Below are 113,761 nucleotides of genomic sequence, written 5' to 3'. Positions count from 1 at the left end.
AGTAGGCGAACCCCTCCGGCGACAGCGGGGAGCCGGTCGACCCGATCGCGTGCAGCGCGGACAGGTCGCGCCCCTCGCCCGGGTGCACGCCGGCCTTCATGCACGACGCGAGGTATCCGGCGCTGGTGCCGAAGACGGTGATCCGGGCGCGCTCGGCCAGGTCCCACAGCGCGCCGAGATCGGGGTGTCCGGGGCTGCCGTCGTACAGGACGATGGAGGCGTCCGTCAGCAGCACGCTGACCAGGAAGTTCCACATCATCCACCCGGTGGTGGTGTACCAGAACACCCGGTCCTCGGCGTGGGCGTCCAGGTGCAGGTGCAGGTTCTTCAGCTGCTCCAGCAGGATGCCGCCGTGCCCGTGCACGATGGCCTTGGGCAGTCCGGTGGTCCCCGACGAGTACAGCACCCACAGCGGGTGGTCGAAGGGCACGGGTTCGAAGCGCAGCTCGGCGCCTTCGCCCGCCCGCTCCAGTTCGGCCCAGTCGAGCGCGCCCTCCACCGGCTCGTCGCGCAGGTACCCCAGGACGACGGTGTGCTCCAGCGTCGGGAGCCGGTCGCGCAGCGCGGCGATCACGTCGCGGCGGTCGAAGTCGCGTCCGCCGTAGCGGTAACCGTCCACCGCGAGCAGCACCTTCGGCTCGATCTGGGAGAACCGGTCGATCACGCTGCGCACCCCGAAATCGGGGGAACAGGACGACCACACCGCACCGATGGAGGCGCACGCGTAGAAGGCGGCGACCGCCTCGGCGATGTTCGGGAGGTAACCGACCACCCGATCGCCCGGCCGAACGCCGAGCTGGCGCAGGCCGGCGGCGATGGCGGCCGTGCGGCGCCGCAGCTCGCCCCACGTCCACTCGCCGAGCACCCGCAGCTCCGAGGCGTGCCGGATGGCCACGGCGTCGTCGTCCCGGTTCCGGAAGATGTGCCGCGCGTAGTTCAGCGTCGCACCCGGGAACCAGACGGCGCCGGGCATGGCGCGGTCGGCGAGGACCCGTTCGTAGGGCGTGTCCGCCTGGACGTCGAAGTAGTCCCAGATCGCGGACCAGAATCCGTCGAGGTCGGTGACCGACCAGCGCCACAGCGCGTCGTAATCCGCGGCACCGTCCACGGCGCCGTTCGTGTCCCGGTTCTCGCGGACCCAGCGCGCGAACGCGGTGATGTTGGCCCGCGCCCGCCGTTCGCCGTCGGGCTGCCAGAGCACGGGTGGCTGCGGCGATGGACTCATTCTCGCGCCCTCCTGAGATCCACGGGTGTGCGGCCCATTGAACAACAGCGGCCCTTTCGGGCGCGCCCCCGGGTGGCGGTAAGGCGTGACGCCGGCCACGTGACGGCGGCCACGCGCCGCGGAAGGGATGAGAGGTACGGTCCCGCCACCGTGCCCTTCGCCACTCCGCCGGGGCGGCGCACGGCGGGACCGGGCCGGACCGGTCCACGGATTCGCCGGATCCGCCGGGTAGCCTTGATCCGGCGCGGCTGGAGCGGGCAGAAAGGCGGAGCGGCGCAGTGCGGAAACCGGCGCTCGGCAGGCGGGGGCTCATCGTCGGCGTCATCGCCGCGATCCTGGTCATCGGTTCCGTGGCGGTGGTGGCGATCCCGAGCACCCGCATGGCGGTGCTGCTCGCCTGGTGCGACCTCACCGGAACCGGCTGCACACGGCCTCCGGACGGTCCGGCGGCTCCGCCGGAGGGCGAGGCCGACTGGCGGGTCTCGCTGTCGCCGGCGGAGGCCGCCACCTGGGGCAACTACTACGCGCTCGGCGACTCCTACTCCTCGGGCGACGGCGCGGACGACTACCTCTCGGGCACGGCCGTCGACGGGGGCTGCTGGCGGTCGGCCAACGCCTACCCGCACCTCATCGCGGACGGTCTTGACCTCGCCGGGGAGCTGGGCTTCGTCGCGTGCAGCGGCCAGCGCGGTCACGCGATGCTGGAGGCGCTCGGCGGCGCCGACTCCCAGCTCGACCGCGTCTCCCGCCACACCTCCCTGGTCACCATCGGCATCGGTGGCAACGATCTGGGCTTCACGTCCGTCCTGAAGGCGTGCATGCTGCGGGTGCCGCTGCTGGAGAGCGACGCCTGCATCGGCCAGGAGGCGGACATCGACGAGCGCATGCACGGATTCGAGTCGACCTTCGAGAACGTGCTCGCCGAGGTGCGCGACCGGGCGCCGGACGCGCGCGTCATCGTGGTCGGTTACCCGCGGCTGTTCACCGCGAAGCCCGACGGGATGTACTACACACTGACCCCCACGGACCAGACCTGGCTGAACACCACGATCCAGCGATTCAACCGGCAGGTCCGGGAGGCCGTGGCCGCGTTCGATGCCGAGATCGCCGAGGAAGGCCAGGTGGGCAGCGTGGAGTTCGTGGACGTCTACGACGTGCTGTCCGGCCACGAGGTGGGCGCCGAGGAACCCTGGGTCAACGGCGTGCTGCTGCGCGACCTGTCGGACGGGGTCACGCTCGACCGCAGCACCTTCCACCCCACGGCCGACGGCCAGCGCGCGGTGAGCGAGCGGGTCCGCGAACAGATCGACGCCGGCCCGGGGCGGCGGCTGTACGCCACCCGGGAGACGGTGCAGAACGCGAGCCCGGAGGTGCTGGCGGCGGAGGTGGACTGAGGGACGTTCCGGCGGCCGGGCGGCCGGTGCCCGCACGCCGATGACCCGGCGCCGGGCCGGACGCTGCGCACGGGCCGCTACACCTGCTGGTCGAACCCCAGCCGCCGCAACTGCTTCGGATCGCGCTGCCAGTCCTTGGCGACCCGGACCCGCAGGTCCAGGTACACCCGCTGCCCGAGCAGCGCCTCGATCTGCTGCCGCGCCCGCGTTCCCACGTCCCGCAGCCGACCGCCCTTCGTTCCGATGACGATCGCCTTCTGGCTGGGCCGCTCCACGTACAGCGACGCGTAGATGTCGGTGATCTCGCGACCCGGCCTGGTGTTCTCGCGGGGAGTCATCTCCTCCACCACCACCGCGATGGAGTGCGGCAGCTCGTCCCGGACCCCCTCCAGGGACGCCTCCCGGATCAGCTCCGCCACCAGCATCTCGTCCGGCTCGTCGGTGAGGTCGCCGTCCGGGTACAGCGGCGGCCCCTCGGGCAGGTGCCCGCACAGCACGTCGGTGAGCGTGTCCAGCTGGTACCCGCTGTTCGCCGAAACCGGCACGACGTCCGCCCATTCCCCCAGCCGGGAGACGGCGAGCAGCTGTTCGGTGAGCCGGGCGCGGTCCGTCTTGTCGGTCTTGGTGACGATCGCGACGACGGGGGTGTTCCGCTGCGCGGCGAGTTCCCGCGCGATGTAGGTGTCGCCCCGGCCGATGGGCTCGTCGGCGGGCACGCAGAAGCCGATCACGTCGACCTCGACCAGGGTGGAGCGCACCAGGCTGTCCAGCCGCTCCCCCAGCAGGGTCCGGGGCTTGTGCAGGCCGGGGGTGTCCACCACGATCAGCTGCGCGTCGGTCCGGTGCACGATGCCGCGCACGGTGCGGCGGGTGGTCTGCGGCCGGTTGCTGGTGATCGCCACCTTCTGGCCGACCAGCGCGTTCATCAGGGTCGACTTGCCCACGTTGGGCCGACCGACGAAGCAGGCGAAGCCGCTGCGGTAGCCCTCGGGGTGGCTGGGCATCGGGAGGGGCGTGCGCAGCCGCTCCAGGTCGAGGTCGCTCATGATGCCGGCTCGTCCGCCTGCCGCGCGCTGGTACGCAGCGCGGGGGTGCCGTCCGGGGCGACGAGCAGCACGGTGGGGGTGGCGAGGTCCCGGGCCACCGCGAGGTCGACGGCCGGGTGCTCGGCGGCCTCGGTGACGACGACGGCGGCCTCCAGGGTGCGCGCGCCGCTGGACACCGCGGCGGCCACGGCCGCCTGCAGGGCGCTCAGCTCAAGGGCGGGCAGCGCGACGGTCGTGGCGACATAGGTCCGCCCGGTCTCGTCGCGCACGGCGGCGCCCTCGGCGGCGGCGTTGCGGGCACGCGCGGAGCGGGCCAGGGTGATCAGCTTACCGTCCTCGGGGTCGATGTCCCGAGGGGCCTCGGCGCGGATCGGGTCGCTCACGTACTGCCTCTCTCTCGGTGTCGCGCGGCGTCAGGACGCTTCGCTGCTGGTCGTCGGGGACTCCGCGGGCGTGGACAGCCGCTCGACGATCACGGTGGCGGTGCGGTTGCGGCGCCCGGACGGGTCCTCGGCGGTGAGCCGCAGTCCGGCGTAGACGGCACGCGATCCGCTGATGGGCACCCGGCCGAGGGCGTAGGCGAGCAGTCCGCCCACCGTCTCCACGTCGATGTGCTCCAGGTCCAGGTCCACGTCGAACAGTTCGGCGAGTTCCCCGATGGGCAGCCGGGCGGTGACCCGGGCGCGGTCCTCGCCGAGCCGCTCGATGGGCGGTACCTCGTCGTCGTACTCGTCGGTGATCTCACCGACGATCTCCTCCACGATGTCCTCGATGGTGACCAGTCCGGCGGTGCCGCCGTACTCGTCGATCACGACCGCGACGTGGATCCGCTGCCGCTGCATGTCGCGCAGGAGTTCGTCGATGGGCTTGGAGTCCGGGACGTAGCTGGCCGGGCGCATGACGTCGCGCACGGTCCGCCCGGGGTCCGCGGCGGAGGTGGCACGGCCGCCATCGCCGCGGGTCGCGGGGGCGGTCCACTGGTCGTGCAGCCGGGCCGCCACGTCCTTGAGGTAGACGATGCCGACGACGTCGTCCTCGTCCGCGCCGGTGACCGGGATGCGGGAGAATCCGCTGCGCAGGGCCAGGGAGAGGGCGTCCTCGGTGGTGGCGTCGGAGTCGATGAACACGATGTCGGTGCGCGGCACCATGACCTCGCGGACGGAGGTGTCGTCGAGCTGGAAGACGGAGTGGATCATCTCCCGCTCGTCGGCGTCGATGACGTGACCGCGCTCGGCCAGGTCGACCAGGCGGCGCAGCTCGTCCTCCGAGGAGAACGGGCCCTCGCGCTCGCCCCTGCCACGGGGCGTGACGGCGCGGCCGAGCCGCACGAGGAGCTGGGCGAGCGGGCCGAGCAGCAGCGTCACCGGGCGCACGACTCCGGCGGCGGCGCGCGCCACGGTGTCGGGGAACTGCCGGCCGAGGATGCGGGGGGTGACCCCCACGAGCACGTACTCCGCCGGGATCATGACGAGCGCGGCGCAGAGCACCGCCGGCCAGCCGTAGCCGAACAGCGCGGCGAAGCCCACCACCAGCGCGAGCGCGGCGAGCACCTCGAAGGCGACGCGCAGCAGCAGCAGGGTGTTGAGGTGGCGGACGGGGTCGGCGGTCACGGCGGCCAGCCGGTGCGCGGACTTCGGCTCGCCGTCGGTGGGCTGGCGCCCGGGGACGGCCACGCCGACCGCCCGTGACAGTGCGACCTCGGCGGCGACGCAGCAGCCGGCGAGCAGCGCGAACAGGACCGCGCAGCCGAAGGCGACCGCGAGTCCGGCGATCTCCGGTCCCGCCACGGCGAGCCGCAGCGGGGCGTCGGCCAGTGCCGTCAGACCGGCCGGGCCGGTATGGCCAGCGCTCATCGGGACGTGTCTTCCCTTTCCTCATCGGTCCGTGCCTCGGCCCCTGACGGCCGCTGGGCGGGCTCGGCGGCGGCCGTCTGGAGCCGCCGCCAGGTGGCCAGCAGTTCGCCCTGCAGGCCGAACATCTCCCGGTGCTCGTCGGGTTCGGCGTGGTCGTAGCCGAGCAGGTGCAGGATGCCGTGCGTGCACAGCAGGTCGATCTCGTCCTGCGTGCTGTGCCCGGCCTTGCGCGCCTGCCGCTCGGCGACCTGCGGGCAGATGATCACGTCGCCGAGCATGCCCGGCTCGGAGGTGCGGCCCGGGCCGCCGGGGCGCAGCTCGTCCATGGGGAACGAGAGCACGTCGGTGGGGCCGGGCTCGTCCATCCACCGGACGTGCAGTTCGGTCATGGGCGCCTCGTCGACGAGCACGATGGACAGCTCGGCGAGCGGGTGGACCCGCATGGCGTCGAGGACGTGGCGGGCCAGCAGCGCCAGCCGTGTCTCGTCGGTGGGGACGCCGGACTCGTTCGCGACGTCAATGCTCATTGGATGGTGCGCCTTATCTTTCGTGTCTGCCGCCCGGCCCGCGGATGGGCGGTGCGGGTGCCGCCCGGGGTCAGGTGGCGGTGTCGGCGGACCCGTTGGACCGGGACCGCGGCGGCCGGTTCCGCGCGCCGTCGGGGCGCTGGCCGCGCTCGTGGTCGTAGCGCCCGTAGGCGTCCACGATCGCGCTCACCAGCTTGTGCCGGACGACGTCCTGACTGGTCAGCCTACAGAACGCGATGTCGTCGATGCCGTCGAGGATGCGCTCGATGGTGCCCAGGCCGCTGTCCTGGCCGCCCGGCAGGTCGACCTGGGTGATGTCTCCCGTGACCACGATCTTGGATCCGAAACCGAGCCGGGTGAGGAACATCTTCATCTGCTCGGGGGAGGTGTTCTGCGCCTCGTCGAGCAGGATGAAGGAGTCGTTGAGGGTGCGGCCCCGCATGTAGGCGAGCGGCGCGACCTCGATGGTCCCGGCCGCCATCAGCTTGGGGATGGAGTCGGGATCGAGCATGTCGTGCAGCGCGTCGTAGAGCGGGCGCAGGTACGGGTCGATCTTCTCGTAGAGGGTGCCCGGGAGGAACCCGAGCCGCTCGCCGGCCTCGACGGCGGGCCGGGTGAGGATGATCCGGTTCACCTGCTTGGCCTGCAGGGCCTTGACCGCCTTGGCCATCGCCAGGTAGGTCTTGCCGGTGCCGGCCGGGCCGATCCCGAAGACGATGGTGTGCCGGTCGATCTGGTCGACATAGCGCTTCTGGTTCAGCGTCTTGGGCCGGATGGTGCGGCCGCGCGCCGACAGGATGTTCATCGTGAGGACGTCCGCGGGCCGCTCGCCGGCACCGGGTGCGCGGAGCATGCCGAGGGCGTGGTCGATGGCGTCGGGCGTGACCGGGGTGCCGTTCTGGACGAGTTCCAGCAGTTCCTCGATGAGCCGCACTACCAGCGACGTCTCCTCGGGGCTGCCGCTGATGGTGATCTCGTTGCCGCGCACGTGGATGTCGCTGTCGAACGAACGCTCCACGACCCGCAGCAGCTCGTCACGTGATCCCAGCAGGTTCACCATCATGTGCTCTTCGGGCACGACGACCTTGACCTGCGTGCTTTGTCTCGTTGATTCGACCATGATGTGGCCTTGCGGCCGTCTCGCCCCTGCCTTTCGAGGTCTCGTTGGCCCGCGCGTGCACCGCGGACGCCGGTGTGCCGGGGTCGCCACGTCGACGATGCCGGTTATGACGGGAATTCTAGCAAGTTGCCCCATATCAGCCCGAGGTTTTCCGCCCCACGGGCGCGCGTCGCCGTCACCCCGGCGGCCACTCCAGCCCGCGGCCGGCGAGCAGGTGGCCGTGGAGGTGGAAGACGGTCTGCCCGGCGCCGGTCCCGGTGTTGAACACCAGCCGGTACCCGTTGCCGGCCACACCGTCCGCCCGGGCGATCTCCTCGGCCTCGGCGGCGATCTCGTCCAGCAGCCCCTGCCGGGCGCGGCCCGCCGTCGCGGCGTCGGGGAAGTGGTCCCGGGGAATGATGAGCACGTGGGTGGGCGCCTGCGGGTTGATGTCGCGGAAGGCGACGGTGCGCTCTCCCTCGCGGACGATCTCGGCGGGCACCTCCCCCGCCGCGATCTTGCAGAACAGGCAGTCGGGCTCACGCAGGGCCACCGGTGTCCCCTTCCCTCACTTCTCGCACGTCACCTCGAACCATCCCACCATGATGCCGGAGCCGACGCGCGGGTTCCGCACGGAAAACGGCCGCCGGGCCCGTGGCGGGCGGAACCGCCGGCTCGCCAACGGCGCTCTCGGGCGTCGCCGGTGCCCCGACCTCCCCCTTTCCGCATGGAGGCGCGCCGCCCTCTGTTCGCCCCCGATCATGAGGACTCCGGTTCGCCGCGGAACCGGGCAACGATTGGACCTATGGGGCTATCCTGTTACTTCGCGTGACGTCTCCCGGACCGCCCCTTTTACGGAGACCACTGCCCCTGTCACGCAGAGCACGAGGTCACACCACACTGCACGAGGCCGGGGACGCCCGCTTCCCCTCCCCGGTCAGGCGTCGGACCCCACGACGGAGCGAGAAGAACGGTATGCCCTTTCGTAAACCCGGCGGCAAGGGCGCGCGTCCTACCGACGTGACTGAAACCATGGTGGCGGATGCCCCCGCGACGACGGTGTCGGTCGGGTGGGACGCCGACCAGGCGGTGACGCAGCTGTACAGCGCGCACTACCGACCGCTGGTCCGGCTCGCGGCGCTGCTCGTCCGGGACTTCGCGACGGCTGAGGAGGTCGTCCAGGACGCGTTCGTCGCCATGCACGGCGCCTGGCGACGGCTGCGGGACCCGAACAAGGCGCTCTCCTACCTGCGCCAGTCGGTGGTGAACCGGGCCCGTTCCGTGCTGCGGCACCGGGCGGTGGTGGAGAAGCACGCGCCCAAGGCGCTGCCCGACGCGCCCAGCGCGGAGCACGGTGCCCTGGGCGAACTGGAGCGCGCCGCGGTCATCGAGGCACTGCGCAAGCTGCCCACCCGGCAGCGGGAGGCCATCGTGCTCCGCTACTACGCAGACCTTTCCGAGGCTCAGATCGCCGACGCCATGGGCATCAGTCGCGGCGCCGTCAAGAGCCACACGGCGCGCGGAATCGCCGCGCTCCGCTCGGTTCTGGAGCGAACGACATGACCGATCCAATCGACGACGAACTGGAACAGCGGCTTCGCGACGCACTGCGCGCCGAAGCCGGGGCCGTACAGCCGTCACCCGCCGCGCTCGATCGCATCCGGGCCCGTACGGAGCGCGCCCGCCCGTTCTGGCTGGGCGGATTCTGGCTGCGCCCGAGTCTCGCGGTGGGCGCCGCCGCGCTGATCGTCGGCTCCGTCCTGCTCGGCACGCCGCAACTGCGCGAGCAGGTGCTGCCCGACTCCCTGACCACGGCTTCGGAGGACGACGCCCAGTCGCCCGGATCCGGTCCGGCGAACGCGGGCGACCATCTGGAGGAGCCGTCCGCCACCGACGACGACCCCGACCGCCCCGCCGGGCCGCGGACCTCGCCCACCCCCGAGGCCGAGAGCGGCGATCCGCTCAGCGGCACCGGGGCCACCCCGATGTGCCTCGGCCCGGCGCCGAGCCCCACGGCCGAGCGCAGCCCCTCGGCGTCCCCCGACCTCGACGCCGAGGACGAGGAGGCGCCGGCCGGGCCGGGCTGCGTCCCGTCACCGCAGCCCTCCTCGCCCGACGACGACGGAGCGGGCGACGGCGACCCGAGCGGGGAGCATCCGGGCGGCGACGGTGAGGAGACCGAGCCGGGCGGCGGCACCACCACGCCGGCCCCGGACGCGCCGGACGACCCCAGCGCCCCGCCCGCGGAGGGCAGCGACACCGCGAGCGGCCCCACGGCGCCCGTGCACTGACCCGGCGCGCCCCGTGCGTCAGGCGGCGCGCCCACCGCCGCGGGCTCCGGCGGTCACCAGCGCCCGCAGCGGGCCTGCAGCACGGAGAGGGCGGCCACGCCCGCGGTCGAGGTGCGCAGCACGCTCGGGCCGAGCAGTGCGCGCACGGCGCCCGCGCGGTCGAACGCCGTCAGTTCGGTGTCGGTGAAGCCGCCCTCGGGGCCCACCACCAGCACGATCTCGCCCCCGGTCCCGCCGGGGGTCACGGCCTCGGGCAGCGGCAAGGCGGACAGCCGCTGGTCGGTCTCCTCGTGCAGCACGATGCCGACGGCCGCGGCACCGAGCAGCTCGGCGACCTCGGCGGTGGCCGCGGGCTCGGCGACCTCGGGGACCCGGCTGCGCCGCGCCTGCTTCGCCGCCTCGCGCGCGGCCGAACGCCACCGGCCCAGCGCCTTGGCGGCCCGGTCCGGCTTCCAGCGGGTGACACAGCGCTCGGCCGGCCACGGCACGATCGCGTCCACCCCCGCCTCGGTCATGACCTCCACCGCGAGTTCACCGCGGTCGCCCTTGGGCAGCGCCTGCACCACCGTCAGCCGCGGGGCGGGCGCCGGTTCGTGCCGCCGCTCCTCGACGGCGAGCGCGACGGTGTCCCGGCCCACGTCGGTGACCACGCACCGTGCCCGCGTCCCGTCACCGTCGGCCAGATCGACACGCTCGCCCACCCTCAGCCGCCGAACGGTCGCGGCGTGCCGGCCCTCGGGGCCGGCGAGCACCACCCGGTCGTGGTCGAGATCGCCGGAGCCTGTCAGGAAAACCGGGGGTGTCATCTGCTCTCCGTGGGTTCTGCCGCCCTCACGGGCGACGGCCGGACCCGGCACGCCCGGCGGGGGCGGCGGATCCGGCCGTGGCCGGGTCGGTCGGGACGGGACGGCGTGCGGTCGGCCTCACCGCGAGCCGTTGAAGGCGTCGCGCAGCCGTGAGAAGAAGTTTCCGTGCCCCGGGCTGAACTTGCCGGGCGGGTGGTCCTCGCCGCGCAGCTCCGCGAACTTGCGCAGCAACGCCTCCTGTTCCTCGTCGAGCTTGCTGGGGGTCTCGACGTTGACCCGGATCAGCAGGTCGCCGCGCCCCGGCGCGTTGAGGTGCCGGGTGCCGCGCCCGTCCAGGGTGATCACGTGGCCGGAGTTGGTGCCCGGCCGCAGGTCGATCTCCTCGGTGCCGTCGAGCGTCTCGATGGTCAGCGACGCGCCCAGGGCCGCCGCCGTCATGGGAACGGCGACGGTGCAGTGCAGGTCGTCGCCGCGGCGCTCGAACAGCGGATGCGGACGCTGCACCACCTCCAGGAAGATGTCGCCGCGCGGGCCGCCGTTGGGGCCGATCTCGCCCTCGCCGGCCAGCTGGATCTGCGTGCCGTCCTCGACGCCCGCCGGGATCTGCACCTTGCGGGTGACGGTCTCGCGCACCCGTCCCTCCCCGGCGCAGTCCGGGCAGGGGTTGCGGATGACGGTGCCCTGTCCGGCGCACTGGGGGCAGGGCCGGGTCGTCATGACCTGGCCGAGGAACGAACGCGCGACCTCGGAGATCTCACCGCGGCCCGAGCACATGTCGCAGGTCTCGCGGTGACTGCCCTTGGCGGTGCCCTCACCCTGACAGGTGTCGCACAGCACGGCCGTGGGGAACGTGACGTCCTTGGTGACGCCGAACGCGGTCTCGGCGAGGTCGAGCTCGATGCGCACCTTGATGCTGCGCCCGCGCCGCGCCCGGTCGCGGGCGCCGCGCCGGCCGGTGGCTCCCCCGCCGAAGAAGGCGTTCACGATGTCGTCGAACGGGAACCCGGCGTTGCCGAACCCGCCGGGGCCGCCGCCGGCGCCCGCCGGGGCGAACGGGTCCACGCCCATGTCGTACATCCGGCGCTTCTCCGGGTCGGAGAGCACCTCGTACGCCTGGGTGACCTCCTTGAAGCGTTCCTGGGTGACCGGATCGGGGTTGACGTCGGGGTGGAGTTCGCGCGCCAGGCGGCGGTATGCCTTCTTGACCTCGTCCTTGGACGCGTCGCGACGCACCCCGAGGATCTCGTAGTAGTCCCTGGACACTTACTGCCCCGCCAAGATCTGACCGACGTATCTTGCCACTGCGCGTACCGCTCCCATCGTTCCCGGGTAGTCCATTCGAGTCGGGCCGACCACACCCAGTTTCGCCAGCGACCGGTCGCCGATGCCGTAACCCGCTGACACGATCGAGGTCGACTGCAGGCCCTCGTGGGAGTTCTCCGCGCCGATGCGGACCGTGAGCATGGAAGGATCCCCGGCCTCACCCAGCAAACGGATGAGAACCACGTTTTCTTCCAGTGCCTCCAGCACACCGCGGAGGCTGGCCGAGAAGTCCACGGCGGCGAGGTTGGCGGTTCCGCCGAGCACGATCTTCTCCTCGTGCTTCTCCACGAGGCTCTCCAGCAGCACCGACAGCACCGACGCGGCCAGTACCCGGTCCTCGGCGGGCAGCCGCCCCGGCAGATCGGAGACCGCCGGGGGCACGTCGGTCAGCCATCTGCCGACCAGCGCCTGGTTGAGCACCGTGCGCAGGTTCTCGACCGAGTCGTCGGTGACCCGGTCGAGACCGTCGATGACCCGCTGTTCGACGCGGCCGGTGTTGGTGATGAGGACCATCATGACCCGCTGCTGCCCGAGCGGCACGAGTTCGACGTGCTGCACGGAGGACCGGGTCAGCGACGGGTACTGCACGATGGCGACCTGACGGGTCAGCTGCGCCAGCAGACGGACCGTGCGGCCTACGATCTCGTCGAGGTCGACGGCGCCGGAGAGGAAGGTCTCGATCGCCCGGCGTTCGGCGGCGGACAGGGGTTTCACCGTGGACAGCCGGTCGACGAAGAGCCGGTAGCCCTTGTCGGTGGGCACCCGGCCCGCGCTCGTGTGCGGTTGGGCGATGTAGCCCTCTTCCTCCAGGGCCACCATGTCGTTGCGGATGGTCGCAGGCGAGACACCGAGGCCGTGCCGGTCGACAAGCGCCTTCGACCCCACCGGCTCGTTCGTGGACACGTAGTCCTCGACGATGGCACGCAGCACCGCGAGTTTTCGGTCGTCGAGCACGCGCTCACCTCCTGGCACTCCGTGGTCTTAAGTGCTAATTCTATGCGGCTCCGTCGACGCGGTCCCCCTCCTGGCGGCCGAGGCCTCGCCGAATGGTGTTCCCCGTAAACGGGGGTTCGTCTCGTCGCGGGCCGCCCGAGACGGGGGAAAGGACCGGAATCCGGGTCGGCTGATCCTTTCACGGCCGACCGACGGCCCCGATTCGGCGAGATCACGAGCCCATGACGATCCGCGCGTCCGGCGCCCGTCCGGCTCCGGTCGCCGCCGCGCCGGCACCGCCGCCCTACATCAGTACAATCGCGGGCCGTGGGTACTGACTCCGGCGGCAGGTACGGCCGCGACGTCCTCGCCGGCGACTGGCGGCGGCCGCGCAGAGGCCGGGTCCGCGAGGTCCCGGCCGAGCACGGGCTGGTGGTGGAGTCCGCGGACGAGGCTTTCTGCGGCGCGGTCGTGGGTGTGGACAAGGCCACGGTGACGCTGGAGGACCGGCACGGCCGGCACCGAGTCTTCGATCTGGCCCCGGCGGCGTTCCTGGTCGACGGCGAGCCGGTCACCCTCGTCCGGCCGGCTCCCTCGGCGCCGTCCGGGCCGGTGCGCAGCGCCTCCGGGTCGATCGCGGTCCGCGGGCTGCGCTCGCGGGTGGCCCGGGAGAGCCGCATCTACGTCGAGGGCCTGCACGACGCCGAGCTGGTGGAGCGCGTCTGGGGCCACGACCTGCGGGTGGAGGGGGTCGTGGTGGAGTACCTGGAGGGCGTGGACCGTCTTCCGGAACTCGTCGCGGACTTCGCCCCCGGTCCGCAGCGGCGGCTCGGCGTCCTGGTGGACCACCTGGTCCCCGGCTCCAAGGAGAGCCGGATCGCCGGGCGGGTCGCGTCACCGAACGTGCTGGTGCTCGGCCACCCGTTCGTGGACGTGTGGGCCGCGGTGAAGCCGGCCGCGGTGGGGATCGCCGCCTGGCCGGACGTGCCCCGCGGAGTGCCGTGGAAGGAGGGCGTCGTCGCGGCGCTCGGCTGGCCCGCGGACACCGGCGCGGCGTGGCGGCGCATCCTCGGATCGGTGCGTTCTTTCACGGATCTGGAACCGGAGCTGCTGGGACGCGTCGAAGAACTGATCGACTTCGTCACCGCCGCGCACGCGGACGGAGGTTAGGGTCGGTCTGATGGGTCGTTTCCACGGCGGACGGCGCCGCCGGAGCGCGCCGGCCCATCGGGCGGCCCGATGCGCCGGCGAGGCGACTCGCGCGGGCGGGCCGCCGCCCGGGCGGGCTTTCGCCGCGCCCGCCCGCGGAGAGCGTCCGCACGCTACTCCGCCCGATCGCAACCGGCACAGCCAAGGGACAGCATGAGCGAGACACCGCCCAACCAGCCATCGCCCCAGGAACCGCCCACGGGCGGCCAGCCCGGCTACGGGCGGGCGGACGCCGGTGGCCCGCCCGGCGCCTCGTGGCCCGCACCCGGGGAGCCGGCCGGCCACCCGGATCGGCCGCGGGGCGGGTATCCCTCCGACGCGCCGCCGCCCCCGGCGGGCCCGCCCACCGGCGGGCAGCCGGCGCATCCGGGACACCACCCGCCGGCCGCTCAGCCGCCCGGCTACGGGTACGGCCAGCCGACGGGCGAGCAGCGAGGGTACTCCGCTCCCCAGCCGCCCGGCCCCGGCTACGGCCGGCCCACGGGCGAGCAGCCGGCGTACCCCACTCCGCAGCCACCGGCGGGTTACGGCCGGCCGGCTCCCCCGTTCCAGGCCGAACACGAACAGTCCGGTACCGGCCGGCCCGGGTTCCCCCCGCCTAGCGGGCAGCCGGGGTATCCGGGACGGCCGCACTACGCGGGACACCCCGGCACCGGCCCACAGCCCGGTCACGCCTGGCCCACCGGCGAGCAGCCGCAGCCGCCGCGCGCGGGCGGGTACGCCGAGCCGGGCGACCGGCCGGGGCACGCCCGCTCCACCGGGGAGCAGCCCGCCCAGACCGGCTACCCCGGGCCGGGCTTCGGCGGGCCGGGCGGGTATCCGCCGCAGGCCGCCGGCCCGCAGTCCTACCCGCCGGCGGGGGCTCCGCAGCCGGCCGCGGGTCCGCAGCAGCCGACGGAGGGCGGTGCCGACGAGATCACCTGGTCGATGATCGCGCACCTGTCGGGGGTGATCATGGGCTGCGCCGGCTGGCTTCCCGCGCTGGTGGTGTACCTGCTCAGGCGCGGCCGGCCCGGCCCGTCCGGGCAGCGGTCCTTCGTCCGCCACCACGCCGCCGAGGCGCTGAACTTCCAGCTCACGCTGGTGGTGCCCTACCTCGTCATGTGGGCGGTGTACATCGGGCTGGGCATGTACGCCTACACGTGGTCCTGGATCGGGTCCCTGCTGATCGTCGCGGTGTGGCTGGTCTCGATCGTGCTGGGGATCCTCGCCGCGGTCGGGGTGACGCGGGGGCGCTGGTACCGCTACCCGGTGGCGGTGCGCCTCGTGAGGTGACCGCCGCGCACCGTCGCGCGGGGTGGAACCGCCGAACGGCCGGCGCCGTCCGATTCCTGGACGGCACCGGCCGTTCGCGTACCGTGACGTCGCGCGGGTAGGTTCGACAGCACATCACCACACGGACCACGGCCGGGGGTGTCGGTGGGAGCGGTCGCGCCGCGTCCGCACGGCCTTCCCCGACCGCCCCGCAGACGAGGGGCCGGCGGCCCGTCCGGTGGATCATCCGCCTCCGTACGTCCGTGCTCGACCGCGCGGGCAGGAACAACGAGGAAGAGCATGAGCAACCCCTACCCTCAGCCGCCCTACGACGGTGGCCAAGGCCAGCACGGCTACCCCGGGGGCTACGGCCCGCCCCCCGGCGGCGGCCCCTCCTACGGCGCCCCGCAGACCGGCGGGCAGCCCGGGTACGGCCAGCAGCCCCAGACGGGAGGACAGCCCGGTTACGGCCAGCAGCAGCCGACCGGCGGGCAGCCGGGGTACGGCCAGCAGCCCTACGGCCAGCCGCCCGCGCCCGCCCCCTACGGCCAGCAGGGATACGGACAGCAGGGGTACGGCCAGGACTACGCCCAGCAGGGTGAGAATCCCCGGCCCCGGCCGGGCACCGACGACCAGATGTACGCGCTCATGGCGCACGTCGGTGGCATCATCCTGGGCTTCGTCGCGCCCCTCATCGTCTTCATCATGAAGAAGGACGAATCGCCGTGGGTGCGCGCGCACGCGGTCGAGGCCCTGAACTTCCAGATCACCATGGCGATCGGGCTCGTGGTCTCCGGGTTCCTGATGATCGTGTTCATCGGGATCCTGACGTTCCTCGCGGTCTACGTGGCGATCATCGTCTTCGCGATCATGGCCACGATGGCGGCCAACCGCGGCGAGCTGTACCGCTATCCGATGAGCATCCGGATGGTGAAGTAACCCGGCGTGCCGGGTGGGCCGGCCGTGCCGGCTCACCCCGCAGTCAGGTGAGGTCGCGCACCACCGCGTCGGCGAGCAGCCGGCCGCGCCGGGTGAGGACGGCCCGGCCCCGGGCGTGTGCGGCCGCGTCCAGCAGGCCATCGGCCACCGCGGCCTTGGCCGCGCGCAGGCCGGCGTCGTCCAGGAGTTCCAGCGGGCAGCCCTCGGCGATGCGCAGCTCCAGCAGGATCCGCTCGAACCGGCGGTCGGCGGCGCCGAGCACCTCGCGCGCCTGGGCGGGGGTGCCGCCGTCGGCGAGGCGGGCGGCGTAGGCGGCCGGGTGCTTGACGTTCCACCAGCGCGTCCCGCCGACATGGCTGTGCGCGCCCGGTCCGACGCCCCACCAGTCGCCGCCGGTCCAGTAGAGCAGGTTGTGCCGGCTGCGCGCCTCGGGGGTGGCCGCCCAGTTGGAGACCTCGTACCAGTGCAGCCCGGCGGCGGCCAGCAGTTCGTCGGCCATCAGGTAGCGGTCGGCCATGGTGTCGTCGTCCGGCGCGGTCAGCTCGCCGCGGCGGACCCGGGCCGCCAGCCGGGTGCCCTCCTCGACGATCAGCGAGTAGGCGGAGACGTGGTCGGGCCCGGCGCCGATCGCCGCGCGCAGCGACTCGGCCCAGTCGTCGTCGCTCTCCCCGGGCGTGCCGTAGATCAGGTCGAGGTTGACGTGCTCGAATCCGGCCTCGCGCGCCCAGGCCACGCACTGTTCCGGCCGCCCGGGGGTGTGCGCGCGGTCCAGCACGGCGAGCACGTGCGGGCGGGCGCTCTGCATGCCGAAGGAGACGCGGGTGAAACCGGCGTCACGCAGCCGGAGCAGGCGGTCGCGGTCGACGGTCTCGGGGTTGGCCTCGGTGGTGACCTCGGCGCCGGCCGCCAGGCCGAACTCGGAGTCGACGGCGGCGAGGATCCGGCCGAGGTCTTCGGGCGGGAGCAGGGTCGGGGTGCCTCCGCCCACGAACACCGACCGCACCGGGATATCGGCCGCGCCGAGCACGCGGCGGGCGAGCCGGAGTTCGGCGACGGCCTGGTCCGCGTAGGTGGCGCGGGAGGCGGTGGCCGTGCCGTCGGCGGAGCGCAGCTCGTCGGCGGTGTAGGTGTTGAAGTCGCAGTAGCCGCACCGCGTGACGCAGAACGGCACGTGCACGTACACGCCGAACGGCCGGGCGCCCACGCCCGCCAGCGAGCGCGCGGGCAGCGAACCGTCGCGGGGGACCGGGTCGCCGTCGAGAGGCACGGAAGGCATGCTCCCAGTGTCGGTCATCGTGACCACCGAACGGACCGGTGGCGGGGCCCGGCGCGGCAGGCGTCTCAGGGGCGGCGCGGCATGCCGCCGTGCGGGCTCTCCACGATGAGCGGCGCCGACCCTTCGGCGAGATACGGATGGTCGGGGTAGTGGTCGACGTGCAGGTGGCCGCCGTCGGTCATGGCCGCCGTGTCGTGCAGGGCGGCTCCGAGCACGGCGCGGTACTCGCCGGCCCCGTGGATGCGCAGCACCCGCTCGGCGAGGTCGGCCTCGACGCGTACCGGGCCCGGCGCGGTGCCGGCCTCCACCGCGACCAGCAGGACGGCGCCGTCCTCGGAGCCCGGCCCAGCGGTGCACCGGCCGCCGGCGGCCACGGTGTGGGCGAGCGCGTGCAGGGCGTCCGCGGATCCGGTGACGATCACCTCGCGGGACGGCGGAAAGCAGCGCACGCGGATGTCACCCGGCGCCGCGGCCGCCGTCACGCCGGCCCCAGTTGCCTGGCGACACGGTCGTAGGCCCGCTGCCACTCCTCGGCTCTGCCGGGCAGCTCCAGCACGCGCCGCAGCAGATCGAGGTCGCGGTCGTGGCGGGCCCGGAACGCGGTGGCGAGGTCGATGCCGTGGCCGGGCCGGTACTCCACGGTGATGGGATCGCCCGCGGCGAGGTGCCCCTCGTCGAGCACGCGCAGGTAGGCGCCGGTGCGCGCCTCGGCGGTGAACCGCTTCACCCAGGCGGGCTCCGCCATCCAGGCGCCGAACACCGAGCAGGGGACGCGCGGCAGCACCACCTCGAACCGGGCGGTGCCGATCCGCCACCGCTCGCCGATGAGCGCCCGGCTCACCTGGACGCCGTGCGTGGTGAGGTTCTCGCCGAACATACCGTCGCGGAGTTCGCGGCCGAGCCGCTCCGCCCAGTGGTCCAGGTCCTCGCGGGCGTAGGCGTACACGGCCTGGTCGGGGCCGCCGTGGTTGACGAGATCGGCCTGTTCGTCGCCGGCCAGGCCCAGGGAGCGGACCGCGACCGGTCCCTCGACCGGCCGCTTGTCGATGGCGGTGCGGCGCAGCCGGCCGGCCCAGGCGGCGTCGCGGGCGCGGCCGACGCTGACGGATCGCACGGTGGGAGTGGTCATGAGCAGAACGGTAGGCGACCCGCTCGGGCGCCCACCAGCGCGGGGCCCGGGCTGTGGACGAACGCGCGGCTATCCGGCGCGCGCCGGGGACGGGACGGCGGAGGCGCGGGCGGGGACCGCCGCGGTGGAGCCGCGCACCACGAGTTCGGGGGTGAACATGTACTCGGTGCGCGAGGCGGCGTGCCCGGCGATCTCGTCGCACAGCGCGCGCACGGCGGCCAGCGCCATGGCCTGGATCGGCTGGCGCACCGTGGTCAGCGGCGGGTCGGTGAAGGCGATCAGCTGGGAGTCGTCGTAGCCGACCACGGAGAAGTCGCGTGGCACCGAGAGCCCGCGCTCCCGCGCCGCGCGGACCGCGCCCAGCGCCATCAGGTCGGAGCCGCACACCATGGCGGTGACGCCGCGGTCCAGCAGCCGGAGCGCGGCCGCGTGGCCGCCCTCGACGCCGAAGAGCGAGAGTTCCACCAGGTCCTCGGAGAGGCCGTTGGCGGCCATGGCGGCCCGGTAGCCCTCCAGCTTGCGGCGCACGGGCACGTAGCGGTGCGGGCCGCTGGTGAAGCCGATACGGGTGTGGCCGAGCGCGGTGAGGTGGTCCACGGCGAGCCGGCTGGCGGCCCGGTCATCGCAGGAGACGAAGGCGGCCGGGATGTTCTCGGCGAACCCGTTGACCAGGACGATGGGCAGCCGGCGGGAGACCAGGGTGCGGTAGCGCTCGTGGTCGGCGGTGGTGTCGGCGTGCAGTCCGGAGACGAAGATGATGCCGGAGACGTTGCGTTCCAGGAGCAGTTCGACGTACTCGTCCTCGACGATGCCGCCGGGGGTCTGCGTGCACAGCACCGGGGTGTACCCGTGCTGGGCGAGCGGGCCTTCGGCCGCCTGGGCGAACATCGGGAAGATGGGGTTCTCCAGCTCGGGGACGACCATGCCGACCAGGCCCGCGGAGCGCTGCCGCAGCCGTGCCGGGCGCTCGTACCCCAGCACGTCCAGCGCCGCCAGCACGGCCTTGCGGGTATCGGCCCCGACCCCGGGCTTGTCGTTGAGCACCCGGGAGACCGTGGCCTCGCTTACGCCGGCGTGGCGGGCGATGTCGGCTAGTCGTGGGCCCATGACAGCACTCTAGTCGACGGGCTGTCGCTCCCCTGAAAGAAGTCGGTAATCTTGCGCAAGTGATTTCAGCCTCGGCCTCGCCAGGCGATGACGGAGGGATCCACATGCAGCTCACCCCCCAGCCCGGAACCGCGGCCCCCGCCACCCGACGTGCGTTGTGGTGGCGCGACGCCGTGATCTACCAGGTGTACGTGCGCAGCTTCGCCGACTCCAACGGGGACGGTGAGGGCGACCTGGAGGGCATCCGGCAGCGGCTGCCCAAGCTCGCGGCGCTCGGCGTGGACGCGATCTGGCTGACCCCCTTCTACGTCTCCCCGCTCGCCGACGGCGGATACGACGTCGCCGACTACCGTGACGTGGATCCGCGCTTCGGCACCCTCGCCGACTTCGACGCGCTGCTGGCGAGCGCGCACGAGCTCGGCCTGCGGCTCATCATCGACATCGTCCCCAACCACACCTCCTCGGCCCACCGCTGGTTCCGCGAGGCGGTCGCGGCCGAACCCGGGTCCGCCGAGCGCGAACGCTACGTGTTCCGTGATGGCCGGGGGCCCGGTGGCGACGAGCCGCCGAACAACTGGAACTCCATCTTCGGCGGGGCGGCCTGGACCCGGCTGAAGCGTCCCGACGGCACACCCGAGCAGTGGTACCTGCACCTGTTCGACGCCGAGCAGCCGGACCTCAACTGGTCGAACCCCGAGGTCTGGGCGGAGTTCGACGACGTCCTGCGGTTCTGGCTGGACCGCGGGGTGGACGGCTTCCGGATCGACGTGGCGCACGGCATGGTGAAGGACCCCGCGCTGCCCGACATCCTCCCCGGCCAGCAGGCCGGGATGCTGGACGGTCACACCCAGCTGCCCTACTTCGACCAGGAGGGCGTGCACGAGATCTACCGGCACTGGCGGCGGATCACCGACGAGTACCCCGGCGACCGCGCCATGGTCGCCGAGGCGTGGGTGGAGGACGCCTCCCGGGTGGCGCGCTACCTGCGGGCCGACGAACTGCACCAGGCGTTCAACTTCGAGTACCTGACCGCGCCGTGGGAGGCGGCGGGCCTGCGCCGGGTCGTGGACGCCTCGCTGGCCGCCAACAGCGCGGTCGGCGCCCCCACCACCTGGGTGCTGTCCAACCACGACGTCACCCGGCACGTGACCCGGTTCGGCGGCGGGGAGACCGGCACGCGGCGGGCGCGGGCCGCCACCTTGCTGATGCTGGCGCTGCCCGGCTCCGTCTACCTGTACCAGGGTGAGGAGCTGGGGCTGCCCGAGGTCACCGACCTGCCCGAGGAGACGCTGCAGGACCCCACCTGGGAACGTTCCGGGCGCACCGACCGGGGCCGCGACGGCTGCCGGGTGCCGCTGCCCTGGGAGGGCGACGAGCCGCCGTTCGGGTTCGGGCCCGCGGGAAGCCGGCCGTGGCTGCCGGTGCCGGCCGAGTGGCAGAAACTGTCCCGGGCGCTGCAGGAGACCGACCCCGAGTCGACGCTGTCGCTGTACACCGCCGCGCTGCGGCTGCGCCGTGAGCTGGCGGCGCTCGGAGACGGCGCGCTCGCCTGGGAGGAGGCGCCGGAGAACGTCCTGCTGTTCCGCCGGGAGCCGGGCTTCCGCTGCGCGGTCAACCTCGGCGAGGCCCCGGTGCGGCTGCCGCTGGAGGGCACCGTGCTGCTGGCCAGCGGACCGGTGACGCGGCACGACGGCGAGGCGTCGCTGACCCTGCCGCCGGACACCGCGGTGTGGCTGGCGGACTGACCGGAACCGGCCGGGGCGGCGCAGACCGCCCCGGCCGGCTACTTCTTCTTGTCCTTCTCGCCGGCCGGCTCGGTGGACAGCGCCGAGATGAACGCCTCCTGCGGGACCTCGACCCGGCCGACCATCTTCATGCGCTTCTTGCCCTCCTTCTGCTTCTCCAGCAGCTTGCGCTTACGGCTGATGTCACCGCCGTAGCACTTGGAGAGCACGTCCTTGCGGATGGCACGGATGTTCTCGCGGGCGATCACGCGAGAGCCGATGGCGGCCTGGACCGGTACCTCGAACTGCTGCCGCGGGATGAGTTCGCGCAGCTTCTTGGTCATCTCCACGCCGTAGGAGTACGCCTTGTCCTTGTGCACGATCGCGGAGAAGGCGTCGACCGTCTCGCCCTGCAGCAGGATGTCCACCTTCACCAGGTCGGCGGCCTGCTCGCCGGACGGCTCGTAGTCCAGCGAAGCGTAGCCCTTCGTCCGGGACTTGAGCTGGTCGAAGAAGTCGAACACGATCTCGGCGAGCGGCAGCGTGTAGCGCATCTCGACCCGGTCCTCGGACAGGTAGTCCATGCCCAGCAGCACGCCGCGCCGGGCCTGGCACAGCTCCATGATCGGCCCGACATAGTCGGCGGGGGCGAGCAGCGTGCCCCGGACCACCGGCTCGCGGACCTCCGCGATCTTGCCGGCCGGGAACTCGCTCGGGTTGGTGACCGTGTGCTCCTCGCCGTTCTCCATGGCGACCTGGTACACGACGTTGGGCGCAGTGGAGATGAGGTCGAGGTTGAACTCGCGCTCCAGGCGGGCGCGGGTGATCTCCAGGTGCAGCAGGCCGAGGAAGCCGCAGCGGAAACCGAATCCGAGCGCGGCCGAGGTCTCGGGCTCGAAGACCAGCGCGGCGTCGTTGAGCTGAAGCTTCTCCAGCGCGTCCCGCAGCACCGGGTAGTCGGTGCCCTCGATGGGGTAGAGGCCCGAGAACACCATGGGCTTGGGGTCCTGGTACCCGGACAGCATCTCGGTGGCGCCGCGGGCCGCGGAGGTGACGGTGTCGCCGACCCGCGACTGGCGGACGTCCTTCACACCGGTGATGAGGTAGCCGACCTCGCCGACGCCGAGCCCCTCGACCCGGGTCGGCTCCGGCGAGATGACGCCCACCTCCAGCATCTCGTGCGTGGCGCCGGTGGACATCATCGCGATGCGCTCACGGGTGCCGAGCTGGCCGTCGACCACGCGCACGTAGGTGACGACGCCCCGGTAGGTGTCGTAGACGGAGTCGAAGATCATCGCGCGGGCCGGGGCGTCGGCGTCGCCGACCGGCGGTGGCACCCGCCGCACGATCTCGTTCAGGAGTTCGGCCACCCCCTCGCCGGTCTTGGCGCTGACCCGGAGCACCTCCGAGGGGTCGCAGCCGATGATGTTGGCGAGTTCCGCGGCGTACTTCTCGGGCTGGGCGGCCGGCAGGTCGATCTTGTTCAGCACCGGGACGATGGCGAGATCGTTCTCCAGCGCCAGGTACAGGTTGGCGAGGGTCTGTGCCTCGATGCCCTGCGCCGCGTCCACGAGCAGCACGGCGCCCTCGCAGGCGGCCAGCGACCGGGACACCTCGTAGCTGAAGTCGACGTGTCCGGGAGTGTCGATCAGGTTGAGCACGTATTCGACGTCGTCGACCGCCGTGAACGGCAGCCGGACGGCCTGCGACTTGATGGTGATGCCGCGCTCGCGCTCGATGTCCATCCGGTCGAGGTACTGCGCGCGCATCTGGCGGTCCTCGACGACGCCGGTCAGCTGCAGCATGCGGTCGGCCAGGGTCGACTTGCCATGGTCGATGTGCGCGATGATGCAGAAGTTTCGGATCAGCGCGGGATCGGTCCGGTTTGGCTGTGGCACCGTGGTCCGTTCACATTTCTCGAAGCTGACAGGGGCGAGCGCTGCGGCGGTGCCGCGCGGCGTTCCCGGGGTGACGCGTCCATGGTCCCACGACGTCCGTCAGGCCGGCACCGCGGGACAATGGCCCGAACCGGTCCGGGACACACGCTGACAAGGCTACGCGACGCCGGGAGAGGCGGGTGGAGCCTGCGTGGCGAGTGAACGAGAAAGGCGCCTGCGTGGCGAGTGAACGAGAAAGGCGCCTGCGTGGCGAGTGAACGAGAGAGGACCCTGCGTGGCGAATGAACGGGAGGCACGCTGGTGAAATGGCTGCTGCAACGCATCTTCGCAGGTCTGGCCGCCGTGGCGGTCGTCGCGGCGGGCGCCGGCGCCCTCCTGGGGATGCAGTACTCGGGCGATCCCGCGCCGTGGGCGGCCTCCACCGGTGACGACGCGGCCTGGCTGGGAAACGCGTGGGTGAACGGTGACCGGGACGAGCGGGACATCGCCGCGCTGCTGCCGCGCCTGGAAGAGGCCGGGTTCGCCGACCTGTACGTGCACGCGGGCGACATCGGGGCGGACGGGACGGTGGACCCCGAGGGGTACGCCGCCGCGGGCCGGTTCCTGGACACACTGCGCGCGGAGCTGCCGGACACGCGGGTCCTGGGCTGGCTGAGTTCCACCGCGAGCGGCTCCTCGCTGGTGGAGGACCGCATCGACGCCGCGGGCCGGGCGGCGCTCGCCGCGGCGGCCGGGGACGTGGTCGACGCCGGGTTCGACGGGGTGCACTACGCCGTGTACCCGGTGTCCTCCAACGACCCCACCCTTCCGGACCTGCTGGAGCGCACCCGGGAGGAGGCCGGTGAGGACGCGGTGATGTCGGTGGACGCCCAGCACGTCGAGCTGATTCCGGGCCTGCGGCTGCCGGTGCACCTGGTGGCGCGCGGCGAGCGGTACTGGTCGGCGGGCTACCTGCAACGGGTCGCCGAACAGGCCGACCAGCTGGTGATCCGGGGACACGGCACCGGCATGCCGTTCACCTCTCTGTACGGGGGCTTCATGGTCCGCCAGGCCGAACTCGCGGTGGACGCGGTGCCCGAGGACGTGACGCTGCGCTTCGGGGTGCCGTCCTTCGGCCACGAGGGATGGGGCGAGGTGTCCGCCGCCGAATCCGTGGCAACGGCGACGGAGGCGGTGCGCATCGGGCTGACGAACGCGGGCGAGCGGCGCGAGTCGGTGGGGATGGCGGTGTACGTGCTGGACGACACGAGCGACGAGGACTGGCGGGCGTTCCGGGAGGGCTGGCTGGCGCCCGGGCGGTGAGCGGCGCGTACGGCGCGAGCACTGCGCAGGTCGTTGCATAATGGAGATCCGTGTCTCGGACGTTCCACGTTCGGTTTGAGCCCCTCGGACTCACACACCTGGCGCCGGCGCGTCCCCGGCCCGGCCCGCGGATCGGCTGCCCGCAGGTCGCGGCCCCCGTCACCGGCGTACTGATCAAGCTACTGGAGCACGTTTTCGCATGGCGAACATCAAGTCGCAGAAGAAGCGCAACCGGCAGAACGAGAAGCGCCGCCTGCGCAACAAGGCGGTGAAGTCGTCGCTGAAGACGGCCATCCGCAAGTTCCGTGAGGCTGCCGAGGCCGGGAACACCGAGCAGGCCGTCGCTCTGCAGCGCGCCGCCGCCCGTCAGCTCGACAAGGCCGCGAGCAAGGGCGTCATCCACCGCAACCAGGCCGCCAACCGCAAGTCCGCCATCGCCCGCCGTGCGGACCAGTTGGTGAAGAGCGCCTGAGTTCAGGCCGAATCTCTTCCGTGAATCGGTCCCGTCGGCTCCGCCGGCGGGACCGTTTCACGTCCGTGCGACTCGCCGGCACGGCGCGACACGGGACACGGGTATAGCGCCCCCTCCGCAGGGCGCGCGGACTAGCCTGGTCCCCCGTGGAGTACCAGGACCTGCGCCTTTCCCTGTGGGACGACCCCGAACTCCGCGACGAGCTGATCGGCTGGGTCGCGGGACACGTCGCGGCGCGTGGCGCCCGGCTGCTCGCCGATCCGCCGCAGGTGCGGATCCGGCCATGGTCGACCACCGCCCGGTTCACCGCCAGCGACGGCGCGGTCTGGTTCAAGGCGAACGCGCCCGGCGGCGAGTTCGAGGCCGCGCTCACCGGCGCCCTCAGCGTGTGGACGCCCGGCTGGGTAGCCACTCCGCTCGCGGTGGACGCCGAACGCGGCTGGTCACTGCTGGCCGGCACGGCCCGCCCGCTCCGCGACCACGTATCCGCACCCGACGACTTCCGGGCGTGGGAGGCGATGCTGGCCGCCTACGCCGAGCTGCAGCGGACGCTGACCGGCCGGGTGCCGGACCTGCTCGACCTCGGCGTCCCCGATCTCCGGCCCACCGCGCTCGGCGACCGGCTGGACGCCTTCCTGGACGACCCTGCGGTCGTGGAAGCACTGGGCGCCGACCACTCGACGCTGGTGAAGCAGCGCCCCGAGTTCGATACGCACTGCCGTCTCCTGACCGGATCGGCGATCCCGCCCTCCCTCGACCACGCCGACCTGCACATCGGCAACGTGCTGGTGCGCGACGGCGGGTACCGCTTCTTCGACTGGGGCGACTCCGCCGTCGCCCATCCGTTCAGCAGCCTGCTGGTCCCCCTGCGCATGGCCGCCAACGCCTTCGGCGCCGACCGCGACCAGCTGTCCCGCCTGCGCGCCGCGTTCCTGGAACCCTGGACCGCCGATCATCCGGCCGCCGAACTCCACGAAGAGCTCCGTCTCGCCTTGTCCCTCGCCCCGGTCGGCCGCGCCGTCTCGTGGTCCCGCATCTTCCCGGAACTGCGCCCGGCCGTCCGCCACGCGCACCTCCTCCAGGTCGCCCGCTGGCTCCGCGCCCTGATCGACGGCGGTCCGCTGCCGTAGCGGGGCGACGGTTCGGGGCGCCGGCTGGGCGGTCCGGGCCGCCCGTCACGGGCGCGCGTGCGGGACTTTTCCACAGCCGCGAAATCGGCCGGGCCGGCGCGGTGTCCGCCCGCCTAACGTGCGGGCATGCGATCGAAGCACCGGGACCACGGCGCGTCCGGCGGCGATGCCGCCCTGCGCCGCCTGCGCGCGCTCGCCGAGGCCCCGCGTCCGGCGAGCACCCCACCGGACCAGCCACCCGGGCGGCACGGCAGCGGCCGTGCGGCATCGCCGTCGGCCGCCGCACCGCGGACCGCACGGCGCCACCGGCCGCCCGGCCAGCCCGCCCCCGATCCGGCACCACCGCCGGCCGTCCCCAGCCCGCCCTACGCCGTCCCTCGTCCGGTTCCGCCCGCCTCCGCCATCGTGGCCACCGGTGAAACGCCACCGCCCGGGCGGCGTCGGCAGCCGGACGAGCCGGCCCGGCGCCACGGGGCGAACGGCCCACCGCACGAAGACGCCGGGCGGCCGTCCACCGCCACGCCGCGACGGCACGCCGGGCACGGAACGCCCCCACTCGAACCGCTCGGCGCCCACACCGGGGCCGCGGGTCTCTCCGCCGCCGTACCGACACCGCCGTACGCGGTCACCGGCCCCTGGGCGGCGGGCACCGGAGCGCGGCCACCCGCCGGGCGCCCGCCCCACGGCGAGGACGGGGCTCCCGGGCATGGCGGGGGCGACGGCGGTCCCCCGGCCGGGGCCGGGGTTCCCCGCCCCGGAGCGACGGCCGGACCCGCGGATGAGCGCCCGGCGCCCACGGCGGGCAACACTGCGGGCCCACCTTCCTCCGCCGTTGCGCCTCCGGCACAGCGGCCGAGCACATCCGGCGGCCGGGTGGCCCGGCGCCTCGGCGCCAAGGCAGCGGGCGAAGACAAAGAGGGGCCGCTCGCCACCGCGCGGAACCCGCACCGGGCCGCCTCCGCTGCCGAGCCGCTGGATCCCGGAGCCGCCCCTCCGGCCGGCTCCGCAGTGCGCCCCTCCGGGAGTGGACCACCGCCGGGGCACGTCGAAGCCGACGCTCCCGCCGACGCTGGCGAAGTCTCGGGTTCTCCGGCCGAGCCACCGGACGGGCAGGCCATGCCACGGCCACGGCCACGGCCACGGCCACGGCCACGGCACGCCGAGGGTACGCCACCACGTGTCGCGCCGATTCCTCCGCACGTCACCCCGGGCCGCCGGCCGCTGCCTCGCGGCGGCAGCGCCCCGGGCGCTCCTGAGGCACGGCCGCGCGAGGATCGGCGGCACGGATCCGAGCGGGCACGTGCCCGGCGCGATGACACACCGCCGAGCCATGCCGGGCCCGGCGGCGCCGCCCACGCCGCCGAGATCCGGCGTTCTCCTGCGACGGCCGCACTGGCGGATGAACGCGCCGTGCCCAGCGCAACGGGCACTGGCGCGCCGCTCGCCCCGGAGCCACGCCGGTCCCCGCGCGCGGGTGGACCGCCGCCCGGGCGCATCGCGGCCGGGGGCGGCACCGCGGCCGAGACTCCGTACCCGCGCGCGGCGGCCCGGAGCACGGACTCCGGCTCCGCGCCACGACCGAGGCGCACCGGCGGTTCAGCGATCCCCACCGTGCCGACACCGCCGTACGCCGTCGCCGAATCCCCGCCCCCGGCCGCTGGCGCCACGGCCGATGCCGAGGCCCATCCGGCGGCGGATGGCCGACTCGCGCGCGGTCCCGTCCGGCCGCGCCGGGCGGTGGGGCCGCCGCCCGGCTATGTCGAGGTCGGCGGCGATCCCGCTTCACCGGGGGCCGTGCGTTCGTGGCTGGCCCGGCTGCTGCCGGACGACATCGAACGCCCGCGTCTGGGGTACGCGGGGGTGCGCGCACTCGTCCTCGTGTGCGTCGTGGCCGTCCTCGTGACCTGCTGGTTCATGCTCCGCTCGCGCGCGCGGCCCGAGGAGGCGCCCCCGCTGCCGGACGCCGCCGTGCCGTCGGTCGCCGCCGGTGCCGCGCCGAGTGCGCCGGTTCCCGCGGCCGACGCCTCACCGACTCCCGTGGGCGAAGTGGTGGTCCATGTCGGGGGCGAGGTCGAGCGCCCGGGCGTGGTCACCCTTCCGGCCGGTTCCCGGGTCGCCGACGCCGTCGAGGCGGCCGGGGGTGTCGACGACGGCGCCGAGACCGGCCTGCTGAACCTGGCACGGCTTCTCGTCGACGGCGAGCAGATCCTGGTGGGAGTGACCCCCTCCCCCAACCCGCCCGCACCCGGCCCGGCCTCCGTTCCCGACCCGGGCGGCACGGCCGCCGGGGTGCCGCTCGATCTCAACACGGCGACTCTGGAACAGCTCGACGCGCTGCCGGGAATCGGCCCGGTGCTCGCCGAGCGGATCCTCGCCCACCGGACCACCAGCGGAGGATTCCGGACGGTCGAACAGCTGCAGGACGTCACGGGCATCGGCGAGCGCCGCTTCGCCGAACTCCGGGACCTCGTCCGGGTCACCGGAGCCGTACCGTGAGCGCGCCGAGCGGCGTATCCCCGATCGCCGCGGCCGTCGGCTCGCCCCCGAACATCGGGCCGCCGTCCTCCCGATCAAGCGCCGGTCACCTGTCCCTCCTCAGGCGGGCCCGAGCCATCAGGGTCGCGATGGCCACCAGCTGCCGGAGCTCGCGCCACCTCGGTCGGCCCCCGCACGAGGCGAGCCGGGGCTCCACCCCGGCCGAAGCGGTGGTGCGCTTCGGCGGAACACGGCGTCCGCTGCCCACCGCTCGTCCACCGGCCCCGGGTCACCGGCTCTCGGACCGGAGCAGGGCTCTGAGATGGCCCGCCCCTACATGCTCCCCGGAGGAATCAGGCGTCCTCGGCTGTCGTGCCGTGTGGACGCCGGGTGGCGTATGCCGGGGCGGTCGCGCCCGTCGATTCGCTCCGAGACATCGGGCCGTTGTCCCGCAGCGCCATCGAGGTCCGTCGCGTGTCATGCCTCCGGCGGCCCCGGCCCCCAGGGGTGCCGCGCACCGGCCACGAATCTCGCGCGACTTCCCGATCAGCTGCCCGTCCGCGATCACGCGGACACACCGGAACGTCGCCGCCGTCAAGGTGAACTCCGGGCCAGGAACGCCGCTGACCCGGACGGCCCGGCCGACCGCGTCTCCGACCACTGGAGACCACCACACCCCGGTGTGGCAACGGCTCATGGGATCCGCCGAGAAAGAACAGCGCCACCTCGCACTCCTTGACCACCACGTCCCCGCACTCACTGGAGCCGTACCGTGATCCAGCTGGGCACCGACTCCCCCGATGCGCCGCGGGTTCTCGATCTGCGGCTCGCGGCGCCGGCAGTCGGGCTGTGGCTGGTCGCGTTCGTGCTGCTGGGCGGGACCGCCCGGGTGGCCGCCGTGGTGGGGCTGGTGCTCGCGGTGGCGGCCGTGATCCTCGCTCCGGCGGTGCGCCGTCCCTCGTCCGAGGGGTGGGCGGCGCCGTTGGTGGCGGTGCTGGTCTGTGCGAGCGCCGGAGCCTTCGGGGTGGCGGGGCGGCTGGCCTCCGTCGAGGGCAGTGCCACGGTGGCGGTCGCCGCACGGGAGGGGCGCGCCGAGATGGACGTCGTGGTCACCTCCGATCCGCGCTCGCGTGCCGGGCCCGCCGTGCCGGGGCGGCTCGGCGTCATCGTGGAGGCGCGCACCGAACGCGTCGTGGTGGACGGTGCCGCGCACCGCGAACGGGTGCCCGTCGTGCTGCTGGTGGCCGGTGAGGAGTGGCGCCGGCTCGTGCCGAGTCAGCGGGTGCGGCTCCGCGGAAAACCGGTGCCCGCCGGATCCGGGGAGTTGACGGCGGCGCTCGTGCTGGTGCGCGGCCCGCCGGAGGAGGTCGGCCCGCCGTCGCGCGCGCAGGCCCTGGCGGGAGTCGCTCGCGAGCGGCTTCGCGAGGCGGCCTCGCCGCTCCCGCAGCCGGAGCGCGGGCTGGTTCCCGCGCTCGTGGTCGGCGACGTGTCCCGTCTCGACGTGCTCACCGCCGAGGACTTCCGCACCGCCGGTATGACGCATTTGCTGACGGTCTCCGGGGCCAACCTGGCCGTCCTGACCGGTGTCGCGCTCGCCGTGGGCCGCTGGTGCCGGTGGCCGCGCTGGTGCACCGTGTCCGCCGGAGCCGCGATGATCGGGATCTTCGTGCTGGTGGCGCGGCCGGAGCCCAGCGTGCTGCGGGCCGCCTTCATGGGGACGGTCGCCATCGCCGCGCTCGCGCTCGGCCGGGAGCGGACGGGGATCGCCGCGCTGGCCGCAACGGTGGTCGGGCTGCTGCTGTTCGATCCCGGGCTGGCCCGGTCGTACGGGTTCGCGCTCTCGGTGCTCGCCACGGCGGGCATCCTGGTGCTGGCGCCGCGCTGGTCCGAACGCTGGTCGGCGCGGCTGCCACGGTCACTGGCCGACGCGCTGGCGGTCACCCTGGCCGCCCACCTCGCCTGCACACCGGTCCTGGTGCTGCTGGCGGCCGAGGTGAGCTGGGTGGCGGTGCCCGCGAACCTCGCGGCCGCGCCCGCCGTGCCGGCAGCCACGGTCGGCGGCTTCGCCGTGGCCGGGGTGGCGCTGCTGTCGCCCGCGCTGGCCGGGGCCCTGGTGTGGCTGCCGGGGGCCGCGGTGGCGTGGATCGCTGCGGTCGCGGCCGTCGCGGCGCGGACACCGCACGCCGCGCTGCCCTGGCGGGACGACCTGCTGGGGCTGGCCGGAGCCGCCGTCCTCGCCGTCGCGCTGATCGCCATCCGCGGACGGATGCGGCGGGCGGTCGGCGTCGTGCTCGTGGTGGTCGTGCTGTCGGCACTGGTGGTGCACCGGATCGCCCCGTCGTGGCCGCCACGCGGCTGGCTGCTGGTGGCCTGCGACGTGGGCCAGGGAGACGCCGTCGTCCTGGCCACCGGGGCGGGGCGGGCGGTGGTGGTGGACGCCGGCATCGATCCCGTCCCGGTGGACCGATGTCTGCGGCGGCTCTCGGTCGACGAGGTGTCGCTACTGGTGCTCACCCACGACGACTCCGACCATGTCGGCGGGACCGAAGGGGTGGTGCGCGGCCGGACCGTGCACGCCGCTCTGGCGCCGCCCGGCTTCGCGGCCACCGCCACGGCGCGACGGCTCGCCACGGCACAGGTCCCGCTGCGTACCGGAACCGCGCGGCTGGCTTTCACGGCGGGCCCGTGGCGGTTCACGGTGCTGTGGCCACGGTCCGGCGCCCCGGAGACCGGATCCAACGACGGCAGCATCGTGCTGCACGCCCGCTGGACCCCGGCCGACGACGGAGCGCGCGCTCCGCTCACCGTCCTGCTCACCGGCGACATCGAGGAGCCCGCGCAGCGCGCCCTGCTCAGCGAGCCTGCCGTGCACGGGGTCGACGTGCTGAAGACCCCTCACCACGGGGCCCGCACCCAGGAGCCCGCCTTCCTGGCGGCCGCCCGCCCCCGGATCACCCTCACCTCGGTCGGCGCGGGCAACCCCTACGGTCATCCGGCCCCGCGCACCTGGCGGCTGCTGGAGTCCCTGACCACGGCGAACTACCGCACCGACCTGCACGGGAACGTCGCCGTGCTGAGCGGCCCCGACGGCCCCAGCGTCGCCCACCGCAAGGAGGACGACACGTGATGGCGAAGTCCGTACCCCGCCGACGGCGTCCAAGCGGCGGTCCGTGACCCGCGTGGTCCCCGCCGGGATGGACGTTCCCCTGAGGCGTACGCCCCGGCTCGCCCGGTCGGGACGGGGCCATCCGGGAACCGGCCCGCACCCGGTGCGCCCCTCGGGCCGCGCCGGACGGGACGGCCACGCGGGTCCGCACCGGGGCGACCACGGGTCCGCCCCCCGGCGGACGGCGGGCGGTGGAGGGAGCCGCACCGCGGCCCGGCCCGGCTCCTGCCGGACGGTCCGGCCGCCCCGCGCGAGCGAGTCCGGCCGGCCGGTGGCCGGAGGCGTGCCGCCGGGCAGGAGCGGTGCGTCTCGGCGCCCGCCCGCGCGGGTCACCAGTCGCCGGACAGCCGCTGTTTCACCACGGCGATGCGCTGCTCGTCCCGCCGGTAGAAGACCCACTGCTTGATCCGGGTGCCGGTGACGAGTCCCGCCTTCGTCAGCACCCGCAGGTGCTCTCCGGCGGTGGGCTGGCTGACCCCCAGCTTGCGCGCGATGAGCAGAGCGCAGACGCCGTCGCGCTCAAGGTCGCCGTCCACCTGCGGCGGGAAGTGCGCGACCGGGTCGCGCAGCCAGTCCAGGATGGCCAGCCGACGGTCGTTCGCGAGGGCTTTGGCCACGCTGAGCTCGATCATTTCGGCATTATGCTTAATCCTTCTCCGAGTCGGCAACTCCGTCCCGGCCGTCGCGGTCGGCACGGCGTGGCATGCTCGGGTACATGAGCACCACCCCCGTCTCCCCGCTGTCCGTCGTCGTGGGCGACGAGGAGCTCCTCGTGGATCGCGCGGTCGCCGAACTGGTCGCCGCGGTCCATGCCGACGACCCCGAGGTGGACGTGCACGACCTGGTGCCGGCCCAGGTGAGCGCCGGCAAGCTGGTGGAGGTGACGTCGCCGTCGCTGTTCGGGGAACGCCGCGTGGTGGTGCTGCGCGCGGCGCAGGACCTCACCAAGGACCTCGCGACGGAGGTCACCGGCTATCTGAAGGCGCCCGCGGACGACGTCGTGCTCGTCCTGGTGCACGCGGGCGGCGCCAAGGGGAAGGCGCTACTGGACGCCGCCCTGAAGGCGGGCGCCACCCGGATCAACTGCGCCAAGCCCACCAAGGCGGCCGAACGGCTGGACTTCATCAAGGGCGAGTTCAGCCGGGCCGGGCGGCAGATCACCCGCGACGCCGCCCAGGCGCTGCTGGACGCGGTCGGCACCGATCTACGTGAGATCGCCGCCGCGTGCACGCAACTCGTCGCCGACACCGAGGGGCGGGTGGACGAGAAGGCCGTGGCGCGGTACCACACCGGCCGGGCCGAGGCCACCGGCTTCACCGTCGCGGACCGCGCCGTGGAGGGGCGGCTCGCCGAGGCGCTGGAGCAGCTGCGCTGGTCGCTCGCGGTGGGCACCGCGCCGGTGCTGATCAACAGCGCCCTGGCCGGGGCGGTGCGCGGCCTCGCCGTGGTGGTCCAGCCGCCGCGGGGAGTCGCCGACGCGGAACTGGCCAAGCGCGCCAAGGTGCCGCCGTGGAAGCTGAAGTCGCTCCGCCAGCAGGCCCGCGGCTGGAGTCCGCAGGGGGTGGCCCGCGCCATGCAGGTAGTGGCCGAGACCGACGCGCTGATCAAGGGCGCCGGACGGGATCCCGCCTACGCGCTGGAGCGCGCGGTGATCGAGATCGCGACGGCGCGTGGCCAGCGACGATAACGCTCCGAAGCCGGTTATCCACAGATTGTTCGATACTCGCCCGTAACTTGCCCGCCACGCCGCACACTGGCATCCATGCGTATAAGGAGGCATGATGACCATCATGGCGACGACCAGCGAGGACCTGCTGCACGAGAACGAGCTTCGGCCGCTCACGGTGGACGATCTCGCCTTGCTGCCCAACGACGGCAAGCGCTACGAGCTGGTTGACGGGAAACTGATCGTGAGCGCAGCCCCCTTTAACATCCACCAGCTCGTGTCGGACAACGTGGTAGCGCTGCTTCGGCACGCCGGACGTCAGCACTCGCAGTATCGGGCGTTCAGCGCCGTCGGTCTGTCCCCCAATCAGCACAATCAGTACATCCCCGATGTGACGCTGATGAAAAGGTCCGACTACACGCACAAATACAGCAGCGGGCCACCGGCACTGGTGGTAGAGGTGACATCAGACAGTACAAGCCTGTACGACCGCAACCTCAAGAAGGATCGTTATCTCAAATTCGGCGTTCCGGCGTACTGGATCATCGACCCCGACCCCGACTTGCCCGTTCTGACGGTCTATGAGCTCATCGCGGACGACTACAAGCAGACCGCCCACGTTGTCGGCGACGAAGTATTCGAGACGGCACAGCCGTTCCCGATCCGGGTCGTTCCGGCTGAACTGACTGCTTGGTAGCTCACCGGGCGGCCTCTCTGGTCGCCCGGTCCCTCTCGCCCCCTACCGGATCGTCTCCCCGCCCCGCCACACCCGCAGCGCCTTCAGCCCGTACGCCCACGCGAACGCGCCTTCGTGGTCGGCGTCCCACTGGACCATGTCGGCGTACCGGCCGGGCGCGAGCACGCCGCGGTCGGTCGCCCCGAGGGCGATGGCGCCGCCGACGGTGGCGGCGCGCAGCGCCTCCAGCACGCTCATGTTGAACATCGCCACGGCCATGCACACCGCGAGCGACATCACCGTGGAGCCGGAGTGCGCCGGGTTGTGGTCGGTGCCGAGCGCGACCGGCACGCCGTGGTCGAGCAGGGCGCGCACCGGCGGGGTGCGGCGCTCGTGCAGCGAGGAGCTGGGGCAGATCACGACGGGCGTGCTCGACTTAGCGAGCGCGAGGACGTCGTCCTCGTCGGTCTCGTGCAGCAGATCCACCGACGAGCACTGGATGTCGGCGGCCATCCGCACGGCGCCGTGCCGCGGCTTGGCGCAGGCGTGCATGCGGGCCTGCAGCCCGACCGAGCGGCCCATCGAGAGCAGCCAGCGCGCGTCGTCGGGGGTGAACTGCTGGCAGTCGCAGTACACGTCCACTCCGTCGGCACCGGCCTGCGCGGCGTCGCCGAGCCACGATCCGACCGCGTCGACGTAGTCGCGTGGCCGGCCGAAGTACTCGGGCGGCACGGCGTGCGCCGCGAAGAACGTGACGTGCAGCCGGGGCATGCCCGGCTCCTCCTCCAGGGAGCGCAGCAGCCGGACGTCGGCGAGTTCGCCGTCCCGGGTCAGGTGGTACCCGGTCTTGGCCTCGACGGTGGTGGTGCCGGACAGCAGCCAGTGCCGCAGGCGCTCGCGCACTCCGTTGCAGAGCGTCCACGGATCGGTCCCGCGGGTGACCGTGACGGTGGAGGCCACTCCGCCGCCCGCGGCGGTGACCTCGGCCATGGACGCGCCGCTGGCCCGCATGGCGATCTCCGCCCAGCGGTTGCCCGCATAGACGGGGTGGGTGTGCGCGTCGATCAGCCCGGGAGTGACCAGGCCGCCGCTGAGGTTCTCGACCTCGTCGACGTCGACGATGTCGTCGATCACGCCGGGGAGGCTCTGGGGAAGCTCCGCGGCCGGCCCCACCCACGCGACCCGGTCGTGCTGCACAATCATCGCGGCGTTGCTGAGCAGGTCGGTCCCCGTCCACAGCCGCCCGATGTTCGTCAGCAGTCGTACCGTCATCGTCTCACCGCTCGCCCGCCCGAGTCGTCACGGCCGGCATGCCGCGGCCGATTCGGCATGCAAAGACACGTGGACAGTCATTACGCGACCTCGTCTTCGGGTGGCCTGACCCAGGGGGTAGGGGGTTTCTCGGGGGTGCCTGGAATGCCGGGGGTGACGGTCTCGCTCCAGTGAAGGAAACCGTAGTTCATTCGTCGACGTGATGTATAGCTCTCCGGGTAAACAGTGAACGGCGGAACACCCTCCGGTGTTCCGCCGTTCGGACCGAAATTCCCTTACCGCACGGCTACGGTGTAGTCGTCGAGCTGACCGGCCAGCGCCGCGGGCACGAAGGCGTGCAGCGCGGTGCCCTCGCCGGTGTGCTCCTCGGTGATGATCCGCCCCTCCTCGTGCACCCGCGAGACGAGGTCGCCCCGCTCGTAGGGCACCAGCACGCGCATCTCGCGGTCGAGACGCGGCAGCCGCTCGGCGATGGCGGCCACGAGCTCCTCGATCCCGGCGCCGGTACGTGCCGAGACCTCCACCGCGTCGGGTTCCTTGGTCCGCAGCTGCTTGAGCAGGACCGGGTCCGCGGCGTCGGTCTTGTTGATGACGATGAGTTCGGGGACGTCACGCGCGCCGATCTCACCGAACACCTCGCGCACCGATGCGAGCTGCTGCTCGGGGTCGGGGTGCGAACCGTCGACGACGTGCAGGATCAGGTCGGAGTCGGCGACCTCCTCCAGCGTGGACCGGAACGCCTCGACGAGCTGGTGCGGCAGATGCCGGACGAATCCGACGGTGTCGCTGAAGGTGAACGCCCGGCCGTCAGGGGTGCGCGCCTGGCGCACGGTGGGGTCGAGGGTGGCGAACAGGGCGTCCTCCACCAGCACTCCGGCGCCGGTGAGCCGGTTCAGCAGGCTGGACTTGCCGGCGTTGGTGTACCCGGCGATGGCCACGGCCGGGACCTGCCGGGTGCGCCGGCGGTCACGCATGACGTCGCGGGCGGTGGCCATCTGTGCGAGCTGGCGGCGCAGCTTGGCCATCCGGCTGTTGATGCGCCGGCGGTCGGTCTCGATCTTCGTCTCACCGGGACCGCGCAGCCCCACGCCGCCGTTGCTGCCGGCACGGCCACCGGCCTGCCGGGACAGCGACTCACCCCAGCCGCGCAGCCGTGGCAGCAGGTAGGTGAGCTGGGCCAGTTCCACCTGGGCCTTGCCCTCGCGGCTGCGGGCGTGCTGGGCGAAGATGTCGAGGATCAGGGCGGTCCGGTCGATCACCTTGACCTTGACGATCTGCTCCAGCTGCCGCAGCTGACCGGGGGTCAGCTCTCCGTCGCAGATCACGGTGTCGGCCCCGGTGGCCTCGACGATCTCGCGCAGTTCGTCGGCCTTGCCGGCGCCCACGTAGGTGGCGGGGTCAGGCTTGGGACGGCGCTGGGTGACGCCTTCGAGGACGAGGGCGCCCGCGGTCTCGGCGAGCTGCTTGAGCTCGATCAGGGAGTTGTCGGCGTCGAGCTGGGTACCGCTGGTCCACACGCCGATGAGCACCACGCGCTCCAGGCGCAGCGACCGGTACTCGACCTCGGTGATGTCGGCGAGTTCGGTGGAGAGCCCGGCGACGCGGCGCAGCGCGTGACGGTCGGCCAGTTCGAGTTCGCCGCGCTCGGGAATGTCTCGGGTACGGGCTCCGCTCTCGGCGGCGAGCAGCGCGTCGATCTCCGTGTCGTCGACGACGACGGCGCCCCGCCGGGCGTCCGGCGCGTCGAAGGGATCACGTTCGTTGAAGTCAGTCATATCCATCCAGAGTCAACGCGGGCTCGCCGCTCGTTCTTCCCTGCGATGGTGCCATCCCAACACGCACATGGCAGCTCTTTTTCGGCGGCATTTCTCCGGGCGCCGTTCGGTGCGCATTCCGCCGGGGGTCCGTGGCGTTGCCGGGGCAAGAACGGCGATCTTTCCGCCCGGAGGAAGCCCGCGCGATGTTGCGTGTCGCCGCACCGCACGCGTCGTTGACCGCCCGCACGGCCGCCGGATAGCGTACATATTCCGTATCACAGAAACCAATTCCGCTTTGTGGAAGGCTCCTCATGGGTACCACCACCGGGGTCGAGGTCACCGGCCCGCTGCACGACCGCTACGAGGAGATCCTCACCGAGGACGCGCTCGCGCTCATCGCCGGCCTGCACCGCCGGTTCGAGGGGCGCCGCCAGGAGCTGCTGGCGGCCCGCCGCCGGCGCCAGGCCGAGATCGCCGCGGGCGCCGACCTGGACTTCCTGCCCGAGACCCGCCACATCCGCGCGGACCCCGACTGGCGGGTGGCCCCACCGGCGCCCGGCATCACCGACCGCCGCGTCGAGATCACCGGCCCCACCGACCGGAAGATGACCGTCAACGCCCTCAACTCGGGCGCCAAGGTGTGGCTGGCCGACTTCGAGGACGCCAACACCCCGTTGTGGGAGAACATGATCGGCGGCCAGCTCAACCTGCGTGACGCGCTGGACCGCACCATCGACTTCACCACCCCCGAGGGCAAGAGCTACGCGCTCCGCGACGACGCCGAGCTCGCCACCATCGTCGTGCGCCCGCGCGGCTGGCACCTCGACGAGAAGCACATCCTCGTGGACGGCCAGCGGACCGCCGGCGGGATCGTGGACTTCGCCCTGTACCTGTTCCACTGCGCGCACCGCCAGCTCGCCAAGGGCAAGGGGCCCTACTTCTACCTCCCCAAGCTGGAGAGCCACCTGGAGGCCCGGCTCTGGAACGACGTCTTCCTGCACGCCCAGGAGGCGCTCGGCATCCCCCGCGGCACCGTCCGCGCCACCGTGCTGATCGAGACGATCCCGGCCGCGTTCGAGATGGAGGAGATCCTCTACGAGCTCCGGGAGCACTCCGCCGGCCTCAACGCCGGCCGCTGGGACTACCTGTTCAGCATCATCAAGACGCACCGCACCCGCGGCCGCGCGTTCCTGCTGCCCGAACGCAACGCGGTCACCATGACCCAGCCGTTCATGCGCGCCTACACCGAACTGCTCGTCGCCACCTGCCACCGGCGCGGCGCGCACGCGATCGGCGGGATGGCCGCGTTCATCCCCAGCCGCCGCGATCCCGAGGTGAACCGCACCGCCCTGGCGAAGGTCCGCGACGACAAGGCCCGGGAATCCGGTGACGGGTTCGACGGCTCGTGGGTGGCCCACCCCGACCTCGTCCCGGTCTGCCGGGAGATCTTCGACGAAGCGCTCGGCGACCGTCCGCACCAGATCGACCGGCTCCGCCCCGACGTCGACGTCAAGGCCGCCGACCTGCTCGCCGTGGACAGCGCCGCAGGCGGCGTCACCGAAGCCGGGCTGCGCAACAACGTCAGCGTCGCCATCCAGTACCTGGCGGCCTGGCTCGGCGGCAACGGAGCCGTGGCGATCTTCAACCTCATGGAGGACGCCGCCACCGCTGAGATCTCCCGGTCCCAGGTCTGGCAGTGGCTGCACACCGGAGTGACCCTGGAGGAGGGCACCCGGGTCACCCGGGACCTCCTGGAGCGTGTCATCGCCGAGGAACTGGACCGGATCCGCGGCTCGGCCGGCGCGGCCGTCGACGGCGAACGCCTCGACCGCGCGGTTCGGCTCTTCACCGAGGTCGCGCTCGCCGACGACTACGTCGACTTCCTGACGCTGCCGGCCTACGAACGCATGCCCTGACCGGCGGCCCGCACCGAATCCGCGTCCGAAGGGGGCGAACCCGATGCCCGTTCCGGCCGACCCGCAGGCGCTGGTGCCGCGGCTGCGCGCCATCTGCGGCGACGCAGGGGTGCTCACCGACCCCGCCCAGCGCCGCACCTACGAGAGCGACGGGCTGACCTACCACGCCGCGCTGCCCGGCGTGGTGGTGCTCCCCACGACCACCGCGCAGGTCGCCGCGGTCGTCCGGCTGTGCGCGGAAGAGGGCGTCCCCTTCGTGCCGCGGGGCTCGGGCACCGGGCTGTCCGCCGGGGCGCTGCCGCGCCCCGACGGCGTGCTGATCGTGACGTCGCGGATGCGCCGCATCCTGGAGGTCGACGTGGCGGCGCGATGCGCCGTGGTACAGCCCGGCGTGGTAAATCTCGACGTCACCCGCGCCGCGGCCCCGCACGGCTACTACTACGCCCCTGACCCCTCCAGCCAGCAGGTGTGCTCGGTGGGCGGCAACGTCGCCGAGAACTCCGGCGGCGCGCACTGCCTGAAGTACGGGTTCACCGTCAACCACGTACTCGGGCTGGAGATCGTCACCCCGGCCGGCGAGGTGGTCCGCCTCGGCGGCAAGACGGCGGAGGCGCCCGGCTACGACCTGATCGGCGCGTTCGTCGGCTCGGAGGGCACGCTGGGCATCGCCACCGAGATCACCGTCCGGCTGCTGCGGGCCCCCGAGCGGGTGCGCACCCTGCTGGCCGCGTTCCCCACGATGGACGCCGGCGGCCGGGCCGTCTCGGCGATCATCGGCTCCGGGATCCTGCCCGCGGCGATCGAGATGATGGACGCGCTGGCGATCGAGGCGGCGGAGGCGGCGGTGGCGTGCGGGTACCCGAAGGGCGCCGGCGCCGTGCTCATCGTGGAACTCGACGGCCCGGCGGACGACGTGGACGCCCAGTTCGAGGCCGCCGCGGCGCGCTGCCGCGAGTCCGGTGCCACCGAACTGCGCGCCGCCACCGACGCCGCCGAGCGCGCCCGGATCTGGAAGGGGCGCAAGTCGGCGTTCGCCGCGGTCGGCCGGATCAGCCCCTCCTACATCGTCCAGGACGGGGTGGTGCCACGGGCGGCGCTGCCGGAGGTGCTGCGCCGTATCGCCGCGCTGTCCGCCGAGTCGGGGATCCGGGTGGCCAACGTGTTCCACGCCGGCGACGGCAACCTGCACCCGCTCGTGCTGTTCGACGACACCGAGCCCGGCGCCGCGGAGCGGGCCGCCGACGTGTCCGGGGCGATCCTCGGCCTCTGCGTCGAACACGGCGGCTCCATCACCGGCGAGCACGGGGTGGGAGTGGACAAGGCGTGCCACATGCCGGACATGTTCGCCCCCGACGACCTGGCCACCATGGACCTGTTCCGGCGGGCGTTCGACCCGGCGGGCATCGCCAACCCCGAGAAGCTGCTGCCGACGCCGCGGCTGTGCGGCGAGCCGCCGGGCCCGCGCACCGGCGTGCACCCACTGGTGGCGTCCGGCGAGGCCGAACTGTTCTGACGTGCGAGCACGGCCCGGCCGCGCGGACCGGGCCACGGAGGCGGCATGGGAGAGACGGCAGGAGCACACGGGTCGATCCCCCGGGGCGGCACGGCCGCGGCCGGAGCGGCCCTGGCCGCGGCGGCGCCCGGCCGTGCGGAGGTCCGGGCGGGGTCGGCCGCGGACGCGGTGGGCGGCGTGCGGCCGGGGTACGTGGCCGAGCCGGGCGACGCGGCGGCCGCGGCCGCCGTGCTGAGGGCCGCCGCCGAGCACGGGCTCGCCGTGGTGCCGCGCGGGAACGGCACCAAGATCGACTGGGGGAACCCGCCGCGCCGCTGCGACCTGGTCCTGGCGACCACCGCGCTGACCGAAATCGAGCACGCGGTCGGCGACCTCGTCGTGCGGGTCGGCGCCGGGGTGGGGACGGCCGAACTGCAGGCCACGCTGGAGAGCGCCGGCCAGCGGCTCTCGGTGGACACCGTGGTGCCCGGCTCCACGGTCGGCGGGATGATCGCCACCGGGTTGTCCGGGCCGCGCCGGATCCTGCACGGCCCGCTCCGCGACCTCGTGATCGGCATGACGGTGCTGCGCGCCGACGGTGTCGCCGCGCGGTCCGGCGGCGCGGTCGTGAAGAACGTGGCGGGCTACGACCTCGCCAAGCTGCACACCGGCGCCTACGGCACGCTCGGCGTGATCACCTCCGTCACCTTCCGGCTGCACCCGGTGCCGCCCGCCCTGCGGCTGCTGCGCGCCACCGTGCCGGACCCCGGCGCCCTGCGCGACGCGGCCGCGGCCGTACTGCACTCCCCCACCGTCCCCTCGGCCGTGGAGCTGGACTGGCCCGCCGACGGCGAGCCCGAACTCGCGGTCCTGCTGGAGGGCACCGCGGCCGGCCTCGCCGCCCGCGGTGCCGCGGTGGCCGCCGTACTGCCGGAGCCGCCGCGCGCCGCCGACGCCCTGCCGGCCGGGTGGGGTGCCCTCCCCGGAGCCCCCGGCGACACCCTCGTCCGGCTGGTGGCGCCGGTCCCCGAGGCGGTGCGCGTCGCCGGCACGGTGCGCGAGACCGGCCGGGCGCGCGGCGTACCGGTGGCCGTGCGCGGCTCGCTGGGGGCCGGGGTGCTGCACGCCGCCCTGCCCGGCGACGCCGCGCCGGAGGCGGTGGCGGCCGTCGTCGCGGGGGCGCGCGCCGCGCTCGACGGGACGCCGGGCGGCTCCGTGACGGTTCCGCACGCCGCCGCCCCGGTGCGGGCCGCCGGGCTGGACCTGTGGGGCGCGGTGCCCGGTGCGGCGCTGATGCGCGCGATCAAGGACCGGTTCGACCCCGATCACCGGCTGTCCCCCGGACGACTCATGGAGGGGATCTGACTCATGCCCGAGACCACCCCGGACCCGCGACCGCCCGCCGGCGGTGCCCACGACGGCGGCCGGCCCGCGACGTTCGACGACCTGCTGTCGGACTGCGTGCACTGCGGCTTCTGCCTGCCGACCTGCCCCACCTACGTGCTGTGGGGCGAGGAGATGGACTCCCCGCGCGGCCGGATCCACCTCATGGGACAGTCCCGGCGCGACGGCGTGCTCACGGAGACCGCCGTGCGGCACTTCGACAACTGCCTGGGCTGCCTCGCCTGCGTCTCGTCCTGCCCGTCGGGGGTGCGCTACGACGCGCTGATCGAGACCACCCGGGCCGACGTCGAGCGCGAGCACGCGCGTGGGGCGGGCGAGCGGCTGCTCCGCGCCGCGATCTTCGCGCTCTTCCCGTACCGGGATCGGCTGCGGCTGCTCCGCGGGCCGCTGCGCGGCTACCAGGCGAGCGGGCTGTCCGGGCTGCTGCGCCGCACCGGCCTGCTGGACCGGCTGGCCCCGTCGCTGGCCGCCATGGAACGGCTGGCCCCGGCGCCACGGCCGGCGCCACGGCTGCCGGAGCGGGTCACGGCGCGCGGCCGGCGCCGCGCCGTGGTCGGCATGCTCACGGGCTGCGTCCAGGCCGCGTTCTTCCCGCAGGTCAACACGGCCACCGCGCGGGTACTGGCCGGCGACGGCTGCGACGTGGTGATCCCCCGCCGCCAGGGGTGCTGCGGGGCGCTGTCGGCGCACGCCGGCCGCGCGCAGGAGGCGGCACGGTTCGCGCGGGCGACCATCACGGCCTTCGAGCGGGCCGGTGTGGACACGATCGTGGTCAACTCGGCGGGCTGCGGCAGCACCATGAAGCACTACGCCGAGGTGCTCGCCAACGCGCCCGGCGGCGACGGCTGGGCGCGCCGGGCCGAGCGGCTCGCCGCCCGGGTGCGCGACGTCACCGAGTTCCTGGCCGACCTCGGCCCGGCGGCCGAACGGCACCCGCTGCCCGTGCGCGCCGCCTACCACGACGCCTGCCACCTCTCGCACGGGCAGGGCGTGCGCGAGCAGCCGCGCGCGCTGCTGCGCGCCGTGCCCGGGCTGGACCTCGTCGACGTGCCGAATCCGGACATCTGCTGCGGCTCGGCCGGCATCTACAACCTGCTGCAGCCCGGCCCCGCCCGCGACCTGGGCCGGAGTAAGGGCGCCGATGTGCGCGCGACCGGCGCGCGGCTGCTGGTCGCCGGCAATCCCGGGTGTGCCATGCAGATCGCCGCCGCGATGCGCGATGAGGCGGCGACCGCCGGGGATCCGGTCCCCATCAGCACCGTGCACACCGTGCAGGTGCTGGACGCCTCGATCCGCGGCCTGCCTCCGGCGCACCTGCTCGGCGCGTGACGGTGGCCGGCCCCGGGGGCTACTCGACGAATCCGATGGCGGAGTAGTCGAGGCTGCCGAATCCGGCCGCGCCGAGGTTGGCGACGTCACGGCGGACCGCCACCAGCTCCGGGCGCTGGTAGAGCGGGAGCGTGTGGCCGGCCTCCCACAGCAGGCGGTCGGCCTCGTTCGCGTGCATGAGCGCTTCGGCGGGGTCCAGCGTGCCGATCGCGTCGGCCAGGGCGGCGTCGATCTCCGGCGAGCCGATGCGCCCGACGTTGGTCCGCCACTCGGGGTCGCCGTCGGCATCGGGAACGGCGTCGGACCATTGCTGCATCGACTGCGACACGGGGAAGCCGCCGCCGATGTTGACGAACGACACCAGGTCGTAGTTGCCGGGGACCACGTACCCGCTGAACAGCTCGTCGCCGGGCACGGCCTCGATCTGCACCTGCACGCCGATGTCGCCGAGCATGGCCTGCACGAGTTCGGCCTCGTTCTGCCCCGGCTGGAAGCCCTGGGGCACGACGTAGCGGAGGGTGAGCGGGGCGCCGTCGCGGGTCCGCACCTCGCCGGGGCCGTCGCTGGTCCACCCGGCGCCCTCCAGCAGTTCGGCGGCGCGCTGCGGGTCATGGCGGCCCCACGGGCCGCTGTTGTCGGCGTAGCCGTCCTGGCCGGGCAGCAGGAGGTGGTTGTTCGGCACGGTCGGCGGCCAGCCGATTGCGCTGAACGCGGACTCGGCGACGGCGGTGCGGTCGATACCGAGGAACACGGCGTGCCGGACGGCGACGTCGGACAGCGCCGGGCTCTCGCCGTTGAGGGTGAGGTGCCGGTAATCGGGTGCGAGGGCGGCGCGCACCTCGCCGTCGGGGGCGGAGCGGGCGCGCTCGTAGGATCCGGCGTCCACCGGCAGCGCGTAGACGTCGATGCCGCCGTCCTGGAACGCGCTGTCCAGCGCGTCGGTGCCCATGGCGCGGTAGATGATCCGGTCCAGCCGGGCCGGTTCGCCCCACCAGTCGTCGTCGCGGGCCAGGGTGACGGTGCGCGCCGTGCGGTCGGTCTCCGCCGGCTCGAACGGGCCCGCGGTGACCGGGATGTCGTTGAGGTAGCCGGTATTGAAGCGCTCGGCGCTCTCGGTGTAGGCGGCCGGCAGCAGGGGGTTGAACAGCGACGCGTAGTCGGCGAAGGGGCGCTCGAAGGAGATGACGACCTCGTGGTCGTCGGCGCCGCGAGTGACGCCGGAGATCTGCTGGTAGCCCACCGCGCTGTTGATCTGGTACTCGGGGTCGCGCCCGGACAGCGCCTCGGCCATCTGTGCGTAGTCCCGCCACGTGATGGCGGTGCCGTCGGACCACCGGGCCCGGGGGTTCAGCCGGAGCGTGACGGTCTGGCGGGGCTCGGTCTCCACCGTGACGTCCTCGACGTAGTCCGGATCGGGCTGCGGCCGGGCCTGGTCGTCGAGGTCGAACGGGGTCGGCAGCAGCGCCTCCACAACGGTGCTGACGGTGCCCACGGTGCCGTTGGCGTGGTGGGGGTTCCACTGCGCCGGGAGGTCGCTGATGCCCCACCGGAGCGTGCCGCCGTCGGCGAGTTCGGAGCGGTCGGCCGGGTTGGTGTCCGACGGCGGAAGCTGGGGGGCGGCCACGTCCGCCGGGTCACCGGGGCCGGCCTGGCACGCGGTAAGTGCGGCGACGAGCACCACGCCCACGGCTCCGGCGAGAGTCCGACGCACGTATCGCACCCGTACCTGTCCCCCAATGCCGCACACCACCGGCGGACCCGCGCGCAGGGCGCGGTTCCGGCGGTGGCGCTGCCACGAGGGTAACTCCCCGTGACCAACCGACCTAAATGCACTTATCGAACAATTAGGAAATACTACTGTGTGGGGGTCGTCGTCCAGCGATCGTTTCGCGGACTTCATCGGCTTTTCACGCGGACCGGGGTCCGTGCGGCCGGGATCAGCCCGTGCGCACCCGCGGATCCAGCAGGTACCGCGCCACGTCGGCCACAAGCGAGGCGGCGATCACGCAGAGTGCACTGACCGAGCACACCGCCGCCACCGCATTGACGTCCCCCCGGACGACCGACGTCATCAGCAACTCCCCCACGCCGTGCCAGCCGAACACCGACTCGGTGATGACGGCCCCCGTGACCAGCGCCGCCGCGGTGTACCCGGCGTAGGTGACGGCGGGTACCAGCGCGGTGCGCAGCGCGTGCCGCCGCACCGCGGTCCGCCACGGCAGGCCCTTGGCCCGCGCGGTGCGCACGTATCCGGCCGAGGTCTCGTCCGCGATGAGCCCTCGCTGGTACCGGCTCAGCACCGCCGTGAACGGCAGCGCCACCGTCACCGTGGGCAGCACCAGATGCTGCACGCGGTTCACCAGCCCGTCCCAGAAACCGGAGGCGGCCCCCGGCGTGAACTCGCCCGTGGTGCGCAGCAGGTCCACTCCGGCCGCCTGGTTCAGCCACACCGCCCCGGTCTGCAGGCACACCGCGATCACCACGGTGGGAACGGAGACCACGACGACCGCCCCGGCGGCGGTCAGCCGGTCCGCCGTCCCGTGCCGCCGGCCGCCCGTCCACGCCCCCAGCAGGACCCCGGCCACCGCACCGGTCACCGCCCCGAGGGCGAGCAGCCGCACACTCACCCCGAGCCGGCGCGCCATCTCGTCGTTCACCGACCGGCCGTCCCACGTGCGGCCGAGGTCGCCGCGCAGCACGCCACCGGCCCAGGTGGCATAGCGTTCGGCCAGCGGGACGCGGTCGTCGAGGTTGTACTCGGCCAGCAATGCGTCGATCACGTGGTCGGGCGGTGGCGGACGCTGCCCCTCGTAGTTCTCGCGCGCGTCGAGCGTGGCGGCGGCGAGCAGATAGCAGCAGCTCGCGGAGACCACCAGGAGCAGCGTGTACCCCAGCAGCCTGTTCAGCAGGAAACGCCACACCGTGCCCGCCCGCCGCGCGGTCACTCGGCCAGGTGGACGTCACCCTCGGCGACGATGACCGCGGGGCCGCGCAGGCGGGCCGTACCGGCCTCCAGCGTGACGACGCACTCGCCGCCGGGGACCCGCACCCGCCACACATCGGAGCCCGGTGCGCCCGGCGTCGCCGCCGCGGCGGCCGCGGCGGCCACGATCCCCGTGCCGCACGAGCGGGTCTCCCCCGACCCCCGCTCGTACACCCGCATCTCCAGCGTCCCCGGCTCCAGTACCCGGTAGACCTCGACGTTGCCCCCTTCCGGGAACTCCGCCGCGTCCAGCTCCGGCTGCGCGCTCAGATCCACCTCGGCCACCGGCCCGGGCACCGCGCACGCCAGATGCGGGTTGCCGACCGAGACCCGGGCACCGCGCACCGGGCCGCCCGCCAGGACCGCGCCGCCCTCGCCGAGCAGCCGGACCGGCCCCATGTCCACGGTGATCTCGCCGTCGTCCTCGATGGTGACCCGCCGCACGCCCGCCCGGGTGCCGATCTCGAACACGTCGCCGGCCACCAGCCCGGCCCGCACCAGGTACCGGGCGAACACCCGCACGCCGTTGCCGCACATCTCGGCGATGCTGCCGTCGGCGTTGCGGTAGTCCATGAACCACTCGCACGCCTCCACGGCGGCCGAGTCCGCGCTCAGCCGCTCCCCCAGCGCCTTGGTGCGCACCACGCGGAGCACTCCGTCGCCGCCGACGCCGGCTCGGCGGTCGCACAGCGCGGCGATCTGGGCCGGAGTGAGGTCCAGCGCACCGTCGGGATCCGGCAGGATCACGAAGTCGTTCTCGGTGCCGTGGCCTTTGGCGAATCGCATGCCGATCATCCTACGGCCTGCCCAGGAGGACGATGCGGGACGAACAGGACAGCGCCCCGGCAGTACCGGCACGCTGCCAGACTGGAGAGGTGAGCACAGTGATCGCGGTCGTGGGAGCGACCGCAGCGGGCAAGTCCGACCTGGCCGTCGACCTCGCGCTCGCCCTCGGCGCGCGCGGCACCCCGGGGGAGATCGTCAACGCCGACTCCATGCAGCTCTACCGGGGCATGGACGTCGGCACGGCCAAGCTCACCCTGCCCGAGCGGCGGGGCGTGCCGCACCACCTGCTCGACATCTGGCCAGTGACCGCCACCGCCAACGCCGCCGAGTACCAGCGCCTGGCCCGCCTGCGGGTCGACGAACTGCGCGCCGAAGGCCGGGCGCCGATCCTCGTCGGCGGCTCCGGGCTGTACGTGCGGGCGGTCCTGGACGAACTCGACTTCCCCGGCACCGACCCCGAGACGCGCCGGCGGCTGGAGGAGGAGCTCGCCGAGCGCGGGCCGGCGGCCCTGCACGCCCGTCTGGCCGGGCTCGACCCCGCCGCCTCCGCCGCGATCCTGCCCAGCAACGGCCGGCGCATCGTCCGCGCCCTGGAGGTCATCGAACTGACCGGCCGCCCGTTCACCGCGACCCTCCCCGAGCACGTGTCCCGCTACCCGTGCGTGCAGATCGGCCTGTCGGTGCCGCGTCCGGAACTCGACGAGCGGATCGAACTGCGGGTACGGCGGATGTGGGCGGCCGGGCTGGTCGAGGAGGTCCGCGAGCTGGAGAAGGCCGGGCTGCGCGACGGCCGCACCGCCTCCCGCGCGCTCGGCTACGCCCAGGTGCTGCGCTTCCTGGCCGGCGAGTGCGACGAGGAGACCGCGCGCGCCGAGACCGTGCGAGCCACCCGAAAGTTCGCCCGCCGCCAGGAGTCCTGGTTCCGCCGCGACCCGCGCATCCACTGGCTCCCCTACGACGCTCCGGACCTGACCGAGCGGGCCCTGCGCCTGGTGGAGGCCCCGGACGCCGGCTAGCTTTGCCCCGACTTTGCGGGCGCCCGCGCGCCGTCGCCCGCACCGGCGGGCAGTGGTACCGGCATCGGCTGTCGCGTGAGGAGTTGCGATGTCCTTCACCAGCAGGTACCCGCCCGGCGCACCGGCGTGGTTCGACATGACGGTTCCCGACCTGCGCACCGCCGAGCGCTTCTACTCCGAACTGCTGGGGTGGGAGTTCGACCTCGGTCCCTACGCCCTGGCCGGCGTCGCCGGGCGCCGGGTGGCCGCGCTCACCGAGACCTGGAACGAGGAGACCGGCCCGCCCGACCGGCCCTGCTGGACCACCTACCTCGCCACCGACGACGTCGGCGCCACCCTGCACGACGCGACGGCGGCGGGCGGGACCGTCCTCACGCAGCGCCGCGACGTCCCCGGTTTCGGCAGCATGGCGGTCGTCCGGGAGCCCGCCGGGACGGTCGTCGCGCTGTGGGAGGGGGACGGGCTGACCGGCTCGGAGGGGTTCGGGATGCTCGGCGGGCACGTATGGGCCGAGGTGACCAGCCCGGACACCGAGGTGACCGCGGAGTTCCTGGTGCGGACGTTCGGGTACCGGCCGGAGCGCTTTCCCGGCTTCGACTTCGTGACCCTCTACGTCGGCGGCACCGCGGTGTGCGGGGTCTACGGCGGCGCGGAACGCGTCAACGAGGGCCCCGGCGCCTGGCTGCCGTACTTCGCGGTGGCCAGCGCCGATGTCGCGGCGGACCGGGCGGCCCGTTCCGGCGGCCGGGTGCTGCGCGCCCCCGCGGACTCACCGTACGGCCGCTGGACGATGCTCGCCGACCCGTTCGGCGCGCACTTCGCCGCCTCCGAACCGGAGCCCCGGCCGCACTGATCCCGGACGGCCCGCTCCCCGGGCTCAGCGCCACAGCGCGACGAAGTAGCCCACCCCGTACGGCGCCTCGTAGGCGAGCCGCTCGGCGGCGAGCCCGGCGCCCTCCGCCGCCCCGGCCAGCGCCTGCCAGGCGGGGCGGCCCGCGGCCATGAGCTCCCGGGCCAGATCCGGGTCCAGGCCGGCCAGGGCCGCGACGTCGCCCGCCGCCAGAGCCGCGTCCACCGCGTCGTCGAAGCCGACCGCGCGGTCGTCGAACCGGCCGGGAGACCGCTCGGTGCGCCGGGCGCTGCCGTCTCCCATCACCAGAGCGGCCACCCGCGGCGCGGAGGCGGCCAGCTCCGCACCCGCCGCCCGGCATTCCCGCGGTCCCGCGTCAGCGGCGAGCTCCACGAACCCTGCGGGCTCGATCCCGTTGCGCTCGGCGAGCCAGCGCCCCACCGTCAGGGCGAGCGGGAGCACCGCCGGCCCCACACCCACCCGCAGGTCCACGCCGTACGGGGCGAGGCCGCCCGCGGCGTCGGCCGGGTGGCGCGCGGTCCGGCCGCCGGGGCCGACGACCACCAGGCGGTCCGGCGTGGCCGCGGCCAGGAGGCGTACGGCACGGTCGCAGGCGGCGCGCACCGGGTCCAGTTCGTGCGCGGCGGCTCCCGCGAGGTCCGGAACGAGCAGCGGGGGGTGCGGGCAGACGGCCGCAGCGATCAGCACAGGCCGAGGTTATCGGCTGCCTGGAGGTGCGCGATTCCGTGCGCGGGCCTCGGCGCGCCGGGGTGGCCGCGGCCGGATCCGGTCACGCTCCGCGCTTGCGCACCGGCCATCGCGAACCTAGCGTCGACCGTATGACTGGAAATGCTTTTTCGGTCATACAGTCAGGCCATTCGGCACGGACAGGACGGTGAGATGTGATGCAGCCCGATACGGCGGCCACGGTGGACCGGGCCGAACGTGACCGCGGCGGGGACGGGAGGGCGGACCGGATCCTGGACGCCGCGGGCGAGCTGCTGACCACTCTTGGGTACCGGCGCGTCACCATCGAGGACGTGGCGCGGCGTGCCGACGTGGGCAAGGGAACGGTCTACCTGCACTGGAAGACCAAGGACGCCCTGTTCCTCAGCGTGCTGCTGCGCGCGAAGGGGCGGGCGATCGGCGCCCAGGGCCGGCGGATGACCGCCGATCCCGCGGAGGTGCTGCTCAGCCGGATGGCCCGGGCGATGTACCTGGACTTCACCGACGACCCGGTCGTCCGTGTCGGCTACTTCGGGGACGCCGAGACGCTCGGCCGGCTCTCCCGGACCGCGCTCGGCGGCTTCGAGGAGCTCCGCGCGGAGGCGAGCCGGGTCAGTGTCGAGCACCTGCGACTGCTCCGGGAGCACGGGCTGGTCACCACCGATCTCGACCTGGAGACCCAGCTCTACGCCTTCCACGCGACCATGACCGGTTTCTTCCTGCTCCCCACGTTCGGGGCCCCCTTCGTCCCGAAGCAGGCCGAAGCACAGGCCGACACGCTGGAGCACACGGTCCGCACCGCTTTCGAGACCACCCCCGACCCCGGCGGCCTCGCCGCGGCGGCCTCCGAGGCCGCCGCCCTCTACCAGCGCCTGGAGGAGCGGTACCTGGCGGAACTGCACCGCCACTTCCGGGCCTGACGGGACACCATCCGGTACTCATTCACTGGAGACACGGTCATGACGGCCAGCGGCAACATCTTCACCACCCACGTCGGCGAGCACCCGGGGGAGCCGAACATCGCCGACCCCGAGTTCATCGCCGACCCCTTCACGGGCTACGGCCGCCTCCGCGAGCAGGCGCCCGTGCTGCGGGCCCGCTACCTGGACGGCGGACCGGTCTGGCTGGTCACCCGGCTCGACGACGTCCGTACCGTGCTCGGCGACGCCCGCTTTGTCAACAACCCGCCGGCGGCGGAGGACGCCGCCGCCAGCCGGCAGAAGCTCATCGAGCAGATTGGGCTGGCGGAGGAGCTGAGGCCCTACGTAATGGGCACCCTGCTGGATTACGACGGCGCCGACCACGTCCGGCTCCGCAAACTCGTCTCGCGCACGTTCACCGTCCGGCGGGTGAACGAGCTGCGCCCGCAGGTGGAGCGGATCACCGAAAACCTGCTGGACCGGCTCCCGGAACGGGCCGAGGACGGCGTCGTCGACCTCGTCGAAGAGTTCGGCTACCCGCTGCCCATCACCGTCATCTGCGAGCTGGTCGGCATCCCCGAGGGCGACCGGCCGCAGTGGCGCGAGTGGGGCCGCGGCATGGTCTCGGGAGACCCCTCGCGGTTCGGCTCAGTCGTCCGCGCCATCGTCGACTACATCGCTGACCTGATCGAGCTGCGCCGCGCCGCGCCGCGCGAGGACCTGCTGACCGGCCTGATCCGCACCCACGACGAGGACGGGGACCGGCTCTCCGACACCGAGATGATCGCCATGGTCCTCACCCTGGTCCTCGCCGGGCACGAGACCACCGCCCACCTGATCTCCAACGGCACCGCCGCGCTGCTCACGCACCCCGACCAGGCGGAACTGCTGCGGTCCGATCCCTCGCTGCTGCCCGGCGCCGTGCACGAGTTGATGCGCTGGTGCGGCCCGGTGCACGGCACCCGGCTGCGTTACGCGACGCGGGAGGTGGAACTCGGCGGTGTGACGATCCGGCCGGGCGAGGCCGTGCAGCCGATCCTGGTGTCGGCCAACCACGATCCGCGGCACACCTCCGAGCCCGAGCGGCTGGACGTCACCCGGCGGCCGGCCGGCCGCGGGGAGAGCCACGTCGGGTTCGGCCACGGCCTGCACTACTGCCTGGGCGCGGCCCTGGCCCGCCAGGAGGGCGAGGTGGCGTTCGGCGCGCTGCTGCGGCGGTACCCGGACCTGCGGCTGGCGGTACCCGCCCACCGGCTGGAGCGGGTCCCCCTCCCCTTGAACTGGCGGCTGGCCCGGCTTCCGGTCCGGCTGGAGGGGTGAGGCGGCCTCGCGACGTCCGGCCGCGGGCGGCACACCGCCCGCGGCCGGACGCTCCGTAGGAGTCTCAGCTTTCGCAGCAGCCGCCCGCCGGGGCGGGGTCGGGCGCGGGGGCGCCGACGCGGGGCATGCCGAGCAGCACGCCTGCGGGGGCCGGCTGCGCGGAGGGGTGGCCGTTGCGCGCCGCCCAGGCGTCCCCGGCGCGGGTGCGGCGGGACCGCAGCACACCGGAGTCGGCGACCAGGTGGTGCGGGGCGGCGTAGGTGATCTCCACGGTGGCCATGTCGCCGGGCCGCAGCCCGGTGGCGAGGTCGCCCTGGTCCCCGTCCACCGCGAAGTGCACCAGCCGGTTGTCCGGAGCCCGTCCGGAGAGCCGGCGCCGCTCGCCGTCCTTGCGCCCCTCGCCCTCGGCCACGAGCAGCTCCACTCGGCGGCCGACGAGCGCCTGGTTCTCCTCCCAGGCGATCGCGTCCTGCAGGTCAAGCAGCCGCTGGTACCGCTCCTGGACGACCTCCTTGGGCAGCTGCCCCCCCATCTCGGCGGCCGGGGTGCCGGGACGGCGGGAGTACTGGAACGTGTACGCCTGGGCGAACCGCGCCTCGCGCACCACGTTCAGGGTCTCCTCGAAGTCCTCCTCGGTCTCGCCGGGGAAGCCCACGATGATGTCGGTGGTGATGGCGGCCTCGGGGAGAGCGGCCCGCACCTTCTCCACGATGCCGAGGAACCGCTCCTGCCGGTAGGAGCGCCGCATGGCGCGCAGCACCCGGCTGGAGCCGGACTGCAGCGGCATGTGCAGGTGCGGCATGACGTTGGGGGTCTCGGCCATGGCCGCGATGACGTCGTCGGTGAAGTCGCGCGGGTGCGGGGAGGTGAAGCGGACCCGCTCCAGGCCGTCGATCTCGCCGCAGGCGCGCAGCAGCTTGGAGAACGCCTGACGGTCGCCGAACTCCGAGCCGTAGGCGTTGACGTTCTGACCGAGCAGGGTGACCTCGACGGCCCCTTCGGCGACGACGGCGCGCACCTCGGCCAGGATGTCGCCGGGGCGGCGGTCCTTCTCCTTGCCGCGCAACGCCGGAACGATGCAGAACGTGCAGGTGTTGTTGCAGCCCACCGAGATCGACACCCAGGCGGCGTAGGCGGACTCGCGGCGGGTCGGCAGGGTCGAGGGGAAGGTCTCCAGCGCCTCGCGGATCTCGACCTGCGCCTCGCGCTGCACCCGGGCCCGCTCCAGCAGCGCGGGCAGCGAGCCGATGTTGTGGGTGCCGAAGACGACGTCCACCCACGGCGCGCGGCGCACGATCTCACCACGGTCCTTCTGGGCGAGACAGCCGCCGACGGCGATCTGCATGCCCGGGTGGGCGTCCTTCACCGGGCGCAGGTGCCCGAGGTTGCCGTAGAGGCGGTTGTCCGCGTTCTCGCGCACCGCACACGTGTTGAAAACGACGACGTCCGGCGTGGCGTCCTCGGCTGCGCGCTCGTATCCAGCGTCCTCCAGCAGACCGGACAGGCGCTCGGAGTCGTGGACGTTCATCTGGCAGCCGTAGGTCCGCACTCGGTAGGTACGACTCTGGCTCACCGCTCCAGGCTAGTCGCTGCCGACCCCCGGCCCGACCGCTCCGGTGCCGGCACGTCGGACACCCGACGGATCGTCTACCTTACGTTCTGCAGGACGTTTTCACCAAAGCGGCCACCTAACCTCCAAACTTCATAACGTTTGTACAGATTGCGGCGTAACAAGTCTGCTACTTGCCTCCCAAACCGCCTCTTCACGGGTGACAACCGGACGTGACGGGAGCTAGGTTCCGCAGTCATGACCGCAACTCCTCTCGTTGTGCTGGAGAACGTCAACAAACACTTCGGCGAACTCCACGTACTCCAGGACATCAACCTCTCCGTGCACCGCGGCGAGGTCGTCGTCCTCATCGGACCGTCCGGTTCCGGCAAGTCGACGCTGTGCCGCACCATCAACCGGCTGGAGACCATCGACTCCGGGACGATCTCGATCGACGGACAGCCGCTCCCGGCCGAAGGGCGCGGTCTGGCCCGGCTCCGCAGCGACGTCGGCATGGTGTTCCAGTCGTTCAACCTGTTCGCCCACAAGACGGTGCTGCAGAACGTCACCCTGGGCCCGACCAAGGTGCGCAAGACGCCCAAGGACGCCGCCGACAAGCGCGCGCTGGAACTGCTGGACCGGGTGGGGATCGCCAACCAGGCGCACAAGTACCCCGCCCAGCTCTCCGGCGGCCAGCAGCAGCGCGTGGCCATCGCCCGCGCGCTCGCCATGGACCCCAAGGTGATCATGTTCGACGAGCCGACCTCGGCGCTGGACCCGGAAATGGTCCAGGAGGTCCTCGACGTCATGGTCAACCTGGCCAAGGACGGCATGACCATGGTCGTGGTCACCCACGAGATGGGCTTCGCGCGCCGCGCCGCCAACCGGGTCGTCTTCATGGCCAACGGCCAGATCGTCGAGGAGAACACCCCCGACGAGTTCTTCGGCAGCCCCCGAACCGATCGGGCCAAGGACTTCCTGTCCAAGATCCTCACCCACTGAGTCCCCGAAACCGCCCGCCCCGGCGCCACTCCCCACCCCGTTTCCCCAAGCCAGGTCCGTCCCCCACCAGGTGGGACCCCAAGAGAATGAGGTTTCGACCATGCGCGTAGGCCGTATCGCAACAGTCGCGTCCGCGGCGGCGGCGATGACCATGGCCCTCTCGTCCTGCGGCCTGTTCGCCGGAAACGGCGGCGGCGAGGCCCAGTCGGTCGTGCAGAAGGCCGAGGAAGAGGGCACCCTGACCATCGGCATCAAGTTCGACCAGCCGGGACTCGGCCTGCGGGAGCCCGACGGCTCCTACACCGGCTTCGACGTCGACGTGGCCCGGTACGTCGCCCAGCAGCTGGGCGTGTCCGAGGACAACATCGAATTCGTGGAGACCACCTCCCAGAACCGGGAGACCTTCCTGGAGCAGGGCCAGGTCGACCTCGTCCTCGCCAGCTACAGCATCACCGAGGAGCGCCAGGAGCGCGTCTCCTTCGGCGGCCCCTACTACGTCGCCCAGCAGGACATCCTGGTGCGCGACGGTGAGGACGAGATCCAGTCGGTCGAGGACCTCGAAGGCCGCACCCTGTGCTCGGCCAGCGGTTCCCGTTCGGCGTTCAACGTCACCGAGACCATGGAGATCGACGCCCAGCTCCGCGAGGCCGGCAGCTACTCCGAGTGCCTGGAGCTGCTGTCCGGTGGCGGCGTGGACGCCGTCACCACCGACGACACGATCCTCGCCGGTTACGCCGCCCAGCAGCCGGGTGAGTTCCAGATCGTCGGCGACAAGTTCTCCGAGGAGCGCTACGGGGTCGGCATGCCGCTCGGCGACACCGAGACCTGCGAGGCGGTCAACGCCGCCATCGCCGCGATGTACGAGGACGGCGAGGCCGAGACCCTGCTGGAGAACAACTTCGGAGAGGCGAACTTCGAGTACGCCACCGAGCTGCCCGAAGCGGAGCCCTGCGCCTGATCACGGGCATCCGCCCTGTCCGAATCTGCGACACCGCGGGTGCCGGCGGTCAGCCGTCGGCACCCGCCTGAGCGGTTGGAACAATGAACGTAGTCCTAGAGAATCTGGGGCCGATCGGTGAGGCGTTCTGGTCGACCGTGCTGCTGAGCGTGGCCAGCGGCATCGGGGCGCTGCTCCTCGGCACGGTCCTGGCCGGCATGCGCGTCTCGCCGGTCCCGGTGCTGCGAGCATCCGGCACGTTGTACGTCAACACGATGCGCAACACGCCCCTCACCCTCGTCCTGCTCTTCTGCGGCCTGGGACTGGGCAACACGCTCGGTCTGAAGTTCTCCGACACCGTGACGGTGAACAGCTACTGGCTGGCCGTGGTGGGCCTGTCCGCCTACACCGCGTCCTTCGTCTGCGAGTCGCTGCGCGCCGGTATCAACACGGTTCCCATGGGCCAGGCCGAGGCCGCCCGCTCGATCGGCCTGACCTTCGGGCAGACCCTCACCAGCATCATCCTGCCGCAGGCGTTCCGCAGCGTCGTCGGCCCGCTGGGCAGTGTGTTCATCGCGCTGATCAAGAACACCACCATCGCCTCGCTGATCGGCGTGGCGGAGGCGGCGGCCAGCATGCGCACGCTGATCGAGTTCAACGGCAACGCCGTCATCCCGATCTTCCTCGGCTTCGCGCTCGGCTTCATGGTGTTGACCCTGCCCACCGGCTTCTTCTTCGGCTGGCTGTCCAAGCGGCTGGCGGTGGCGCGATGACCAGCGGAACGGATGTCATGAACGACGAGTCGACCACGAACGGTCGAGCCGCCAAGCGCCCGCGGCGCGCGGGCAGGGCGAGCGTGCTCTACGACGCCCCCGGCCCCCAGGCGCGGCTGCGCTACAACGTCTACACGTTCCTCACCATCCTGGTGCTGCTGCTGGTCGCCTGGTTCGTGTTCGTCCGCATGGGCGAGCGCGGGCAGTGGGAGGCCGACAAGTGGCTGCCGTTCCTCACGCCGGAGCTGTGGACCACCTACGTGCTGCCCGGTCTCGGCGGCACGCTCGGCGCCGCGGCCGTGGCGGCGGTGCTCGCGCTGGCGTTCGGCATGGTGTTCGGCATCGCGCGGCTCTCCGACCACGCGTGGGTCCGAATCCCGGCCGCGGTGGTGGTGGAGTTCTTCCGGGCGATCCCGCTGCTCATCATGATCTTCTTCCTGATGCGCGGCTCGTGGGCGCTGTTCGGCACCTCCATCAGCACGTTCTGGGCGGTCGTGCTCGGCCTGATGTTCTACAACGGCTCGGTGCTCGCCGAGATCGTGCGGGCCGGCATCCTGTCGATCCCCAAGGGCCAGTCCGAGGCGGCCTTCTCTATCGGCCTGCGCAAGGGCGCGGTGACCCGGCTGATCCTGCTGCCGCAGGCGATCTCCGCCATGCTCCCGGCGATCATCGCCCAGCTCGTGGTGCTGCTCAAGGACACCGCGCTCGGTTACGTCATCGGTTACTCCGACCTGCTCAACCAGTGGCGCAACCTCAGCTCGGCGTACATCAACCTCATCCCGGCCGCCATCGTGATCGCGCTGATCTACATCGCGATCAACGTCGCGCTCGGCTACCTCGCCACCTGGCTGGAGCGGCGCAACCAGCGCAGCGTCAAGACCCAGGCGGCGGCCGTGACGGGACCGGCGGAGGTGGGCGTGTCCGCCGCCGCGCCCCCGGCCGACGGCGGACCGGCCGACGGGACCGGGACCCCGAGAGCCTGACCCCGCCGCGGCGCCCGTGACCGGTCTCGGCAACGGGCGCCGCGGGGGAACCGCGCGGAACGGGTGTGGCCGCCTCCGGTGGGAGGCGGCCACACCCGTTCCGGCGTCCGGCGGCCGGACTCAGGCCGCCGGGCTCCCGGCCTCCGCCGGGCATGGCGCCGGTCCGACGTGCACCGCGAGGCCGGTGCGGCCGGGCTCGTGCTCCGGCCGCAACGTCAGGTCGGCGTCGTAGTCCCCGCCGTTCTGCGGGCGGAACGGAATCGGGTCGGTGTCCGGAAGGGCGAGCAGCCGCTCGCGCAGCTCGGCCGCGGCGGCCGCGTACTCCGTCTCCGAGAGCCGGTCGGCGCCGGAGACCAGGACCGGCGGGACCACCGACATCCCGGTGTAGAAGAACGTCCCGTGCTGCAGCGGGAAGAGCAGGTCCGCCAGCTCCCCGTTGACTCCGCGCGGGCCGTAGGCGGCCGCGGTCCCGCCCACGGTCACCACCACCATGGCGCGCTTGCCGGCCAGCCGCCCCTCTCCGTAGCGCAGGGTGCGCCGGCCGCCGGGGCCGTGTTCGGCGACGCCGTAGGCCAGGCCCTTGACGAAGACCCGGTCGAACCAGCCCTTGAGGATGGCCGGCATCCCGAACCACCAGAGCGGGAACTGCACGACCACCGTGTCCGCCCAGGCGAGCTTGGCGTGCTCGGCCCGGATATCGGCGCTCAGGCCCCCGGACGCGTACGCCCCTTCGGAGGCGGCGGCGACCAGCAGCCGCTCGCCGGGGTCGTGGCCGAAATCGGCGGCGTCGACCACCGGGTTCCAGCCCATGGCGTACAGGTCGGACTCCCGGACCTCGTGGCCGTGCGCCCGGAGCGCGCGCAGCCCCTCGTCGCGCAGGGCGGCGCTCAGTGAGCGCCGCTCCGGGTGGGCGAAGATCCACAGCACCTTCACGCGATGTCCCTCCTCGGTCGGCGGGCCCGGCTAGGGCCGGGGCCCTGGCGTGCACCGAGATCATGCGCCCGCGCGGCCGGCCCGCACGAGTGGCCCGATGGCCAACATGTGCAAGAATCAGGCCATGACCGGCAGCACCGCCATGCCCGGCGCCTTTACGCACCCCGGCCGCCACCGCGTCGCCGTCCTCGTCCGGAACGGCCTGCTCACCATGGAGTTCGGGATCGTGCACCGGCTGTTCGGCCAGGCCAGGTCCGCCGACGGCACCCCGCTGTACGAGGTCGTCACCTGTACGACGGAGCCCGGCGCGCTGCGCACCGACGCCGACGTCACCCTGCACGTCGCGCACGGCCCGGAGCCGCTGGCCGAGGCGAACACCGTCATCGTCCCGGCCTCCGACGAGGACTACGATCCCCGCTGCGGAGCCCTCAGCGCGCCGCTGGCGGCCGCGTTCACCCTGATCCGGCCAGGGACCCGGATCGCCTCGATCTGCACCGGCTCGTTCGTTCTGGCGGCCGCGGGGCTGCTGGACGGCCGCCGCGCCACCACCCACTGGCGCTCCGCCGAGCAGTTCCGCCGGATGTACCCGCGGGTCGACCTCGACCCGGACGTGCTCTACACCGACGAGGACGGCGTGCTCACCGCGGCCGGCGTCGCCTCCGGCATCGACCTCTGCCTGCACATGATCCGCTCCGACCACGGCGCGGCCGTCGCCAACGAGGTCGCCCGCGGCACCGTCGTCTCCCCGCACCGCGACGGCGGCCAGGCCCAGTTCATCCGGCGCCCCGTCCCCGAACCCGGCATCTCCTCGACCGGCCGGGCCCGCGCGTGGGCGCTCCGGCACCTCGACCGGCCGATCAGCCTGCGCGAACTCGCCGAACAGGAGTCGATGAGCGTGCGCACCTTCACCCGCCGGTTCCGCGACGAGGTCGGCGTCTCCCCCGGCCGCTGGCTCGCCCTCCAGCGGGTCGAACGCGCCCGGCAGCTCCTGGAGGAGACCGACCTGCCGGTCGACCGGATCGCGCTCGACTCCGGTTTCGGCACCGCGGCCTCCCTCCGCCAGCACCTGCAGGCCGTCCTCGGGGTGCCGCCGAGCACCTACCGCGCGACGTTCCGTGGCTCGGCGCCACGGCCGGCGGTGCCGGAGCGCGCGGCCGAGCCGTGCGGGGGCGTTCCGGTCAGCGCGCCGTCTCGGTAGCGCGCGACTCGCGCACCACCGTCACGCGGATCTGGCCCGGGTAGGTGAGCTCCTCCTCCACCCGCTTGGCGATGTCCCGTGCGATCACCTGCGCCTGGACGTCGTCGACCTCCTCGGGCTTCACCATGACCCGCACCTCCCGGCCCGCCTGCATGGCGAACACCTTCCGCACGCCCTCGTTGGCCATGGCGATCTCCTCCAGGCGCTGCAGCCGCTCCACGTACGCCTCCAGCGACTCGCGGCGGGCGCCGGGACGGCCACCGCTGATGGCGTCGGCCGCCTGGGTCAGCACGGCCTCGACCGTGCGGACCTCGACCTCGTTGTGGTGCGCCTCGATGGCATGCACCACGTCCTCGGACTCCCCGTACCGGCGGGCGATCTCCGCGCCGATCAGCGCGTGGCTGCCCTCGATCTCATGGGTGAGCGCCTTGCCGATGTCGTGCAACAGTGCGCACCGCTTCATCAGCTGCCGGTCCATGCCGAGCTCGCTCGCCATCATGCCGGCCAGGTGCGCCGACTCCACGAGGTGCTTCAGCACGTTCTGCCCGTAGGAGGTGCGGTAGCGCAGCTGGCCGAGCAGGGTGACGAGTTCGGGGTGCATGTCGGTGAGGCCGACGTCCACGAGCGCGTCCTCGCCGGCGCGCACGCACAGCTGATCCACCTCGGCGCGGCTCGCCTCGTACACCTCCTCGATCCGGTGCGGATGGATGCGGCCGTCCAGGACCAGCTTCTCCAGCGTGAGCCGGGCCACCTCGCGGCGCACCGGATCGAAACAGGACAGCAGCACCGCCTCGGGGGTGTCGTCGATGATCAGGTTCACCCCGGTCACCGTCTCGAAGGCCCGGATGTTGCGGCCCTCCCGGCCGATGATCCGGCCCTTCATGTCGTCACCGGGCAGGTGCACGACCGAGACCACCGACTCGGTCGTCTGCTCGGTGGCCAGCCGCTGGATGGCCAGGGTGATGATCTTGCGGGCGCGCGCCTCGCCGTTCTTCCGGGCGTCCTTCTCGATGTCGCGGACCAGCAGCGCCGCCTCGCGCTTGGCCTGGTTCTGGACCGCCGCCACCAGTTCCGCCCTGGCCTCCTCGGCGGTCATCGCGGCGGTGGCCTCCAGGACGGCCCGCCGCTGGTCCTCCTGGTGGGACAGGTCCCGTTCGCGCTCGTCCAGCGCGGCCGCGCGCTCCTCCGCGCGCCGCTGCACGTCGGCGAGGTGGCGGCTCTCGCCGTCCAGCCGCCGTTCCCGCTCGGCCAGCCGCTCCTCGCGGCGTTCCAGTTCCGCGAGCCGTTCGGCCAGCCGGCCGTGGGCGGCGGCCTGCGCGGCCTCGGCCTCGGCCTGCCGACGCGCCAGCCGTTCCTCGGCCTCACGCGTCCGCCGGCCGGCCTGTTCCTCGGCCGCGGCGCGGATCTGGTCGGCCTGGCGGCGGGCGTCGGCCAGCTCCCGCTCGATGGCGGCGGCCCGCCGCTCGCGCGCGGCCCCGGACGCCCTCAGAAAACCGAGGACGGCGACCGCGCCCACTCCCAGGACGACCAGACCGCCGACGATCAGCAGGGTGGTCGTCCCGTCCATGGCCCTACCCCCAACCGTGCCCGCGTCCCTGGGCCACTCCGCGCACACGTGGTCGCCCCCGGTCGCCGTGGTCAACGCCTCCGTGGCCGGGAACGGATGACCCGCCTCCGTGGCCGGGAACGGACGACCCGCCTCCGCGACCGGGAACGGACGGCAGAGGACCCGCCGGCACCGGGATCGGCACGGCCGTGCGACGGGGCCACACGGCCTGTGCATCTCGGTACCCACGTTGCCCGTTGAGCCTATGGCTACCCGCTGCGCGCGAAGTTGACTCCTCGCTGCGGCGAGGTTAGGACCCGCTGCGGGACCGCGGCAAGCGTCCGGGAGCGCCGCCGCCCGGGTGGTGCCGCACGGATCCGGTCGCGCACGGCTCGGCGTGGAGTGCGGAGGCCGGCCTTCAGTCCAGGTCGGGGGGCTCGAAACCCGCCAGCTCCTCCTCCACGGCCTCCAGTTCCTCACGGACCAGCCGGTACGCCAGCCCGGCGGAATACCCTTTGCGCGCCAGCATGCCCATGACGCGACGCACCCGGACCTCGACCGGCCGGCCGCGGGTGGCGTCAAGTCTGCGCCGTACCAGCCGGCGCGCGGTGGCCTCCTCCTGCTCCGGGGTGAGCTCTTCGACCGCCTCGCGCACGGTCTCGTCGGCGACCCCGCGCTGCCGCAGCTCCGCGGCGAGCGCACGCCGCCCCAGCCCCCGCCCGGCGTGCCGGGAGTCGACCCACGCCTCGGCGAACGCGGTGTCGTCGATCAGCCCGGCCTCCCCGAACCGGCCGAGTACCGTCTCGGCCACCTCCTCCGGGATGCCCCGCCGGGCCAGCGCACGCTCCAGCTGTGCCCGGGTGCGCGGCGCCCCGGTGAGCAGCCGCAGACAGATGGCCCGCGCGCGTGCCTCGGGGTCCTCCTCCGGCCGCTCCCGCGCGGCCGGAGGGTGCTCCCACTCCTGGTCGGCGGCCACCCGATCAGCCCTCCGCGGCGGGGCTCGCCTTGCTCCGCGCCGTGCGCTTGGCCGCCGCCGCCGTCACCGGCTCCTTGGCCGCGGCGCCGTCCTTGCCACCGTCCTTGCCCGCCTGGGCCGCGGCGTCGGCGGGCGCGGAGGCGCTGTCGTCGCCGCCGGTGGGCACGCCGAGCTTCTCCTTGATCCGCTTCTCGATCTCGTTGGACATGTCGACGTTCTCGCGCAGGAAGTTCCGCGCGTTCTCCTTGCCCTGACCGAGCTGGGTGCCCTCGTAGGTGTACCAGGCGCCGGACTTGCGCACGATGCCGTGCTCGACACCGAGGTCGATAAGTCCGCCTTCGCGCGAAATGCCGACACCGTACAGAATGTCGAATTCGGCCTGTTTGAACGGGGGAGCGACCTTATTCTTCACAACCTTCACACGAGTGCGATTTCCGACAGCATCCGTTCCGTCCTTGAGTGTCTCAATTCGCCGTACGTCCAATCGCACCGACGCGTAGAACTTCAGTGCCCGGCCACCAGTGGTGGTCTCGGGGCTGTTGTGCACCATGACACCGTCGACGAAGTAGTTGTGCGAGCCCTCCACCTCGATGTCGAAGCGGTGCATGCCGCGGGTTTCCGGCTTCACGTGGACGTCGAGGATCGGCGCGGCGACCAGCTGGTCGGTCGGCTCCTCGAACTGCGGCTCAACGGCGCACTGGCCCTGGTACCTCGGCAGCAGCTTGTAGGCCATGGACTCGTGCACGTAGGGCGCGACGAGCTTCTGGAACCGCGCCGAGGCGGCCGTGCTGAACTGGATGAAGTTCTTCTTAGCGGAACCCCGCAGCACGAGCTTGGCGTCGAGTCCGTGGGTGTCCCGCAGGTACTCGACCAGCCGCTGCCGGGATCCGGGGCTCATCGCCTCGACGCAGATCTCGATGCGGCCGCTGCCGCCCTCGGTCCGCGCCTGGACGCCCTTCGACCGGAGCGTGAAGCAGCCGTCGTCCATGTACCAGACGGCCAGCGCCAGCGGAGTCAGCGCTTTGAGGAACTCCCAGGTGAAGTGCTTCTTGCCGTCGCCGAAGTACACCACCTCGTGCAGCTCCTGGAGCTCGGGCAGCGGGCGGAAGTCGGCGAATACCGCGTCCTTGGCGTTGGTCGTGCGGGAGTGCGAGACGTTGCCGAGGAGCGACACCTTCCAGTCGAGGTAGGCCGCCTGCTGCGCACCGTGGCCCATGCGGAACCGCACGCCGGTGCGCCCCCGCCGGTTCGGCGAGAGGTTGCCGTCGCCCATGATCGACCCGTAGATCACCTGGCGCTGCTGCTCGCTGAGGTAACGCTTCTCCGTGGTCAGCACCCGGTCACCGGCGATGAGCTCGCCCGCCTCGCGCCATCCGCCCGGGGTACGCACCAGATGGTTCGGGGTGGCGGCGAACTGGGACTTGCCGTTTCCGCCGGACTTGGCGACGGTGAACTGCAGGAAGTGGTCGGTCCTGCCGTTGTCGAACCAGTTCACGATCCGGCGCGGGATCACTTGGTCCAGGTCGGGGTCATAGGAAAGGACCTCGACGTCCAGCTTCTGGTTGACGATCTTGCCGATCTTCTCCTGCGTGCCGTCGGCGAGCGTGACGCGGGTGTTGTAATGCATGCACCCGAACATCACGCCGACCTTCTCGCGCAGCTGGTTGATGAAGATGGCGGTGGTGCCGGTCTGGTGCAGTGCACCGGCGATCTTGCGGAGCGCCTGGGACATCAGCCGGGCCTGCAGACCCACGTGGCTGTCGCCCATCTCGCCTTCGATCTCGGCCCGGGGCACCAGCGCGGCCACCGAGTCGATGACGAGCACGGAGACCGCGCCCGAGCGGATCAGCATGTCGGCGATCTCCAGCGCCTGCTCGCCGGTGTCCGGCTGGGACAGCAGCAGGTCGTCGGTGTTCACGCCGATCTTCTTGGCGTACTCCGGGTCGAGCGCGTGCTCGGCGTCGATGAACGCGGCGATGCCGCCGGCGCGCTGGGCGTTGGCGACCGCGTGCAGCGCGAGGCTGGTCTTACCTGAGGACTCCGGACCGTAGATCTCGACGATGCGGCCCCGGGGGATGCCCCCGATGCCCAAGGCGACGTCGAGCGAGATCGCCCCGGTGGGGATGGCCTCGACGGGCGGGCGGTCATCGTCGCCGAGGCGCATGATCGAGCCCTTACCGAACTGGCGCTCGATCTGCGCGAGCGCGGTTTCGAGAGCCTTCTCTCGGTCAGCAGCTGGTGCCACGGGGAACCCCTGTTGGGTCGATGTCTTCTTTTTCATGTCGGGACGACGCTACGCGGCGACGACGACAGTTCGCGACGGTCACCGCCGGCCTGTGGACAACCGCAGGACGCGCCCCCGACCGGGTTCGGCGGTCACCGTGTCCGCAGGTGACGCGGACGCCGCCGAGTCGGGTACCCGTACCACTGTACCCGAACCTGTGTTCGATTCTCTGCGGCCACACACCCCGGAGCGCGCCGGGGAACCGGTGCCGCGAAGCCCCGCCGCCCGCTCAGCGCGCCGAGGCGGGCAGCCGGAACGCCTCGCAGACGGCCTGCCAGACCTCCTTGGCCCCCACGCCGTCGTCCAGTGCCTGGAGGACGGTGCGGGACCCCAGTTCCTCGATCACGTAGTCGCGAGCCAGGCTCTCGGCGTAGACCTCGCCGAACTGCTCGTGCATCCGCTGCCAGAAGTGCGAAAGTCTCATCACCTCCCAGTATCGGCGCCGCGGAGGGCGGTGTCATCCGGGTCCGTCCCGGTGACCTCGCGCGCCGCTGTCACCACCGGCGGGCAGACTGGAAGGGTGACGGATGGGACGAACCCCCGGGCGCCGATCGGGGACGGTGCGCGGGAGATTCCGGACCGGTTCTCGCCGGCCACCCGCGCGTGGTTCCGGGCGGCCTTTCCCGATGGCCCCACGCCCGCCCAGCTCGGGGCGTGGGAGGCGATCGGCGGCGGCGAGCACGCGCTCGTGGTGGCGCCCACCGGCTCCGGCAAGACGCTGGCGGCGTTCTTGTGGGCGCTGGACGGGCTGACCCGCGTGCCCGGGCCCGGGGCGTCCGTCCCAGACGAGGATGAGCACCCCCCGCACCGGTGCCGGGTGCTGTACGTCTCGCCGCTGAAGGCGCTGGCCGTCGACATCGAGCGGAACCTGCGGGTACCGCTCTCGGGCATCCGGCGGGCGGCGGAGGCCGCCGGAGCGCCGGTGCGGCGTCCCTCGGTCGGGGTGCGCACCGGCGACACCCCCGCGGACCAGCGCCGCTCGCTGGCCACCCGGCCGCCGGACATCCTCGTCACCACCCCCGAATCGCTGTTCCTGATCCTCACCTCGCAGGCGCGCGCCGGGCTGGCCGGCGTCGAGACGGTGATCGTCGACGAGGTGCACGCGCTGGCCGGCACGAAGCGCGGCGCCCATCTCGCCCTGAGCCTGGAGCGGCTGGACGCGCTGCTGGACCGGCCCGCGCAGCGGATCGGGCTGTCGGCGACGGTCCGCCCGGCGGCGGAGGTGGCGGCGTTCCTCGGCGGGTCCCGGCCGGCGGCCGTTGTGGCGCCGCCGAGCGCGCCGTCGCTGGACCTGCGGATCGTCGTCCCTGTGGAGGACATGACGGAGCCGGCCGATGCGGTGGCGCCGGGGCGAGGTGACGACCGCGCGAGCAAGGCGCGGACGTCGATCTGGCCGCACGTGGAGGAGCGGGTCCTGGACCTGGTGGAGCGGCACCGGTCTTCGATCGTGTTCACGAACTCCCGCCGGGTCGCAGAGCGGCTGTGCGCGCGGCTCAACGACCTGGCCGCGGAACGGGCGGCGGTGTCCGAGGCGGTGTCCGGCTCCCCCGTTCCCGCCACGGAGAGCGCGCTTCCCATTCCCGCCACGCAGGCTGTCCCCGCCGAGCTCATGGGCCAGGCCGGGCAGGGCGGCGGCACCGGGCGGGTGATCGCCCGCGCCCATCATGGTTCGGTCTCCAAGAGCGAGCGCGCCGCCATCGAGGCGGACCTGAAGGCGGGCCGGCTGCCGTGCGTGGTGGCCACCTCCAGCCTGGAGCTGGGCATCGACATGGGCGAGGTGGACCTGGTGGTCCAGGTGGAGTCGCCGCCGTCGGTGGCCAGCGGGCTGCAGCGGGTCGGCCGGGCCGGGCACCACGTGGGCGAGGTCTCGCGGGGCGTGTTCTTCCCGCAGTACCGGGGCGATCTGCTGGCCGCCGCCGTGGTGGCCGAGCGGATGCGTGCGGGCCGGATCGAGGCGCTGCGGATGCCGCACAACCCGCTGGACGTCCTGGCCCAGCACATCGTCGCGATGTGCGCGATGGACGAGTGGTCGGTGCCGGAGCTGGCGGCACTGGTGCGCCGCGCCGCGCCGTTCGCCTCGCTGCCCGATTCGGCGCTCTCGGCCGTGCTGGACATGCTGGCCGGCCGCTACCCCTCGGACGAGTTCGCCGGGCTCCGGCCGCGGGTGGTCTGGGACCGCGAGGCCGGCACCGTGCGGGGCCGCCCGGGCGCGCAGCGGCTGGCGGTGACGAGCGGCGGGACCATCCCGGACCGCGGCAGCTACGGCGTGCACCTGGTGGGCGGTCCGGCGGACGCCTCCGCGGCGAAGGCGCCGACGCGGGTGGGCGAGCTGGACGAGGAGATGGTGTACGAATCGCGGGTCGGCGATGTGTTCGTGCTGGGCGCGAGCTCGTGGCGCGTCGAGCGCATCACGGCCGACCGGGTGCTGGTCTCACCGGCGCCGGGCCGTCCGGGGCGGCTTCCGTTCTGGAAGGGGGACGCGCTCGGCCGGCCGGCGGAGCTGGGGCGGGCGATCGGCGGACTGGCCCGCGACCTGGCCGGTATGGATGAAGCGGCGGCCGTGCGGCGGGCCCGCGCGGCCGGCCTGGACGACTGGGCGGCCGGCAACCTGGCCGGCTACCTGGCGGAGCAGCGCGCGGCCACGGGTGTGGTTCCAGACGACCGCACGATCGTGGTCGAGCGGTTCCGGGACGAGCTGGGCGACTGGCGGGTGGTGGTGCACTCGCCGCTCGGCGCGGGGGTGCACGCCCCGTGGGGGCTGGTGGTCGCGGCCCGGCTGCGGGAGCGGTACGGGATGGACGCTCAGGTGGTGCACGGGGACGACGGCCTGGTGCTGCGGCTGCCGGACGTCGACGAGGCCCGCCAGGTGCCGCGGGCACTGGCCGGGCTGCTGACGCTGGACCCGGATGAGGTGGAGGAGGCCGTCACGGCCGAGGTGGGCGGGTCGGCGCTGTTCGCGGCCCGCTTCCGGGAGTGCGCGGCGCGGGCGCTGCTGCTGCCGCGCCGCCACCCGGGCCGGCGGATGCCGTTGTGGCAGCAGCGGCAGCGTTCCGCCCAGTTGCTGTCGGTGGCGTCGCGGTATCGCTCCTTCCCGATCGTGGCGGAGGCGGTGCGGGAGTGTCTGCAGGACGTCTTCGACGTGCCGGGGCTGACCGAGCTGATGTCCGACCTAGCCGCCCGCCGGGTGCGGATGGTGGAGGTCGAGACGCCGCACGCCTCGCCGTTCGCGCAGTCGCTGCTGCTCGGCTACACGGCCGCGTTCATGTACGAGAACGACGCCCCGATGGCGGAGCGCCGGGCCCAGGCCCTCACGCTGGACTCCGCGCTGCTGGCCGAACTGCTCGGCCACGCCGACCTGCGCGAGCTGCTGGACCCGGAGGCGGTGGCGGCGTGCGAGGCGGAGCTGGGGCACACGGCGCCGGGGCGGCGGGCGCGTCCGGAGCACGGGGTGGAGGACACGGCCGACCTGCTGCGGGTGCTCGGGCCGCTCTCGGCCGAGGAGGGGGCCGAGTGCGGGGTGCGGCCGGAGTGGTTCGCCGAACTCGTCGCGGAGCGGCGGGCGATCGAGGTCCGGGTGGCGGGGGTCGCACGGTGGGCGGCGGTCGAGGACGCCGCGCGGCTGCGCGACGGGCTCGGGACGGAGCTGCCGGGGTGGCTGACCGCGGCCGGGCGGGACGGCGGTTCGGGCGCGTTCGCCGGGACGGCGGAGGCGTTCGCGGCGCCGGTGGCCGACCCGCTCGGTGACCTGGTGTCGCGGCACGCGCGCACGCACGGGCCGTTCACGGCGGAGGAGGTGGCCGCACGGTTCGGCGTGGGCCGGGCGGTGGCCGGCGAGGTGCTGCGGCGGCTGACCGCGGCCGGGCGGCTGGTGGAGGGCGGGTTCCGGCCGGGCGGCCGGGGGACGGAGTGGTGCGACCCGGAGGTGCTGCGGATGCTGCGGCGCCGTTCGGTGGCGCGGCTGCGCCGCGAGGTGCAGCCGGTCCCGCAGCGGGCGCTGGCCCGGTTCCTGCCGGAGTGGCAGCACGCGGCGCCTGCCGGAACGGGGGCGCGCACGCGGGGGCGGCTGCGCGGGCCGGACGCGGTGTTCACGGCGGTGGAGGCCCTGCGTGGGGCGCCGGTCCCCGCGTCGGCGCTGGAGTCGCTGGTGCTGCCGGCCCGGGTGGCGGACTACGCTCCCGCGCTGCTGGACGAGCTGACGGCCGCCGGCGAGGTCGTGTGGGCGGGCGCCGGCCGGCTGTCGGGCAATGACGGGTGGGTCTGCCTGGCACCGGCCGAGGAGGCGCCGCTGGTCCTGCCGGAGCCGGGCGACCTCGACGAGTCGGCGCTGCACGCGTCCGTTCTGGCGGCGCTGGACGGCGGCGGGGCGCTGTTCTTCCGTGATATCGCGGACCGGGTGGCGCGCGAGGTCGGCACGGCCGCGGCGTCGGACGCGGCGCTGGTGGCCGCCCTGTGGGATCTGGTGTGGGCGGGCCGGATCGGCAATGACACGCTCGCTCCGCTGCGGGCGGTGCTGGGCGCGGGCGGTACCGCGCACCGGAGCCGCCGGCGGCGGCCGGCGATGCCGTCGCGGACCGGCCCGCCGACCGTCGCCGGCCGGTGGTGGGCGCTGCCCCCGCGCGCCGCGGACCCGACCCGCCGGGCGCACGCGGGCGCCGCCGCGCTGCTGGACCGGCACGGTGTGCTGACCCGGGGCTCGGTGGTGGCCGAGCAGGACCGGCGGGCGGGCTCCGCTCGTGGCCCGAACGATGCCGGGGCGGGCGGGTTCAGCGCCGTGTACCCGGTGCTGCGCGGATTCGAGGAGGCGGGCCGGGCGCGGCGCGGCTACTTCGTGGACGGCCTGGGCGCCGCGCAGTTCGCGCTCCCGGGGGCGGTCGACCACCTGCGTTCCGTGGCCGGGGACGCCCGCGAGCGGGGCCCGGCGCTGGTGCTGGCGGCCGCCGACCCGGCGAACGCCTACGGCGCCGCCCTTCCGTGGCCCGAGCAGCCGGACGTCGCGGCCCGCCCGGGCCGCAAGGCGGGGGCGCTGGTGGTGCTGGACGACGGTGAGCTGGTGCTGTACGTGGAGCGCGGCGGGCGCACGGTGCTGACGTTCGGCGCCGGCCCCGACGCGCTGGCCAGGGCCGCCGACGCCCTGGCGTCGGCCGTTCACGACGGCGGCTTGGACGCGCTGTCGGTGGAACGCGCCGACGGGGTGCCGGTCTTCGACACCCCGCTGGCCGCCGCGCTTACCGAGGCGGGATTCCACGCGACGCCGAGAGGGCTGCGACTGCGCCGGTGACGGGGTGATCAGAGTATTCCTTGCCACGACACCCCGGAGGACGTACGGGTGCCCGTACACTCCGGAACCGATGAATGCCATGAGTGAGCCCGAGTCTCGCACCGAGCATGTGGAGTCCCCGGATTCGGTGGTCGACGACCTCGAAGAAGTCGCGATCGCCCACGCCGGCCACGACCCCGTGGCCGTGGTGTCACTCGATGACCACCGGTCGCTTCAGGAAACCGGCTATCTTCTCCGGAGTCCCGAGAACGCACGACGGCTCGTCGCCGCCATCGAAGCACTGGAGTCCGGCGGCGGGATTCAGCGTGAGCTGATCGAATGACGAGATCCGCATCGCCGCGTGCCGCTATCACTACGGCCGCTGACTAACCGTCGTTCGCCTCGCCGTCGGGCACCCAGCGCAGCACGTCGCCTGGCTGGCATTCGAGTGCGCGGCAGATCGCGTCGAGCGTGGTGAACCGCACGGCCTTGGCGCGGCCGTTCTTCAGCACGGCGATGTTGGCGGGCGTGATCCCGACGGCGGCGGCGAACTCGCCCACCGACATCTTCCGCTGGGCGAGCAGGACGTCGAGGTCGACGATGATCGCCATCAGACCACCGCGGCCATCTCGCTCTGGAGTTCGGTCGCTTTGCGCAGGAGCCCGCGCATGAGGACGAGCAGCATCGCGAAGGCCGCTCCCCCGCCGGTGGTCACGACCGCGGCGCCCAGCGCGCCGATCGCCGACATGTCGGTGGGTGAGGGGATCTCGGCGAAGGCGAGGTGCACGGTGACCCCGGCGGCGAGCAGCGTCGCCACGATGGTGGCCCCGATGATGACGTCCACCCAGCGGAACGCCTTGGCGCTGAAGAGCGCGTCGCGCCCGAGCATGGCGAGCAGCATCCACGCCGCGAAGAAGGCGACCTGGACACAGGCGACGCCGATGATCGCCACGGTCACGTAGGGGACGGCGAACGGGGCGTACGGGGGGAACCGCTCGACCTCGTCGGCCGCGGTCGTCGGGATAACGACGATCTGCCCGAAGAGTCCGATGAGGATCGCCGCGATGATGCCGGCCCGGAGTATGGCGATGAAGACCTGGTTCATGTATCGATTTTCGATGTACATCTATCGAAAGTCAATTCATGACGTGTCCGTGCCGGTCAGGGCCGGTAGGGCGGCGGATTCGGCGGATAGGTCGGCGGATGCGTCGGCCAGGACGCGTTGGGCCCGGTCCACCCCGCCGGCGGGTGACCGCCGCCGGGCGGCGGGGTCGGCCCGGTGTACCCCGACGGATGGTAGGGCGGGACCGGCGGCTGGTAGGGCGGCCGGCCGCCGCGCGGCCGGGGGCGCGGCCTGCGGTACCGGAGCCGCTCGCTCAGCCACGCGGTGAGCACGAAGACGCCGGGGAGCAGGATGAGCAGCACCACCCAGCCGAACCCGGTGCCGTAGGTGTCCAGCAGTCCCTGACTCAGGGTGCCCGCGCCCGGGATCGGCACGGCCAGGCCCGAGTCGATCAGGCCGGACAGCAGGAAGACCAGCGCGATGGCCGACAGGTAGACGGCGTGCGCCCCGGTCCACCGCCACAGCAGGTAGCTCACCGCGCCGAGCGCGAGCGCGGCCGGCAGCGCCACGGTCGTGAGGATCGCGAAGGTCGCCTGGACCTCGGCCGCCGATGTCTCCGGCTCGCTCTCCAGGCTGACGGCGGCGAACAGCATGGTCAGCGCCCACAACGGCAGCCAGATCGCCACTCCCACGGCCGGCATTCCGACGGCGGCGCGCACGAGCGCGCTCTGCCGGGACAGCAGCGGGGCGGGAACGGGGGCGGGTGGCGCCGAGGACGCGGCCCAGACCAGCAGCGACACGAAACAGCTCATGGCGGCGGCGAACGCCAGGAACACGACGAGCCCCCCGAAGCCCCCGATCCCGGTGAGACCGTCCAGCAGTGGGTCCCGGATGATCGAGGGCACCAGCATGGGCGCGCGCGGCAGCACCCCGATCACCGCGCCGGCGAGGAGGACGAGCAGCCCCGTGTACAGGACGGCGCCGACCCGGAATCTGCGCGGCATCGCGGCGACGCACACCGCCATGGGCACATAGACCGGCCACAGCTCCATCTGGTACGCGAGTCCGCGGGCGTAGCCGTCGGCGCCGGGGAGCGGATGCTCCGGATACCGGTCGCCCAGCAGTCCCGAGAGCACGAACCCCGTCAGGCAGCACAGCAGGAACATCAGCACCGCGGCACGGGGCATGCCCGGGCTCAGCCAGGCGCGCGGCCGTAGCAGGGCGCGCCAGGCGTGCGGCGCCGCCTTCTGGGCGAACGGGGTGAGCAGCCGCAGCGCGGCGATGCGGGACCGCCCCTCCGCGGTGCCGGGATCGCCGGAGAGCGCGTCGCCGGCCAGCGTGCGCCACCACGGTACGGAGATCGCCGTCCAGCCGCGCAGCGCGGTGCGCAGCGCGACGCGGCGGCCCGGCTCGTCGACGGTCTCGATGCCGATGGCGACGGCGCGGTCCCGCTCGCTCGGAGCGAGCCGGAAGCCCATGTTCGCGGCGATGATGAGCGCCCCGTCGATGGTCTCGCGGGCCTGCAGGCCGATGCGCTCCAGCCGGGCGCACCGCTCGCCGCACTCGGGGTGGCCGCACCGATGGCCAGCGGCGATGAGCGGGACCTCGCCGAGCACGGCCGCACTGAGCACCTGATGTTCGGCCGGCCCGCGCGCGGCGAGACGGCGCAGGCCATCGGCGCTGACGTCGTGGCCGCGGAAGCGCGGCGGCGTGTCGGGCAGGTAGGCGGCGATGAACGCGGTGACGGCGATCGCGGCGCGGTCGGGGCCGTCGATGCCCGCCAGGTAGTCGCGGTCATAGTCGCCGTCGCCGATCTCGTCCAGCCAGGCGCGCAGCCGCGCGGCGCCGTCGCCGCCCAGCCACCGCTCGGCGCGGTCGTGGTGCTCGGCGAACAGCCGCCCCAGTTCGGCGGGTTCCCGCACGCTGTGGCCGGCGAAGGTGATGGGCGGCCGGACACCGGTGGTGCGCAGCGGGGCGTCGGGGAAGTCGACGCTGTCGTCGGGGATCGCGACCGTCCAGCCGGCGTCGAGCATGCGGGTGGCCACCCGGGTGACTCCCTCGACGTCGGCGTCGGCGGGCACGGCGGAACCGGTGATGGCGGCGAACACCCCGGCGGCGTCGGGCCGGTCCTCCGGGGCGCGGCTGAGCGAGCGGGCCACCACCTCGTGCAGCGCGGCGGGAAGCTCGGCCTGGGCGGTGTCGGGGGCCTCGTTGATCGTCCGGTAGCGCAGGGTCTCCATAGGGCCGGTGCCGAACGGCTGCCGGCCGCTGGCGGCGTAGGCGACCAGGCCGCCCCAGCAGAACATGTCGGACGCAGGCCCGGCCCGGTGGCCGTCGTAGCGTTCCGGGCTGATCCACCCGGGCGTGCCGACGACGATGTCCGTGCGGGTCATCGACGCCTCGTCGAGCGCCTGGGCGATACCGAAATCGAGGACCTTGGGGCCGTCCGGCGCGAGGATCACATTGTCGGGCTTGAGGTCGCGGTGCACGATCCCCTCGCGGTGGATCGCGGTCAGCGCCTCGGCCAGCCCGGCGGCGAACGAGGTGAGGTCGGTGCCGGTCAGGGGGCCGTCCCGGTCGATGTAGTCGCGCAGGGTCGGGCCGGGCACGTAGGCCACGGCCAGCCACGGCTGCCGGGCGCGGGGATCGGCGGCCAGCAGCGGCGCGACACAGCGGCCGCGGACCCGCTGGGCGAGCTGCACCTCGCGTTCGAAGCGGCTGCGATAGCCGGGGTCGGCCGCGTACTCGGCGCGCACCGTCTTGACCGCGGCGGGGTAGCCGGAGGCGTCCCGCCCGAAGTACACGACGCCCATGCCGCCGGCGCCGAGCCGGCCGATGAGCCGGAACGCCCCGACCTGTTCGGGGTCGTCGGCGGTGAGGGGCGCCAGCCGGGGGGTGCCGCTGTCAGTCACGGTTGCTGAGCTCCTCCGGACGCGGTCGGGTCCCTCGGTTATACCGAACGCGCTGTCGGCGGCGAAATCGTGGGCGCGCATGTCGGGCGGCGGCCGTGGCCGCATCGGCGCCGGAAAACGGTTCGACGCCGCACCGCCGGACACTGATGATGGGACGCGCACCGGGTGCGTTTTTCGGATGAGAGGGGGACGTGACGTGTCCGATGGCGGTGCCGGGATCTCCGGGACGCCCATTCGGCCGGCGGCGGAGCTGACGTCCGCCGAGCGGCGGCGGCTGGCCGAGGTGAGCCTGGCCGCGGACCGGATGTTCGCGGCGGCCGGCCTGGTCCTGCCGCCCGACGATCCCCTCCCGCTCCTCGCGCACGCCGACTGGCTCTGGGCGGCCGGGCGGCCCCCGGTGGGGTTCGCGGTGCTGGGGGTGCTCGACGGTTCGGCGCACCTGGAGCAGCTGGCGGTGCATCCGGCGCACGGCCGGCGCGGGATCGGAGGTGCGCTGCTGGCGGCAGCGTGCGCCGACGCGCGGGACCGCGGCTACCGGCGGATGACGCTCACCACCTTCCGGGACCTCGCCTGGAACGCCCCCTGGTACGCCCGGCGCGGGTTCACGCCGGTGCCCGAACACGACTGGGGGCCGGAGCTGCGGGAACAGTGGCGGCGCGAAGTCGAGCTCGGGATCGTGGTCGCGCCCCGGGTCGTCATGGCGCGCGACCTGGATCCTCCCGCCCGCGCCGCACACGACGCACGGCCGTCGCCGCGCGGAGACTGAACCTTTCCGTTCCCGCCAGGAAGGCAGCTGAGCATCGGCCGCCGTTCCGGTGCCGTCCGGATAGGCTGGAGGGACGTCGGCCATCGCGCGCCGGTGTGGGTGCCATGCGCCGCGCGCCGGCACCGTTCGCCGCGGCTCCGCGGAGTCCGCACGCGGACACCGCCGGCCGGCGGACGCACGTGATGTTCACCGCGCTCGACCGCGCGGCCGTAGCACCGAAATCCCGGTAGGAGAACTGGATATGCGCTCCACGACCGCCCCCCGCCCACCACGAGGGCGAACCGCTGACCCGGCCGCCTCACGATTCACGGCATAATCGCAGCATGCGCCTTTCTGCCCGGGTCGATTACGCGTTGCGCGCCGCGGCCGAACTCGCTGCCGCCAGTGGCGGCCCGGTTACGGCCGAACAGCTCGCGCGCGCCCAGGCCATACCCGGAAAATTCCTGGAGAACATCCTCACCCAGCTGCGCCGCGCGGGTCTGGTGCGCAGCCAGCGGGGGCCGGTGGGCGGCTACTGGCTGGCCCGCCCGGCGGCGGAGATCTCACTCGCGGACATCATCCGCGCCGTGGACGGCCCGCTGGCCAACGTCCGCGGCGAGCGGCCGGAGCACGTGGACTACGACGGTGCCGCGCGCAGCCTCCAGCAGGTCTGGATCGCGCTGCGGGCGAGCGAACGCGCCATCCTGGAGACGGTGACGCTGGAGCACGTCGCCTCCAGCAAGCTTCCGGAGTCGGTCCGCGCGCTGGCGGCCGACCCGGAAGCCTGGGCCAGCTGAGACCGGCCCGCCGTGCGGCTGGGCCGGCCCGGGCCGTCACCGGCCGGCCATCGCCTCGAACATCCAGTGCTGCTGCTCCAGGTCCTCCCCGGCCGCCATGATCAGGTCCTGGGAGAGCGGATCTGGACGCTCGGTGTCGGCCACCCGCTGGCGGAACCGGCGGACCACGCCGCCGAGCACGTCGGTGATCGTCGCGACGGCCTTGTCATCGTGCAGGTACCCCGCCTCGGGCTGGGCGATGTGCGTGTCGGCGGCGATCCGCCCGGACCGGCCGTCGGGGTTGACGCCGATGGCGATCGCGCGCTCGGCCAGCACGTCGGTGTGCCGGCGGGCGACGCCGACGAGTTCGTCCAGCTGCAGGTGGACGGACCGGAAGTTGCGGCCGATCACGTTCCAGTGCGCCTGCTTGGCGACGAGCGACAGGTCGATCAGGTCGACGACCGCCCCCTGAAGCGCTTCCCCGGTCACCCGGCGGGCGTCCTCGCTGAGCGGGCTGTGGATCTTCGCCATGGTGTGCACCCCCTGAGGTGTTCGGCGTGACGGTGCTGTCGTCACATCTGGCCCTGCCCGGGGATCGGGCGGAGTAACACCGGCCGGCGGACGCGAGGGGCGGGCGGCCGGCGCCGCCCGCATCGGGGGACGGCACCGCACCCGCCCGGAAACACAACGCGTCGACCGCATCGCTGCGGCCGACGGCGTCTGCGTTCATTCACTCCGTACGGATGGTCTACACACCCACCATGTCGACGACATCGGGAACGCGGTCGGGTACCGAATCGATGCCGAGACGGTCGGGTCCGGGGACGGATTCGGTCGGGACCGACCCGCTGAGAATGGCCGCCTCCTGAAGCTCGGCCAGAGCCAGCTGATCGGCGACCTCACGCAGCACCTGGGAGAGAGGGACGCCCAGCGCGCCGCAGATCGACGAGAGCAGTTCGGATGACGCCTCCTTCTGCCCCCGTTCGACCTCCGAGAGATAGCCCAACGAGACTCGTGCATCGGCCGACACCTCGCGGAGGGTGCGGCCCTGCCGCTGCCGAAGCTGCCGTAGCACGTCACCAATCAGGTGACGAAGCAGGACCATCATTCGCGCTCCCTCCCACCGGTAGCGACCTTCATAAAAAACACCGTACCTGCCTGAAGCCCGATCGTCGCACCTCACGGCTTCCTGTTCGCTGGAGGGGTAACACGATCTTGGTGTTGGTTTGTTCCCCTCTGCCTCGGCGTTGAACGGGTTTTACCGCGCTATTTGAGGGTGGTTCCCGTCACGATCGCGAGCAGGGTCCGAAGCGCCTCCTCGACCGTGGCCCCGCGGATACCGGCCCGGTCGCCGGCCAGCCGGAGTTCACGCACCGTGACCTGGTCGTCCGGACCGGCGACTCCCACGAAGACGGTGCCGACCGGCCGGCCGTCCTGCGGCTCGGGCCCGGCCACCCCGGTGACGGCGAGGCCGTATGTGGCCACGAGGGCGCGCCGCGCCCCCACGGCCATGTAATGGGCGACATCGGGATGGACGGCGCCGTGCTCGGCCAGCAGCGCGGGCCGCACACCGAGCAGTTCGGCCTTGGCCTGGGTCGCGTAGGCGATCACCCCGCCCCGGAAAGTGGCGGAGGCGCCCGCGACGGAGGTGAGGACCGCCCCGATCATCCCGCCGGTGAGCGACTCGGCGGTCGCCACGGTCGCCGACCGGGCGGCCAGCGCCCGGTGGACGTCGACGGCGGCCCGGTGGACCGGACCGCCGTCCTCGATCTCAGGCACGCGGGTCGCCGGCCCCGGCGGCGATGGCCGCGCGGCGCATCCGCATCGCCTGCAGCACATAGTCCGCGCCGGTCCACACGGTGACCAGCAGCGCCGCGGCCATCACGACGTGCGCGACGATGAGCAGGACGTCCGGCAGCGGGAACAGGTAGACGCTGATCGCGACGATCTGCAGCACGGTCTTGAGCTTGCCGCCACGGCTGGCCGGGATGACGCCGTACCGGATGACCGCCAGCCGCAGCAGGGTGATGCCCCACTCGCGGACCAGGATGACGATGGTCACCCACCACCACAGTTCGCCGAGAACGGACAGCGCGACCAGCGCGGCGCCGGTGAGCGCCTTGTCCGCGATGGGGTCGGCGACCTTGCCGAAGTCGGTGACCAGGTTGCGGCGCCGGGCCAGCTCGCCGTCGATGCGGTCGGTGATCGCCGCGAGCACGAACACCGCGAACGCGGCGAACCGCCACGCGGGGTGCTCCAGGAACATGAACACCACGAACAGCGGCACGACGACGAGCCGGCTCATCGTCAGGATGTTCGCGATGTTCCACACCGGCACCGGGGTGGGCGGCGTGGCGGCGGCAGGGTCGGGCGCGGCGTTCATCGGACGTCTCCCGGCACGGCGCCGGAGGCGGTGAACGCTCCGTTCCCGGCCACGGAGGCGCGCTCTCCGTTCCCGGCCACGGAGCCCCGTTCTCCGTTCCCGGCCACGGAGGCGATCAAATCCACGCCGGCGGCGTCGGTGACGGTGGCCCGCACGAGCTGGCCGACCTGGAGGCCGGTGCCGTACACGACCGTGCTGCCGTCCACCTCGGGCGCCTGGTGCTCGGCGCGCCCCTCGTAGCCGCCGTCGCCGAGGTCGGCCTCGATGAGGACCTCGACGGTGCTGCCGATGCGCTCCTCGGCGCGCTGCGCCATCAGGTCCTCGGCGAGCCGGTTGAGCTCCTCGACGCGCTCGTTGACCACGTCCTCCGGCAGCTTGCCGGGCAGGTCGGCGGCTTCGGTGCCGTCCTCGTCGGAGTAGCCGAAGACGCCGATGGCGTCCAGCCGCGCCGCCTCCAGGAACGCCACCAGCTCGCCGAACTCCTCCTCGGTCTCGCCCGGGAACCCGACGATGAAGTTGGACCGGGCACCGGCCTCCGGTACCCGCTCGCGGACGGCGCCCAGCAGGTCGAGGAAGCGTTCGCGGTCGCCGAACCGCCGCATGCGCCGCAGCAGGGGGCCGCTGGCGTGCTGGAACGACAGGTCGAAGTAGGGCACCACGCCCGGGGTCGCGGTGAGCACGTCGATCAGGCCGGGGCGCACCTCGGCCGGCTGCAGATAGCTGACCCGCACCCGGTCCACGCCCTCGACCGCGGCGAGCCGGGGCAGCAGCTTCTCCAGGGCCCGCAGGTCGCCGAGATCCTTGCCGTAGGAGGTGGAGTTCTCGCTCACCAGGAACAGCTCACGGACTCCCTGGCCGGCCAGCCACTCGGCCTCACGGACGATGTCGTCGGGCCGGCGGGAGAGGTAGGCGCCGCGGAACGACGGGATCGCGCAGAAGGTGCACCGCCGGTCGCACCCGGAGGCGATCTTCAGGTTCGCCACCGGGCCTCCGCTGAGCCGCAGCCGCGGCACGCGGGGTCCGGAGGCGGGGGCGACACCGTCCGGCAGCGGCTGGAACTCCGCGTGGCCGGGAACGTGCACGTCGCTGGCCGGGCGCTCGGCCGGCGAGATGGGCAGCAGGGTGCGGCGGTCGCGCGGGTCGTGGGGAACGAGCGACTTGCCTTGCAGGACGTCGTCGAGCCGCTGGTCGATGTCGGCGTAGTCGTCGAAGCCGATCACCTGCGCTTCGGGCAGTGCCTCGGCCAGCTCCGAGCCGTAGCGTTCCGCCATGCACCCGGCGGCCACCACCCGGCTGCCGTCCTCGGCGGCGTTGAGCAGCGCCTCGATGGAATCCTGCTTGGCGGCCTCGATGAAGCCGCAGGTGTTCACGACGACGACGTCGGCGCTTGCACCGTCCGCGGTGTCGACCAGGTCCCAGCCGCTGGCCGCCAGCCGCCCGGCGAGTTCTTCGGAGTCAACCTCATTGCGCGCGCACCCCAGGGTGACGAGCGAGACGGTTCGGCGCGATGACATAGCTTCCAAGGTTAAAGGAACACACGAGCGCGGCGCTCCGCCGCGGCTTCAAGGGTAGGTCCTCCGGACGTTCCCCTGCGACGACGTCTGGTTGACGCCTGCGTGGCCGAACGACGAACCCGCCTGCGTGGCCGAACGACGAACCCGTCTGCGTGGCCGAACCGGCCGCCGGAGCGTTGCCGCCGCGCCCGCTCAGGCCCCGGTCACCCTTTCACCCCTTCAGGCCCCAGGGTCAGCTGGTCGCCCCCGCCCGCGAACCCGGACGCCTCCAGGGGCTCCCCGTTGACCTCCACCCGCACTCCGTCGACGTTGCCCACGTGCAGCCGCAGCTCCTGCGGAGCGACCCAGTCGCGGCTCTCCCCGGATTCGAGCGTCCCCGTGAACAGGTCCTTGCCCTCGGCGTCGCTGACGCTCAGCCAGGTGGGTTCCATCGCCTCCAGCCGCAGCCGCACCTCCTCGGTGGCCGGCGTCGCCGTCGGCTGCCCGGCACGCCGCTCCTCGGCCTGCCGGCCCGCTTCCTCGGCGTCCGCGAGCGCCGCCGCCTGCTGGGTGCGCTTGGCGGCGTCGTCGGCCGGCCGGGGCCAGGCGTGCGCCGCCGCCGCTATGCCGACGGTCGCCACGAGAGCCGCCGCGACGATCGGCCACCGGCGGCGGGTGGGCGTCTCGATCGGCCTGTTCCGACGGCGGCGGAAGAGTTCCTCGGAGGTGGGCGGCGCCGCGGCGCGCGCGGACCGGCCCTCGTCGTACATGTCGATCAGCGGTTGCGGATCGATGCCCAGCGCCCGCGCCAGGCCACGGATATGGCCTCGGGCGTAAAAATTGCCCCCGCACGCGGTGAAATCGTCCCGCTCGATGGCCCGGATCACCGACTCCCGGATGCTGGTGCGCGCGCTCAGCTCGTCGACCGAGTAGCCCACCTGCGCGCGGACGCCGGCGATGATCTGACCGATCGTCGTCATTCCCGCTTCCCTCCGGTCCGGGCGCGCACGCCCTCGTGCGTTCACTGGAGTCCGGTTTCCGGCCGCCGGGGCGCGGACGGACCCACGCGCCCCGCATATCGCAGTCGGCTCACTACTCACTGTGACGCATCGAGGCCGTGGCGGACCGCTGGGCACGCCCCGGCGGATGGTCAAAAATGGGTCAGCGGGCTCCGGCCCTCTCCGGTGCTCCGCGATTCGCCGCGGAGAACCGGCTTTCGTGTTCGCCGCGGGACGTCAGTCCGTTCTGAGCTGCGCCAGGGTCTCGGGCAGGTCCTCCGGCTTCACGAGGACGTCGCGGGCCTTGGAGCCTTCGCTCGGCCCCACGATGTCGCGGCTCTCCATGAGGTCCATCAGCCGCCCGGCCTTGGCGAATCCCACCCGCAGCTTGCGCTGCAGCATCGAGGTGGAGCCGAACTGCGTGGTGACCACCAGTTCGATGGCCTGGAGCAGCAGGTCGAGGTCGTCGCCGATCTCCTCGTCGATCTCCTTCTTGCGCGCCTCCGCCGTGCCCACGTCGTCGCGGTAGGTGGGCTCCGCCTGCTTCTTGCAGTGCTCGACGATGGCGCGGATCTCCTTCTCCGACACCCACGCGTTCTGCAGCCGGATCGGCTTGCTGGAGCCCATGGGCAGGAAGAGCGCGTCGCCCTTGCCGACCAGCTTCTCGGCGCCCGGCTGGTCCAGGATGACCCGGCTGTCGGACAGGCTGGACGTGGCGAACGCCAGCCGGGACGGCACGTTGGCCTTGATCAGGCCGGTGACGACGTCCACGCTGGGCCGCTGGGTGGCCAGCACCAGGTGGATTCCGGCGGCCCGCGCGAGCTGGGTGATCCGCACGATGGCGTCCTCGACGTCGCGCGGAGCCACCATCATCAGGTCGGCCAGCTCGTCCACGATCACCAGGAGGTACGGGTACGGCTCGTAGGTGCGCTCGCTGCCCGGCGGCGCCGTCAGCTCGCCCTTGCGCACCGCGGCGTTGAAGTCGTCGACGTGCCGGTACCCCGAGGCCGCGAGGTCGTCGTAGCGGCGGTCCATCTCCCCGACCACCCACTGCAGCGCCTCGGCCGCCTTCTTGGGGCTGGTGATGATGGGCGTGATGAGGTGCGGGATGCCCTCGTACATGGTGAGTTCGACCCGCTTGGGGTCGACCAGGATCAGCCGCACCTCGTCCGGGGTGGCCCGCATCATGATGGACGTGATCAGGCCGTTGATGCAGGTGGACTTGCCCGCTCCGGTGGCGCCGGCGACCAGTACGTGCGGCATCTTCGCGAGATTGGCGACCACGTTGGCGCCCTCGACGTCCTTGCCGAGCCCGACGAGCATGGGGTGGTCGTCGGAGGTGGCCTCGGGCGCGCGCATGACGTCGCCGAGGCTCACGATGTCCTTATCGGTGTTGGGGATCTCCACCCCGATCGCGGACTTGCCCGGGATCGGGGAGAGGATCCGCACGTCGGCGCTCTTGACCGCGAGCGAGATGTTCCTGGTGAGCGCGGTGACCTTCTCGACCTTCACCGCCGGGCCGAGCTCGATCTCGTAGCGGGTGACCGTCGGGCCGCGGGTGAACCCGGTGACGGCGGCGTCGATGTTGAACTGGTCCAGCACGCCGGTCAGGGCGGTCACGACGAGGTCGTTGGCCTTGGTGCCCGCCTTGGGCGGCGTCCCGGGCTTGAGCAGCCGCGGCGCGGGGAGTTCGTAGTCGCCGTCCACGACGCGGGACGGGATGGCGAGTTGTTCCACGCTGGCCGGTGGCGGCGTGGGGTCGGGGGCGGGCGGGCGCGGCACGGTGGTCTCCGCGGCCGCGACCGGCTGCTCGGCGGGCCGCTCCCCCGCGACGACGGGGGTGTCGTAGGGGCGCTCGTTCGCGCCGGCCACGGTGTCGAGCTCGGCCGTCTCGGCGTCGGCCTCGGCCGTGCGCCGCGAGCGGGCGCCGGTCCGGCCGCCGTCGGCGCCGTCCGGGCGTTTGGGCCGCCTGCGCCGCGGCTTCTCCTCCCCGCCGTCCAGGATGTCCATCCCGACGTCGGGGCCCTGGTCCGGCGCCGCGAGGCCGCCGACCATCTGCCGGACCCGGTCGGGGATGCGGTGCACGGGCGTGGCGGTGACCACGAGCAGCCCGAACAGCATCAGCATGAACAGCAGCACGCCGGTGACCCAGGGGGTGACGAGCTGGGAGAGCGGACCGGCGGCGACGAATCCGATCAGGCCGCCCGCCCGGCGCATCGCGGTCTGCCCGTCGGCCGGCCACGGGATCCCGTGCGCGATGTGGATCAACCCGAGCAGGCCCACCAGCAGCGCCGCCGAGCCGATGACCAGCCGCCCGACGTCGGTCCGGCCGCTGCCCGGAGTGCGCATGAGCCGCCAGGCGAACGGCAGGAACAGCAGCGGCAGCACCGGCGAGAAGGTGCCGAACGCGCCGAGCACCACCATGCGGGTGACGTCCAGCAGGGGTCCCTCGGTGTCCCACCACACGGCCGCCGCGACCAGCAGCCCGACCGCGAGCAGCACCATGCCGAGACCGTCCCGGCGCAGATCGGGGTCGAGGTCTCGGGCACCGCGGCCCACGGTGCGGGCCAGGCCGCCGACGGTGTGCGCGAGCAGCTTCCACAGGAGGAGCAGGCCGCGGCCGAACCAGGTGAACAGCAGCGCGATGGGCCCCTCGCCGCCGCCGCGCTGCGGCGGGCGGGTGGCGGGGGCATTGCGGGTACGCGAGGCGGCGGACCCGGAGCGGCGGGCCTGCGAGGAGCGGCCGGAACCGCTCCGGGCCGCTCCACCTCCGGAACGCTGGGGGGTCTTGGGCACACGCGTGGCCATGGTGGGCAGCCTACTAAGGAAGCCCCGGGCCGCTCAGCCTCTCACCGGCCATGGGCGTGTCGCCTGCGTGGCCGGGAACGCCGAGCCGGTCCGCGTGGCCGGGAACGCAGAACCGGTCTGCGTGGCCGGGAACGCCGAAGCCGTCCGTGTGGCCGCCCGCCGGGTCCCGCGCCCGGTCACACCTCCAGCACCACCGGGACGATCATCGGCCGGCGCCGGTAGGTCTCGTTCACCCAGCGGCCCATGGACCGCCGCACGAGCTGGCGGAGCTGCGCGGTGTCGTTGATGCCGTCGGCCGCCGCCCGTTCCAGCGCGTCCTGGATCTTGGGGACCACCTCGTCGTAGGCGTCGACGTCGATCCCCGAGCCGCGGGTGTGGATCTGCGGTTCCCCGACCAGCTTGCCGGAGGAGGAGTCGACCGCCACGATGACGGAGATGAAGCCCTCTTCGCCGAGGATCCGGCGGTCCTTGAGCGCGGACTCGGTGACGTCGCCCACCGAGGCGCCGTCGACGTAGACGTATCCGGCTGGCACGGCGCCGACGATCGTCGCCTTCCCGTCGGCCAGGTCGACCACGACCCCGTCCTCGGCGATCACCACGCGCTGCTCGGGCACCCCGGTGAGGGTGGCGAGCTGGGCGTGCGCCCGCAGGTGCCGCCACTCGCCGTGCACCGGCATGAAGTTGCGCGGCCGCACCATGTTGAGCACGTACAGCAGTTCGCCGGCCGGCGCGTGCCCCGAGACGTGCACGAGCGCGTTGCCCTTGTGCACGACCTTGGCTCCCCACCGGGTCAGGCCGTTGATGACCCGGTTGACGGAGTTCTCGTTGCCCGGGATCAGCGACGAGGCGAGCACGACCGTGTCGCCGGTCTCGATGCGGATCTGGTGGTCGCGGTTGGCCATCCGGGTGAGCGCCGACATCGGCTCGCCCTGCGAGCCGGTGGAGATCAGCACCGCCTCGTTGGGAGCCATGTCGTCCAGCTCCTTGATGTCCACCAGCAGGCCGCCGGGCACCTTGAGGTAGCCGAGGTCGCGCGCGATGTTCATGTTGCGCACCATGGACCTGCCGACGAACGCGACCTTGCGGCCGTGCGCCTGGGCGGCGTCGAGGACCTGCTGGACGCGGTGGATGTGGGAGGCGAAGCAGGCCACGATGATGCGCTGGCTCGCCTGGTCGAACACCTTGTCGATGACGCCGGAGATGTCGCGCTCGTGGGTGACGAAGCCGGGCACCTCGGCGTTGGTGGAGTCCGACAGCAGCAGGTCGACGCCCTCGTCACCGAACCGCGCGAACCCGGCCAGGTCGGTCAGCCGGCCGTCCAGCGGCAGCTGGTCCATCTTGAAGTCGCCGGTGTGCAGCAGCGAACCGGCGGGGGTGCGCACGCCCACGGCGAGCGCGTCGGGGATGGAGTGGTTGACCGCGAAGAACTCACAGTCGAACGCGCCGAAGCGGTGCCGCTCCCCCTCGGCCACCTGCACGAGCTCCGGTTTGATGCGGTGCTCGCCGAGCTTGGCCGCGATGAGCGCGAGGGTGAGCCGCGACCCCACCACGGGGATGTCGGGACGCTCGCGCAGCAGGAACGGCACGGCGCCGATGTGGTCCTCGTGGCCGTGCGTGAGCACCACGGCCTCGACCTGGTCCAGGCGGTCCCGGATGTGGTCGAAGTCGGGCAGGATCAGGTCCACACCCGGCTGCTCCTCCTCCGGGAACAGCACGCCGCAGTCGATGATCAGCAGCCGCCCGTCGTACTCGAATACGGTCATGTTGCGGCCGATCTCACCGAGGCCGCCGAGCGGGACGATCCTCAGCGTTCCGGCGGGCAGGGGAGGCGGGGGGCCGAGTTCCGGGTGTGGGTGGCTCATGCGGATCCTTCCGTCAACCGTTCCACTCCCACGGCGCTCGCCGGCACCGCCTGGTGCGGCGCGAGCCCGATCGGCCCCTTGACGCCGGCCGCCGCGAGGTCCTCCCGCAGCAGCGCCTGGAGCTCGAACGACGCGTCGGCCAGCGGTGTGCGCACCGCTCCCCCGGGCAGACCGAACATGTTGAGCACGGCCTTGGTGGTGATGACGCCCTGCGTGCGGAAGATCCCGGTGTAGACCGGGGTCAGCCGGCGGTGGATCGCCAGCGCGCGGGCGACGTCGCCGCCGTGGTAGGCGTCGATGAGTTCGTGCAGGTCGGCGCCGACGATGTGCCCCACGACGCTGACGAACCCGGCCGCGCCGATGGACAGCATCGGCAGGTTCAGCATGTCGGAGCCGCAGTAGTAGGCGAGGTCGGTGCGCTCCATGACCCAGGAGCTGGCGCCGAGGTCGTCCTTGGCGTCCTTGTTGGCGACGATGCGCGGGTGCTCGGCCAGCCGGACCAGGGTCTCGGAGGCGATGGGCACGCCGGTGCGTCCCGGGATGTCGTAGAGCATCACCGGCAGCTCGGTGGCGTCGGCGATGGCCGTGAAGTGGCGGAGCAGCCCCTCCTGGGGCGGCTTGTTGTAATACGGGGTCACTGTGAGCAGGCCGTGCGCGCCGGCGCGCTCGGCCGCTCGGGCGAGTTCGATGCTGTGCCGGGTGTCGTTGGTGCCGACCCCGGCGATGATGGTGGCGCGGTCGCCGACCGCCTCGACGACGGAACGCACCAGCCGGTCTTTCTCGTCGTCACTCGTCGTCGGCGACTCACCGGTGGTGCCGTTGATGACGAGGCCGTCGTTGCGCTGTTCGTCGACCAGATATGTGGCGAGTCGGGCGGCGCCGTCGTAGTCGACGTCGCCGTTCTCGTGCATGGGTGTGACCATCGCGGTCAACATCTGGCCGAAAGGCGCGTTCGGCGTAGTGCTGCCTACCATGCTGCAAACGGTACCGCGAATGGCGGACGAACGGCGCCAAGCGCCCCGGTCAGGGCGGGGAGCCTCCCGCACCGAGCGTACGAGAGGCTCTCCCTGGACGAACGAACGGCAGGCCGTCGGGTGGCGGACCGGCGGACGGCCGGGACGCGCCACCCGGTGCCCTTGGTCGACGCCGACCGGCCTCCGGCGATCAGCGTCGACGGGGCCGGAGGTTCGGCGGCTCGCGCTTGAGGGGGACGGGAGTCAGTCGTCGTTGCCCCCAACGAAAAGGCTGAGCACCCAGCTCACCACCGCGATGATGATGGCGCCCCAGAATGCCGGCCAGAAACCCTCGATGGTGAACGGGATGTCCAGCAGTCCGGCCAGCCAGCCCGTGAGCAGGAGCAGCAGCGCGTTCACGACGAGCGCGATCAGGCCCAGGGTCAGGACGTAGAAGGCGCAGCCCACCGTCTTGACGATGGGCTTGATGACGGCGTTGACCACGCCGAAGATCGCGCCCACGACCAGGTACACGGCGATCTGGCCCACGACGGAGCCGGTGGTGACCTCGATCCCGTTGACGAGCAGCACGGCCGCCCACAGGGCCACCGCGTTCACGATGATTCGAATAATGATGCTCACCTGCCCGATGCTCCCACGGTGCCCGGCCCGCGAGAAAGTCGCCGGGGACGGGATGGGGGAAATCTCGGGGGCGTCACGGAGGGGGTGGCTGTGCCGGGTCCGGGGGTGCGGCGGCGGGCCGGGGGCGCCGCACCCGCGCGGGGCGCAGATTTCCCGAACCGGTACCGGCACTGCCACGATGCGGGTGAAGGCCGGAGCCTGCCGGCCAGCGAGCGGAGGCGTCCACGTGTCGACACAACGCTTTGTCCGGTCCGCGCGCGGCGAGGATGTCGAGACCGTCGTGGCGATCCAGGTCGCCGCGTGGCGGGAACTGTACGGCGAGCTGCTTCCCGAGCCGGTGCTCGCCGAACTGTCCGGTGACGAGGCCCGGGCGCGGTTCCGGGAGCAGTGGCAGAGCTCGATCGAGCGGCCGCCCACCTCGCGGCACCGGCTGCTGGTCGCCACCGACGACCGCGCGGTCGTCGGCTTCGTCGCCATCGGCCCGGCCGAGGACCCGGACCGGTGGCCGGGCACGGACGCCGAGATCTACGCGCTGCACGTCCACGCCGACCACGTCCGCCGCGGGCACGGCAGCCGGCTGCTCAACGCGGCGGTGGACCACCTGGTGGAGGACGGTTTCCGGACCGTCCACGTCTGGACGCCGGAGGCGGACAACCCGCTGCGCGCGTTCGCCGAGGCGGCGGGCTGGCGGCCGGACGGGGCGCGCCGGGAGATCGACCTCGGCAGGCGGATACCGATGGTCCGGCTGCACGCCGCGATCGGCGACTGACGTCGCGTTCCGGCATGCCTGCGTGCCGGGACCGCCCGCGCGAATGCCGTCGTGCGCGGCGATACGGTAAGGGACGAAACACGACCAACCGGTCCCGGCTCGGTGCGCCGGGGCCGCCGGTGGAAAGTAGGAACCCGCGTGGCCACGCTCCCCGAGTGGGTCGCGGGCGCCCGCCCGCGCACGCTGCCGAACTCGATCGTGCCGGTGGCGATCGGGACGGGCGTCGCGATCGGCGCCGACGCCGCCGTGTGGTGGAAGGCCGCACTGGCCATGGTGGTGGCGCTGGCCTTGCAGGTGGGCGTCAACTACGCCAATGACTACAGCGACGGGGTGCGCGGCACCGACGCCGAGCGAGTGGGCCCGACCCGGCTCACCGCCACCCGGCTGGCGGCGCCCCGGCAGGTCCTGACGGCGGCTTGGGCGTGCTTCGCGGTGGCGGCGGTGGCCGGCCTGGTGCTGGCGCTGACGTCGGCGTGGTGGCTGGTGCTGGTGGGCGCGGTGGCGATCGTGGCCGCCTGGTTCTACACCGGCGGAGAGAAGCCGTACGGGTACCGGGCGCTCGGCGAGATCTCGGTGTTCGTGTTCTTCGGCCTGGTGGCCGTGGTCGGCACGGTGTTCGTCCAGGTGGGCGGCGCTCCCTGGCAGGGCTGGACGGCGGCGGTCGCGGCCGGGCTGCTGTCCTGCTCGGTTCTGGTGATCAACAACCTGCGCGACATCCACACCGACGCCCAGACCGGCAAGCGCACCCTGGCGGTGGTCCTTGGCGACGCCGCCACGCGAAAGCTGTACGTGGGATGTGTGGCGGCCGCGTTCGCGATCGCGGCGGTCATGGCGGCGGCCGGCCCGTGGACGCTGCTGACCCTGCTCGCGATCCCGCTGGCGATCCGGCCGGTTCGCCGGGTCCTGGGCGGCCAGCGTGGGCGGGACCTGGTGCTGGGCCTCGGCGAGACGGGGAAGATGCAGTTGGCGTTCGGGCTGCTGTTCACGATCGGGCTCGCGCTGGGGTGAGCCGGGGGCGCCCGCGTCGCCCGGTCTGTACGAGGTAGATCACAAACCGGACATCCCGCCGGTTCTTCCTTTTCTTCGCTGCCTCTCGCGGCGCCCCGTTCTCCGGGCGGTCACCGTCGCCGCAGGGCGCGTTCCAGCAGGCCGCGCAGCATTCGCTGTTCCTCGCCCGTCAGTTGCGCGAGCGGGGAATCCTGCTTGAACAGCTCGACCAACCGGGCCCGTAACTCCACGCCCGCGGGCGTGAGGACCAGCTGTTTGGCGCGGCGATCGGTCGGGTGCGGCCGGCGTTCGACCAGCCCCTGCCCCTCCAGACGGTCGATGACGAACGTCGTGTTGGACGGTTCACACCCCGTGCGATCCGCGAGCTCGCGCATGGTCAGCGGTCCGGTCAGCTCGCGCAACGCGTTGGCCTGCGGCCGGGTCAGCCCGACGAGGACCGCGCGTTCGCGCTCGTGGTCCCCGATCTGCCGGGACAGGTCGTCAACGAGCGCACAGAGCTCCCGTTCGCTGGCCGCCTGCGGCTCGGGGGTGGTCATGCCGCGATGCTAGCAGTTCCCTCAAGCATGGATATTTATTAGCTGAATAGTTCTAGCTTGCATGATTCAAGTTGAATGTTCTAGGCTCGCCGCCGAAATCGCCCTGCACGCGCTCCCCCGTCCGCCGAGTGGGAAAGGAAGCACCATGTCCTCCTCCGTCCCGAGCCCCGATGACCGCCTGCGCCGGCCGCCCGGCATCCGCTCACTGCTGATCGGCGACATCCGGGTGACCCACATCCCCGACGGCGAGGGGCGGCTCGACGGGCGCGGTTGGCTCCCCGACGTCTCCGAGGAGGAGTGGTCCGCACATTCGGACCACCTCGACGACGCGGGGAGCCTGGTCATGGGGGTCGGCGGCCTGCTGGTGGAACACGCCGGGCGGGTGCTGCTCATCGACGCGGGGATCGGCCCGGTATCGATCAGCCCACCGGTCGGCACCGTGTGGGGCGGCGCGCTGCCGGACAACCTCGCGGAGGTCGGCTACCGGCCGCAGGACGTCGAGGCGGTCGCCATCACCCACCTGCACCACGACCACATCGGATGGACATGGCACCCTGTGCCCGGCGGTGAACCGTCCCCGTTCGCGGGGGCCGGCTACCTGGTGTCCGCGCCGGAGTGGGATCAGCGCAGCCTCACCGACGAGCAGGGCCGGAAGGTCGAGGCCGCGCTCGCGCCCCGGGTCCGCACCGTGGCCGACGGAGAGGAGGTCTTCCCCGGCGTCACCGTGCTGCTGACACCGGGCCACACCCCCGGACACACCTCGTACGTCATCGCATCGGGCGGCCAGCGGCTGATCGTCCTCGGCGACGCGCTGCACTCGCCCATCCAGGTGGCGCACCCGGAGTGGGGGACCGCGGTCGACCACGATCGCGAACAGTCCATGGCCCCCCGCCGCCGCCTCATCGCCGAACTCGCCCGGCCCGACACCATCGGTTACGGCGGGCACTTCGCCGATGTGGTCTTCGGCCGGGTCGAGCAGGACGGCGACGGCCCGGCCTGGCATCCCATCGCGCCCTGACCGCCGATCGCACCGCCCGGGTGGCGGCGGCCGGGGACGCGGCGTACCGTGTCGACGCGCCCCATCCGGCGCACCTTCACGACGGTGAGGACGACATGGACGACCTACCCGAGGACACCGCGGACCGCCAGGCGGCCGCCACCGTGCGGAACGCGCTCATCGAGAGCGCCCGCCGCAGACGCAACGCCGCCGTCGGGACCCCCGGACTCATGCGCGCCATCGCGGAACGTACCGCCCGCGCCGAGACCGCGCGCATCCCCGAGCGCACCCAGCAGGAGATCGACGGGGCGTCCCCGCTCGGGACGCGCCTCGGGTCCGCACCGGCGCGTGCCGACGGACCGCCCGCCCGGCGGTTCCCGAACGCGGCGGGGCGGCAGGGCGCCCGGAAGCGTTGATCCCGGGCGGAGCGCCGCCCCGGCCACGGCGCGCCGTCTCCCCCGATGCGCGTCCGCGCCCCGGCCGGCACGGCAGCGGCGGTCAGCCGTCCAGCACCTCGCGCAGCGTCGCGATCAGGGCGTCCAGCGCCGCCGGGTAGCCGTGATCCGGCGGTGTGGCGTAGCCGACCAGGATGCCCGGTGGCCGGTGCGGGTCGGGGGTCTGCCACACCGCGCTCGTGGCCGCCACGATCAGCCCCCGGGCCGCCGCGCGCTCCGTGACGTCGGCCTCTGACGCCCCGCCCGGTGGGAGTTCGAGCAGCAGCTGCACACCCGCCGCGGCTCCGCGTGCCCGCACCTCCGGCACATCGCGGGCGAGCCGCCGGAGCAGTTCGTCGCGGCGGCGCCGGTAACGCAGCCGCTGCGCGCGGACGTGCCGGTCGTATTCGTGGTCGCGGATCAGCTCGGCGAGGACGAGCTGGCCGATGACCTCGGTACCGCTGTCGGCGTAGGACTTGGCCTCCGCGACCGGGCCCACGAGTCGGCGCGGCAGCACCATCCAGCCCAGCCGGATCCCGGGCGCGAGCGTCTTGGACGCCGTCCCGAGGTAGGCGACGTGCTCGGGCGCCATCTGCTGCAGCGCCCCCACCGGCTGCCGGCCGTAGCGGAACTCTCCGTCGTAGTCGTCCTCCACGAGCAGCCGGCCGCCCGATCCCGCCCAGCCGACCAGAGCCCGGCGGCGCTCGGGCGCGAGCACCATGCCCAGGATCGCCTGGTGGGCCGGTGTCACCACCGCCGCGTCCGCTCCGTCCGGCACTCGGGAGGCGCCCTGGTCGTCCACCGGCAGGGGCACGATCGTGGACCCGGCCCGGCGCACCGCCTCGCGGTGGAACGCGTGTCCGGGATCCTCCATCGCCACGACGGAGCGTCCGGAATCGTGCAGCACGCGGGCGAGCAGGCCGATGCCCTGCATGAAGCCGTTGGTGATGATGATCGACTCGGGATCGGCCAGTACGCCCCGGGTCCGGCCCAGGTACTCGGCGAGAGCCGTGCGCAGCGACGGGTGCCCGCGCGGGTCGCCGAGGGCGAACGAGGTGACCTCCGTCCGCGGCAGCACCCGGCGGGCCGCGCGCAGCCACGCCTCCACCGGGAACGCGGACAGGTCCGGCCGCCCGGGGCTCATGTCGTGCCGGGGCCGGGACGTGCGGCGAGCCGCGCCCACCGCGCCGCGCTGGTCGCCGGTCCCCGCTGGAAGCTCGGCGACGACGGTGCCCGATCCGCGCCGGGCGGACAGGTACCCCTCGGCCACCAGCTGCTCGTAGGCCGCCGTGACCGTCCCGCGCGCCATGCCGAGTTCGCCCGCCAGCGTCCGGGTCGCCGGAAGGCGGGTGCCCGGCGCCAGCCGCCCGTCCCTGATGGCGTCGCGCAGCGCGCGCTCCAGCCCGGCACGGCGTCCCCCTTTGGTGGGGTCGACGTCGACGTGCAGGTCGACCCCGGAAGTGGCCCAGTCCAGCGCCATGGAAATGGACCATAGCATTCCACCAATTCCGGCCTAGGGTCGAAGACATGAGCACGACGACGACACGAGAGACCGTCGAGGTTCCGCAGCGGCTCGACCTCGGTAAGCACGCCGCCTCCGCGTACCGGGCGATGCTGGGGCTGGAGCAGGCCGTCCGCGACCTCGGCCTGGAGCACTCGCTGCTGGAGCTGGTGAAGATCCGCGCCTCGCAGATCAACGGCTGCGCGTACTGCCTGGACATGCACACCAAGGACGCCGAGGCGCTGGGCGAGACCCACCAGCGGATGCACGCGCTGAACGCGTGGCGGGAGACGCCGTTCTTCACCGCGCGGGAGCGCGCCGCGCTGGCGCTCACCGAGGCCATCACCCTCGTCGCGGAGGACGGCGTCGAGGACGAGGTGTGGGAGGCGGCGGCGGAGCACTTCGACGCGTCCGAACTCGCCGCGCTGACCTGGGCCGTCGCGGTCATCAACACCTGGAACCGGGTGGCGATCACGACGCGGCAGACGCCGGGTCAGTACCGCCCGAAGACGGCGCGGTGATCTGAGGCCGCGGCACAGCGCCGCGCGCACTGTGCGTCGCCGGCAAGCCGGTGGTGCTCGCTCTTTCGCGATAGGTTCGTGTCCGCCGTCCCGGCCCTGCTACCGACAGGGCCGGGACGGTTTCGCGTCTCGGGCGGGTCACGCGACGATCGGTGTCGGGGTCCGTTTGAGGACGAACCAGACGGTGCGGCTGAAGGCATCGCCGTGGGTGCCCCAGGTCTCGGACAACGCGGCGACGAGCGCCAGGCCCCGGCCGCTCTCGTCCCACTCGCGGTCCTTCTTCGGTTTGACGACGGCCAGCCGCGATCCTTTGCCGCAGACCAGGATGCAGATCTCCTGAAAGCACGCGTCCACGGTGACGTGGAACGGTCGCGGGTACGCGAGGTGCGGCGTGGGGGTGGGGGCAAGGTCGGCGTCGCGATCGGCGTGGATGAGGGCGTTGGTCGCGAGTTCGCTGGTCAGCAGGACGGCGGTATGCACGATGTCGGGGTCCTCCCGGCGGAGGGCCGAGCGGACGAAGTCCCGGGTGGTGCCGACGTCGTCGAGGGTTCGGCCGGAGAGGTAGAGGGTCGCGGCGGAGGGGGTGCCGTCGTGTGGTTCGGACATGAGAGCTCACCTCGAAAGCTGAGATCGGTCACACCCTGTGTGGGTGCGATCACAGACAACCACACGTGAAGCTAGTTCTTCAATTGATTACGCGAATATAGTGATAGAAACTTCTGGCGAGGTCGGACGATCGAAGGGCATGCTGGACTGCCATGAGGAGTCCAACTGTGGGGCGCTGGCAATTGGCCAGGGAGATGCGCCGTCTCCGGGGTGACCGTCCGGTGGCAGAGGTGGCCAAGGCCATGCGCATGACGGTCGCGGCGGTACACCGATGGGAGACGGCCGGTCCGGAAGGAATGGTTCCGAGTAGCGGAACCATGGCGCGGCTGTTGGAGTACTACGCGATCGACGGCGAAGAAGCCGCGTGGTTGCGACATCTACGCGAGCAGGCCCGCAAGCGTGGATGGTGGCAGTCGTACACGGTGGACAAGTACTACGGCACCATGATCGGGCTGGAGGAGACAGCAAGCCGGATCCAACTCTTCGGCTCCCAACTGGTGCCGGGGCTGCTACAGACACGTGAATACGCCCACGCCGTAGTTCGCGCCACATGCCCCGACGAGTCAGCGGACGTGATCGACCAACGTGTCGAGGTGCGGATGCAACGCCAAAAGCGCTGGGCGTCGGCTGAATCGCCGAAACTCTGGGCCATCGTCGGCGAGACGGTCATCCGACAGCGCGTTGGCGGAACACGAGTCATGGCGGAGCAGTTGACCCGAATGATCGAGCTTGCCGACAGCCCCAAGTTGCACCTTCAGGTCATCCCATACTCGGTCGGTGGCCACGCCGCGCTTGAAGCCAGCGCGTTCCAGATCCTCCGCTTGGACGAGATCGACCTCTCGGTGATTTACCTCGAAAGCCGCCGCAGTAGTCTTTACCTCGAAGAACAGGCCGATATCGACGACTATCAGAACGTCTTCGACCACCTTCGAACCGCAGGCTTGGGCACGGTCCAGACACGTGAGCTGCTGGTGAAGGTCAGAGACGAAATGCGGAAGGAATGACATGCTCGCTGAGCAGGAGTTTCGCGCTCAGGCTGCGGACCGCTGGCACAAGTCCAGCTTCAGCGGCAGCGACGGCGGCTGCGTCTTCATCGCGCGCGTCGGCGACACCGTCGGCATCATCGAGGCCGACGACCCGACCGACACCTCAGCCCCCGTCGTTCTCACCCCCATCGAGAACTTCCGCAAGTTCATCGCGGGAGCCAAGGCCGGCGAGTTCGACCTCTGACGGCTCCCTCACCGCCCCGTGCGGCCCGGCCACGCTGGTTCGGGCCGCCCCGACGAGGGTATTGCTCGGTATCAACATGGCGCGGGAGCACGGTTCTATGGCAGTCGAAAGTCACCACACCAGGTGGCGCAAGTCCAGCTACAGCAACGCCGGCGGCGAGTGCGTCGAAGTAGCGTCTCTTTCTGGGACTCGACTTGTGCGGGATTCCAAACAGGCGAATGCCGATCGGCTGGCCTTCTCCTCGACCGCATGGAACGCTTTCCTCGGCGCCGTCAAGGCCGGCGAGTTCGACGTCTGAGCGCTCTCTCCGCATCGTGTGGCCCGAGCCTGCCGATCGGGCCACACTTGTCTGTCATGCACTCGGTCTCCGTCGCCGCCGCCATCGTAGACGCTGACGGCCGCCTCCTCACCGTTCAGCGAGCCGACAACGGCCACTGGGAACCGCCCGGCGGCGTCCTCGAACTCGGCGAGTCCATCGAGGACGGCCTGCGCCGAGAGGTCCTGGAGGAGACCGGCCTCCACGTCGGTATCGAAGCCTTGACCGGCGTCTACAAGAACATCAAGCTCGGCGTCGTCGCCCTCGTTTTTCGCTGCCATCCCACCGGTGGGCGACTCTGTCTCTCGGGAGAGACGACCGCCGTCGAGTGGGTCACGCCTGACGAGGTCCGCTCCCGAATGGCGCCCGCCTATGCGGTCCGCTTGCTCGACGCCGTCGCCTCCGGCCCGCCCCAGGTCCGCACGCATGACGGACATGACCTGGTCGGCTGATCTCCACGGGATGCGACGACGGCGGATGGTGCGGTACCTGTCCGAGGACGAGATCCGGCCACTCCTCGATGAACCGGACGACTGAGCGCCCGGCCTCACCGTCGCGCGTGGCGGATCCGCAGCCGTCCGTACTCCATGGCGCCGGAGATCTTGATCGTCGGCCCGCCGGGGCGGGCGTTCGGTCGCGGCTTGTAGCGCGGGAACTTCCACGTCGTTCGCAGGCCGTCGAAGTCGACGACCGCGTCGCGCGGCACCGTGATCCTGGCCCCGCCGGTGCCGAGCTGCAGTTCGATGTCGATCACCGGGTGCTCGATGACCGCCCGGGACAGGTCCAGGCGCACCCGGCCGAACGCCGACACGACCTTGAGGAACCGCGGCACCCGCCAGGCGCCGCGCCGCCGGATCCTGCCGCTGGCGGCGGCCAGCGTGGCCGTGTTCTCCGCGGGCCCCGCCGGGAGTGCGGACAGCGCGGACATGAGTTCGCCGCGCGTCCGGGCGGTGAGCGCCGACTGGAGCCCTTCGTCCATCTCCTCGTGCGAGATGTGTCCTTCGGCGTACGCCTCCTGCAGTCGCTGCACGGCCGTGGCGCGGTCGTCTTCGGTTAACCGTGACGACGGGTCTTCCGGCAGAGTGGTCACCGTTGCACTTTAGACCCGGCCGGTGATGCCCACGCCCCGAGGCGCCTTGAGGGCGGGACTTCCGGTGCGGGACCGCCCGCTCGCCACGGGGCGCGGCTCGCCCGATTCGCTGGCCAATGCGGCACGGGCGCTACCGCACCGCCGCCCGCCACGCCTCGTCGAGGACGCGGTCGGACTCGTACGTCCGCCGCGCCAGCGCCCGCCACAGCACCCCCGGCCCCGCCAGGTCCAGCCGGTGCGGTCCGGCCGGCCCGTCCGGGACCGAACCGAGGGCGGCGACCTGCCCGATCACCCGGTCGCCGCCCAGCACGCCCGGGAGTTCCCGCAGCTCGGCGTCGCGCAGGTCGAGGTCCTCGACAAGCAGCTCCCGTCCCCCGTGCGTCACCCGGGTCGCCGACCGCAGCGCCCCGCCGCGCTCCCCCGTGCGGCCCAGCACCAGCGTCTCCCGCCACGCGAGCCGCGCCCCGGCCGCCAGCGACACGGTGATCTCCCGCAGCACGTCGGCCCCCTCGGAGACGATGAACGACGGCTCGGTCCACGTCATCCGCGCGCCCTCGGCCAGCGTGATGTCCACACGCCACGCGGCACGGCCGCCGCGTGCGTTGTAGGCGACCGTGCCGTTCGGGTCCACGAGGTCGAGGTGGGCCCCCGGACCGACATTGACGTGCAGCCGCAGGTCGTCTCCGGCGCACAGCGACGCGCGGACCGCCGCCAGCACCACGCGCAGGCCCGGACCCGGTCTGCGCATCACGCGGGGACGCAGGAACGTGCCGGTCTCCAGGCGGACGGGGTACGTCCGGCCGCCGCCGGACGCGACGGTGACGGTCGTGGGCGTGCCGGACGTCAGGCCCGCCTCTCGCGGCCCGTGCTCGCGGTCGGCCGGTGTCTCGGCGCCCGGCCGTACGGTCGGCGCGGTCAATGGACGTGCGCGTGCGGCCCGTGCTCGTGGCCGTGGTCGTGGCCGGAAGGAACGTGGCTGTGCGGGGCCATCGGGCCGGGGTCCTGCGGCACGTGCCGGCCGTCGACGTGCTCTGCCAGCACCCCGCGCACCCAGGCGCACAGCTCCGCGACCGACGCCGCGTCGGACCGCGACAGCGCCAGCACCGGCCGGCCGTCCCGCGCCCGCTCGGCGTCGGCCACCATCCGGACGACGTCCACGCCGACGTAGGGCGCGAGGTCGGACTTGTTGACGACCAGCAGGTCGGCCCGGCCGATGCCCGGACCGCCCTTGCGGGCGACATCGCCGCCGCCGGCCACGTCGAGGCAGAAGATCTGCGCGTCGATCAGCGCGGGGCTGAAGGTCGCGGTGAGGTTGTCGCCGCCGCTCTCCACCAGCACGAGGTCGAGCGGCGCGAACTCCTCCTCCAGGTCCTCGACGGCGTCGAGATTGGCGGTGATGTCGTCGCGGATCGCCGTGTGCGGGCAGGCGCCGGTCTCGACGGCGCGGATGCGCTCGGCCGCCAGCACGCCCGCGGAGCGCAGGAACCTGGCGTCCTCGTCGGTGTAGATGTCGTTGGTGACGACGGCCATCGCGAACTCGCCGGACAGTTCGCGGCACAGCGTGGCGATGAGTGAGCTCTTCCCGGTGCCGACCGGACCGGCGACGCCGAGGCGCAGCGTCCGGCGGCCGGGAGATGCCGGGAATACCGGGGACGTGGTGGGGTCAGGCAACGAACAGCCTCCTCGTGCTCTGGGCGTGCTCTGCCGCCCACTGGTCGATGAGCGGGGCGGATCTGGCGGGCAGGCCGACTGGCGCGGTGACGGCCACGGCGGCGCGGACGGCCGCCTCGATGTGGTCGGTGGCGTCCACGACCCACCGCACGGTGGCGAGCGGATCGCCGGGGTGCAATTTGAGCGCGGCGGCGGTGACGGTCTGCGCGTCGTCGTAGAGGACCGCGCGGGCGGTCTGCGCCTCGGTGAGGCCGAGCGCGGCGCCGAGCGCTCCGAGCACCACCGGACGCAGTGGCCGGAGCCCGGGGGTGGCCGCGGTCGCGGTCGCCAGCGCGGCCACCGCCGGATGGCCGGGGCGCAGGGCGCGGGCCAGGCGCGTCAGCCCGCGGCCGAGCGAGGCCGAGGCCGCCCGCAGGGGCGCGCTGGGCGTCCGTGCGGCGAGGGCGGCCTGCACCGGCCCATAGTCGACCGGCCGTCCGCGGCCCGCCCTCAGGGCGAGCACGGCCGCCGCGGCCTCCGTGCGAGCGACGGTCCGCAGCCGGGCCCGGATGTAGGCGGGCACCTGTTCGGCCGCCAGCCCGGCGGCGACGGCCCCCTCCAGCGTGGCGGAGTGCGCGTGGCCGCCGGTGGGCAACCGCGCGTCGGCGAGCAGCAGCGCGCCGAGTGCGCCGGTCCCGTCTCCCGAAGAGGGGCGCTCCGCCGCGCCCGGGCGGTCCTCATCGGCCACCGGAGCCCCCTTTCCACCGCCGTATCCGAACGATCCGGGCGACCGCCTCGCCGCCACGGACCGGTCCCGTCCGGGACGCGTTCTCCGCACCGTGGCACAGCGCGACGGGCGGCCCGAGACTCGGGACGCACCCCCGCCCCACGGCCGTCCCTCCCCCGGCCACGCTCCCCACCTGCCGACGGCGGCGCCCGTCACCATCGGCGTGCACGTGTGCGGCATCCGGTCGCCGGGCGCGCTGGAACGAGAGCCCCCGAAGCCGGGTGGCGCCTCGCACGGGCGCACCCGCCCGGCAAAGGACCGCGTCGATGGTCGGCTGGACTCGTTCATGGCCGTACGTGCGTCCTCCGAACGGTCCCGCGTCCGCTTGAACCGATCCATGGCCTCGGGGTCATCGCCGCGATCACTCCGTCCCGGCGCCGAACGGTCTCGTACGGGGCCGGCTCCGCATCGGCCGGTCCGGGGAGGGCGGCTCGCGCCGCCACATCGAGAGCGACCGGTGTCCGAGTCGCCGTCGCGCCTCCGGGACCACGCCCCCATGTGATCCGCAGGCACGGCCGCCGGGTCGATGCCCGGCCGCCGAGGGCAACGCGGCTCCTCCGGACCGGCCGCCAGGCCATTCGGTCCGGCCCACCGGACCGGCCGAAGCCCTTTGCGGCTCCCGGAAACGCGCGGGTCCTGCTGGTCGAGCCCGTCGAGCGGGCCGAGCATGGTGGTCCGTTCCCTCTCAGCGGCCGGGCGCTCCGCGGGCCGCTCACCGCCGCCGTCCCTGCCGGGGCTCGCCCGCCCTGGAGCCGGGCAGCGGCGTGGGCGAGGGGGCGGCCGCAGCCGGACGTCACACCGGTGAACCGGCCGCACGTGGCCGTCGGTCTCCGCACCGTTCCTCCCCTCTCGCACGCACGCTGTTGCCCCCGCCGCGCGACGATCGCCAGGTGACCGGCGGGCCGTCACCGGTCACGCGGATGACGCCGTTCGCGGGCCGGACGCTCTGCCGCCCGGGCCGGAGCCGTCGTCACCGCTAGAACATCGAATACCGCTGGGTCAGCGGCAGTTCGCCGACCGGATGGTCCGCACCCTCGGGGTCCACCTCGTAGCCGTCGATGGTCACCCGGAACGTCTCGGGGTCCACCGAAATGCTCGGCAGCGCCGTGTTGTTCGGCAGGTCGGCCTTGGTCACCTCCCGGGTCGGCCGCACCGCCGAGAGACGGCGGCGCAGACCGAGGCGGTCGGCCAGGCCGTCCTCCAGGGCCGCCGGGGACACGAAGGTGGTGGCCAGGTGCGGGGCCGACGCGGTGGCCGCGGCCAAGCCACGGCGCATCAGCATCGGCTGGGCGGTGGGAATGGTGGCGTTGGGGTCGCCTTGCGGGGCGTACACGATCGCGCCGCCCTTGACCACCGCGGCCGGGCGGATGCCGAAGAACGCCCGGTCCCACAGCACGAGGTCGGCCAGCTTGCCGGGCTCCACCGAGCCGACCTCGTGGTCGATCCCGTGGGCCACCGCCGGGCAGATCGTGTACTTGGCGACGTAGCGCCGGGCACGCTCGTTGTCGGCCGGCAGCGCGGTGGAGCGCAGGCCGTGCCGGTTCTTCATCACGTGCGCCACCTGCCACGTCCGGCAGATCACCTCGCCGATGCGCCCCATCGCCTGGGCGTCGGACGAGGTCACCGACATCGCGCCCAGGTCCTGGAGGATGTCCTCGGCCGCCATGGTGGTGTCGCGGATGCGGGAGTCGGCGAACTGGACGTCGGCCTCCACGTCGGGGTTGAGGTGGTGGCAGACCATGAGCATGTCGTGATGCTCGGCCACCGTGTTGACCGTGAAGGGCAGCGTGGGGTTGGTGGAGCCCGGGATGATGTTGGGTTCCCCGGCCAGCACGATGACGTCGGGGGCGTGCCCGCCGCCCGCTCCCTCGGAATGGAACACGTGGATGCCGCGCCCGCCGATGGCCGCGATGGTGTCCTGGACGTAACCGGCCTCGTTCAGGCTGTCCGCGTGCAGCGCGACCTGCAGGCCGAACTCCTCGGCCGCGCGCAGGGCCGCGTCGATCGCGGCCGGGGTGGATCCCCAGTCTTCGTGCACCTTGAGCCCCGCCGCGCCCGCGAGCGCCTGCTCGCGCAGCGCGGCGTGGCCGACCGTGTTGCCCTTGCCGAGCAGCAGGACGTTGAGCGGCACCTCGTCGAGGGCACGGTGCACCATGGCGAGGTTCCACGGTCCCGGGGTGACCGTCGTCGCCTTGGTCCCCTCGGCCGGGCCGGTCCCGCCGCCGACGACGGTCGTGGTTCCGGTGGCCAGTCCCTCGTACAGCATGTCGGTGTTGAGCAGGTGAACGTGGGTGTCGATCGCGCCGGCGGTCAGGATGCGCCCCTCGCCGGCCAGCACCTCGGTCCCCGGCCCGATGAGCAGGTCGGGATGCACACCGTCCATGATGTCGGGATTGCCGGCCTTGCCGACGGCGGTGATCCGGCCGCCGCGCACGCCCACGTCCGCGCGGACGATCCCCCAGTGGTCCAGCACCACCACGTTGGTGATGACCAGGTCGAGCGCGCCTTGAGCGGCGGTCGCGGTGCCCTGCAGCATGGACTCGCGGATGGACTTGCCGCCGCCGAAGACGGTCTCGTCGCCGCCGGCGCAGTGGTCCTGCTCGACCTCGATCCACAGGTCGGTGTCGGCAAGGCGGATCTGGTCGCCCGTGGTCGGGCCGTAGAGGGCGGCGTACTCGCCGCGCGCGATCTCACTCACCGTCGGTCCCCCGCTGTTCGGTGCCGCGTACCTGGATGCCCGGAACGTGCCGTCGGCCGCCGAGCGCGACGATGGCCAGCCGTTTCTCGTCGCCGGGCTGGAAGCGCACCGAGGTGCCGGCCGCGATGTCCAGCCGGAACCCCGCCACGGAGGCCGGGACCAGGTCGCCGTCGGCGGTCTCTTCGCGAATGCTGAGGGCGGCGTTGACGTCGGCGAGGTGGATGTGCGAGCCGACCTGCACCGGCCGGTCACCGTCGTTGCACACGATCACGGTGCGCCGTTCCCGGCCCGCGTTGATGGTGACGGCGCCGTCGCGGACCCGGATGGCCCCCGGTTCGGGGCCGCCCGCGGGGTCCGGCGCGTCCGGGCCCGGCCGGACGGGGTGGCTGAGCGTCACCAGTTTGCGCCCGTCGGGAAAGGTGGCCTCGACCTGAACGTGCTCGATCATCTCCGGCACCCCCGGCATGACCTGCTCGCTCCGGAGCACCCGCACGCCCTCGGCCATGAGCTGCTCGACGGTGCCGCCCTCCCGGGCACGTTCCAGCACCCAGCAGGAGAGCAGCGCGACCGCCTCGGGGTGGTTGAGCCGGACCCCGCGTTCCAGCCGGTCGCGCGCCACCATGCCGGCCACGCTGAGCAGCAGCTTCTCCGTGTCCGACGGAGTCAGGAACATGGGCGCCCTCCCCACGGCGCGTATGGCGCGCCGCCCGGCAACAGACGCTCTTTATAGAACGGGGATCGGGGTGGGCAGGTTACAGCCGTGTAAATCCGAGGGCGGGGGACCACTCCCGGCGAAGAAACGGCGTGCCGCTCCGGGCGGCACGCCGAAGGCCGTCACTCCTGCGGGCCACCGATCCGCGGCCACCGGGCGGCGGTGGCTCACCCCAGTCCGAGCAACGGCTCCAGCCCCACGGTCAGCCGGTCCGGCAGCTCCGCCACCCGGCGCACGCCCAGCAGCACGCCCGGCATGAAGGATTCCCGGTTCATGGAGTCGTGCCGGATCGTGAGCGTCTCGCCGTGCGTGCCGAACACGATCTCCTGGTGCGCGATCATTCCGGTGATCCGCAGCGCGTGCACCCGCACACCCTCGACGTCGGCGCCGCGCGCTCCCTCGATCTCCGAGGTGGTGGCGTCCGGCATCGGCGCCGATCCGGCGGCGGCGCGGGCCTGGGAGACGAGTTCGGCGGTCCGGTAGGCGGTTCCGCTGGGGGCGTCGGCCTTGTTCGGGTGGTGCAGCTCGATGACCTCGACCGATTCGAAGTAGGGCGCCGCCTGCTGGGCGAAGTGCATCATCAGGACGGCGGCGATCCCGAAGTTGGGTGCGACCAGCACGTTCACGCCCGGGTGCTCGGCGAGCAGCCCGCGCAGCTCGGTCAGCTTCGCCTCGTCGAACCCGCTGGTGCCCACGACGGCGTGGATGCCGTTGCCGATCAGCCACCGCAGGTTGTCCATCACCGCGTCGGGGTGGGTGAAGTCCACCACCACGTCCGCGCCGAGCACCTTGTCCCGCTCGGCGGCGACGTCGACGCCGGCCACCAGCTCCGTGTCGTCCGCGCCCTCCACGGCCCGGACCACTTCCGACCCCATGCGCCCGTGAGCGCCGAATACTCCAACCTTGATCACGGGATCACCGTACCGAACACGCCGGTGGTCCCGCCGCCCGGCGGGGCCACCGGCGGAGGGTCAGCCGCAGCTCTCGCCGTAGGCGGTCAGCGCCGCCTCGACCGTCTCGCGCGTCTCTTCGGCGTTGGCGTAGCCGTCCAGCTCGACCTCCTTGCGCCCGTCCGGGAGGTCCTTGTACACGCGGAAGAACGACTCGACGCGTTCCCGCTCGATCTCCGGGAGGTCGGAGATGTCGGCGATGTCGGCGTAGGTGGGGTCGACGTCGTCGGTCGGGACGGCGATGACCTTGTCGTCCTCCTCGCCGCCGTCCACCATCCGCAGGGTGCCGATGGGTCGCACCTGGACCACGGAGCCGGGAACCAGCGGCTCTCGGGTGAAGACGAGCACGTCCAGCGGGTCTCCGTCGCCGGCGGTGGTCCGCGGCAGCGAACCGTAGTTGGCGGGGTAGGCGACCGGCATGGACTGGAAGCGGTCGGCGACGAGCTGGCCGTTCTCGGCGTCGATCTCGTACTTGGTGAAGCTGCCCTGCCCGATCTCGATGACAGCGGCCACCCCCTCCTCGGCGGCGTCGCCCGGCTCGGGCTGGGGGTACCCGAAGGGGTGGGTGTAGCCGCCCGGCTCGGCCGCGAAGCAGCCGTCGGCCGGCTCGGCGGGCGCCGACCCGGGGGAGGCGGCGATCGCGGTGGACACGCCCCAGAACAGCGCCGCGGCCACCGGTACGGCGGCGATGGCGGCGATGGTGCGGGCGGAGGGTCGGGCCACGGGAGACACGTCCTTAGGGGAGGAAACGGGATGAATCCGGCAGTCGGCATGCCGGTGGGCGATGATTCCGCCACGCGGTGAACGCACGGGCAACACCACCGGACGATCCCGTGATCCGCCCTCGAACAGAGGTGCCGGGGGGCAACGGCGGTCAGGCGGTGCGCCGCCGCGGTGATAGCGGGCGAGGGCGGGTCACAGCCGCGTGGCCGTGCGGACGAGTGCGGCGAGGGCGAGAGAACGGCTGTGCGTGGGCCAGGCGATGTGGGTGACGACGGGGGGCGCGTCGGTCACGGGCACGACGGCGTGCTCGGCCCACAGCCAGGCGCGGGCGGACTCGGGGTAGAGGGCCACGGTGCGTCCGAGGGCGATGAGCTGAGTCAGCTGCCCCTGGTCGTGGATCTCAGGACCCGGGCCGGGCGGGTAGCCGCCGTGGCGGGGCCAGCGGGCGAGCGGGAGATCGGGGATGTCGCTGACCTCGGCCAGGGACAGCGACGCGCGTGCGGCGAGGGGATGTCCGGCGGGCAGAATGGCCACCTGCCCTTCCGTCGTCAACTCCTCGCTGTCGAACCCGGCGAGGGAGTTGAACGGCGCGTGCATGAGCGCCACATCAGCACGGCCGTCGCGCAGCATCCCTTCCTGCTCGCACGTGCCGCTCAGCAGCACCTCGATCTCGGCGGCGGCGGGCTCGGCCGCGTAGGCGTCGAGAAGCTTGTGCAGCAGTTCGTGAGACGCCCCGGACTTCACCGCCAGCACCAGGCGGTCGCGAGGACGACCCGAACCGTCGACGCCACCGGCGCGACGGGTACGGCGAGCGGCGGCGGTGACCGCGTCGAGGGCCGCGCGCCCCTCGTGCAGCAGCATTTCCCCGGCACCGGTCAGGGAGACACCGCGGCGGTCACGCTCCAGCAGGCGGACGCCGAGGCGCCGCTCAAGCTGCTGGATCGCCCGGGACAGCGGCGGCTGGGCGATGCCGAGACGCTCGGCGGCGCGGCCGAAGTGCCGTTCCTCGGCGACGGCCACGAAGTACCGCAACTCGCGGGTCTCCAAGGCGTCCATGGCCACAGAGCGTACTCGGTGATACCTACCGGGTATGACAGCTCACCGCATCGGTATTGGCCGCGCCGCTCGTCCGCGAGCGAACATCGATGGCACGAGCGAAACGAGATCGCGCGAGTGAACCGCGCGAGCACGGGGTGCCGTCGACGAACGGCGGCCCCAGTGACGACTCGCCCTCTGCGGTATCCGGCTCAGCAGGAAAGACAGGCATGAACGCACACTCCCCGTCACTGCCCGGCGGCACTTGGGCCCTGGGCGATCTGACCGTCACCCGCTTCGGCTACGGCGCCATGCAGCTCGCCGGACCCGGGGTCATGGGCCCGCCCGCCGACCGCGACGGCGCACTCGCCGTCCTGCGCGAGGCCGCCGATCTCGGGATCACCCATATCGACACCGCCGGCGCGTACGGACCACGCGTCACCAACCAGCTGATCCGGGAAGCACTGCACCCCTACTCGCAGCACATCGTCACCAAGGTCGGCGCGGTCCGCGATCAGCAGGGCGGCTGGCCCCCTGCCCGGCGGCCCGAGGACCTGCGCCGCGCCGTCCACGAGAACCTTGACGACCTCGGGCTCGATTCGCTCGATGTGGTCAATCTCCGGATCGGCAGCGCCCTCGGCCCCCAGCCCGGCTCACTCGCCGAACCCTTCGAGGCCCTCGTGGAGCTCCAGCGGCAGGGCCTCATCCGGCACCTCGGAGTGAGCAACGTGACGGCGGAACAGGTCGCCGAGGCGCAGGCGATCGCACCGATCGTGTGCGTGCAGAACCTGTACAACCTCGCCCACCGGGAGGACGACGAGCTGATCGACGAACTCGCCGGCAAGGGCATCGCCTACGTGCCCTTCTTCCCGCTCGGCGGCTTCACCCCGCTGCAGTCCACGGCGCTTTCCGCCGTGGCCGCCCGGCTGGGCGCGACGCCGATGTCGGTCGCGCTGGCCTGGCTGCTGCGGCGGTCGCCGAACATTCTGCTCATCCCCGGCACCTCGTCGGTGGCGCACCTGCGCGAGAACGTCGCCGGCGCGGGACTCTCGATCCCCGACGAGGAACTCGCCGAGCTGGACAAGATCGGTCGCTAGCGGGACGCGGCCCGGCCACCGGCACGCCCACGAGGCCGTGGCGGTACAACGCCCGCCGCGTCATCGGCGGCCGAAAGGCGGGTGCCCATCGCGCGCGCCGCGCGGGACGCCAACGGCGGCGCCGCCGCGCAAGGGCGGAAGTTCCGCAGGAGAGGCAGGCCGCACTCTCCGGGCCGTGATCGCGGTCGGCATCGACCGCCTCCGGCGCGAGACGGTCTCCGGCACGGCGACCGTCTCGCACGGCATCGGCCACAACGTCGGTCCGCCCCGTCCGGTGTCACCCGGCACCGCCGCGACCAGCGATGGAACCGGCTTCGCCGGCCTCATCGGCGTCCAGTGCCCAGACCCGCTCGGCCCGCATCGCCCCCCAACGCCGACGGGCGGCCCGGTCCGCGCCGGTGCCGCCCGTCCGCCGCTCGCCCAGGGCCGCTAGAACTCCCGCCCCTCCTCGTAGGGGCCGATCACCGCCAGGGCCTGCGGCCGGCCGAGCACGTCGGCCGCGACGGCGCGGACGTCGTCCATCGTGACCGCGTCGAACAGCGCCAGGTCCTCGTCCAGCGAATAGTGCCGCGGGTAGGACAGCTCGTGCTGGGTGAGTCGGCTCATCCGCGAGTTGGTGCCCTCGGTTCCCAGCACCCACGAGCCGCGGATCTGGCCCTTGGCCCGCGCCAGTTCCTCGTCGGTGATGCCTTCCGCGGCGGCTTTGGCCAGCTCGCCGCGGCAGACCGACAGCACTTCGTCGATCTTCTCCGGCAGGCAGCCCACGTACACCTGGAAGATGCCGGTGTCGGAGTAGGACGCCGGGTAGGCGTGCACGGAGTAGGCGAGCCCGCGCTTCTCCCGCACCTCCTGGAACAGCCGGGACGACATGCCGCCGCCCAGCGCCGACGCCAGCACCTTCAGCGCGTACCAGCGGTCGTCGGTGCGGGTCAGTCCCTCCGTGCCCAGGATCAGGTGCGCCTGCTCGGTCTCGCGCGCCAGCAGCGCGCTCCCGGCGTTGAGCGGCACCGCCGGCCCGCCGATCCGCGGGCGGACGGGGCGGGCGTCCCCGGCCGCCGCCAGCTGTGGCTCGAAGGCCGCCCGCACCCGGCGCACCACGTCGTCGTGGTCCAGGTTGCCGGCCGCGGCCACCACCAGCCGGCTCGGCAGGTAGCAGTCACGGTACTGCTCGAAGATGCGGTCGCGCGGCAGCGCCTTGATGGTCTCGTTGCTGCCGAGCACCGGCCGGCCCAGCGGGGAACCGCCGAAGACGTGCGCGGCGAAGACGTCGTCCACGAGGTCGCTCGGCTCGTCCTCGTACATGGCGATCTCCTCCAGGATCACGCCACGCTCCGTCTCGACCTCGTTCGGGTCGAGGACCGAATTCGCGACCATGTCGCTGACCACGTCGATCGCCAGCGGCAGGTCCCGGTCGAGGACCTTCGCGTAGTAGGTGGTCTGCTCCTTGGTGGTGTAGGCGTTGTGGTCCGCGCCCACGCCGTCCAGCAGCGCGGAGATCTCCAGCGCGTCGCGGCGCGTGGTGCCCTTGAAGAGCAGGTGCTCCAGGAAGTGCGCAGACCCCGCGTGTGCCGCGTCCTCGTCCCGCGAGCCGGTGGTGGCGGAGATACCGAAGGCCGCCGAGCGCACCGCCGGCATGGTCTCGGTGACGACCCGGAGGCCGCCGGGCAGCACGGTGCGGCGCACGAGGCCGGCGCCGTCCTGCGGCGTCTGCAGCGTGACGGTGGTGTCGGGTTCCTGCTCGGCCGCGATGGGGACTGCTGCGCTCATACGTCCTTCCCTCGACGCCGTCACCGGACGGCGTGCCCGAACCTGGCGGGGCGGCCGCACCCTCACGGTACGGCCGCCCCCATATTGCCCTTGTCCGCAGACGCGGATCAGGTGTTCTCGCCGCGGCCACCGCGGGTGCGGCGGCGACGGCGCTCGGCGCCCTCGCCCGCAGGCTCGGCCGGCTTCTCGCCGGCCCGCTCCGCGCCCTCGGCCTCGTCGCCGCCGGCCGCCTCGGCCTCGATCACCTCGACGGGGACCAGCGACAGCTTGCCCCGGTCGTCGATCTCACGGATCTCGACCTGGATCTTCTCGCCGATGCTGATCACGTCGTCGATGTTCTCGATGCGCTTGCCGCCGTGCAGCTTGCGGATCTGCGAGATGTGCAGCAGACCGTCCTTGCCCGGCAGCAGGGACACGAACGCGCCGAACGCGGTGGTCTTGACGACGGTGCCCAGGTACCGGTCGCCGACCTCCGGCATCGTCGGGTTGGCGATGCTGTTGATCGTGTCGCGGGCCGCCTCGGCGGACGGGCCGTCGGTGGCGCCGATGTAGATCGTGCCGTCGTCCTCGATGGTGATCTCGGCGCCGGTCTCGTCCTGGATCGAGTTGATCATCTTGCCCTTGGGGCCGATGACCTCGCCGATCTTGTCGACGGGAACCTTGACCGTGAGGATGCGCGGCGCGTGCGGGCTCATCTCGGCCGGACGCTCGATGGCCTCGGCCATGACGTCCAGGATGGCGAGTCGCGCGCCCCGGGCCTGCTGCAGCGCGGCGCCCAGCACCGAGGCCGGGATGCCGTCGAGCTTGGTGTCGAGCTGGAGCGCGGTGATGAGCTCGCGGGTACCGGCGACCTTGAAGTCCATGTCGCCGAACGCGTCCTCCGCGCCGAGGATGTCGGTGAGCGCGACGTACTCGCCGCCCTCACTGATCAGCCCCATGGCGATGCCGGCCACCATCTCCTTGAGCGGCACACCGGCCGACATCAGCGACATGGTGGAGGCGCACACCGACCCCATGGACGTCGAGCCGTTGGACCCGATGGCCTCCGACACCTGCCGGATGGCGTACGGGAACTCCTCGCGGCTCGGCAGCACCGGGATGAGCGCCCGCTCCGCCAGCGCGCCGTGCCCGATCTCGCGGCGCTTGGGCGAGCCCACGCGGCCGGTCTCACCGGTGGAGTACGGCGGGAAGTTGTAGTTGTGCATGTAGCGCTTGGTGCGCTCCGGGTTGAGCGTGTCGACCATCTGCTCCATGCGCAGCATGTTCAGGGTGGTCACGCCCAGGATCTGGGTCTCACCCCGCTCGAACAGCGCCGAGCCGTGCACCCGGGGCAGCACGCCGACCTCAGCGGTCAGCTGCCGGATGTCCTTGACGCCACGGCCGTCGATGCGCACCTTGTCGCGGATGATCCGCTCACGGACGAGTTGCTTGGTGAGCGACCGGAACGCCGCGGAGATCTCCTTCTCGCGGCCCTCGAAGTCCTCGGCGAGCTTCTCGCCGGCGAGCGCCTTGACCCGGTCGAGCTCGGACTCGCGGTCCTGCTTGTCGGCGATGGTCAGGGCCGTGGCCAGCTCCTCGCGGACCGCGTCCTCGACCGCCTGGTACACGTCCTGCTCGTAGTCGAGGAAGATCGGGAACTCGGCGGTCTCCTTGGCGGCCTGGTCGGCGAGCGCCTGCTGCGCCTTGACCAGCACCTTGATGAACGGCTTCGCCGCCTCCAGGCCCTCGGCCACGGTCTGCTCGTTGGGCCCGACGGCGCCGTCGGCCACCAGCTTGAGCGTGTTCGGGGTCGACTCGGCCTCGACCATCATGATCGCGACGTCGCCGTCGGCGAGCACCCGGCCGGCCACCACCATGTCGAAGGTGGCCTCGGCGAGCTCGGAGTGGGTCGGGAACGCCACCCACTGGCCGTCGATCAGGGCGACGCGCACGCCGCCGATCGGGCCGGAGAACGGCAGGCCGGCGAGCTGGGTGGACATCGACGCAGCGTTGATCGCGACCACGTCGTAGAGGTGGTCGGGGTGCAGCGCCATGACCGTCTCGACGATCTGGATCTCGTTCCGCAGCCCGTGCGCGAACGACGGCCGCAGCGGGCGGTCGATCAGCCGGCAGGTGAGGATGGCGTCCTCGGACGGACGGCCCTCACGGCGGAAGAACGAGCCGGGGATCCGGCCCGCGGCGTACATCCGCTCCTCGACGTCCACCGTCAGCGGGAAGAAGTCGAGGGTGTCCTTGGGACGCTTCGAGGCGGTGGTGGCCGAGAGCACCATGGTCTCGTCGTCCAGGTACGCGGCGGCCGAACCTGCGGCCTGCCGGGCCAGCCGACCGGTCTCGAAGCGGATGGTACGGGTGCCGAAGCGGCCGTTGTCGATAACGGCCTCGGCGGAATACGCGCCCTCCATGGGCGACCTCCTACACGGATTGGATCATGTGTTCCGATCCCGCGTCCGTGCCCCGAAAAAATCAGTACGTCGTCGAGTGTCGTCTCGACCGGACGGCGCGGCGCGACTCGCCGACGCGGTGCTCGATGGTCCTTGACGGCCGGCCATCGATCGAAGCCCTCGGCGCGCCCAAAAGGGCGAGCCGAAGACCACTACCGAGGACCGGCCCCGACGCGGCAACCGAGGGTAGGAGCGCGGGAATGCTGGTCTGTTCAGTTGTCCGACCGGTGTCCGCGGGCCGTCCGCGCTGGCCACGCACACCGGTACTCGTAGCACCACACTACTAAGAAAGGGAGCGGCCGTGGCCACTCCCTTCCGAAGCTCGTGCTAGCGCCGCAGCCCGAGGCGCTGGATCAGCTCCCGGTAGCGGGTGATGTCCTTCTTCTGGATGTACTGCAGCAGCCGACGGCGACGGCCGACCATCAGCAGCAGACCACGGCGGCTGTGGTGGTCGTGCTTGTGGGTCTTGAGGTGCTCGGTCAGCTCGGTGATGCGGTGGGTCAGCAGCGCGACCTGGACCTCGGGAGAGCCGGTGTCGCCGTCCTTGGTGGCGTACTCGGCGATGATCTTGTTCTTGGTGGCGGTGTCGATCGACACGACGCTCCTTCTCACTACTCGGCGCGCAGGACATGGCATGTCCCCACGCGGTCGGCCCGTGCCGGACCGGTGGGGCCGGCAACCATGCGCACCCACAGTCGCCGGATGGATTCGTGCGATGCCGTGCCGTTCCGCGGAAGCCGCGAGGCTTCGACGCCGACCGGGCACGGCCGCAGGGCCGGTCGCTTGCCGGCCACGGAACATGCTACTACCCCTGCTGACCGCCCGGTCCGTCCGGGCGGCCGCCGGTGAGGATCTCCCGGGCCCGATCGACGTCGCGGCGCATGGCCGCGATGAGCGCGTCCACGCTGTCGAACCGCTGCTGGCCCCGGATCCGCGCGGTGAACTCCACCGCCATGGCCCGGCCGTACAACTCCAGGTCGTCACGGTCCAGCGCGTACGCCTCGACGGTACGCACGGTCCCGTCGAACTGAGGGTTGCTGCCGACCGAGACGGCGGCCGGCCATCGCATCCGTGGCTGGGAACGGTCGAACCGGGCCTGCGGCTCGGCTCCGGGTTCCTCTTCCGGCAGCAGCGACAGCCAGCCGGCGTACACGCCGTCCGCCGGCACCGCACGGCCGGGCGTGTGGGACAGGTTCGCGGTGGGGAAGCCGAGCAGTTCGCGGCCTCGTGCCGCGCCGTGCACGATGACGCCCTCCAGCCGGTGATCCCGGCCCAGGTCCGCGGCGGCAGCCGCCACGTCTCCGCGGGCGAGCGCCGCCCGGATCCGGGTGGACGTCACCGGTTCGGGGTCGCCGACCAGCGGCACCGCATCGACGGCGAAATGGTACTTGTCTCCGAGCGTCCGCAGCAGGCCGACGTCCCCGGCGGCACGGTGCCCGAACCGGAAGTCCGCGCCCACGACCACCGCCGCGGCGCGCCATCGGTCGGCGAGCACCGCGGACGCGAAGTCCTCGGCGGAGGTGCGGGCGAGTTCCGGCGTGAAGGCCAGCACGTCCACCTCGGCGGCGCCATGCGCGCGCAGCAGCTCCCCCCGGCGCGCGACCGAGGTCAGCAGGTCCGGCGTCTCCTCGGGGCGCAGCACCGCGAGCGGGTGCGGGTCGAAGGTGACGGCGGCCACCGGCAGCCCCAGCCGCCGGGCGTGCTCCCCGGCACGCCGCAGGACGGCCTGATGTCCGCGGTGCACCCCGTCGAAGACCCCGACGGCCACGACGGCCGGCCCCCTGGACGGCTCCCCGTCCGCCGCCTCCTGCCCGTGCCAGCCGCGCACGTCCCACCCCTTCCGATTCGTCGCGTCTCCCCGACGGCCCCCGGCCGCCCGGCACCAGCGTGCCACGCCGTCCCGGCGCCGGGGTCACCCGGCGTCGAGTGACCTGCTCATGAAAAGCGCGATCTCGCCCTCGGCGGCCGTCCCCCGGTACAGGCTGGTGTCCAGTCCGCACAGTGTGAACCCCATCCGCTGGTAGGCGCGGACGGCGGGCACGTTGACGTTGCTGGTCTCCAGCCACGCCGTCCGTGCCCCGTGCATGCGGCCGTGCTCGCAGGCCCGGTCCATCAGCGCCGCGCCGATGCCCCGGCCCCGGTGGAGCGGCGCCACGGCGATCTCGTGGATCACCAGGCGGCGGTTCCACGCAGACACTTGAAAGGCGACGAACCCGCACACCGTCGGCCCGTGGACGGCGACGTCGACGAGCACACCCGGGGACCACTCGTCCTCGTCCGGCGGGAACGTCTTGGTCATCGGCCGCCCGAGGGTGATCTCCCGCAGGGCGAAGCCGTCCGGTCCGGTGGCGACGTCCAGGACGGTGTCCGTGGTGAAGGAGTCGTCGAGGTCGGCGATCCCCGCCTGGTCGGCCGGACCGGCCCGCCGATAGCCGATCCCCTGTGGTCGCCGCATGGTGGTGCACGCTCCTGTTCAGCTCGCTCCGGCGGCCGGAGCCGCGGTCCGGTCCGGCGATCCGGTCCGCCCGGTCAGGCCGCGGCGAACACCACGATCGGCTTGCTGTACCCCGGCCGCTCCTCCGCCAGGGCGACCACGGTCCCGTCGGGCGCGAACAGCCCGATCGGCCCCGGCCCTAGACCGGCCGCCGGGATCCGGTTGCCGTGCGCGACCCGGCGGGCCTCCTCGCCGGACAGCTCGCGGCGTGGGAAGGCCGCGGCCACCGCCTCGGCGAGCGGCAGCATCGTGAACTCCCCGGCGAGCTGGTCGAGCGTGCGCGCGCCGGACAGGCCGTACGGGCCGACCCAGGTGCGCCGCAGCGCGGTCAGGTGGCCGCCGACCCCCAGCGCGGCGCCCAGGTCGCGGGCCAGCGCCCGGATGTAGGTGCCGCTGGAGCAGGTGACGACGGCGTCGACGTCGACGAGGCCGCCCGCGTCGTCCGCGGTGCGGCGGATCTCCTCGACGGTGAACCGGGAGACGGTCACCTCCCGGGCCCGCAGTTCGACCTCCTCGCCCGCCCGCGCCATCCGGTACGCCCGCCGGCCGTTCACCTTGATGGCACTGACCTGCGGCGGAACCTGGCTGATGACGCCCGTGAGCGCGGAGATGCCGGCGTGGACGTCGGCGTCGGTCACATGGTCGGCCGCGATGCGCTCGCCCGGCTCTCCCTCGGCGTCATCGGTGTTGGTGCGCCGGCCCAGCCGGATGGTGGCCCGGTACTCCTTCTCGGTCAGCGCCAGGTGGCCGAGCAGCTTGGTGCCCTTCTCGATGCCGAGCACGAGCACCCCGGTGGCCATCGGGTCGAGGGTGCCGGCGTGGCCGACCCGCCGGGTCCCGGCGAGCCGGCGCACCCGCGCGACCACGTCGTGCGACGTCCAGTCGGCGGGCTTGTCGACGATGACGACACCGCTGTTGGTCATGGACCGGTTCTCTCCGTTTCCCCGAAGTGCCCTCGAAGCCGCGCGGGCCCTAGTCGTCGCCGCGCTCGTCCTCGTCCTGGAATTCCCGCGGCGCCTTGTACGGGTCGGGGTCCCCGGCCGGCTTGGCGGTGGCGGCCGCCCGCGCGACCTCGGCGTCGGCCCGGCGCGCCTTGGCGAGCAGCTCCTCGATGTGCTGGGCGTTCTCCTGCACCTCGTCCATGACGAACGTGAGGCTGGGGGTGTGCCGTAGTCCGGTCTGCCGGCCGACCTCCGACCGGATCACGCCCTTGGCGCTCTCCAGCGCGGCCCCGGTGCCGGCCTTCTCCTCTGCGGACCCGAACACCGTGTAGTAGACGGTCGCGTCACGCAGGTCGTTGGTGAGCCGCGCGTCGGTCACGGTCACGAACCCGAGCCGGGGATCCTTGATGCGGCGCTCCAGCATCTCGGCCACGACCTTCTGGATCCGGTCGGCGAGTTTGCGCGCGCGGGCGGCGTCAACCATGGTCTCTAGTCTTCCTCTTCACTGAAGAGCCGGTGCCGTGCCGACAGCAGCTCGATCTCGGGCCGTCCGGCGACCAGCCGCTCACAGGAGTCCATGATCTCCGTGCAGTGCGCGGCCGTGGAGGACACCACGGCGACCCCGATCTCGGCCCGGCGGTACAAATCATGGTCGCCGGTCTCGGCCACCGACACGGCGAACTTGCGGTGCAGCTCGGCGACGATGGGGCGCACGACCGAGCGCTTCTCTTTCAGGGATCGGATGTCACCCAGGAGCACGTCCAGCGTGAGGGCACCGACGAACAAACGCTCATCCACCTCTTGGGAGTCGGGGAATGTGGAGCTGCCCGGCGGCGGCGCCGGACGGCGTGCCGACCGGGCAGCCCCCGGGCCCCGGCGGACCGCCCCGTTCGACCCTGTGCCGGGTGAACGGGACGGCTCCTGCCGAGGCCCGGGGGAAACGCCGCGGTCTACCGCCGCGTCAGTCGCGCGGCTTCTCCTGCATCTCGTACGTCTCGATGACGTCCTCGACCCGGATGTCGTTGTAACCGATTCCGATACCGCACTCGAAGCCCTCGCGGACCTCGGTGGCGTCGTCCTTGAACCGGCGCAGCGACTCCACGGTGAGGTTGTCGGAGATGACCACCCCGTCGCGGATGAGGCGGGCCTTGGCGTTCCGCCGGATGATGCCGTCGCGGACGATCGAACCGGCGATGTTGCCGACCCGCGGCACCCGGAAGACCTCGCGGATCTCCGCCGTGCCGAGCTGCACCTCTTCGTAGATCGGCTTGAGGAGACCCTTGACGGCCGCCTCGACCTCGTCGATCGCCTGGTAGATGACGGAGTAGTAGCGGATGTCCACGCCCATGCGGTCGGCCAGCTCGCTGTTCTTCCCCTCGGGACGAACGTTGAAGCCGATGATGATGGCGTCGGCGGACGCGGCCAGGTTGATGTCGTTCTGCGTGATCGCGCCGACGCCGCGGCCGATGACGCGGATGCTCACCTCGTCGCCGCCGGCGTCGATCTTGAGCAGCGACTCCTCCAGCGCCTCCACCGAACCGGACATGTCGCCCTTGATGAGCAGGAGCAGCTCGTTGCGCTCCCCCTCCTCCAGGGTCTTCTGCCAGTTCTCCATCGTGACCCGGCGGCTGGACCGCGCCTGCTGGGCGAAGCGCTCGCGCGCCTCGCGCTGCTGGGCGATCTGGCGGGCCACC

Annotated in this window: 102 protein-coding genes and 3 pseudogenes (2 of these 105 only partly in view); 41 read left to right on the top strand and 64 right to left on the bottom strand. The window is 72.8% G+C overall.

Annotated features, from left to right (window positions below):
• On the bottom strand, nt 1-1,225 hold the 5' portion of the coding sequence (locus ACFQRF_RS18035) for an acetoacetate--CoA ligase (protein ID WP_379872278.1). Its footprint begins 764 nt before the window's first position; only the first 1,225 of its 1,989 coding nucleotides appear in the window; its start codon is at nt 1,223-1,225; the stop codon falls past the left edge of the window.
• A 278-nt stretch (nt 1,226-1,503) separates the two neighbouring features.
• Between ACFQRF_RS18035 and ACFQRF_RS18030 the strand changes: the two genes are divergently transcribed.
• The gene (locus tag ACFQRF_RS18030; RefSeq protein WP_379872277.1) at nt 1,504-2,619 is read left to right on the top strand and encodes an SGNH/GDSL hydrolase family protein; all 1,116 of its coding nucleotides are present in this window, start codon (nt 1,504-1,506) and stop codon (nt 2,617-2,619) included.
• A gap of 77 nt (nt 2,620-2,696) precedes the next feature.
• Here the strand turns inward: ACFQRF_RS18030 and era are convergent, their stop codons facing one another.
• From era to ACFQRF_RS18000, 6 genes are all read right to left on the bottom strand, one after another.
• Complete coding sequence (gene era, locus ACFQRF_RS18025) at nt 2,697-3,665, bottom strand: GTPase Era (RefSeq protein ID WP_379872276.1); 969 nt, start codon at nt 3,663-3,665, stop codon at nt 2,697-2,699.
• Nucleotides 3,662-4,048 carry a cytidine deaminase gene (locus ACFQRF_RS18020; RefSeq protein WP_379872275.1) on the bottom strand — a complete coding sequence of 129 codons (387 nt, stop codon included), beginning with the start codon at nt 4,046-4,048 and terminating at the stop codon, nt 3,662-3,664. The genes era and ACFQRF_RS18020 overlap by 4 nt, the downstream gene beginning before the upstream one ends.
• Nucleotides 4,049-4,078: 30 nt before the next feature.
• A complete protein-coding gene (locus tag ACFQRF_RS18015; protein ID WP_379872274.1) occupies nt 4,079-5,518 on the bottom strand; it encodes a hemolysin family protein in 1,440 nt (479 codons plus the stop codon).
• On the bottom strand, nt 5,515-6,045 hold the full coding sequence (ybeY, locus tag ACFQRF_RS18010) for an rRNA maturation RNase YbeY (protein ID WP_379872273.1): 531 nt from the start codon (nt 6,043-6,045) through the stop codon (nt 5,515-5,517). The genes ACFQRF_RS18015 and ybeY overlap by 4 nt, the downstream gene beginning before the upstream one ends.
• A 70-nt stretch (nt 6,046-6,115) precedes the next feature.
• Complete coding sequence (locus tag ACFQRF_RS18005) at nt 6,116-7,165, bottom strand: PhoH family protein (protein ID WP_379872272.1); 1,050 nt, start codon at nt 7,163-7,165, stop codon at nt 6,116-6,118.
• 175 nt (nt 7,166-7,340) lie between these two features.
• Nucleotides 7,341-7,691, bottom strand: a complete 351-nt coding sequence (locus ACFQRF_RS18000; protein ID WP_379872391.1) for a histidine triad nucleotide-binding protein — start codon at nt 7,689-7,691, stop codon at nt 7,341-7,343.
• A gap of 485 nt (nt 7,692-8,176) precedes the next feature.
• Between ACFQRF_RS18000 and ACFQRF_RS17995 the strand changes: the two genes are divergently transcribed.
• Together ACFQRF_RS17995 and ACFQRF_RS17990 are read left to right on the top strand one after the other, a co-directional pair.
• Complete coding sequence (locus tag ACFQRF_RS17995) at nt 8,177-8,707, top strand: SigE family RNA polymerase sigma factor (RefSeq protein ID WP_379872390.1); 531 nt, start codon at nt 8,177-8,179, stop codon at nt 8,705-8,707.
• A complete protein-coding gene (locus ACFQRF_RS17990; protein WP_379872271.1) occupies nt 8,704-9,435 on the top strand; it encodes a hypothetical protein in 732 nt (243 codons plus the stop codon). The genes ACFQRF_RS17995 and ACFQRF_RS17990 overlap by 4 nt, the downstream gene beginning before the upstream one ends.
• Nucleotides 9,436-9,488: 53 nt before the next feature.
• On the opposite strand, the gene ACFQRF_RS17985 is transcribed toward ACFQRF_RS17990, so the two are convergent.
• The 3 genes from ACFQRF_RS17985 to hrcA all read right to left on the bottom strand — a co-directional run bounded on the left by ACFQRF_RS17985 (nt 9,489) and on the right by hrcA (nt 12,518).
• On the bottom strand, nt 9,489-10,241 hold the full coding sequence (locus ACFQRF_RS17985) for a 16S rRNA (uracil(1498)-N(3))-methyltransferase (protein WP_379872270.1): 753 nt from the start codon (nt 10,239-10,241) through the stop codon (nt 9,489-9,491).
• A 117-nt stretch (nt 10,242-10,358) separates the two neighbouring features.
• Nucleotides 10,359-11,504 carry a molecular chaperone DnaJ gene (dnaJ, locus tag ACFQRF_RS17980; protein ID WP_379872269.1) on the bottom strand — a complete coding sequence of 382 codons (1,146 nt, stop codon included), beginning with the start codon at nt 11,502-11,504 and terminating at the stop codon, nt 10,359-10,361.
• A complete protein-coding gene (gene hrcA / locus ACFQRF_RS17975; RefSeq protein ID WP_379872268.1) occupies nt 11,505-12,518 on the bottom strand; it encodes a heat-inducible transcriptional repressor HrcA in 1,014 nt (337 codons plus the stop codon).
• A gap of 306 nt (nt 12,519-12,824) precedes the next feature.
• Between hrcA and ACFQRF_RS17970 the strand changes: the two genes are divergently transcribed.
• The 3 genes from ACFQRF_RS17970 (at nt 12,825) to ACFQRF_RS17960 (ending at nt 15,899) form a co-directional block, all read left to right on the top strand.
• A complete protein-coding gene (locus ACFQRF_RS17970) occupies nt 12,825-13,667 on the top strand; it encodes a DUF3097 domain-containing protein (RefSeq protein ID WP_379872267.1) in 843 nt (280 codons plus the stop codon).
• A gap of 192 nt (nt 13,668-13,859) precedes the next feature.
• Complete coding sequence (locus ACFQRF_RS17965) at nt 13,860-14,981, top strand: DUF4870 domain-containing protein (protein ID WP_379872266.1); 1,122 nt, start codon at nt 13,860-13,862, stop codon at nt 14,979-14,981.
• Nucleotides 14,982-15,260: 279 nt separating this feature from the next.
• Nucleotides 15,261-15,899, top strand: coding sequence for a DUF4870 domain-containing protein (locus tag ACFQRF_RS17960; protein WP_379872265.1), 639 nt, complete (start codon nt 15,261-15,263; stop codon nt 15,897-15,899).
• 43 nt (nt 15,900-15,942) lie between these two features.
• On the opposite strand, the gene hemW is transcribed toward ACFQRF_RS17960, so the two are convergent.
• The 4 genes from hemW to ACFQRF_RS17940 form a co-directional block, all read right to left on the bottom strand.
• Nucleotides 15,943-17,175, bottom strand: a complete 1,233-nt coding sequence (hemW, locus tag ACFQRF_RS17955; RefSeq protein ID WP_379872264.1) for a radical SAM family heme chaperone HemW — start codon at nt 17,173-17,175, stop codon at nt 15,943-15,945.
• Between the two features lie 65 nt (nt 17,176-17,240).
• Nucleotides 17,241-17,624, bottom strand: coding sequence for an Imm32 family immunity protein (locus ACFQRF_RS17950; protein WP_379872263.1), 384 nt, complete (start codon nt 17,622-17,624; stop codon nt 17,241-17,243).
• Nucleotides 17,625-17,653: 29 nt separating this feature from the next.
• Nucleotides 17,654-18,304 (bottom strand): MOSC domain-containing protein, encoded by a 651-nt coding sequence (locus ACFQRF_RS17945; RefSeq protein WP_379872262.1) that lies wholly within the window; start codon nt 18,302-18,304, stop codon nt 17,654-17,656.
• A 69-nt stretch (nt 18,305-18,373) separates the two neighbouring features.
• Nucleotides 18,374-19,411: a LacI family DNA-binding transcriptional regulator gene (locus tag ACFQRF_RS17940; RefSeq protein ID WP_379872261.1), complete on the bottom strand. Its 1,038-nt coding sequence runs from the start codon at nt 19,409-19,411 to the stop codon at nt 18,374-18,376.
• A 104-nt stretch (nt 19,412-19,515) separates the two neighbouring features.
• On the opposite strand from ACFQRF_RS17940, the gene ACFQRF_RS17935 reads away from it, so the two are divergent.
• Nucleotides 19,516-21,156, top strand: coding sequence for a glycoside hydrolase family 13 protein (locus tag ACFQRF_RS17935; RefSeq protein ID WP_379872260.1), 1,641 nt, complete (start codon nt 19,516-19,518; stop codon nt 21,154-21,156).
• 38 nt (nt 21,157-21,194) lie between these two features.
• On the opposite strand, the gene lepA is transcribed toward ACFQRF_RS17935, so the two are convergent.
• Nucleotides 21,195-23,033, bottom strand: a complete 1,839-nt coding sequence (gene lepA / locus ACFQRF_RS17930) for a translation elongation factor 4 (RefSeq protein WP_379872259.1) — start codon at nt 23,031-23,033, stop codon at nt 21,195-21,197.
• A gap of 300 nt (nt 23,034-23,333) precedes the next feature.
• Here lepA and ACFQRF_RS17925 point away from each other — a divergent pair, with 300 nt between their 5' ends.
• The 5 genes from ACFQRF_RS17925 (at nt 23,334) to ACFQRF_RS17905 (ending at nt 31,539) form a co-directional block, all read left to right on the top strand.
• Nucleotides 23,334-24,335 carry a hypothetical protein gene (locus tag ACFQRF_RS17925; protein WP_379872258.1) on the top strand — a complete coding sequence of 334 codons (1,002 nt, stop codon included), beginning with the start codon at nt 23,334-23,336 and terminating at the stop codon, nt 24,333-24,335.
• A gap of 199 nt (nt 24,336-24,534) precedes the next feature.
• Nucleotides 24,535-24,807, top strand: coding sequence for a 30S ribosomal protein S20 (gene rpsT, locus ACFQRF_RS17920; protein WP_379872257.1), 273 nt, complete (start codon nt 24,535-24,537; stop codon nt 24,805-24,807).
• Between the two features lie 146 nt (nt 24,808-24,953).
• Nucleotides 24,954-25,937 (top strand): phosphotransferase, encoded by a 984-nt coding sequence (locus tag ACFQRF_RS17915; protein WP_379872256.1) that lies wholly within the window; start codon nt 24,954-24,956, stop codon nt 25,935-25,937.
• Nucleotides 25,938-27,731: 1,794 nt separating this feature from the next.
• Entirely contained in the window at nt 27,732-28,433 is a 702-nt protein-coding gene (locus tag ACFQRF_RS17910; protein ID WP_379872255.1) for a helix-hairpin-helix domain-containing protein, read from the top strand.
• Nucleotides 28,434-29,184: 751 nt separating this feature from the next.
• Nucleotides 29,185-31,539 carry a ComEC/Rec2 family competence protein gene (locus tag ACFQRF_RS17905; RefSeq protein WP_379872254.1) on the top strand — a complete coding sequence of 785 codons (2,355 nt, stop codon included), beginning with the start codon at nt 29,185-29,187 and terminating at the stop codon, nt 31,537-31,539.
• Between the two features lie 368 nt (nt 31,540-31,907).
• Here the strand turns inward: ACFQRF_RS17905 and ACFQRF_RS17900 are convergent, their stop codons facing one another.
• Nucleotides 31,908-32,210, bottom strand: coding sequence for an ArsR/SmtB family transcription factor (locus ACFQRF_RS17900; protein ID WP_379872253.1), 303 nt, complete (start codon nt 32,208-32,210; stop codon nt 31,908-31,910).
• 83 nt (nt 32,211-32,293) lie between these two features.
• Here ACFQRF_RS17900 and holA point away from each other — a divergent pair, with 83 nt between their 5' ends.
• Entirely contained in the window at nt 32,294-33,265 is a 972-nt protein-coding gene (holA, locus tag ACFQRF_RS17895; RefSeq protein ID WP_379872252.1) for a DNA polymerase III subunit delta, read from the top strand.
• Nucleotides 33,266-33,356: 91 nt separating this feature from the next.
• Entirely contained in the window at nt 33,357-33,941 is a 585-nt protein-coding gene (locus ACFQRF_RS17890; RefSeq protein ID WP_379872251.1) for a Uma2 family endonuclease, read from the top strand.
• 42 nt (nt 33,942-33,983) lie between these two features.
• Here ACFQRF_RS17890 and ACFQRF_RS17885 read toward each other — a convergent pair whose 3' ends face one another.
• Together ACFQRF_RS17885 and hflX are read right to left on the bottom strand one after the other, a co-directional pair.
• Nucleotides 33,984-35,192: an amidohydrolase family protein gene (locus tag ACFQRF_RS17885; RefSeq protein WP_379872250.1), complete on the bottom strand. Its 1,209-nt coding sequence runs from the start codon at nt 35,190-35,192 to the stop codon at nt 33,984-33,986.
• 275 nt (nt 35,193-35,467) lie between these two features.
• Entirely contained in the window at nt 35,468-36,967 is a 1,500-nt protein-coding gene (gene hflX / locus ACFQRF_RS17880) for a GTPase HflX (RefSeq protein ID WP_379872249.1), read from the bottom strand.
• 293 nt (nt 36,968-37,260) lie between these two features.
• Here hflX and aceB point away from each other — a divergent pair, with 293 nt between their 5' ends.
• From aceB to ACFQRF_RS17860, 4 genes are read left to right on the top strand one after another with little or no spacing between them, the layout of a single operon-like run.
• Nucleotides 37,261-38,865: a malate synthase A gene (gene aceB / locus ACFQRF_RS17875; protein ID WP_379872248.1), complete on the top strand. Its 1,605-nt coding sequence runs from the start codon at nt 37,261-37,263 to the stop codon at nt 38,863-38,865.
• Between the two features lie 43 nt (nt 38,866-38,908).
• Nucleotides 38,909-40,378, top strand: a complete 1,470-nt coding sequence (locus ACFQRF_RS17870; RefSeq protein WP_379872247.1) for an FAD-linked oxidase C-terminal domain-containing protein — start codon at nt 38,909-38,911, stop codon at nt 40,376-40,378.
• 45 nt (nt 40,379-40,423) lie between these two features.
• Nucleotides 40,424-41,722, top strand: coding sequence for an FAD-binding oxidoreductase (locus ACFQRF_RS17865; protein WP_379872246.1), 1,299 nt, complete (start codon nt 40,424-40,426; stop codon nt 41,720-41,722).
• A gap of 3 nt (nt 41,723-41,725) precedes the next feature.
• Nucleotides 41,726-43,090, top strand: a complete 1,365-nt coding sequence (locus ACFQRF_RS17860) for a (Fe-S)-binding protein (protein WP_379872245.1) — start codon at nt 41,726-41,728, stop codon at nt 43,088-43,090.
• A 19-nt stretch (nt 43,091-43,109) separates the two neighbouring features.
• Here ACFQRF_RS17860 and ACFQRF_RS17855 read toward each other — a convergent pair whose 3' ends face one another.
• The 3 genes from ACFQRF_RS17855 to dapF form a co-directional block, all read right to left on the bottom strand.
• Nucleotides 43,110-44,801 (bottom strand): ABC transporter family substrate-binding protein, encoded by a 1,692-nt coding sequence (locus ACFQRF_RS17855; RefSeq protein WP_379872244.1) that lies wholly within the window; start codon nt 44,799-44,801, stop codon nt 43,110-43,112.
• A gap of 226 nt (nt 44,802-45,027) precedes the next feature.
• Nucleotides 45,028-46,035, bottom strand: a complete 1,008-nt coding sequence (locus ACFQRF_RS17850; RefSeq protein ID WP_379872243.1) for an ABC transporter permease — start codon at nt 46,033-46,035, stop codon at nt 45,028-45,030.
• Nucleotides 46,032-46,859, bottom strand: coding sequence for a diaminopimelate epimerase (dapF, locus tag ACFQRF_RS17845; RefSeq protein ID WP_379872242.1), 828 nt, complete (start codon nt 46,857-46,859; stop codon nt 46,032-46,034). Before dapF ends, ACFQRF_RS17850 begins: the two co-directional genes overlap by 4 nt.
• 98 nt (nt 46,860-46,957) lie before the next feature.
• On the opposite strand from dapF, the gene miaA reads away from it, so the two are divergent.
• Both miaA and ACFQRF_RS17835 read left to right on the top strand, forming a co-directional pair.
• Nucleotides 46,958-47,875: a tRNA (adenosine(37)-N6)-dimethylallyltransferase MiaA gene (miaA, locus tag ACFQRF_RS17840; protein WP_379872389.1), complete on the top strand. Its 918-nt coding sequence runs from the start codon at nt 46,958-46,960 to the stop codon at nt 47,873-47,875.
• An 88-nt stretch (nt 47,876-47,963) separates the two neighbouring features.
• Nucleotides 47,964-48,728, top strand: coding sequence for a VOC family protein (locus tag ACFQRF_RS17835; RefSeq protein ID WP_379872241.1), 765 nt, complete (start codon nt 47,964-47,966; stop codon nt 48,726-48,728).
• Between the two features lie 24 nt (nt 48,729-48,752).
• On the opposite strand, the gene ACFQRF_RS17830 is transcribed toward ACFQRF_RS17835, so the two are convergent.
• A complete protein-coding gene (locus tag ACFQRF_RS17830) occupies nt 48,753-49,433 on the bottom strand; it encodes a class III extradiol ring-cleavage dioxygenase family protein (protein WP_379872240.1) in 681 nt (226 codons plus the stop codon).
• A gap of 197 nt (nt 49,434-49,630) precedes the next feature.
• Here ACFQRF_RS17830 and ACFQRF_RS17825 point away from each other — a divergent pair, with 197 nt between their 5' ends.
• Both ACFQRF_RS17825 and ACFQRF_RS17820 read left to right on the top strand, forming a co-directional pair.
• Nucleotides 49,631-50,371, top strand: coding sequence for a TetR/AcrR family transcriptional regulator (locus tag ACFQRF_RS17825; RefSeq protein ID WP_379872388.1), 741 nt, complete (start codon nt 49,631-49,633; stop codon nt 50,369-50,371).
• Between the two features lie 39 nt (nt 50,372-50,410).
• Complete coding sequence (locus ACFQRF_RS17820; RefSeq protein WP_379872239.1) at nt 50,411-51,691, top strand: cytochrome P450 family protein; 1,281 nt, start codon at nt 50,411-50,413, stop codon at nt 51,689-51,691.
• 64 nt (nt 51,692-51,755) lie between these two features.
• On the opposite strand, the gene miaB is transcribed toward ACFQRF_RS17820, so the two are convergent.
• Entirely contained in the window at nt 51,756-53,240 is a 1,485-nt protein-coding gene (gene miaB / locus ACFQRF_RS17815; RefSeq protein WP_379872387.1) for a tRNA (N6-isopentenyl adenosine(37)-C2)-methylthiotransferase MiaB, read from the bottom strand.
• A 258-nt stretch (nt 53,241-53,498) separates the two neighbouring features.
• Here miaB and ACFQRF_RS17810 point away from each other — a divergent pair, with 258 nt between their 5' ends.
• The 4 genes from ACFQRF_RS17810 (at nt 53,499) to ACFQRF_RS17795 (ending at nt 56,935) form a co-directional block, all read left to right on the top strand.
• Nucleotides 53,499-54,242, top strand: coding sequence for an amino acid ABC transporter ATP-binding protein (locus ACFQRF_RS17810; RefSeq protein ID WP_379872238.1), 744 nt, complete (start codon nt 53,499-53,501; stop codon nt 54,240-54,242).
• 100 nt (nt 54,243-54,342) lie between these two features.
• Nucleotides 54,343-55,200 (top strand): glutamate ABC transporter substrate-binding protein, encoded by an 858-nt coding sequence (locus ACFQRF_RS17805; RefSeq protein WP_379872237.1) that lies wholly within the window; start codon nt 54,343-54,345, stop codon nt 55,198-55,200.
• Nucleotides 55,201-55,283: 83 nt separating this feature from the next.
• Nucleotides 55,284-55,952 (top strand): amino acid ABC transporter permease, encoded by a 669-nt coding sequence (locus ACFQRF_RS17800; protein WP_379872236.1) that lies wholly within the window; start codon nt 55,284-55,286, stop codon nt 55,950-55,952.
• Nucleotides 55,949-56,935, top strand: a complete 987-nt coding sequence (locus ACFQRF_RS17795) for an amino acid ABC transporter permease (RefSeq protein WP_379872235.1) — start codon at nt 55,949-55,951, stop codon at nt 56,933-56,935. Before ACFQRF_RS17800 ends, ACFQRF_RS17795 begins: the two co-directional genes overlap by 4 nt.
• Before the next feature lie 120 nt (nt 56,936-57,055).
• Here the strand turns inward: ACFQRF_RS17795 and ACFQRF_RS17790 are convergent, their stop codons facing one another.
• Nucleotides 57,056-57,868: an NAD(P)H-dependent oxidoreductase gene (locus ACFQRF_RS17790; protein WP_379872234.1), complete on the bottom strand. Its 813-nt coding sequence runs from the start codon at nt 57,866-57,868 to the stop codon at nt 57,056-57,058.
• 124 nt (nt 57,869-57,992) lie between these two features.
• Here ACFQRF_RS17790 and ACFQRF_RS17785 point away from each other — a divergent pair, with 124 nt between their 5' ends.
• Entirely contained in the window at nt 57,993-59,066 is a 1,074-nt protein-coding gene (locus ACFQRF_RS17785) for a GlxA family transcriptional regulator (RefSeq protein WP_379872233.1), read from the top strand.
• Here the strand turns inward: ACFQRF_RS17785 and rny are convergent.
• The 6 genes and pseudogenes from rny to ACFQRF_RS17755 form a co-directional block, all read right to left on the bottom strand.
• On the bottom strand, nt 59,047-60,633 hold the full coding sequence (gene rny / locus ACFQRF_RS17780) for a ribonuclease Y (protein WP_379872232.1): 1,587 nt from the start codon (nt 60,631-60,633) through the stop codon (nt 59,047-59,049). The genes ACFQRF_RS17785 and rny overlap by 20 nt on opposite strands.
• Nucleotides 60,634-61,030: 397 nt before the next feature.
• Nucleotides 61,031-61,588, bottom strand: coding sequence for a recombination regulator RecX (gene recX, locus ACFQRF_RS17775; RefSeq protein ID WP_379872231.1), 558 nt, complete (start codon nt 61,586-61,588; stop codon nt 61,031-61,033).
• Nucleotides 61,589-61,592: 4 nt separating this feature from the next.
• Nucleotides 61,593-62,144, bottom strand: a pseudogene (locus ACFQRF_RS17770) (recombinase RecA family protein); the annotation flags it as partial.
• A gap of 9 nt (nt 62,145-62,153) precedes the next feature.
• Nucleotides 62,154-63,215, bottom strand: a pseudogene (locus ACFQRF_RS17765) (LAGLIDADG endonuclease); the annotation flags it as partial.
• A 3-nt stretch (nt 63,216-63,218) separates the two neighbouring features.
• Nucleotides 63,219-63,869 (bottom strand): annotated as a pseudogene (recA, locus tag ACFQRF_RS17760) (recombinase RecA); the annotation flags it as partial.
• Nucleotides 63,870-64,101: 232 nt separating this feature from the next.
• Nucleotides 64,102-64,296 carry a DUF3046 domain-containing protein gene (locus ACFQRF_RS17755; RefSeq protein WP_379872230.1) on the bottom strand — a complete coding sequence of 65 codons (195 nt, stop codon included), beginning with the start codon at nt 64,294-64,296 and terminating at the stop codon, nt 64,102-64,104.
• 96 nt (nt 64,297-64,392) lie between these two features.
• Between ACFQRF_RS17755 and ACFQRF_RS17750 the strand changes: the two genes are divergently transcribed.
• Both ACFQRF_RS17750 and ACFQRF_RS17745 read left to right on the top strand, forming a co-directional pair.
• Entirely contained in the window at nt 64,393-69,150 is a 4,758-nt protein-coding gene (locus tag ACFQRF_RS17750) for an ATP-dependent helicase (RefSeq protein WP_379872229.1), read from the top strand.
• A gap of 79 nt (nt 69,151-69,229) precedes the next feature.
• Nucleotides 69,230-69,472 carry a type II toxin-antitoxin system Phd/YefM family antitoxin gene (locus ACFQRF_RS17745; protein WP_379872228.1) on the top strand — a complete coding sequence of 81 codons (243 nt, stop codon included), beginning with the start codon at nt 69,230-69,232 and terminating at the stop codon, nt 69,470-69,472.
• A gap of 43 nt (nt 69,473-69,515) precedes the next feature.
• On the opposite strand, the gene ACFQRF_RS17740 is transcribed toward ACFQRF_RS17745, so the two are convergent.
• Genes ACFQRF_RS17740 through ACFQRF_RS17730 form a run of 3 tightly spaced genes read right to left on the bottom strand, consistent with a single transcriptional unit; the run spans nt 69,516 to nt 73,104 of the window.
• Nucleotides 69,516-69,740, bottom strand: a complete 225-nt coding sequence (locus ACFQRF_RS17740; RefSeq protein ID WP_379872227.1) for a helix-turn-helix domain-containing protein — start codon at nt 69,738-69,740, stop codon at nt 69,516-69,518.
• Complete coding sequence (locus tag ACFQRF_RS17735; RefSeq protein WP_379872226.1) at nt 69,740-70,234, bottom strand: DUF2975 domain-containing protein; 495 nt, start codon at nt 70,232-70,234, stop codon at nt 69,740-69,742. The genes ACFQRF_RS17740 and ACFQRF_RS17735 overlap by 1 nt, the downstream gene beginning before the upstream one ends.
• A gap of 56 nt (nt 70,235-70,290) precedes the next feature.
• Entirely contained in the window at nt 70,291-73,104 is a 2,814-nt protein-coding gene (locus ACFQRF_RS17730; protein ID WP_379872225.1) for a serine/threonine-protein kinase, read from the bottom strand.
• A 304-nt stretch (nt 73,105-73,408) separates the two neighbouring features.
• Between ACFQRF_RS17730 and ACFQRF_RS17725 the strand changes: the two genes are divergently transcribed.
• Entirely contained in the window at nt 73,409-73,870 is a 462-nt protein-coding gene (locus ACFQRF_RS17725; protein ID WP_379872386.1) for a GNAT family N-acetyltransferase, read from the top strand.
• A gap of 323 nt (nt 73,871-74,193) precedes the next feature.
• Nucleotides 74,194-74,646: an RrF2 family transcriptional regulator gene (locus ACFQRF_RS17720; protein WP_379872224.1), complete on the top strand. Its 453-nt coding sequence runs from the start codon at nt 74,194-74,196 to the stop codon at nt 74,644-74,646.
• A 36-nt stretch (nt 74,647-74,682) separates the two neighbouring features.
• Here the strand turns inward: ACFQRF_RS17720 and ACFQRF_RS17715 are convergent, their stop codons facing one another.
• From ACFQRF_RS17715 to ACFQRF_RS17670, 10 genes are all read right to left on the bottom strand, one after another.
• Entirely contained in the window at nt 74,683-75,156 is a 474-nt protein-coding gene (locus ACFQRF_RS17715) for a Dps family protein (protein WP_379872223.1), read from the bottom strand.
• Between the two features lie 217 nt (nt 75,157-75,373).
• On the bottom strand, nt 75,374-75,733 hold the full coding sequence (locus ACFQRF_RS17710) for a helix-turn-helix domain-containing protein (RefSeq protein WP_379872222.1): 360 nt from the start codon (nt 75,731-75,733) through the stop codon (nt 75,374-75,376).
• 158 nt (nt 75,734-75,891) lie between these two features.
• Nucleotides 75,892-76,404 (bottom strand): CinA family protein, encoded by a 513-nt coding sequence (locus ACFQRF_RS17705; RefSeq protein WP_379872221.1) that lies wholly within the window; start codon nt 76,402-76,404, stop codon nt 75,892-75,894.
• Nucleotides 76,397-77,008 (bottom strand): CDP-diacylglycerol--glycerol-3-phosphate 3-phosphatidyltransferase, encoded by a 612-nt coding sequence (pgsA, locus tag ACFQRF_RS17700; RefSeq protein WP_379872220.1) that lies wholly within the window; start codon nt 77,006-77,008, stop codon nt 76,397-76,399. The genes ACFQRF_RS17705 and pgsA overlap by 8 nt, the downstream gene beginning before the upstream one ends.
• Nucleotides 77,005-78,522: a 30S ribosomal protein S12 methylthiotransferase RimO gene (rimO, locus tag ACFQRF_RS17695; RefSeq protein WP_379872219.1), complete on the bottom strand. Its 1,518-nt coding sequence runs from the start codon at nt 78,520-78,522 to the stop codon at nt 77,005-77,007. The genes pgsA and rimO overlap by 4 nt, the downstream gene beginning before the upstream one ends.
• Nucleotides 78,523-78,725: 203 nt before the next feature.
• A complete protein-coding gene (locus tag ACFQRF_RS17690; protein ID WP_379872218.1) occupies nt 78,726-79,481 on the bottom strand; it encodes a helix-turn-helix domain-containing protein in 756 nt (251 codons plus the stop codon).
• A 255-nt stretch (nt 79,482-79,736) separates the two neighbouring features.
• Nucleotides 79,737-82,307 (bottom strand): DNA translocase FtsK, encoded by a 2,571-nt coding sequence (locus ACFQRF_RS17685; RefSeq protein ID WP_379872217.1) that lies wholly within the window; start codon nt 82,305-82,307, stop codon nt 79,737-79,739.
• 176 nt (nt 82,308-82,483) lie between these two features.
• Nucleotides 82,484-84,169 (bottom strand): ribonuclease J, encoded by a 1,686-nt coding sequence (locus ACFQRF_RS17680; protein WP_379872216.1) that lies wholly within the window; start codon nt 84,167-84,169, stop codon nt 82,484-82,486.
• The gene (gene dapA / locus ACFQRF_RS17675; protein WP_379872215.1) at nt 84,166-85,143 is read right to left on the bottom strand and encodes a 4-hydroxy-tetrahydrodipicolinate synthase; all 978 of its coding nucleotides are present in this window, start codon (nt 85,141-85,143) and stop codon (nt 84,166-84,168) included. Before dapA ends, ACFQRF_RS17680 begins: the two co-directional genes overlap by 4 nt.
• 243 nt (nt 85,144-85,386) lie before the next feature.
• On the bottom strand, nt 85,387-85,764 hold the full coding sequence (locus ACFQRF_RS17670) for a phage holin family protein (protein ID WP_379872214.1): 378 nt from the start codon (nt 85,762-85,764) through the stop codon (nt 85,387-85,389).
• Between the two features lie 226 nt (nt 85,765-85,990).
• Here ACFQRF_RS17670 and ACFQRF_RS17665 point away from each other — a divergent pair, with 226 nt between their 5' ends.
• Both ACFQRF_RS17665 and ACFQRF_RS17660 read left to right on the top strand, forming a co-directional pair.
• A complete protein-coding gene (locus tag ACFQRF_RS17665; protein WP_379872213.1) occupies nt 85,991-86,533 on the top strand; it encodes a GNAT family N-acetyltransferase in 543 nt (180 codons plus the stop codon).
• A gap of 138 nt (nt 86,534-86,671) precedes the next feature.
• Nucleotides 86,672-87,541, top strand: a complete 870-nt coding sequence (locus ACFQRF_RS17660; RefSeq protein ID WP_379872212.1) for a 1,4-dihydroxy-2-naphthoate polyprenyltransferase — start codon at nt 86,672-86,674, stop codon at nt 87,539-87,541.
• Between the two features lie 110 nt (nt 87,542-87,651).
• Here ACFQRF_RS17660 and ACFQRF_RS17655 read toward each other — a convergent pair whose 3' ends face one another.
• Nucleotides 87,652-88,077: a MarR family winged helix-turn-helix transcriptional regulator gene (locus ACFQRF_RS17655; protein WP_379872211.1), complete on the bottom strand. Its 426-nt coding sequence runs from the start codon at nt 88,075-88,077 to the stop codon at nt 87,652-87,654.
• A gap of 145 nt (nt 88,078-88,222) precedes the next feature.
• Here ACFQRF_RS17655 and ACFQRF_RS17650 point away from each other — a divergent pair, with 145 nt between their 5' ends.
• A complete protein-coding gene (locus tag ACFQRF_RS17650; RefSeq protein ID WP_379872210.1) occupies nt 88,223-89,095 on the top strand; it encodes an MBL fold metallo-hydrolase in 873 nt (290 codons plus the stop codon).
• Nucleotides 89,096-89,190: 95 nt separating this feature from the next.
• Nucleotides 89,191-89,490 (top strand): hypothetical protein, encoded by a 300-nt coding sequence (locus ACFQRF_RS17645; protein WP_379872209.1) that lies wholly within the window; start codon nt 89,191-89,193, stop codon nt 89,488-89,490.
• 82 nt (nt 89,491-89,572) lie between these two features.
• On the opposite strand, the gene pdxR is transcribed toward ACFQRF_RS17645, so the two are convergent.
• The gene (gene pdxR / locus ACFQRF_RS17640) at nt 89,573-90,988 is read right to left on the bottom strand and encodes a MocR-like pyridoxine biosynthesis transcription factor PdxR (RefSeq protein WP_379872208.1); all 1,416 of its coding nucleotides are present in this window, start codon (nt 90,986-90,988) and stop codon (nt 89,573-89,575) included.
• 47 nt (nt 90,989-91,035) lie between these two features.
• Here pdxR and ACFQRF_RS17635 point away from each other — a divergent pair, with 47 nt between their 5' ends.
• A complete protein-coding gene (locus tag ACFQRF_RS17635) occupies nt 91,036-91,530 on the top strand; it encodes a carboxymuconolactone decarboxylase family protein (protein ID WP_379872207.1) in 495 nt (164 codons plus the stop codon).
• 138 nt (nt 91,531-91,668) lie between these two features.
• Here the strand turns inward: ACFQRF_RS17635 and ACFQRF_RS17630 are convergent, their stop codons facing one another.
• Nucleotides 91,669-92,136 (bottom strand): ATP-binding protein, encoded by a 468-nt coding sequence (locus tag ACFQRF_RS17630; RefSeq protein WP_379872206.1) that lies wholly within the window; start codon nt 92,134-92,136, stop codon nt 91,669-91,671.
• A 167-nt stretch (nt 92,137-92,303) separates the two neighbouring features.
• Between ACFQRF_RS17630 and ACFQRF_RS17625 the strand changes: the two genes are divergently transcribed.
• From ACFQRF_RS17625 to ACFQRF_RS17610, 4 genes are all read left to right on the top strand, one after another.
• The gene (locus ACFQRF_RS17625; RefSeq protein ID WP_379872205.1) at nt 92,304-93,140 is read left to right on the top strand and encodes a helix-turn-helix domain-containing protein; all 837 of its coding nucleotides are present in this window, start codon (nt 92,304-92,306) and stop codon (nt 93,138-93,140) included.
• Between the two features lies 1 nt (nt 93,141).
• Nucleotides 93,142-93,366, top strand: a complete 225-nt coding sequence (locus tag ACFQRF_RS17620; protein ID WP_379872204.1) for a DUF397 domain-containing protein — start codon at nt 93,142-93,144, stop codon at nt 93,364-93,366.
• A gap of 61 nt (nt 93,367-93,427) precedes the next feature.
• A complete protein-coding gene (locus tag ACFQRF_RS17615; protein WP_379872203.1) occupies nt 93,428-93,664 on the top strand; it encodes a DUF397 domain-containing protein in 237 nt (78 codons plus the stop codon).
• 56 nt (nt 93,665-93,720) lie between these two features.
• Nucleotides 93,721-94,134, top strand: coding sequence for an NUDIX hydrolase (locus ACFQRF_RS17610; protein WP_379872202.1), 414 nt, complete (start codon nt 93,721-93,723; stop codon nt 94,132-94,134).
• Between the two features lie 95 nt (nt 94,135-94,229).
• Here the strand turns inward: ACFQRF_RS17610 and ACFQRF_RS17605 are convergent, their stop codons facing one another.
• From ACFQRF_RS17605 to ACFQRF_RS17565, 9 genes are all read right to left on the bottom strand, one after another.
• Nucleotides 94,230-94,772, bottom strand: a complete 543-nt coding sequence (locus tag ACFQRF_RS17605; protein ID WP_379872201.1) for a DUF1707 SHOCT-like domain-containing protein — start codon at nt 94,770-94,772, stop codon at nt 94,230-94,232.
• 130 nt (nt 94,773-94,902) lie between these two features.
• Complete coding sequence (locus tag ACFQRF_RS17600; RefSeq protein ID WP_379872200.1) at nt 94,903-95,691, bottom strand: urease accessory protein UreD; 789 nt, start codon at nt 95,689-95,691, stop codon at nt 94,903-94,905.
• On the bottom strand, nt 95,688-96,443 hold the full coding sequence (gene ureG, locus ACFQRF_RS17595) for an urease accessory protein UreG (protein ID WP_379872199.1): 756 nt from the start codon (nt 96,441-96,443) through the stop codon (nt 95,688-95,690). Before ureG ends, ACFQRF_RS17600 begins: the two co-directional genes overlap by 4 nt.
• The gene (locus ACFQRF_RS17590) at nt 96,436-97,170 is read right to left on the bottom strand and encodes an urease accessory protein UreF (RefSeq protein ID WP_379872198.1); all 735 of its coding nucleotides are present in this window, start codon (nt 97,168-97,170) and stop codon (nt 96,436-96,438) included. Before ACFQRF_RS17590 ends, ureG begins: the two co-directional genes overlap by 8 nt.
• 1,015 nt (nt 97,171-98,185) lie before the next feature.
• Nucleotides 98,186-99,907, bottom strand: a complete 1,722-nt coding sequence (locus tag ACFQRF_RS17585) for an urease subunit alpha (protein ID WP_379872197.1) — start codon at nt 99,905-99,907, stop codon at nt 98,186-98,188.
• Entirely contained in the window at nt 99,900-100,580 is a 681-nt protein-coding gene (locus tag ACFQRF_RS17580; protein WP_379872196.1) for an urease subunit gamma, read from the bottom strand. The genes ACFQRF_RS17585 and ACFQRF_RS17580 overlap by 8 nt, the downstream gene beginning before the upstream one ends.
• 206 nt (nt 100,581-100,786) lie before the next feature.
• Nucleotides 100,787-101,530 (bottom strand): 4-hydroxy-tetrahydrodipicolinate reductase, encoded by a 744-nt coding sequence (gene dapB, locus ACFQRF_RS17575; RefSeq protein ID WP_379872195.1) that lies wholly within the window; start codon nt 101,528-101,530, stop codon nt 100,787-100,789.
• Nucleotides 101,531-101,590: 60 nt separating this feature from the next.
• Complete coding sequence (locus ACFQRF_RS17570; RefSeq protein ID WP_379872194.1) at nt 101,591-102,292, bottom strand: inorganic diphosphatase; 702 nt, start codon at nt 102,290-102,292, stop codon at nt 101,591-101,593.
• 192 nt (nt 102,293-102,484) lie between these two features.
• The gene (locus ACFQRF_RS17565) at nt 102,485-103,348 is read right to left on the bottom strand and encodes a LysR family transcriptional regulator (protein WP_379872193.1); all 864 of its coding nucleotides are present in this window, start codon (nt 103,346-103,348) and stop codon (nt 102,485-102,487) included.
• A 209-nt stretch (nt 103,349-103,557) separates the two neighbouring features.
• Between ACFQRF_RS17565 and ACFQRF_RS17560 the strand changes: the two genes are divergently transcribed.
• Nucleotides 103,558-104,424: an aldo/keto reductase family oxidoreductase gene (locus tag ACFQRF_RS17560; protein WP_379872192.1), complete on the top strand. Its 867-nt coding sequence runs from the start codon at nt 103,558-103,560 to the stop codon at nt 104,422-104,424.
• A 429-nt stretch (nt 104,425-104,853) separates the two neighbouring features.
• On the opposite strand, the gene ACFQRF_RS17555 is transcribed toward ACFQRF_RS17560, so the two are convergent.
• The 9 genes from ACFQRF_RS17555 to infB form a co-directional block, all read right to left on the bottom strand.
• Nucleotides 104,854-106,191 carry a M16 family metallopeptidase gene (locus ACFQRF_RS17555; protein WP_379872191.1) on the bottom strand — a complete coding sequence of 446 codons (1,338 nt, stop codon included), beginning with the start codon at nt 106,189-106,191 and terminating at the stop codon, nt 104,854-104,856.
• A 107-nt stretch (nt 106,192-106,298) separates the two neighbouring features.
• A complete protein-coding gene (locus ACFQRF_RS17550; protein WP_379872190.1) occupies nt 106,299-108,593 on the bottom strand; it encodes a polyribonucleotide nucleotidyltransferase in 2,295 nt (764 codons plus the stop codon).
• A 366-nt stretch (nt 108,594-108,959) separates the two neighbouring features.
• Nucleotides 108,960-109,229, bottom strand: a complete 270-nt coding sequence (gene rpsO / locus ACFQRF_RS17545) for a 30S ribosomal protein S15 (protein ID WP_379872189.1) — start codon at nt 109,227-109,229, stop codon at nt 108,960-108,962.
• Between the two features lie 208 nt (nt 109,230-109,437).
• Entirely contained in the window at nt 109,438-110,460 is a 1,023-nt protein-coding gene (locus tag ACFQRF_RS17540) for a bifunctional riboflavin kinase/FAD synthetase (RefSeq protein WP_379872188.1), read from the bottom strand.
• Nucleotides 110,461-110,544: 84 nt separating this feature from the next.
• The gene (locus ACFQRF_RS17535; RefSeq protein ID WP_379872187.1) at nt 110,545-111,087 is read right to left on the bottom strand and encodes a GNAT family N-acetyltransferase; all 543 of its coding nucleotides are present in this window, start codon (nt 111,085-111,087) and stop codon (nt 110,545-110,547) included.
• 74 nt (nt 111,088-111,161) lie between these two features.
• Complete coding sequence (gene truB, locus ACFQRF_RS17530) at nt 111,162-112,049, bottom strand: tRNA pseudouridine(55) synthase TruB (RefSeq protein ID WP_379872186.1); 888 nt, start codon at nt 112,047-112,049, stop codon at nt 111,162-111,164.
• A gap of 49 nt (nt 112,050-112,098) precedes the next feature.
• Nucleotides 112,099-112,551 (bottom strand): 30S ribosome-binding factor RbfA, encoded by a 453-nt coding sequence (rbfA, locus tag ACFQRF_RS17525; RefSeq protein ID WP_379872185.1) that lies wholly within the window; start codon nt 112,549-112,551, stop codon nt 112,099-112,101.
• Nucleotides 112,552-112,556: 5 nt separating this feature from the next.
• Nucleotides 112,557-112,853 carry a DUF503 domain-containing protein gene (locus ACFQRF_RS17520; RefSeq protein ID WP_379872385.1) on the bottom strand — a complete coding sequence of 99 codons (297 nt, stop codon included), beginning with the start codon at nt 112,851-112,853 and terminating at the stop codon, nt 112,557-112,559.
• A gap of 175 nt (nt 112,854-113,028) precedes the next feature.
• On the bottom strand, nt 113,029-113,761 hold the end of the coding sequence (gene infB, locus ACFQRF_RS17515; protein WP_379872184.1) for a translation initiation factor IF-2. It continues 2,228 nt past the right edge of the window; the window shows 733 of its 2,961 coding nt (coding positions 2,229-2,961); its start codon lies beyond the right edge, outside the window — the gene reads right to left on this strand; the stop codon is at nt 113,029-113,031.

Origin of the sequence: Marinactinospora rubrisoli, assembly GCF_042664915.1 — a bacterium.
Classification (GTDB): domain Bacteria; phylum Actinomycetota; class Actinomycetes; order Streptosporangiales; family Streptosporangiaceae; genus Marinitenerispora; species Marinitenerispora rubrisoli.
This window is presented reverse-complemented; position numbering and strand designations above follow the sequence as displayed.

What these genes read in the sequence shown, in the direction of transcription:
- ACFQRF_RS17935 (WP_379872260.1), top strand. Translation starts at nt 19,516, where the DNA reads ATGCAGCTCACCCCCCAGCCCGGAACCGCGGCCCCCGCCACCCGACGT.
- ACFQRF_RS17720 (WP_379872224.1), top strand. Translation starts at nt 74,194, where the DNA reads ATGCGCCTTTCTGCCCGGGTCGATTACGCGTTGCGCGCCGCGGCCGAA.
- ACFQRF_RS17560 (WP_379872192.1), top strand. Translation starts at nt 103,558, where the DNA reads ATGAACGCACACTCCCCGTCACTGCCCGGCGGCACTTGGGCCCTGGGC.
- ACFQRF_RS17835 (WP_379872241.1), top strand. Translation starts at nt 47,964, where the DNA reads ATGTCCTTCACCAGCAGGTACCCGCCCGGCGCACCGGCGTGGTTCGAC.
- ACFQRF_RS17655 (WP_379872211.1), bottom strand. Translation starts at nt 88,077, where the DNA reads ATGACCACCCCCGAGCCGCAGGCGGCCAGCGAACGGGAGCTCTGTGCG.
- ACFQRF_RS17630 (WP_379872206.1), bottom strand. Translation starts at nt 92,136, where the DNA reads ATGTCCGAACCACACGACGGCACCCCCTCCGCCGCGACCCTCTACCTC.
- ACFQRF_RS17620 (WP_379872204.1), top strand. Translation starts at nt 93,142, where the DNA reads ATGCTCGCTGAGCAGGAGTTTCGCGCTCAGGCTGCGGACCGCTGGCAC.
- ACFQRF_RS17795 (WP_379872235.1), top strand. Translation starts at nt 55,949, where the DNA reads ATGACCAGCGGAACGGATGTCATGAACGACGAGTCGACCACGAACGGT.
- ACFQRF_RS17745 (WP_379872228.1), top strand. Translation starts at nt 69,230, where the DNA reads ATGAGTGAGCCCGAGTCTCGCACCGAGCATGTGGAGTCCCCGGATTCG.
- ACFQRF_RS18015 (WP_379872274.1), bottom strand. Translation starts at nt 5,518, where the DNA reads ATGAGCGCTGGCCATACCGGCCCGGCCGGTCTGACGGCACTGGCCGAC.
- pgsA (WP_379872220.1), bottom strand. Translation starts at nt 77,008, where the DNA reads ATGAACGCCGCGCCCGACCCTGCCGCCGCCACGCCGCCCACCCCGGTG.
- ACFQRF_RS17810 (WP_379872238.1), top strand. Translation starts at nt 53,499, where the DNA reads ATGACCGCAACTCCTCTCGTTGTGCTGGAGAACGTCAACAAACACTTC.
- rimO (WP_379872219.1), bottom strand. Translation starts at nt 78,522, where the DNA reads ATGTCATCGCGCCGAACCGTCTCGCTCGTCACCCTGGGGTGCGCGCGC.
- truB (WP_379872186.1), bottom strand. Translation starts at nt 112,049, where the DNA reads ATGACCAACAGCGGTGTCGTCATCGTCGACAAGCCCGCCGACTGGACG.
- hemW (WP_379872264.1), bottom strand. Translation starts at nt 17,175, where the DNA reads ATGCCTTCCGTGCCTCTCGACGGCGACCCGGTCCCCCGCGACGGTTCG.
- ACFQRF_RS17900 (WP_379872253.1), bottom strand. Translation starts at nt 32,210, where the DNA reads ATGATCGAGCTCAGCGTGGCCAAAGCCCTCGCGAACGACCGTCGGCTG.
- ACFQRF_RS17690 (WP_379872218.1), bottom strand. Translation starts at nt 79,481, where the DNA reads ATGACGACGATCGGTCAGATCATCGCCGGCGTCCGCGCGCAGGTGGGC.
- ybeY (WP_379872273.1), bottom strand. Translation starts at nt 6,045, where the DNA reads ATGAGCATTGACGTCGCGAACGAGTCCGGCGTCCCCACCGACGAGACA.
- ACFQRF_RS17645 (WP_379872209.1), top strand. Translation starts at nt 89,191, where the DNA reads ATGGACGACCTACCCGAGGACACCGCGGACCGCCAGGCGGCCGCCACC.
- ACFQRF_RS17890 (WP_379872251.1), top strand. Translation starts at nt 33,357, where the DNA reads ATGATGACCATCATGGCGACGACCAGCGAGGACCTGCTGCACGAGAAC.
- rny (WP_379872232.1), bottom strand. Translation starts at nt 60,633, where the DNA reads ATGGACGGGACGACCACCCTGCTGATCGTCGGCGGTCTGGTCGTCCTG.
- ACFQRF_RS17685 (WP_379872217.1), bottom strand. Translation starts at nt 82,307, where the DNA reads ATGGCCACGCGTGTGCCCAAGACCCCCCAGCGTTCCGGAGGTGGAGCG.
- ACFQRF_RS17870 (WP_379872247.1), top strand. Translation starts at nt 38,909, where the DNA reads ATGCCCGTTCCGGCCGACCCGCAGGCGCTGGTGCCGCGGCTGCGCGCC.
- pdxR (WP_379872208.1), bottom strand. Translation starts at nt 90,988, where the DNA reads ATGGCGCTGGACTGGGCCACTTCCGGGGTCGACCTGCACGTCGACGTC.
- era (WP_379872276.1), bottom strand. Translation starts at nt 3,665, where the DNA reads ATGAGCGACCTCGACCTGGAGCGGCTGCGCACGCCCCTCCCGATGCCC.
- rpsT (WP_379872257.1), top strand. Translation starts at nt 24,535, where the DNA reads ATGGCGAACATCAAGTCGCAGAAGAAGCGCAACCGGCAGAACGAGAAG.
- ACFQRF_RS17735 (WP_379872226.1), bottom strand. Translation starts at nt 70,234, where the DNA reads ATGAACCAGGTCTTCATCGCCATACTCCGGGCCGGCATCATCGCGGCG.
- dapA (WP_379872215.1), bottom strand. Translation starts at nt 85,143, where the DNA reads ATGGTAGGCAGCACTACGCCGAACGCGCCTTTCGGCCAGATGTTGACC.
- ACFQRF_RS17550 (WP_379872190.1), bottom strand. Translation starts at nt 108,593, where the DNA reads ATGGAGGGCGCGTATTCCGCCGAGGCCGTTATCGACAACGGCCGCTTC.
- ACFQRF_RS18005 (WP_379872272.1), bottom strand. Translation starts at nt 7,165, where the DNA reads ATGGTCGAATCAACGAGACAAAGCACGCAGGTCAAGGTCGTCGTGCCC.
- ACFQRF_RS17535 (WP_379872187.1), bottom strand. Translation starts at nt 111,087, where the DNA reads ATGCGGCGACCACAGGGGATCGGCTATCGGCGGGCCGGTCCGGCCGAC.
- ACFQRF_RS17725 (WP_379872386.1), top strand. Translation starts at nt 73,409, where the DNA reads ATGTTCGCGGCGGCCGGCCTGGTCCTGCCGCCCGACGATCCCCTCCCG.
- ACFQRF_RS17715 (WP_379872223.1), bottom strand. Translation starts at nt 75,156, where the DNA reads ATGGCGAAGATCCACAGCCCGCTCAGCGAGGACGCCCGCCGGGTGACC.
- ACFQRF_RS17825 (WP_379872388.1), top strand. Translation starts at nt 49,631, where the DNA reads ATGCAGCCCGATACGGCGGCCACGGTGGACCGGGCCGAACGTGACCGC.
- ACFQRF_RS17990 (WP_379872271.1), top strand. Translation starts at nt 8,704, where the DNA reads ATGACCGATCCAATCGACGACGAACTGGAACAGCGGCTTCGCGACGCA.
- ACFQRF_RS17940 (WP_379872261.1), bottom strand. Translation starts at nt 19,411, where the DNA reads ATGGGCCCACGACTAGCCGACATCGCCCGCCACGCCGGCGTAAGCGAG.
- ACFQRF_RS17985 (WP_379872270.1), bottom strand. Translation starts at nt 10,241, where the DNA reads ATGACACCCCCGGTTTTCCTGACAGGCTCCGGCGATCTCGACCACGAC.
- rbfA (WP_379872185.1), bottom strand. Translation starts at nt 112,551, where the DNA reads ATGGTTGACGCCGCCCGCGCGCGCAAACTCGCCGACCGGATCCAGAAG.
- ACFQRF_RS17710 (WP_379872222.1), bottom strand. Translation starts at nt 75,733, where the DNA reads ATGATGGTCCTGCTTCGTCACCTGATTGGTGACGTGCTACGGCAGCTT.
- ACFQRF_RS17820 (WP_379872239.1), top strand. Translation starts at nt 50,411, where the DNA reads ATGACGGCCAGCGGCAACATCTTCACCACCCACGTCGGCGAGCACCCG.
- ACFQRF_RS17800 (WP_379872236.1), top strand. Translation starts at nt 55,284, where the DNA reads ATGAACGTAGTCCTAGAGAATCTGGGGCCGATCGGTGAGGCGTTCTGG.
- ACFQRF_RS17785 (WP_379872233.1), top strand. Translation starts at nt 57,993, where the DNA reads ATGACCGGCAGCACCGCCATGCCCGGCGCCTTTACGCACCCCGGCCGC.
- ACFQRF_RS17965 (WP_379872266.1), top strand. Translation starts at nt 13,860, where the DNA reads ATGAGCGAGACACCGCCCAACCAGCCATCGCCCCAGGAACCGCCCACG.
- ACFQRF_RS17960 (WP_379872265.1), top strand. Translation starts at nt 15,261, where the DNA reads ATGAGCAACCCCTACCCTCAGCCGCCCTACGACGGTGGCCAAGGCCAG.
- ACFQRF_RS17610 (WP_379872202.1), top strand. Translation starts at nt 93,721, where the DNA reads ATGCACTCGGTCTCCGTCGCCGCCGCCATCGTAGACGCTGACGGCCGC.
- ACFQRF_RS17555 (WP_379872191.1), bottom strand. Translation starts at nt 106,191, where the DNA reads ATGAGCGCAGCAGTCCCCATCGCGGCCGAGCAGGAACCCGACACCACC.
- ACFQRF_RS17740 (WP_379872227.1), bottom strand. Translation starts at nt 69,740, where the DNA reads ATGGCGATCATCGTCGACCTCGACGTCCTGCTCGCCCAGCGGAAGATG.
- ACFQRF_RS17860 (WP_379872245.1), top strand. Translation starts at nt 41,726, where the DNA reads ATGCCCGAGACCACCCCGGACCCGCGACCGCCCGCCGGCGGTGCCCAC.
- dapF (WP_379872242.1), bottom strand. Translation starts at nt 46,859, where the DNA reads ATGCGATTCGCCAAAGGCCACGGCACCGAGAACGACTTCGTGATCCTG.
- ACFQRF_RS17635 (WP_379872207.1), top strand. Translation starts at nt 91,036, where the DNA reads ATGAGCACGACGACGACACGAGAGACCGTCGAGGTTCCGCAGCGGCTC.
- ACFQRF_RS17805 (WP_379872237.1), top strand. Translation starts at nt 54,343, where the DNA reads ATGCGCGTAGGCCGTATCGCAACAGTCGCGTCCGCGGCGGCGGCGATG.
- aceB (WP_379872248.1), top strand. Translation starts at nt 37,261, where the DNA reads ATGGGTACCACCACCGGGGTCGAGGTCACCGGCCCGCTGCACGACCGC.
- ACFQRF_RS17580 (WP_379872196.1), bottom strand. Translation starts at nt 100,580, where the DNA reads ATGTTCCTGACTCCGTCGGACACGGAGAAGCTGCTGCTCAGCGTGGCC.
- ACFQRF_RS17885 (WP_379872250.1), bottom strand. Translation starts at nt 35,192, where the DNA reads ATGACGGTACGACTGCTGACGAACATCGGGCGGCTGTGGACGGGGACC.
- ACFQRF_RS17945 (WP_379872262.1), bottom strand. Translation starts at nt 18,304, where the DNA reads ATGACCACTCCCACCGTGCGATCCGTCAGCGTCGGCCGCGCCCGCGAC.
- ACFQRF_RS17650 (WP_379872210.1), top strand. Translation starts at nt 88,223, where the DNA reads ATGTCCTCCTCCGTCCCGAGCCCCGATGACCGCCTGCGCCGGCCGCCC.
- ACFQRF_RS17680 (WP_379872216.1), bottom strand. Translation starts at nt 84,169, where the DNA reads ATGAGCCACCCACACCCGGAACTCGGCCCCCCGCCTCCCCTGCCCGCC.
- ACFQRF_RS17995 (WP_379872390.1), top strand. Translation starts at nt 8,177, where the DNA reads ATGGTGGCGGATGCCCCCGCGACGACGGTGTCGGTCGGGTGGGACGCC.
- ACFQRF_RS17565 (WP_379872193.1), bottom strand. Translation starts at nt 103,348, where the DNA reads ATGGACGCCTTGGAGACCCGCGAGTTGCGGTACTTCGTGGCCGTCGCC.
- ACFQRF_RS17755 (WP_379872230.1), bottom strand. Translation starts at nt 64,296, where the DNA reads ATGAGACTTTCGCACTTCTGGCAGCGGATGCACGAGCAGTTCGGCGAG.
- holA (WP_379872252.1), top strand. Translation starts at nt 32,294, where the DNA reads ATGAGCACCACCCCCGTCTCCCCGCTGTCCGTCGTCGTGGGCGACGAG.
- hflX (WP_379872249.1), bottom strand. Translation starts at nt 36,967, where the DNA reads ATGACTGACTTCAACGAACGTGATCCCTTCGACGCGCCGGACGCCCGG.
- ACFQRF_RS17865 (WP_379872246.1), top strand. Translation starts at nt 40,424, where the DNA reads ATGGGAGAGACGGCAGGAGCACACGGGTCGATCCCCCGGGGCGGCACG.